Here is a 110,572-nt window from a genome sequence, read left to right on the forward strand (position 1 = left end):
CCGCGCACCACCGACACCAGTTCCTCGTCACCCTCGGCGAGCTGCCGCTCGATCTCGTTCTGCGTCCTGAGCGCCTCGCTGCGCAGCGCGTGGGCGACCTCGGGCAGCACCAGCCCGGTGGCCGAGGTGATCGCCTCGATGACGACGAGCGCGGCGTCCGGATACGTGGAGCGCGCGATGTAGTGCGGGACGTGCGCGACCACGCCGAGCACATCGTGCCCGGACTCCGCGAGCCGCAGCTCGACCAGCGCCGCCGCGCTGCCCGGCACCTGCGCCTCGTCGAAGACGTCCCGCTGGCCCGCGACGAGATCCGTGCGGTTGCCGTGCGGGGTGATGCCGACGGGGCGGGTGTGGGGGACGCCCATGGGGATGCCGTGGAAGTTGACGGAGAGACGGACGCCGAGGCGCTCCACCACCTCGCGCACCGCCGCCGTGAACCGCTCCCACTCGACGTCGGGTTCGGGCCCCGACAGCAGCAGGAACGGGGAGCCCGTGGCGTCCCGTACAAGGCGCAGGTCCAGACGTGGGGTGTCGTAGGAGACCCACTGATTCCGCCGGAAGGTCATCATCGGGCGCCTGGCCCGGTAATCGATGAGCCTGTCGACGTCGAAGCGCGCGACCGTGACGTAGGGCTGGCTGTCGAGCAGCCGCTCCACGATCTGGTCGCCGGTGTCACCCGCGTCGATGAAGCCCTCGAAGTGGTAGAGCATCACCAGCCCGGCCCCATCGGGCTCGTCCACGATCGCGTCGACCGCCGCGAGTCCGCTCGCGTCCCAGGTGTACATGCTCTGCGCACTGTGCGGTTCCAGCACTGCTGCCGCCCCTCCTCGTCGCTTACCCCCGGCATAACGTCCGCCGCCGCCCGCGCATTCCGGCCGTCGCCCTCTGTGAACGTACGGCATCGGACCGACAGCCGCGGAATCGGCCGACGGGCGGCGACCGCGAGACCACGGCCGGGCCGGAAACAGCCGTGAGGCCCGCTCCCCGGAGGGAACGGGCCTCACTTGGCCATGCTGCTGTCTGTCGGTCCAGGTTCAGGCTCCGACGCTCACGCCTCGGCCCTCACCCGCCGCTCGTCCAGCGCGGTGAGCACTCGGCTCGGCCTCAGCTCTGGCCGCCCGCGAGCTTCTCGCGGAGCGCCGCCAGGGCCTCGTCCGAGGCGAGGGCGCCGCCGTCGTCGCTCGACTCCGAGGAGTACGAGCCGCCGCCGCCCTGGCCACCGCCGCTGCCGCCCTGGCCGCCGCCCGGCTGCGCCGGAGCGCCACCGGTGGCACCCTCGGCCGCGGCCTGCTCGTCGGCCTCGCGGGACTTGATGACCTGCGCCTGGTGCTGCTCGAAGCGGTTCTGCGCCTCGGCGTACTGGCGCTCCCACTCCTCGCGCTGCTTCTCGTACCCCTCCAGCCAGTCGTTGGCCTCGGGGTCGAAGCCCTCGGGGTAGATGTAGTTGCCCTGGTCGTCGTACGACGCGGCCATGCCGTAGAGCGTCGGGTCGAACTCGACCGCGGTCGGGTCGGCGCCGAAGGACTCGTTGGCCTGCTTCAGCGAGAGGCTGATGCGGCGGCGCTCGAGGTCGATGTCGATGACCTTGACGAAGATCTCGTCGTTGACCTGGACGACCTGCTCCGGGATCTCCACGTGGCGCTCGGCCAGCTCGGAGATGTGGACCAGACCCTCGATGCCCTCGTCCACGCGGACGAACGCGCCGAACGGCACGAGCTTCGTGACCTTGCCGGGCACGACCTGGCCGATCTGGTGGGTCCGGGCGAACTGCTGCCACGGGTCTTCCTGGGTCGCCTTGAGCGACAGGGACACGCGCTCGCGGTCCATGTCGACGTCCAGGACCTCGACCGTGACCTCCTGGCCGACCTCGACGACCTCGGAGGGGTGGTCGATGTGCTTCCAGGACAGCTCGGAGACGTGGACGAGTCCGTCCACGCCGCCCAGGTCCACGAAGGCGCCGAAGTTGACGATGGAGGAGACGACGCCGGAGCGCACCTGGCCCTTCTGGAGGGTGGTGAGGAAGGTCTGGCGGACCTCGCTCTGCGTCTGCTCCAGCCAGGCACGGCGGGACAGGACCACGTTGTTGCGGTTCTTGTCCAGCTCGATGATCTTGGCCTCGAGCTCCTTGCCGACGTACGGCTGGAGGTCGCGGACACGGCGCATCTCGACCAGGGAAGCCGGGAGGAAGCCACGGAGGCCGATGTCGAGGATGAGACCACCCTTGACGACCTCGATGACCGTACCGGTGACGATGCCGTCCTCTTCCTTGATCTTCTCGATGGTGCCCCAGGCACGCTCGTACTGAGCGCGCTTCTTCGAGAGGATCAGGCGGCCTTCCTTGTCCTCCTTCTGGAGGACAAGGGCCTCGATCTCGTCACCGACGGCGACAACCTCATTGGGGTCGACGTCGTGCTTGATCGACAGCTCTCGGGAAGGAATGACACCTTCGGTCTTGTAACCGATGTCGAGCAGGACCTCGTCCCGGTCGACCTTCACGATGACGCCGTCGACGATGTCGCCGTCGTTGAAGTACTTGATCGTCTCGTCGATCGCGGCGAGGAATTCTTCCTCGGAACCGATGTCGTTAACCGCAACCTGCGGGGTGGTGGCGGTGGTCTCGGTGCTGCTCGTCATGTGGGAAAAGGTCTCCGGTACGGACAGTGAGTCGTAGGTACTGCTACGCCGCGAGCCCGTTCCATCGCACCTACATGCAAGCCAGCCGGACACGGCCTTGAAAGCCACTTACCCGAGGGGACATCCACCAGATGCGAGCGCGACCTGCTCCGTCCGAGGCGCGCAGGCCCGCAGCGCAACTTGTAGCATACGGGGGCTGCTGGGCATGGTCAATGCGCGAAAGAGCACACCTGGGATGGAACCTCCCATACCCGGCAGAGTCCGCCCCGGACGGCACGCGCGGCGGGTGCAGCGCGGCCACGCGGCCACCTCGTCGCCACAAGCTTCACCAGCGAGGATACGGGTCGTGGCGCGATACTGACAGCCCCGGGGACGGCCCGGGGCGTCCGGCCGTGACCGACGGGCCGGGCAGGAGCGTCCCGTACGACACCGCGAGGTAATCCCCAGTGCCCCACAAGCACGATCCCGCACCCTTCACACCTTCTTCACCTTCCACGCCCGCCGACCCCACTCCCGCCTCGTCCGTCGACGAGGAAGCGGAGGCCGTGCGGCGCGCGGCCGGGGACGCGGAGAGCAGCCTCGCCAACCGCGGCTGGTGGAACCGCAACGCGGACGAGTACCAGAACGACCACGGCGACTTCCTCGGCGACGCCCGCTTCGTGTGGTGCCCCGAGGGGCTGGACGAGGAGGAGGCGGAGCTGCTGGGTCCGGCGTCCTCGCTGCGTGGCCTGGACGTGCTGGAGATCGGCGCGGGCGCCGCGCAGTGCTCGCGCTGGCTGGCGGCGCAGGGCGCGCGTCCCGTCGCGCTCGACCTCGCGCACCGGCAGCTCCAGCACGCGCTGCGGATCGGGGACGGCCTCGGCGGCGCTCTCCCCTTCCCCCTCGTGGAGGCCGACGCCAGGGCGCTGCCCTTCGCCGACGGGTCGTTCGACCTGGCCTGCTCGGCATTCGGCGCCGTCCCCTTCGTCGCGGACCCGGTGCGGGTGATGCGCGAGGTGCGCAGGGTGCTGCGTCCTGGCGGGCGCTGGGTGTTCTCGGTCACCCATCCCGTCCGGTGGGCCTTCGCCGACGAACCGGGGCCCGAGGGGCTCGCGGCGATCACCTCGTACTTCGACCGCACCCCGTACGTGGAACAGGACGACGCGGGCCGCGCCGTCTACGTCGAGCACCACAGGACGCTGGGCGACCGGGTGCGGGACGTGGTGGCCGGGGGCTTCCGGCTGGTGGACCTCGTCGAGCCCGAGTGGCCGGAGTGGAACCAGCAGGTCTGGGGCGGCTGGTCCCCGCTGCGCGGCGGGCTGCTGCCCGGCACGGCGATCTTCGTCTGCGAGCGCGACGACAGGGACGACGGCACAGCAGGGGGCGGCGGCTCGTGAGCGCCCGGACGCGCGCCGACGCGTGGGAGCGCCTGCCCGTGCGCGCCGCGCTGCCGGCGCTGCGGGAGGCGCTGGACGCGCGCGGGACCGCCGTGCTGCACGCGCCGCCCGGCACCGGCAAGACCACGCTGGTGCCGCTCGCGCTGGCCGGGCTGCTGGACGACGGTGCTCCGCCGCGGCGCGTGCTGGTCGCCGAGCCGCGCAGGATGGCGGCGCGCTCGGCCGCGCGGCGCATGGCGTGGCTGCTGGGCCAGCGCCCCGGCGAGGACGTCGGCTTCACGGTGCGCGGGGAGCGCAAGGTGGGGCGCCGCACGCGGGTCGAGGTCGTCACCACGGGGGTGCTGCTGCAACGGCTCCAGCGCGACCAGGAGCTGCCCGGGGTGGACGTCGTGCTGGTGGACGAGTGCCACGAGCGCCATCTGGACGCGGACACGGCGGTCGCGTTCCTCGTCGACGTACGCGCGACGCTGCGCCCCGAGCTGCGGCTGATCGCGGCCTCGGCGACGCAGGACAGCGCGTCCTGGGCGCGGCTTCTCACTGTCCAGGACGGTTCCGGTCCGGCGCCGGTCGTGCGGGGCGGGGGCGAGGGGCACGCCGTCGCGGTCCGCTACGTCCCGCCGCCCGCGCCCGTGCGCCCGGCCCACGGCACCTGGGTCGATCCCGCGCTGCTGCGGCACGTGGCGGCGACGGTGCGGCTGGCCCTGGACAGCGTGTCCGGGGGCGTGGGCGGGGGCGGGGGTCCCGACGGCGATGTGCTGTGCTTCCTGCCCGGGGTCGGCGAGATCGCGCGGGTGGCCGGGCTGCTGGGCGACGTGGACGCCGACGTGCTGCAACTGCACGGGAGGGCGCCCGCCGCGACACAGGACGCGGTGCTGCGGGGGCGCGGCCCCTCGGATACGTCGGATACATCGGATACATCGGATACGGAGGGCTCCGGGGCCGGGCGGCGGCGGGTGATCCTCGCGACGTCCGTCGCCGAGTCGAGCCTGACGGTGCCCGGCGTGCGCGCGGTCGTCGACTCGGGCCTGGCCCGCGAGCCCAGGACGGACCACGCCAGGGGACTGGGTTCGCTCGCGACGGTGCGGGTCTCGCTCGCCGCCTCGGCCCAGCGGGTGGGCCGGGCCGGGCGGGAGGCGCCCGGTGTGGCGTTCCGCTGCTGGGCGGAGGCGGAGGACGGGGGCCGTCCGCGCTGGCCGTCGCCGGAGATCACGGTCGCCGATCTGACGGCCTTCGCGCTCCAGGCCGCGTGCTGGGGCAGCCCCGACGCGGCGGACCTGGCGCTGCTCGACGCGCCTCCTGCCGGGGCGATGGCCGCGGCGCGCGAGGTGCTCGGCGCGATCGGCGCGGTGGGACCCGACGGACGGGTGACCGCCAGGGGCGCCCGCATGGCGCGGCTGGGCCTGCCGCCACGCCTGGCCAGGGCGCTGCTCGACGGCGCGGATCTGGTGGGCCGCGAGCGTGCGGCCGAGGCGGTGGCGCTGCTGAGCGAGGAGCCGCCGAGGGAGTACGGGGACGACGCGGCGGAGGCGCTGCGGGCCGCGCGGCGCGGGCACGACGCGTACGGGGCGCGCTGGCGCGCCGAGGTCGCCCGGCTGCGGGGCGCGCTGGAGAGCACGTCGTCCCTGGGGGCGTCCCCGGAGGCTTCCCCCGGGGAACGGCGGCGGGCCGGCAGCGGCTCCCTGGACGAGGCCGGTGCCGTGGGCGCTGTGGTGGCGCTCGCGTATTCGGAGCGGGTCGGGCGGGCGCGGGGCGCGGGCGCCTGTCTGATGGCCTCGGGCACGCGTGCCCGGTTGCGGGAGGGCTCGGCGCTGCGGGACGCGCCATGGCTGGCCGTGGCCGTCGCGGACCGCCCGGTGGGCGACGCCTTCGCGCGGGTGCGGCTGGCCGCCGCCGTCGACGAGGAGACGGCCCGTCGCGCGGCGGGCGCGCTCCACGGCGTACGGGAAGAGGTGCGCTGGGACGGCGCGCGCGGTGATGTGGTGGCCCGCGAGGTGGAGACGCTGGGCGCGATCGAGCTGTCCGCGCGCCCCCTCTCGTCGCCCGGTCCGGCGCGGGTGCGGGAAGCGGTGCTCGACGGGCTGCGCGCCGAAGGGCTCGGGCTGCTGCGCTGGTCGGAGGGCGCGAGGTCGCTGCGCGCCCGGCTGGCCTTCCTGCACAGGGAGCTGGGCGAGCCCTGGCCCGACGTGTCGGACGAGGCGCTGTTGGAGCGCGCCGGCGACTGGCTGGGGCAGGCGCGTTCACGCGCCGCGCTGGCCCGGATCGACGCCGCGCAGGTGCTGAAGGGGCTGCTGCCCTGGCGCGGTGGCGAGGCGGCGCGGCTGGACGAGCTGGCCCCTGAGCGCGTCGAGGTGCCGTCAGGGTCGCGGATACGCGTCGGCTACGACGGGGACCAGCCCGTACTGGCCGCGAAGTTGCAGGAGCTGTTCGGCTGGCGCGAGACGCCGCGGCTGGCGGGCGGGCGTGTGCCGTTGCTCGTCCATCTGCTGTCGCCCGCGGGGCGGCCCGCCGCCGTGACGGCGGACCTGGCCTCGTTCTGGCGCGAGGGCTACCACTCCGTACGGGCCGAGCTGCGCGGGCGCTACCCCAAGCACCCGTGGCCCGAGGATCCGACGACGGCGGAGCCGACGCGGCGTGTGTCGTCCCGTGCGGGGCGGGCGGGACGTGCGGGGCAGCCGGGGCGTGCGGGCGGGTCCGGCGCGGGCGGGAAGCGGGCGGGCGGCTGAGGCGTGCCGGGGCCGCTGCCCGGCCGGGCGGCGGCCCCGAGACCAGTCGGGGTCAGACCCCGGCGGGCTGGGGGTCGGGGTCCGGGTCGAGGGCCGCGGCGTCGTCGTCGGACGCCGGGCCCGAGGGGCGCCGGGAGCGCGCCTCCAGGAGCAGTGAGAGCGTGAGCAGTCCGCCGCCGAGGACGAGGAAGCCCCACGGCAGATAGGCGGTCAGCAGCAGCACGAGCTGGCGCTGGGAGCTGACGAGGTCGTAGGTGGCGTCGAGGTAGTCGGGGCGTATCTTCACGTGCCCGGCGAAGGCGGTCAGCGGCTCCTTGCCGGGCTTGCCCGTCCAGCGCATCTCCTCCTTGTGGATCTCCTCCCCGTTGACGGGGGCTCCGGTCGTCGGCTCGACCCAGAACATGCGCTTCGTGCTGTACCAGCGCTCCATCCCGGCCTGCTTGACGACCTCGGGGGTGGCGCCCATGGGGAGCTTCTTGGGGACCTTGACCTTCGTCCACGGGATGGTCTGCTCGAAGTAGTAGACCTCCAGACCGCGGAAGTTCCGGGTGCCCTTGTAGTGGATGGGCGCCGAGGTGCGGGTCTGGAAGTCGAAGTACTCGTAGTCCCGCTTCTCGGTGAGGAAGGGCCACTTGTACTCGACGCCCTCGCGCCTGACCGGGTCCCCGTCGACGTGCTCGCCCTTCGCGTGGACGGGCTCCTGGGTGTGGGCGTCGAAGATGTAGCGCTCGGGGATGCGGGAGACCATCTCGCCGTCGGGGTCGGCGACGTAGCTGAGGGTGTCCCAGACGACGACGTCGCGGCCCGTGCTGTCCTTGACCTTCTCGGCTTCCTTCACGTTGCCCTTGAGGGTCTGCACGATGCTGACCTTGTCGACCTTCTTGGGCCGCATCGTCGCGTAGTCGAGGAGGGTGGCGTTCTTCGCCTCCAGGACCATCTCCTGGTACTGGCTGGGCGGGATCTTCGCCAGGCGCGGGAACGCGTACCAGCGCATGAGCGGGGACAGCGCGGTGAAGAAGACCGCGAAGGCGAGAAGGACCAGACTGGCTCGGCGGCGCATGGCGTGACGGCCCTCCTGCTACGGGTGCCGGGGGACGGTGGTGTGCAGCGGCTTCGGTGAGGTCTCGCCGGGCGGGACGCCGACGGCCGTCATCGCGAGGATGAGGGCGACGGCGGCCACCAGACCGATCCCGGCCGCGACGAGGGCGCGCATGCTCGGTACCTCCCGCACGGAAGAACTGATACAGCGTCAGGGCGGGGGCACCGTAGCAACGGGGGCGCGAGATGAGAACACGTCGCACCGGACCGCACCGCAGTGGGCCGGGCCGTACGCGAAACACCGCACCGCCGTCACGGTGTGACGGCGGTGCGGTGCGGGTGGTGTCCGGTGCGGGTCAGTCCCAGGCCCGGGCCGGGACCGGAGCCTGGGCCGTCAGGACTTCGTCACCTCCAGCTCGACGGTCAGTTTCGCGCCGTCGGCCGTGGTGAGCTGGAGCTTGAACGTGCCCTCGTTCCCGTCGGTGTAGATCTTCGGGAGCCGCAGCACGCCCTTGGCGTCGGTCTTGAGGCCGCTGAGGGAGCGCACGGTCTTGTCGTTCACCTTGAAGTACGGGCCCTTGTGGTTCTGCACGGGGAGGGCGCCGTCGGTGATCATCTTGGCGGAGACCGGCACACCGGGCACGGCCGCGCCCTTGTAGGTGGCCTTGACCTCGACCGCGTCGGCGGCGAAGCTGCCGTTCGCCCCGGCCTTCAGCTCGTCGCCGGAGACGCGGGTCAGCTTGTCGGCCCTGGCCTTGACCGTCGCGCTGAAGTCGGCCCGCAGCGAGGTGCCCACGGCGGTCGCGCGGACGGTGAAGGTCCCGGCCTCGGCACCCGCGCTGAGCGTCGGCGCGGTGGCGATGCCGTCGGCGTTGGTGGAGACGGTGGCGCTGCGCGCGCCTCCGGGGAAGCGTGCGCCGGTCTCGCCGACGATGGCGAACTTCACGCGCGCCTCGTCGACCGGCTTGCCCTTGCTGTTCTCGGCGCGGACGCGCAGGCGCTCGGCGAAGGTGCCGCCCGCCGTCGCCGTCACCGCACGGTCGCTGTCGTGCTCCAGGACACTGGGGGGCGTGGGGCTCGGGGAGGGCGACTCGCTCTCCCCGCCCCCTCCGCCGCCGCCTCCGGGCTTGGACGGGTCGGGGCTGGGGCTGCCGGGCTTGCCGGGCTTCTGGGAGCTGTTGTCCCCCGGGTTCTTGCCGCTTCCCTTGTCGGAACCGCCGCCGTCGCCCGACTTCCCATCGCTGCCGCTGCCGCCGCCAGACGAGCCGCCGGACGCGTTCTTGTTGCCCGCGCCGGGCGAGGTGGGAAGCTGGCCCTGGCCGTCGGGGACCTCGTGGGCGCCCTTGCGGTAGAACTCGTACCAGGACAGGACCGTGCGCAGATAGTCCTGGGAGTGGTTGTAGCTCAGGATCGCGCGGTCCAGATCGGCCTTCTGTGACAGGTCACGGCCGCCCGCGCAGAGGTACTTGCCCGCCGCGAGCGCGGCGTCGTAGACGTTGTTCGGGTCCTTGCGTCCGTCGCCGTTCCCGTCCGCGCCCCAGCTGGCCCACGTCGACGGTATGAACTGCATCGGGCCGACGGCCCTGTCGTACGTCGAGTCGCCGTCCCACTCGCCGCCGTCCGTGTCCGTGATCCGGGCGAATCCCTCGCCGTTCAGCACGGGGCCGAGGATCGGCTTGAGGGTGGTGCCGTTCTTGTCGACGGCGCCGCCGCGTGCCTGGCCCGACTCCACCTTGCCGATGGCCGCGAGGAGTTCCCAGCGCAGCCCGCAGTTGGGCAGGGAGGCGGTCAGCGAGGACTGCGCCTTCTTGTACGCGTCCAGTACGGAGGCCGGTATGCCCGACTCCGCCTCTCCCACGCCGGGTATCGCCGAGGCGTCGTCGGACGGCGCGGGGGACTCCAGTGGCGGCAGTTCCGTGTGGTACGAGTCGTCGCCCTGGGCACCACCGTCGCGCTGCGCCGAGTCCGCGCGCGCCTTGCCGTCCTCGTCCGAGCCGCCGCCCAGCACCGCGCCCGGTGCCTGCGAGGCGGTGAGCGCCGCCATCGCGACGGCCGCGATGGCCGTACTGGTCACTCCCCTGCGGAGCCTGCTGCCGCCTACGCGCCGCCCTCCGTCCGTAGCGGTGTACTGCCTGGCCGCTGCGTGCCTACCGCGGTACCGCCCCATGAGCCCGTCCCGTCCTCTCCCCTTCGGACACCGCACCCGTGAACTGTCGTGACCCTACGACAAGTCCAGGCCCGAAGTCAGCGCTCGTGGGGCACTCCGGGCACTCCCGGCGCATTTGGCGGGTTCGGACCGGTGCCGGGCCCGAGGCGGATTCCGGTTTCGCGAAGGTGAGGGGGATTCGTCCCCGGGTCCCGGCCCGGGACTCCGGGGTTTCCGGGTCCGGGGTTCGGGGGCTGCGGGTGCTAGGAGAGTCCGGGGTGCTCCGGGGGCTCGGGAGGATCGGGGATCTCGGAGGGTCCGGGGCCGTCGGAGGGCTGCGGGCCGTCGACGGGGCCGGGGCGCTGCGGGACGGGCCCGGGGCTCTGCGGGCTGGTCCCGGTGCCCGCAGTGCCCGCAGTGTCCGCCGGAACGCTGCCGTCCGGGGTCCGGTCGATGGAACCGTGCGGCGTGTAGCCCTGGCGCTCCTGCTTGCGCCCGGAGTGAAGGTTCCGGTTCACGGCGTGCGCCAGGCGTTCGATCGTCCGGACGCCGTGGGCCATCGACCCGTTGTCCTGGGTGAGCACCGCCATGCGGTACGGGCCCTTCGCGCCACCCGTGAAGGCGCCGACACTGTGGACGCGCCAGCCGTCCGAGGGCCGGGGCAGCCAGCCGTTCTTCAGATGGACCCGCACCCGTCGCGGCACCCCTGCCGAGACGCCCCAGCGCTGGCCGCGCTGGACCCTGCCGAGGAGGGTGAGCGCGTGACTGCGGTTCTTGAGGAAGGACTTGGCGTTGGTGAGCAGGCCCAGCAGCCGGGTCTGGTCGCGAGCCGAGGTACGGGTGAGGCCCCAGAGGCGTCCCGGGCCCAGCGTGGTGTCCTGCGTACCGGCCTCGCGCAGGAACGCGTGGAGACGGGACCGGCCCAGGTCCGACCACAGGGTGGAGGCGGCGGAGTTGTCGGAGCGCGTGATCATCGCGCGCAGGAGCTGTGCCTCCCGGCTGGTGAGTCCCCGGTCCTTGCCTTCGCCCTTGCCGCGCGTCTCGGCGCGGCGCAGCGTCGCCTCCATGATCAGCACCTTGGTGACGCTGGCCGCCTCGTACTGCGTGCGCTCCCGCGACCGGCAGCGCATCCCGTACGCCTCGGCGCGCACGTCGAACGCGATGTTCCCCGACCTGGTCCGCAGCACCTTGCGCAGCTCGCGTTCGACGCGCGCCGCGAAGGCGGGGCGCGTCGGCGAGGTACAGATCTTCGGGGTGGCGGCGGGCTTCGCGGACGCGGACGGCTTTCCGGACGCGGACGGCTTTCCGGACGCGGACGGTTTCGGGGTGGCGGAGGCAGCGGGGGTGCCGGGGTCGGCGTGGTGAGGGGCGGAGGCCGCCAACGTCGCGGAGGCCGGGGCGCACAGGGTGAGGACCAGGGCGCCGACGACCAGTGCGCGGCTGCCCGCGCGGGCGCGGGCGGCCACCGGTGTCACCTCGGTCGGATGGGGGCGGGTGCGGGGCGCCGCGGGTGCGCTTGTCCGGGCGGGAGGGGTGCCGTTGACGACCATGGGCCCACCTTCCGGTGACGTGTGCCAGCGCCGCACGCGGGACTGCGCCAAGCGGCGCAACGAGGCCCCGCCGCAGAACCGGAACCGGCCCCCGCCACGGCCGACGCACCGGAACCCCCGCCCAGCTCCTGCGGCCCCTGCCCGACGCACCCGGCCGACGAGCCCTGCGCCGTCCCCGCCTGCGTCAGTGCGCCGCGGACTCCCAGTCCGGGCCGGAGCCGACGGAGACGTCCAGCGGGGCGCGCAGCTTGGCCGCCCCGGCCATCTCGCGCCGGACCAGCTCCTCCACCGCTTCCCGCTCGCCCGGCGAGATCTCCAGCACGATTTCGTCGTGCACCTGGAGCAGCATGCGCGAGCTGAGCTTCTCCTTGCGCAGTGCCTCGTCCACGCGCAGCATCGCGATCTTGACGATGTCGGCCGCCGTGCCCTGGATCGGCGCGTTGAGCGCCATCCGCTCGGCCATCTCGCGGCGCTGGCGGTTGTCGCTGTTGAGGTCGGGGAGATAGCGGCGGCGGCCCAGGATCGTCTGGGTGTAGCCGATGGCGCGGGCCTCCTCCACGACGTTCTGGAGATAGTCCCGCACGCCGCCGAAGCGCTCGAAGAAGTTGTCCATCAGCCTGCGGGCCTCGTCCGGGGCGATGCCGAGCTGCTGGGAGAGGCCGAAGGCGGACAGGCCGTACGCCAGCCCGTAGGACATCGCCTTGATCTTGCGGCGCATCTCGGGATCGACCTGGGACTTCTCCACGCCGAAGACCTGCGAGGCGACGGTGGTGTGCAGGTCCTCGCCGGAGGTGAACGCCTCGATCAGGCCCGCGTCCTCCGACAGGTGGGCCATGACGCGCAGCTCGATCTGGCTGTAGTCCGCGGTCATGAGGGACTCATAGCCCTCGCCGACGCGGAAGCCCTTGCGGATCGCGCGGCCCTCGTCCGTGCGCACCGGCACGTTCTGGAGGTTGGGTTCCGTGGAGGAGAGGCGGCCCGTGGCCGCCACGGTCTGGCTGAAGCTGGTGTGGATGCGGCCGTCGGCGGCGATGGTCTTGATCAGGCCCTCGACGGTGGTGCGCAGCTTCTGCTGCTCGCGATAGCGCAGCATCAGCACCGGCAGCTCGTGCTCGGTCTGCGCGGCGAGCCAGGCGAGGGCGTCGGCGTCCGTGGTGTAGCCGGTCTTGGTCTTCTTCGTCTTGGGCAGGCCCAGCTCGCCGAAGAGGACCTCCTGGAGCTGCTTGGGCGAGCCGAGGTTGAACTCGTGGCCCACCGCCGCGTGCGCTTCCTTCACCGCCTGCTGGACGGCGTCGGCGAACTGCTGCTCCATCTTCGTCAGCCACTCGCGGTCGGCCGCGATGCCCGCGCGCTCCATGCGGGCCAGCAGCGCCGAGGTGGGCAGCTCCATGTCCCGCAGCAGCTCCGCCGCGCCGACCTGCGCCAGCCTGCCCTCGAAGACCTCGCCGAGATCGAGGATCGTGCGGGCCTTGGCCATCAGCGCCTCGGCCTCCGCCTGCTCGTCCACGCCGAAGGCGAGCTGTCCGCCGCCCTCGGCCGCCGGGCCCAGCTCGCGGCCCAGATACTCCACGGACAGGGCGTCCAGCGCGAAGGAGCGGCGGCCCGGCTTGTCCAGATAGGCGGCCAGCGCGGTGTCCATGTGGACGCCCTCGACGCTCCAGCCGTGCTCACCGAAGACCCGCATGATCGCCTTGGCGTCGTGCAGCACCTTCTTCCTGGCCGCGTCCGCGCTCCAGGCGGCGAACGCCTTCTCGTCCGCCTCGTCCAGCTGCGCGGGATCGAACCAGGCGGCCGGGCCCTCGGCCGTGGCCAGCGCGATCTCGCTGACGCTGCCCGTGCCCAGCTTCCACACATCGACCGTGGCCAGGCCGAGCGGCACGCCCCCGTGCTCGTCCAGCCACGGGCCCAGCTCGCCCGCGCCGAGCACCGCGCCGTCCACCTCGACTCCGGCGTCCGGGACGATCTCCTCCTCGACCGCTCCGGGATCGACGGCGAACAGCCGCTCCCGGAAGTTCGGGTTGCGGAACTCCAGCGCGTCCAGAACGACTCCGAGCGCCTCCCTGTCGTACGCCGCGCGCTCCAGGTCATCCGGGCGGCAGGGCAGCTCGACGTCCCTGACCAGCTCCGTCAGATGGCGGTTGAGCTTGATGGAGTCCAGGTGCTCGCGGAGGTTCTGCCCGGCCTTGCCCTTGACCTCCTCGGCACGCTCGACGAGATCCGCGAGGGAACCGAACTGGGTGATCCACTTCGTGGCGGTCTTCTCGCCGACGCCGGGGATGCCCGGGAGGTTGTCCGACGGGTCACCGCGCAGGGCCGCGAAGTCCGGGTACTGGGAGGGCGACAGGCCGTACTTCTCCTGGACCTTCTCCGGCGTGAAGCGCGTCAGCTCCGAGACGCCCTTCGTGGGGTAGAGCACCGTGACCTGATCGCTCACGAGCTGGAAGGAATCGCGGTCACCGGTGACGATCGAGACCTGGAAGCCCTCGGCCTCGGCCTGGGTGGCGAGCGTGGCGATGACATCGTCCGCCTCGAAGCCGTCGACGGCGAAGCGGCGCACGCCCATCGCGTCCAGCAGCTCCCCGATCAGCTCGACCTGGCCCTTGAACTCGTCCGGGGTCTTGGAGCGGTTCGCCTTGTACTCGGCGAACTCCTCGGAGCGCCAGGTCTTGCGCGAGACGTCGAAGGCGACGGCGAAGTGGGTGGGCGCTTCGTCGCGCAGGGTGTTCGCCAGCATCGAGGCGAAGCCGTAGATCGCGTTCGTCGGCTGGCCCGTGGAGGTGGAGAAATTCTCCGCGGGCAGCGCGAAGAACGCCCTGTAGGCCAAAGAGTGCCCGTCCATGAGGAGCAGGCGCTGCGCGTGCTGGGGTGCCGTCTCTTTCGATGCCTTCTTAGCCACGTCCCCGATACTGTCACGGCCCACTGACAATCCGGTTCCCCCGCCCGCGAGCCCCGGAAGCGTCGGGCCGAAGCCGTCGGCCCGGTGGACGACGAGCCCCTCGTGTCACTCCCGCCACGCTCGGTCACCCGCGCCGTGTGCCCTCCGGCACCCCGCCCCCGTCCCCCTCCCGTCCGCGCCGCACACCGTGGCAGGATCGGCACCATGCGTAAGCCGCCTGCTCAGGACCCGGTCCAGGACTCCCCCGACGTCTCCGCTCCCCAGCACTACGCCGCCGGAACGGCCGCCGTCGGACACTCCCTCCGCATCGCCCAGCAGCAGATGGGGGTGCGCCGCACCGCGCTCACCCTGCTCCGGGTCAACCAGAAGGACGGCTTCGACTGTCCGGGCTGCGCCTGGCCCGAGCCGGACAAGCGGCACGCGGCCGAGTTCTGCGAGAACGGCGCCAAGGCCGTCGCCGAGGAGGCGACGCTGCGCAGGGTCACCCCGGAGTTCTTCGCCGAGCACCCCGTCGCCGACCTCGCGCACCGCTCCGGCTACTGGCTCGGCCAGCAGGGCCGTCTCACCCGGCCGATGTACCTGCCCGAGGGCGGCGAGCGCTACGAGCCGGTCTCCTGGGAGCGCGCGTTCGACATCATCGCCGAGGAACTGACCGCGCTGGACTCCCCGGACGAGGCCCTCTTCTACACCTCGGGCCGCACCAGCAACGAGGCCGCGTTCCTCTACCAGCTCTTCGCGCGCGAGTTCGGCACCAACAACCTGCCCGACTGCTCCAACATGTGCCACGAGTCCTCGGGCTCCGCGCTCACCGAGACCCTCGGCGTCGGCAAGGGCAGCGTGCTGCTGGACGACCTCCACAAGGCCGATCTGATCATCGTCGCCGGGCAGAACCCGGGCACCAACCACCCCCGCATGCTCTCCGCGCTGGAGAAGGCGAAGGCGGGCGGCGCGAAGATCATGACGGTGAACCCGCTGCCCGAGGCGGGCCTGGAGCGGTTCAAGAACCCGCAGACCCCGCGCGGCCTCGCGGGCGGCGGCACCCCGCTCACCGACCTGTTCCTCCAGATCCGCATCGGCGGCGACCAAGCCCTCTTCCGTGCGTTGAACCGGCTCATCCTGGAGACGGAGGGCGCCGTCGACGAGGAGTTCGTGCGCACCTACACGCACGGCTTCGAGGAGTTCGCGCGCACCGCACGCGAGGGCGACGCCGACTGGGAGTCGACGCTCGCGGCGACGGGCCTGGACCGGGTCGAGATCGAGGCCGCCCTGCGCATGGTCCTGGAGTCCGAGCGCACCGTCGTGTGCTGGGCGATGGGCCTCACCCAGCACAAGCACTCCGTGCCCACCATCCGCGAGGTCGTCAACTTCCTGCTGCTGCGCGGCAACATCGGCCGCCCCGGCGCGGGCGTCTGCCCCGTGCGCGGGCACAGCAACGTGCAGGGCGACCGCACCATGGGCATCTTCGAGCGGCCCGCGCCCGCGTTCCTGGACGCCCTGGAGAAGGAGTTCGGCTTCGCGCCCCCGCGCGAGCACGGTCTTGACGTCGTCCGCGCCATCCGCGCCCTGCGCGACGGGCAGGCCAAGGTCTTCTTCGCGATGGGCGGCAACTTCGTGGCCGCCTCCCCCGACACCGACGTCACCGAGGACGCGATGCGCCGCGCACGGCTGACGGTGCACGTCTCCACGAAGCTGAACCGCTCACACTGCGTCACGGGCGCCCGCGCCCTGATCCTGCCCACGCTGGGCAGGACCGAGCGCGATCTCCAGGGCAGCGGCGAGCAGTTCGTGACCGTCGAGGACTCCATGGGCATGGTGCACGCCTCGCGCGGGCGCCTGGAGCCGGCGAGCGAGCACCTGCTGTCCGAGCCCGCGATCGTGAGCCGGATGGCCCGCCGCGTGCTGGGCGCGGACTCGGCCACGCCGTGGGAGGAGTTCGAGAAGGACTACGCGACGATCCGCGACCGCATAGCCCGCGTCATCCCCGGCTTCGAGGACTTCAACGCCCGCGTGGCACGCCCCGAGGGGTTCGCGCTGCCGCACGCGCCGCGCGACGACCGCCGCTTCCCCACCGCCACGGGGAAGGCCAACTTCACCGCGGCGCCCGTCGAGTACCCGAGGCTGCCCGAGGGGCGGCTGCTGCTCCAGACGCTGCGCTCCCACGACCAGTACAACACCACGATCTACGGCCTCGACGACCGCTACCGGGGCATCAAGAACGGCCGCCGCGTCGTCCTCGTACACCCCGAGGACGCGGCGGCGCTCGGCCTGGCCGACGGCGCCTACGCCGACCTCACCAGCGAGTGGAACGACGGCACAGAGCGCACGGCGCGCGGCTTCCGCGTCGTGCACTACCCGACCGCGCGCGGCTGCGCCGCCGCCTACTACCCGGAGACGAACGTCCTCGTGCCCCTGGACGCCACCGCCGACGTCAGCAACACCCCGGCCAGCAAGTCCGTGGTGATCCGCGTCACTCCCTCCTGAGCGCGCGCTCAGCCACCTGATAGGAACAGGTGGGTAGAACAGCGACATGACCGGCCGACGGTGCCGGCCGCACGAGGGTGATCGGAGCCGCAGCCCATGGGCGAGCAGACCACGACCAAGTTCCCGCAGGAGATCCTCGACCAGTGGGCGGGGTCAGGCCTCGACCTGCCGTCCCTCTTCTCGGCCGGTCACCTCGGCGAGCGCATGGGCCTCCAGGTGATGGAGGCGGCACCGGAGAGGGTCGTCGGCACCCTCCCCGTAGAGGGCAACACCCAGCCGTACGGGCTGCTGCACGGCGGCGCCTCCGCCGTGCTCGCCGAGACCCTCGGCTCGGTCGGCGCCATGCTGCACGGCGGCCCCGGCAAGATCGCCGTCGGCGTCGACCTCAACTGCACCCACCACCGCGGCCTGCGCTCAGGGCTGGTCACCGGCGTCGCCACCCCCGCGCACCAGGGCCGCAGCACCGCCACGTACGAGGTCGTCATCACCGACGAGCGGGGCAAGCGGGTGTGCACCGCGCGGCTGACCTGCATGCTGCGCGATGCCTCACCCGACGGCGGCAGCACCAACGGCACCGGCACCGGCACCGGCACCGGCGGCACCAACGGTGACGGCAGCCGCGAGGACGCAGCGCGCTGACCGTGTACTGACCGTCCGCCGACCGCACCACGCGGCCGGAGCGCCCGGAACCGGTGCGCCCGGCCGCGCACCGGCACGCGCTCTGGCCCCCGGCGCACGAGCCCGCTAGCTTCACGCGCATGGGGGACTCCGTGCGCGAACCCGAAGTGCTGGCGGCCGGGGACGAATCACGGCGCCTGCACGAGCGCTGGGAAGCCCTCCCCCGCCGCGTACGCCGCACGGCCGTCACAGCGCTCGGCCTCGCCCTGCTCGCCGCCGCCACCGGCTACGCCCTCGCCGTACGCCCCGGCCCCCCGCACGCCCCGCCGCGCGCCCGCGCCCCCTACCCCGCGCAGGCCGTCAGCGTCAGCTTCTCGCGGATCAGCGACGTCTCCCCCGACGAGGGGACGTTCACGATCGAGCTGCTCGCCAGCACCACCTCGCCCGTCTCCGTCGAACGCGTCACCCAGGGCTACGAATCGCTCGACCTCACCTCCGCCTCGCCGCACCCCGTCGAGGTCACCGCGTACTCCCCCAAGAAGCTCATCCTGCGTGCGCGGATCATCAGTTGCCGAGGGCTGCCGATCGACGCGGGCATGCCCTTCCTCGAAGTGACGCTCCGTAACACGCGCGCGGTGCAGGACTTCAGCGTGATCCCGGGAGAAAGGTACGCACACGAACTGACGCGGGTATTCCGTACGGTATGCGGACCCTCTTCGCGCTCCTCCACACCCGCCCCCTGAGCCAACTGGCCCTTCGATGCCCGATACGTGTCCGCTACATCGCCGATACACCCCGAAACAGAAGCGTTGTAAGGGACACCGCGCCCGGAGAGGTACACCTCGACGCGCGTCAATAACAAGAGAGTCACATCCTGGCTTGCACCTCTGCCCGACTTCAGTCCTCGGCCATAGAGTCACCGCCAGTCACCGCGCCGCCGGGCGTGCGATGCGAGCACCGATCTGTACCACCCCAGTACGGCCCGGCGCGCCTACGGCCATTCACCTGTGATGGCCGCGCCAGGGGAAAGGACTGATCGTGCGTCACCGTTCCTTGCTCATACTCACCACCGCCGTCACCGCGGGAGCCCTCACGCTCTCCGCGTGCGGATCACGCGACGAAAGCGGCGGCGGGGACAGTGGAGAGAACACCACTGTCACCATCGGGCTCGATGCCCCGCTCACCGGTGACCTGTCCGCTCTGGGCCAGGGCATCAAGAACTCGGCCGACCTCGCGGTCAAGACCGCGAACAAGGAGAAGACGGCCGAGGGCATCACCTTCAAGCTGGAGCCGCTCGACGACGCGGCCCAGCCCTCGGCAGGACAGCAGAACGCCAACAAGTTCATCGCCAACGACGAGGTCATCGGCGCCGTCGGCCCCCTGAACTCCAACGTCGGCCAGTCGATGCAGAAAGTCTTCGACAAGGCGAACATGGTCCAGATCTCGCCCGCCAACACGGCGCCCGAGCTGTCCCAGGGCAACAACTGGCGCACCGGCAAGAAGGAGCGCCCCTTCGACACGTACTTCCGCACCTCCACGACGGACGCCATCCAGGGCCCGTTCGCCGCGCAGTACATGTACAACGAGAAGAAGCTCAAGTCCGTCTACGTGGTCGACGACAAGAAGACCTACGGCAAGGGCCTCGCGGCGACCTTCAAGGCCGAGTTCGAGAAGCTGGGCGGCAAGGTGGTCGGCACCGACCACGTCGACCCCAAGGAGAAGGACTTCACCGCCGTCGCCAACAAGATCGCCAAGGCGAAGCCCGAATTCGTCTACTACGGCGGCGAGTACCCGGCCGGCGCCCCCCTCTCCGACCAGGCCAAGCAGGCCGGGCTCGACGGCCCCGTCGTCGGCGGTGACGCACTCTTCAGCGCCGAGTACGTGAAGCTCGCCAAGAAGAACTCCGAGGGCGACCTCGCCTCCTCCGTCGGCGCCCCCCTGGAGACGCTCGACACGGCCAAGGAGTTCATGAAGAACTACAAGGCCGAGGGCTACAAGCTCCCCTACGAGGCATACGGCGGCTACGCCTACGACTCCACCTGGGCCATCATCGAGGCCGTCAAGGCAGTCGTCGAGAAGAACGACGGCAAGCTGCCCGAGGACATCAACGAGGCCCGCGAGCAGGTCGTCGAGGCCACCCAGGACGTCAAGTTCGACGGCGTCAGCGGCCAGGTCGGCTTCGACCAGTACGGCGACACCACCAACAAGCAGCTCTCGCTGTACGAGGTCAAGGACGGCGAGCACAAGCCCGTCAAGACCGGCACCTTCAACGACTGACCCGGGCCAACCGCCCCGTCCCGCACGCCCACACACCCGCGGGGGCGCCAACAGCGCCCCCGCGCGGTCGTATCTGACACCACTCGGAGGCCCAGCGGTGAACGACCTGCCGCAGCAACTGGCCAGTGGACTCATTCTCGGCGCGATGTACGGTCTCATCGCGATCGGATACACGATGGTCTACGGCATCATCCAGCTCATCAACTTCGCCCACGGTGAGATCGTCATGGTCGGCTCCTTCGGAGCACTGACCGCATGGCTGATCCTCCCCGAAGGCACCTCGCTCGTCCTCGCCCTGCCCCTCATGCTCCTCATGGCGGTCGCCGTCACCGTCCTCGTCGGCATCGGAGCCGAGCGATTCGCCTACCGGCCGCTGCGCGGAGCACCACGGCTCGCCCCGCTCATCACCGCCATCGGCCTCTCGATCATGCTCCAGCAGCTCATCTGGACGTTCTACCCGGACGCCAAGAAGGCCCGCTCCTTCCCCCAGTTCAGCGGCGAGAGCTTCGAGATCCTCGGCGCCAACATCCAGCGCGGCGAGATCTTCCTGCTCATAGCGGCCCCCATCTGCATGGCCGCACTCGGCTTCTTCGTCTCCAAGACCCGCACAGGCCGGGCCATGCAGGCGACCTCGCAGGACCCCGACACCGCCAAGCTGATGGGCATCAACACCGACCGCATCATCGTCACCGCCTTCGCCATCGGAGCGGCCTTCGGCGGCGTCGCCGCGCTCGCCTACGGCCTCAAGTACGGGCAGATCGACTTCAAGATCGGCTTCATCCTCGGCCTCAAGGCATTCACAGCGGCCGTCCTCGGAGGCATCGGCAACATCTACGGCGCCATGCTCGGCGGCCTCGTCCTCGGCCTCGCCGAATCCCTCGCCACCGCCTACATCGAGAACATCCCCGGCATGGAACTGTTCGGCGGCGGCGCCTGGAAGAACGTCTGGGCCTTCGCCCTCCTCATCCTTGTACTGCTGGTACGGCCCCAGGGCCTGCTCGGCGAGCGCGTCGCGGACAGGGCGTGATACGCATGACGGCCACCGACCCCACCACACCCGCCGACCCCGGCGGCCCCGACACGGCGAACACCGCCACCAGCCACCGCACCACCCCGGGCACCCTCCCGCTCCCCGCGGGCGCGGCACGCCTCATCACCGCGGCCGGAGCCGCCGCCACCTTCGCGAGCACCATGCTCGCCTGGACCTGGACCGCCGAATTCCCCGGCGACCTCACCTACTACGGCTCGCCCGTGGACCTCCAGCTCCTCACCCTCGTCGGCTCCGTCCTCACCCTCCTCTTCCTGCTCTCCGGCGCCTACCGCCTCCGCGGACTGCGCTGGCTCACCCCCGGCGGCACCCACAGCCCCGTACTCCTCCTCGCCCTCGGCACCCTGGGCACCACCTGGTACACGGCGGGCGCCATCACCGGCACCCTCGGCGGACTCGTCAACTTCGAACCCGGCATGTGGGTCGCCGTACTCGCCACCCTCGCCACCCTCGCCGGAGCCCTCGGACTCCCCGCCGACACCCCCTACGAACCCCTCCCGGGACAGGACCGGCCCAACCCCTGGCAGCGACTGCTGCACTCCTTCAAGGCACCCGCGCCCACACCCGCCAAGGAACTCCCCGGCTGGGCCGAGATCCTCATCATCGCGGTCTCCTTCGGCGCAGCCCTCTACCTGTTCACCTACGGCATCGACACCTCCTACGGCGAACTCTTCGTCGGCTACCTCGTCCTCGTCGGCTTCGCCGCACCCGCGCTCGGCAGAGCCGGACTCACCCGACGCCTCGCAGGACTCACCGGCAAACACCGCACCATCTCCCTCACAGCCGCCTTCGTCGCCGCCGCCTGCTTCCCCTTCACCCAGAGCAGCGACCAGTACACCTCCGTCGCCGCCAACATCCTCATCTTCGCCACCGTCGCCCTCGGCCTGAACGTCGTCGTCGGCCTCGCCGGACTCCTCGACCTCGGCTACGTCGCCTTCCTCGGCGTCGGCGCCTACGCCGCGGCCCTCGTCTCCGGCTCCGAGACCTCCGTACTCGGCGTCCAGTTCCCCTTCTGGGCCGCCGTCCTCACCGGCGCCGGAGCCTCACTCGTCTTCGGCGTCCTCATCGGCGCCCCCACCCTGCGGCTCCGCGGCGACTACCTCGCCATCGTCACCCTCGGCTTCGGCGAGATCTTCCGCATCGTCATGGAGAACCTCGACGGCTCCTCAGGCCCCTCCGTCACCAACGGAGCCAACGGCATCGCCAACATCCCCGACCTGGAGATCCTCGGCTTCAACCTCGGCGAGGACCACACCGTCCTCGGCTTCGAACTCGGCCCCTTCGCCAACTACTACCTACTGATGCTGATCTTCACGATCATCGTCGTCACCGTCTTCCGGCGCGCCGACCGCTCCCGCATCGGCCGCGCCTGGGTCGCCGTCCGCGAAGACGAGACCGCAGCCCGCGCCATGGGCATCAACGGCTTCCGCGTCAAGCTCATCGCCTTCGCACTCGGCGCCACCCTCGCCGGAATGGCAGGCACCGTACAGGCACACGTCACCTCGTCCGTCACACCCGAGCAGTACCAGTTCGTCGAGGTCGTCCCGCCCAACTCCGCCTTCCTCCTCGCCGCCGTCATCCTCGGCGGCATGGGCACCGTCTCCGGACCCCTCATCGGCGCCTCACTGCTCTACCTCATCCCCGCCAAGCTCCAGTTCATCGGCGACTACCAACTGCTGCTCTTCGGCCTCGCGCTCGTCCTCCTCATGCGCTTCCGCCCCGAGGGCCTCATCGCCGACCGGCGCAAGCAGCTCGAATTCCACGACACAGGACAGCTCGACGTGCCCAAGGGCACACCCGGCCTCAGCAAGACGGGGGCATGAGACAGATGACCACCACAACCACGACCACATCCCCCGGCACCACACCGGCGGACGGCAGCCCCGTACTGGAAGCCTCCGGCGTCACCATGCGCTTCGGCGGACTCACCGCGGTCCAGAACGTCGACCTCACCGTCGCCAGCGGCGAGATCCTCGGCCTCATCGGACCCAACGGCGCCGGCAAGACCACCTTCTTCAACTGCCTCACCGGTCTCTACGTCCCCACCGAGGGCACCGTCTCCTACAAGGGCAAGGTGCTGCCGCACCGCTCCCACCTGGTCACCCAGGCAGGCATCGCCCGCACCTTCCAGAACATCCGCCTCTTCGCCAACATGACAGTCCTGGAAAACGTCCTCGTAGGACGCCACACCCGCACCCGCGAAGGACTCTGGTCCGCACTCCTGCGCGGACCCGGCTTCAAGAAAGCCGAACGCGAATCCGAGGAACGCGCCATGGAACTCCTGGAGTTCACCGGCCTCACCGCCAAACGCGAACACCTCGCCCGCAACCTCCCCTACGGCGAACAGCGCAAGCTGGAGATCGCCCGCGCCCTCGCCAGCGAACCCGGCCTGCTCCTGCTCGACGAGCCCACGGCAGGCATGACGGCCAGCGAGACCAGCGCCACCCGCGACCTCGTCCTCGCCGTACGCGAACAGGGCACCGCCGTCCTCGTCATCGAGCACGACATGCGGTTCATCTTCAACCTCTGCGACCGCGTCGCCGTCCTCGTACAGGGCCAGAAACTCGTCGAGGGCAGCCCCGAACAGGTCCAGAACGACGACCGCGTCGTCGCCGCCTACCTCGGCACCCCCTTCGAAGGCGCCCCCGGCGCCGAAGAAGCCGCCGAAGTCCAGGCGGCGGAACAAGCCGCCACGGCAACGCCCGGAGGCAGCGACACGGCGACCGGGCGCGACGATTCAGAGGAAGGGGGCAAGGGCTGATGCCACTGCTCGAAGTCGAGGACCTGCGCGTCGCCTACGGCAAGATCGAAGCCGTCAAGGGCATCTCGTTCAACGTCGAAGCCGGACAGGTCGTCACCCTCATCGGCACCAACGGCGCGGGCAAGACCACCACCCTGCGCACCCTCTCCGGCCTGCTCAAGCCCCTCGCCGGAAAGATCGTCTTCAACGGCGAACCCCTCAACGGCGTCGGCGCCCACAAGATCGTCGCCATGGGACTCGCCCACTCCCCCGAAGGCCGCCGCATCTTCCCGCGGCTCACCATCGAGGAGAACCTCCAGCTCGGAGCCTTCCTCCGCAAGGACACCCCGGGCATCCAACAGGACATCAACCGCGCCTACGAACTGTTCCCCATCCTCGGAGAACGCCGCCGCCAGGCCGCCGGAACCCTCTCCGGCGGCGAACAGCAGATGCTCGCCATGGGCCGCGCCCTGATGTCCCGCCCGAAGCTCCTCATGCTCGACGAGCCCTCCATGGGACTCTCCCCGATCATGATGCAGAAGATCATGGAGACCATCTCCGAGCTGAAGTCCCAGGGCACGACGATCCTGCTCGTCGAACAGAACGCCCAGGCGGCCCTCTCCCTCGCCGACCACGGCCACGTCATGGAGATCGGCACCATCGCCCTCTCCGGCACCGGCCAGGAACTCCTGCACGACGAATCCGTGCGCAAGGCATACCTGGGCGAGGACTGACGGCCCACGACGCGTGACGCGTGCTGTGCGACGTGTGTTGCGTGGCGCACACCGAGGGCCCGCCCGGACATCCCGGGCGGGCCCTCGGCACACGCTCACTACTTCTGCTTCTTCTCCTCGGCATCCGCCAGCACGGCCTCCGCGACCTGCTGCATCGAAAGCCTGCGGTCCATCGACGTCTTCTGGATCCACCGGAACGCGGCAGGCTCCGTCAGCCCGTACTGAGTCTGGAGCACGCTCTTCGCCCGGTCCACCAGCTTCCGCGTCTCCAGCCGCTGCGAAAGATCCGCGACCTCCTGCTCCAGCGCCTTCAGCTCCGTGAACCGCGACACCGCCATCTCGATGGCCGGAACCACGTCACTCTTGCTGAACGGCTTCACCAGATACGCCATCGCCCCCGCGTCCCTGGCCCGCTCCACCAGCTCACGCTGCGAGAACGCGGTCAGCATCAGCACCGGCGCGATACCCTCCTCCGCGATCTTCTCCGCGGCGGAGATACCGTCGAGCACCGGCATCTTCACATCCAGGATGCACAGGTCAGGACGGTGCTCACGGGCCAGCTCGATCGCCGTCTGCCCGTCCCCCGCCTCACCGACGACGGTGTAGCCCTCCTCCTCCAGCATCTCTTTGAGATCCATCCGGATCAGGGCCTCATCCTCGGCGAGCACGACCCGCGTCGTCAGCGGAGGCACATGCGCACTCGCCTCCGCGGCAGCGGTCTCGGGGGCCTCGTCGGCCTCGGTCACGTCGGTATTGGGCTCGGGGACGTCCGCGGTGCTCACTGGGCTCCTCGTTTCCGCACGGTGGGAGCATCGAGCCTACCCACCTCCTGTAAAGTAGTGGCACGGCAGGTGGTCGTAAACCTTCGATTCCGCTGGCCCCGGTAGCCCAATTGGCAGCAGGCAATGGATTCAAAACCCATACAGTGTCGGTTCGAGTCCGACCCGGGGCACTTTTCCTTCGAATCGAAGGTTGCAAGCGACTTCACGAGGGTTCACCCCTTATAGCGAACAAGCCTTCGAATCTCCCTGTTCGCTCGTGGTCACGCTCACACTCGTACGCATGTACGACATCGCTACGCGGAAACACGCGCTCTCGCTCGTGGCCCAGGGCCAGAGCCTCAACGCCGTCAGCAAGCGCACCGGCATCTCCAGAGCGGCGCTCCGCTCCTGGCAGACCCGGCTCGAACCCTTACGGGCACTGTCCGACTGCCCACGGTGCGCGAGCCCTCCCCGGCTGCCCGACGATCCCGCCGCCTACGCCTATCTGCTCGGGCTCTATCTCGGTGACGGCTGCATCAGCCGCCTGGGCCGCACCTACTCCCTGCGCATCGCCTGCGCCGACGCCTGGCCCGGTCTGATCGACGAGTGCGAACACGCCATGCGCGCGGTCCGCCCCGACAACCGCGTCTCGCGTGCCCAGCAGCCGGGCTATAAAGCGGTGACGTCCTACAGCAACCACTGGCCCTGCCTCTTCCCCCAGCACGGTCCCGGCAAGAAGCACGAGCGTCCCATCGTCCTCGCGCCGTGGCAGGAGGAGATCGTGGAGGCCGAGCCGTGGGGGCTGTTACGGGGGCTCGTGCACTCCGACGGCTGCCGGATCACCAACTGGACGACGCGGATCGTCGGCGGGCGGCCGAAGCGGTACGAGTATCCGCGGTACTTCTTCACCAACAAGTCCGGGGACCTGTTGCGTCTGTGCGGCGCCACGCTCGACAGGGTCGGCGTGGAGTGGCGGTACACGCGGCGCGGCGGCGATGACTACAACGTCTCGGTGGCCCGGCGCGAGTCGGTGGCGCTCATGGACGCGCGTGTGGGGCCGAAGTGGTGAGCCGGGGGTCCGGGGAGGCGGGGCGGGTAACAGCGGTGCGCGGGGTCCCGGTGTCGGGCACCATGGCGCGCATGTCCGTATTGACGCGCTCTGAAGCGCAGACACGTGCCCGGCTGCTCCAGGTGCAGCAGTACGCGGTCGATCTCGACCTGACACGTGGCGAGGAGGTCTTCGGTTCGTCGACGCGCATTCGTTTCACGGTGCGGGAGGCGGACACGGACACGTTCGTCGAGCTGCGGCCTGTCAGGTTGTCGAGCGCTGTGCTGGACGGCGTCGGGCTGGATGTGGGGGCGCTGGCGGAGGGGCGGTTGCCGCTGCGGGGGCTGGCCGAGGGGGAGCACGAGCTGGCGGTCGAGGCGGAGATGCCGTATTCGCGTGTCGGTGAGGGGATGCACCGGTTCACGGATCCGGTGGACGGGCTGGCGTATCTGTACACGCAGTGCTGTATGTCGGATGCGCCGCTGGTGTTCGCGTGTTTCGATCAGCCGGATCTGAAGGCGGAGTTCCGGGTCTCGGTGACGGCGCCGGTGGAGTGGACGGTGCTGGGCAACGGGGTGGCGGAGCGGGTGGGTGAGGGCCGGTGGGTGTGTGCGCCGACGCAGCCGGTCAGTACGTATCTGTTCGCGGTGGCGGCGGGCCCGTACCACTCGGTGCGTACGGAGCATGCGGGGTTGCCGTTCGGGTTGCATGTGCGGCGGTCGCTGGCGCCGTATCTGGATGCGGACGCGGAGGAGTTGCTGGACATCACGCGGCGTTGTTTCGACCGGTATCACGAGATTTTCGATGAGCCGTATCCGTTTGATTCTTATGACCAGGCGTTCGTGCCGGAGTTCAACGCGGGGGCGATGGAGAATCCGGGGCTGGTGACGTTCCGGGACGAGTTCGTGTTTCGTTCGGCTGTGACGGACACGGAGCGTCAGACGCGCGGGATGGTGATCGCGCATGAGATGGCGCACATGTGGTTCGGGGATCTGGTGACGCTGCGCTGGTGGGACGACATCTGGCTGAACGAGTCGTTCGCGGAGTACATGGGTTATCAGACGCTGAGTGAGGCGACGCGTTTCACGGATACGTGGACGGATTTCGCGATCGCGCGCAAGAGCTGGGGTTATGACGCGGATCAGCGTCCTTCGACGCATCCGGTGGCGCCGGATCCGGACGCGGTGCCGGATACGGCGGCGGCGCGGTTGAACTTCGACGGGATCTCGTACGCGAAGGGGGCTTCGGCGCTGCGGCAGTTGGTGGCGTGGCTCGGGGAGAAGACGTTCCTGGCGGGGATCAACGATCATTTCGCGCGGCATCGTTTCGGGAACGCGACGCTGGCGGATTTCATCGATTCGCTGGCGCGGGCTTCGGACCGGGATGTGCACGGCTGGGCGGAGCGGTGGCTGCGGACGACGGGGGTGGACGCGTTGACGCCGCAGGTCGCGGAGACGGAGGGCCAGTGGTATGTGGATGTGCGGCATGCGGGGAGCCGTCCGCACCGGCTGGCGTTGGGGTTGTACAACCGGGTGCCGGGTGGTGGGGGTCGGCTGGTGCTGCGGGAGCGGCTGGAGCGGGATGTGCCGCATGACAGTGGTCAGTCGTCGGTGGTGGCGGATGGGCCGCGTCCTGATCTGGTGCTGTTGAACGACGGTGATCTGTCGTATGTGAAGGTGCGGTTGGACGAGGGGTCGTGGGCGACGGCGCGGGAGGCGTTGTCGGGTCTGCCGGACGCGTTGTCGCGGGCGGTGGTGTGGAACGCGGCGCGGGACATGGTGCGGGACGGTGAGCTGTCGCCGTGGGCGTATCTGGAGACGATGCGGGCGCATCTGCCGTCGGAGTCGGACAACGCGGTGGTGCAGAGTGTGCTGACGTTCGCGCGGGCGCAGGTGGCGGATCGTTTTGTGGTGGCGGAGCGGCGTGGGGAGGCGTTGGGCGCGGTGGCGGAGACGTGCCGGGTGGTGCTGGAGGCGACGGCGGGGGGTGCGGATGCGGCGGGTGCGGGGTTGCGGCTGACGGCGGTGCGGCACTTCGTCGAGAGTGCGACGTCGGCGGATGAGCTGGGTGTGTGGTGGGCGTCGGGTGCGGTGCCGGGTGGTCCGGAGCTGGATGCGGAGTTGCGGTGGCGGTTGTTGTTGCGGCTGTGTGTGCTGGGCGCTGCGGGTGCGGAGGATGTGGAGGCCGCGCTGGTGGCGGATCCGAGTGCGACGGGTGAGGAGGGGGCGGCTCGTTGCCGGGCGGCTCTGCCGGATCGGGTGGCGAAGGCGGCGGCGTGGCGGGCGATGTTCGGGGAGGTCTCGGAGTCGGAGGCGTTGTCGAACTATTTGTTCACGGCGACGGCTCAGGGTTTCTGGCAGCCGGAGCAGGTGGGGCTGCTGGAGGAGTTCGCGGGGCGGTATTTCGTGGAGGTGGTGGAGTTGGCGCGGCGGCGTGGTGAGTCGATGGCGGAGGCGGCGGGGCGGTACGCGTTCCCGCGGGCGTCGGTGGAGGTGGGGACGTTGCGTGCGGGTGAGGAGTGTCTGGCGGGTGAGGGGCCGACGCCCGCGTTGCGGCGCCAACTGGCGGACCAGCTCGATGATCTGCGCCGGGCGTTGAGGGTGCGCGGGGCGCTGTGATCGTTTGAGGGGCGCTGGGCGGGGTGGGGCTTGGCGGCTCGCGTCCGGGACGGGTGTCCAGATGCTCAGGTCGAACGGCTGGACTGGGGGCCGGGGCGGGTCGAGGCCGCATCGTCAGCGGCGGGCCTGGCCCCCGGCCCGAGGCCCGGGTCCGGCGCGGGCGAGGTCAGTGGCGAGGGGGCGGCGCTCGGGGCGCGGGCCGTAGCAGAGGGAGGGGCGCTTTTCGGGGCAGTCGTACCCCCTTCGGGCGAAGAACGGGTGAGATCGGTACGAAAGCCGGACGGACAAGCATAAGTTAGGCCCACCTAACCGCCGGTTCGCCCGCGACGCCGAACGATCCGAAAGAGCCCTCCCCATGCCTGCGTACGCCGCCGACCCCTGCCTGCTCGCGGGCGGCACCGAAGGACCTGCCGCGCTGCGGCCGTTGACCGACACCGTGCTGGACGCGCTCTTCGAGGGTGCCGCCGAGCGCGCCGGGCCCCTGCCGGCCGGTGGCCCCGAGCGGGTCGCCGAGCGGGTGCGCGAGGGTCTCGGTACGGGCATCCCCGAGCGCGGCACGGGTGGCCCTGCGGCGTTGCGCGATCTTGTGCGGCTGCTCGCCGAGGGCGCCGCTGATCCGGCCGATCCGCGCTGTGCCGCCCATCTGCACTGTCCGCCGCTCGCTGTGGCGACGGCGGCCGATCTGGCGGCGGGCGCGCTCAATCCGTCGATGGACTCGTGGGACCAGGCGCCCGCCGCGTCGGAGCTGGAGGCGCTGACGTGCCGTGCGCTGGCCGCCCTCGTCTACGGCGGGCGCGGCGATCGCGGCCGTCGTGTCGGGCCCGCGCACCGCGAGCCCGGCGACGGCGCGTCACGCGGCGGGCCGGAGGCGCCGGTCACGCCCGGCGGCCGCGACGGACACGCACCGCACGACACCCACCGCACCCGCGACTGGCCGGGGCGGCCCGACGCGCTGGTGACCACCGGGGGTACGGAGTCCAATCAGCTCGGCGTGCTGCTCGCCCGGGAACGCGCGGCGGACGGGCGTATTCGCGTCGTCTGTGGCGCGAACGCGCACCACAGCGTCCACCGGGCGGCTTGGCTGCTGGGCCTGCCCGCGCCGGTGGTGGTCCCGACGCCGCGCGGCGTGCTGGAGCCCGGCGCGCTGGAGAAGGCGCTCGTGTCGCTGGAGGAGCCCGCGTTCGTGGTGGCCACGGCGGGCACCACCGACACCGGGGACATCGATCCGCTGGCCGAGCTGGTTCCCCTCGCGCGGCAGTACGACGCGCTACTGCACGTGGACGCGGCCTACGGCGGGCCGCTTTTGTTCAGCGAGCGGCTGCGTCCCCGGCTCGCGGGTCTGGAGCAGGCCGACAGTGTGACCTTCGATCTGCACAAGCTGGGCTGGCAGCCCGTCGCCGCCGGGTTGTTCCTGGTGCCGGACGGCCGTTCGCTGAGCCCGCTGGACCACCGCGCCGACTATCTCAACGCCGACGACGACACCGAGGCGGGCCTGCCTGATCTGCTGGGCCGTTCGCTGCGTACGACGCGTCGCCCGGACATCCTCAAGGTCGCGGTGACGCTGCGTGCGCTGGGCCGTGAGGGGCTGGCGGAGCTGGTGGAGCGGACCTGTGAGGCGGCGTGCCGGTTCGCGGAACTGGTCGCGGCCGACGCGCGGTTCGAGCTGTACGCGGCGCCCGCGCTGTCCACGGTGCTCTTCCGGCCCGTCGGGGCGGGCGGCGAGACGGTGGCCGCGATCCGTCGTCGGCTGCTCGCCGGGGGGCGGGCCGTGCTCGGGCGGGCCGTCGCCGGTGACGGGCTCTGGCTCAAGGCCACCCTCCTCAACCCTCATGTGCGGTCCGGTGATCTCGCCGGGCTGCTGACGCTCGTACACGACGCCGCTGCGGAAGGACACCCAGCCCGATGACGGCCCCCGCCTCCCCAGGCCCCCTCGACGGACCCCAGCAGCACCGCCCCGGCCCAGCGCACCGCCCGGGCTCGCCGGACGTCCCGAACCCGGCGCGGTCCGACGCGCCGCTCGATCTCGCCGGGATCGGTATCGGGCCCTTCAACCTCTCCCTCGCGGCGCTCGCCCACGGCGTCCCCGGCCTGCGTACGGCCCACTACGACCAGCGCCCCGGCTTCCGCTGGCACCCCGGTCTCCTCATCGAGGGCGCGACGCTCCAGGTCCCTTTCCTCGCGGATCTGGTGACCCTCGCCGATCCGGCGAGCCCTTGGTCGTTCCTCAACTACCTCAAGGAGCGGGAGCGGCTGTTCCCCTTCTACTTCTCCGAGCGCTTCCACATCGAGCGCGCCGAGTACGACGCGTACTGCCGCTGGGTGAGCGAGGGTCTGGCGGCCCGCGGCGGCACCGGAGCAGGCAACGGCTCCGGCTCCGGCTCCGGCAACGGCTCCGCCGTCGGCACGGGTGAGGGCGCCGCGCCCCTGGCAAGCGGCACGGGGCTGCACTTCGGGCACCAGGTCGACGCGGTGCGCTGGAACCCGGAGCGGGCCCTGTTCGAGCTGGACTTCACCCAGCTCGACGCGGGCGGCGAGGCGGAGGCGCTGGGCCGCGCGTACGCGCGCAATCTGGTGCTCGGCATCGGCACGGCGCCGTATGTGCCCGAGCCGCTGCGCCCGCTCGCGGAGACGCCCACGGTCCCGGTGATCCACTCGGCCGAGTATCTGGAGCACCGCGAACAGCTTCTCGGGGCGCGGCATGTGACGGTGATCGGCTCGGGCCAGTCCGGGGCCGAGGTCTTCCTCGACCTGCTGCGGCACCGGCCCGCAGGCCGCGAGGGGCTGCACTGGCTGACGCGTTCGGGCGCCTTCGCGCCGATGGAGTACAGCAAGCTGGGCCTGGAGCACTTCACGCCCGACTACACGCGCTACTTCCACGCCCTGCCCGAGCAGGTGCGGGACCGGATCGTGCCGCGGCAGTGGCAGTTGCACAAGGCCGTCGACCACGAGACGCTCGCCGCGATCCACGACGAGCTGTACCACCGCACGGTGGACGGGGGCTGGCCGGAGGCGGTGCTGACGCCCGGTGTGTCCGTGCGGACGGCGGGCCGCATCGGCACCACGCAACTGGAGCTGCACCTGGAGCACGCCGAGCAGGGTGAGCGCACGCGGCTGACGACGGACGCGGTCGTGCTGGCGACGGGCTACCGCGAGCGGTCGGCCGAGGGGATGCTCGCGGCGCTGGACCCGTACATCCGGCGTGACGGTTCGCAGCGGCCGCGGGTGGACGAGCGGTACCGGCTCGTGCTCGACCGGTCGGTGACCGGAGCGGTCTATGTGCAGAACGCGGAGCGGCACACGCACGGGGTGGGGGCGCCCGATCTGGGGCTCGCGGCGCACCGGAGTGCGACGATCCTCAACGCGGTGACGGGCCGCGAGCATTTCCGGCTGCCGCGCCGGACCGCGTTCACCTCGTTCGGCCTGCGCGACGTGGCGGCCTCCACCGCGTCGGCGCCGCTCCCCGACGGGGTCCCCCCGGCGCAGGTCCGCCCCCTGCGCACCCCTTGACCGGGACCGGGTCCCCGTTGACCGGGACCGGGTCCCCGGGCCGGGTCCCCCGGGCGCACCGGGCGTGGGAGGGTGCCCCCATGACTACTGAGGGGCGCGAGCGCGAGAACGTACCGTACGGCACGGCGGACGCGCCGAGGCTGGCCGTCCGGGGCGAGGCCCGGCTGGAGTTCGATCCGGAGATCGCCCGTCTCGCGATCACGGTCACCGCGCGCGGCACCGACAGGCGCGCCACCCTCGAAGACCTCACCCGCCGCAACGCGCGGACGCTGGAGCTGGTCAAGGGCTACGGGGAGGCCGTCGAGAAGCTGGAGACGGGGGCGTTCTCCGTCACGCCCGAGCTGACGGAGAAGGGTCGCCGCGAGCGTGTGCGCACGTACCGCGGCCGGGTGCACGTCACGGCGACGGTGGCCGACTTCACCGCGCTCGGCGAGCTGACGACGCTGCTGGCCGAGCAGGAGATGACCCGCGTCGACGGCCCCTGGTGGGCGCTGCGCCCCGACTCCCCGGCGCACCGTGAGGCGCGGCAGCAGGCGGTGCACGAGGCGGTGACCCGTGCGCGGGAGTACGCGGGGGCGCTGGGGGCCGAGCTGGCCGCGCTCGTGGAGCTGGCCGACATCGGTGCGGAGGACGGCGCCCCGCCGCCGTTCCAGGGCAGGCAGGGGATGGCGCGTTCCGCGTTCGCCGGGCAGTCGGAGGCGGCGCCCGCGCTGGATCTGGAACCGCAGCGGCAGAGCGTGTACGCGGAGGTCAACGCGCGGTTCCTCATGACGCGCCCCGCGCTCTGACCCCGCCTCGTCCCGCGTTCTGAGCATGATGCGTGAGGCGCGTGGGGCGGAATGTGCCACCCCTCTTGGGCCCTTCTTCGCGCTCATCAGAGCGACCCCTTGCCCACTTTATTAGTTGTCAATGTCCTTTCACGCAAAGGACGTTGGAGAGTCATCAGACATGAGTTCTCTACCCATGGGTAAGTCGTAGGCTCAAACCATGCGCCGTGCAAAAATCGTCAGCACTCTGGGACCGGCCACCGACTCGTACGAGCAGATCAAGGCGCTCGTCGACGCCGGTATGGACGTGGCCCGCTTCAACATGAGCCATGGCTCGCACGCCGAGCACGAGGAACGCTTCCACCGGGTGCGCCACGCGTCCGAGGAAGCGCGTCGGAGCGTCGGCATTCTCGCGGATCTTCAAGGTCCGAAGATTCGGCTGGGCCGTTTCCGTGAGGGGCCCGTACTCCTTGAACGCGGTGATGAATTCTCCATCACCGTCGAGGAGACGGAGGGCGACCGCACCTGCTGCGGCACCACGTACGGGGGCCTCGCCGCCGACGTGTCGCCCGGCGAACGGATTCTCGTCGACGACGGCCGGGTCACGCTGGAGGTGACCGCCGTCGAGGGACCCGTCGTCCGGACCATGGTCATCGAGGGCGGCATGGTCTCCGACCACAAGGGCCTCAACCTGCCCGGTGTCGCCGTCTCCGTGCCCGCGCTGTCCGAGAAGGACGTCGAGGACCTGCGCTGGGCGCTGCGCATGGGGGCCGACGTCATCGCGCTCTCGTTCGTGCGCAGCGGGCACGACGTCAAGGACGTGCACCGCGTCATGGCGGAGGAAGGGGTGCGGCTGCCCGTCATCGCGAAGGTGGAGAAGCCGCAGGCGGTGCAGAACCTGGAGTCCATCGTGGACGCCTTCGACGGGATCATGGTCGCCCGCGGTGATCTGGGCGTCGAGATGCCGCTGGAGGCCGTGCCGCTGGTGCAGAAGCGCGCCGTCAAGCTGTGCAAGAGGAACGCCAAGCCGGTCATCGTCGCCACGCAGATGCTGGATTCGATGATCGACGCGTCCCGGCCGACGCGCGCCGAGGTCTCGGACGTCGCCAACGCCGTCATGGACGGCACGGACGCGGTGATGCTCTCGGGCGAGACCAGCGTGGGCAAGTACCCGGTGGAGACGGTGCGGACCATGGGCCGGATCGTCGAGGCGGCCGAGGGCGACATGCTCGCCAAGGGCCTTCCGCCGCTCACCGAGCGCAGCAAGCCGCGGACGCAGGGCGGGGCCGTGGCGCGGGCCGCTGCGGAGATGGGCGACTTCCTGGGCGCGAAGTTCCTGGTGGCCTTCACGCAGTCAGGGGACACCGTGCGCCGTCTGTCGCGCTACCGCTCCCCCATCCCGGTGCTCGCCTTCACCCCGGACCCGGCCACCCGCTCCCAGCTCAACCTGACGTGGGGCGTGGAGACGTTCCTCGGCCCCACCGTCCAGTCGACGGACGAGATGGTCGACCAGGTCGACGAGCACCTGTTGAAGCTGGGGCGCTGCGAGAAGGGTGACCTGGTCGTCATCACGGCGGGCTCGCCGCCCGGTGTGGCCGGTTCCACCAACCTGGTGCGGGTGCACCACATCGGCGAGGACGACGCCCCGAAGAAGCACTGATCCGGGGCTGGCCCGGCCGCCTGACCCGGCCTGGCCTGGCCCGGCCCGGCCGGAGCGCTCCCGTCAGGAGCGGGCGATCGTCTCGTGGTGGCGGATCACCTCGGCGATGATGAAGGTGAGGAGCTTCTCCGCGAAGGCCGGGTCCAGCTTGGCGCTCTCGGCGAGCTGGCGCAGCCGCGCGATCTGCCGGGCCTCGCGGGCGGGGTCGGCGGGCGGCAGGGCGTGGTCCGCCTTGAGCTGTCCGACGCGCTGGGTGCATTTGAAGCGCTCGGCGAGCATGTGCACGACTGCCGCGTCGATGTTGTCGATGCTGTCGCGCAGGGCGCCCAGCTCGGCGCGTACGGCCTCCTCGACCCCGTTCGTCGTGTCCGTGGCATCCGCCGCCGTGTTCGCCGCGCTGCCCGTTCCGCTGTCCGTCGTCGCCATGGGTTCGTCCTGTCCGGGGTCGGTCGGTCCGTCACACGTGGGCCCGCCGTCGCGGACGGCGGGCCCGTACGCACGAACCCTATGACGGCCGCCGTGTCCCGTCGTCGTGGCCCGCGACGATGGTCGGCGGGTGGTCAGGGTCGGGGACGCGGTGGCTCCAGCCGCCGTGGACCGTGCGGCCCTGCCGCTCCCGGAAGCGGACGGGCGGCGTCCCGACGCGGCGGGTGAACAGCCGGGAGAAGTAGGCCGGGTCGTCGTAGCCGACGCGACGCGCCACGGCCGAGACGGCGAGGTCGGTCGTGGCCAGCAGTTCCTTGGCCCGGCCGAGGCGGATGCCCAGCAGATAGTCCTTGGGGCTGCATCCGGCGCCGCGCCGCACGGCGGTGCGCAGGGCTGCGGGGGTCATGCCGTGCCGTGCCGCGTGTTCGGCGACCGACAGCGGGAGGAACGCGTCGCGGGCCAGCGCCTGGAGTACGGGCGCTCCGTCGGACGTCGTGTCGGCGCGGGCGCGGCGCAGGGCGACGAGCAGTTCGTGGACCGCGGCGGCCGACTCGACCTCCAGCAGCGGGTTGCCGTGCCGCGCCGCGCGGGCGATGCGGCCGATGGCGGTGCGCGCGGGCCCCGTGTCGGTGAGGGGGACGACGGGCCGCTCCGGCTCGACGCAGCCCAGCTCGGTGTACGCGGCCACGGCGGTCCCGGTGAAGTCGACGAAGCTCTCGTCCCAGCCCTCGTCCGGGTCGGGCGCGTAGTGGTGGGGAACGCCGGGGGTCAGCCAGAGCAGCGCGGGGGCCCGTACGGGCTGGACGCGCCCTTCGGCTCCCTTGAACCAGCCGTGGCCCGCGCTGATGACGACGGCCACATGGTGGTCGAGGGTGCGCGGGCCGACCGTCGGCAGGCTGCCGTGCTGGAGGCCGACGCCGAGGCAGACCAGGCCGAGCCCGTGGTGGACGGGTCCCGGCGTGAAGTACCGCATCCACGTCCGGTACCTGGGCGGCGGCCGGTGCGGAGGCGTGGCCGCCGGCCCTCGCGATGCCTGCGATGCCTGCGGTACCTGTGATGCCCGCGACGTCTGCGTTGCCGCCGTGCGTGCCGCCCGCGAGTCCGCCGTGCGCTCCTCGGCGTGCCGTACCGGCTGCTCCACCGCCCGCTCCCCTCGCCGCCCGCGGATGTGGTCGATCCGTGTCGATCCGTTACGAGGGGAGCAGCGTACGGGGATCCGCGGCGGATCAGTCCAGCTCGGTCACGGTGAAGGTGTCGAGGACGAACTCCGCCGTGGCGCTGTCGCCGGTCTTGCGCAGCCCCACCCACGCCTCGCCGGTCTCCGGCGCCGTGAAGGTGTGGGTGTGCGTGGTGGGGTGGTGGGCCTCGGGGAGCGGGGTGCGGTCCAGTTCGCGGGGCTCGGGTGTCCCGGGGGCGTCGAGGGGAGTGTCGACGGCGGTGATCCAGGCGTACTGTCCCGCGCTCTCGTTCTCGTAGCGGAACGTGACCCGGTAGCGGCGTCCGGCGCTGAAGCGGACGGTGTGCGGGACGGTGCGGTAGACGAGGCCGCTGTTCTCGCCGCGTGACTTGAGGGCCTCGGTGCCCTCGATGACGTCGTCGACCGCCTTTCCGTTCCAGCCGCGCTGCGTGTAGGGCGCGTGCCGCTGGGCGATGTGGGTGCGCGGGTCGTTGGCCCCGCCCGCTTCGCCCTTGACGAAGGGGCCCCAGCCCTGCGGCACATGGGCGAAGTCCTCGTGGACGAGGGTGCCCTCCCGGCGGGCGCGGGGGCAGGCCACGACGCGGACGTTGTCGAAGCGGACCCTGGCCTTCCCCGCCTCGGCCGTGAGGGTGAGGGTGACGGGCCCGCCGCCCTCGGGGACGGTGAACCAGGTGAACAGGCGCTGGAAGCGGGTGCCGTGCTTGCGGTCGGCGGCGACGTGGTTGACGGCGGTGGAGGTCTCCGTCCAGTTCGACGCCGTGACGCCGTCGGCGGTACGCACGGTGAGCGCGGCCCGTCGCCTCTCGCCCGCCTTCTCGCCGACCTCGATCTGCACGGAAGCGGCGTAGCTGCCGGGCCGCAGCCGGGCGAGCCGCTGGTACACGGTGGCCGGGGCGCCGCCCGCGATGACGAGTTCGGGGTCGCCGAGGGCGTTGCGCGCCACGCGTGCGGGGCCGCGCGCCGTCCAGGCGCCGGAGCCGGGGGCAGGGCCGGGGCCGGGGCCGAGGGTGCCGGAGGTGAAGGCGGGGTCCTCGAGCGGGGTGCCCTCGCCCCACTCCGGGTCCGGTACGGGGCCGGGGTCGCGGCGGTGGACGACGTAGGGCTGCTTCGCCTCGGCGTCGAGGGTGATCTCGCCCCGGGTGACGGGGAGCCTGACGGGGTCGGCACGCCCTGTGTCGGTGAGGCGGTACGCGAGGACGGTGCGAGCGCCGGACCAGCCGCGCGGGAGGCGCCAGGTGGTGCGTCCGCCGCGCGGGTTCCAGTGGTAGAGGCGGTGCGGGTCGGTGGCCTCGCGGGGCTCCCAGGGCAGGAGGTAGGCGCCGCGGTCGTAGACGAGACGTCCGTCGGTGGTGATCCTGCGGGTGCCGTCAGCGTCGGTGACGGAGGTGGCGGTGTCACCGAAAAAGGTGATCTCGTGCGCGGTCCAGGTCCTGATCGGGTGCGCCTGGAGGTATTTGGCCGGGAGGCTGTCGGTCCAGATCAGCTCGTAGAAGGCGTGCCAGTCGGTCTTGCCCACCCAGCCCTCGTAGTTGCCGGTGCGGGGGATGCCGAGGAGGGTGGGCCACTTGTCGGCGAAGACGTCCTTCTGGTGGTTGCGGACGAAGCGGATGAGGCGCGAGTTGATGCCGCGTGAGGTGTCGGGGCCGTAGTCGGTCTCGGTGGCCCAGTGCGACCAGAGCGCGGAGCGCTCCAGTCCGTGGCCCCACTCGGTGGTCACGTGCCAGCCCTGGGCGCGCAGCGCGCGCTGGAGGCGGTCGGAGGTCCAGCCGGACTCGCGGAAGACGTCCAGGTAGAGGGTGTTGAGGGCGCCGTCGGTCTGGTCGCGCAGGTCCTGGAAGCGGCGCACGATGTCGCCGGAGACGAGGTCGCGGCGCTGGTCGATGCGGTAGGACTGGTCGAGCCAGTCCCACTGTTCGTCGGTCTTGTCGACGAGGGTCTCGGAGAAGGCGTGCGCGACGGGGTAGGACTCGGTGGCGTTGACGTGCACGCCGAAGTCGCTGTGCCACTTCGCGCCCGCGCGCAGCAGGGTGTTGAGGTCTTCCAGGCCGCCCGCGCGCTTGTTGTAGTTGCCCGCGTAGTCGGGGTGCGCGGAGTCGTGGCCCTCGGACTGGTAGCCCTTGAGCAGGGTGAACTGGCGCAGCCCGTCGGTCGCGAGCGAGATGCGCTTCACCTGGTCGAGTGTGGCCAGGAACGGGTTGGTGGCCTGGCTGGCGAAGTTGAAGGGGATGTGCGGGACGACGCGCAGGTGCTGCTCGTCGGCGCCGAGCGGGTCGGTCATGATGTCGCGCAGGGCGATGGCCGCGTCCTGCCAGTCCACGGTGCCGTCGCCGTTGCGGTCGCGGGTGACGATGACGGTGGCGTACGGGAGGGGCTCGGTGTCCTCGTCGGGCGCGGTGGCGGCGCGATGGGTCCACTGGCCGCAGGTGAGCCGCGCGGTGACGGTGCGGTCCGTGCCGTCGCCGTCGCCCTTGGTCTCGCCCTCGCCCGGGCCCTCGTCCGGGCCCTCTTCGCGGGTCTGGCGCCACAGCCGTCCGTTCTCCCAGGTGGCGCCCTTGGTCGCGGCGGGCTTGTCGTAGCTGGTGTTGGTCTCGATCGCCGCCGCGAGCGCGTCGGTGGAGACGACGGCGTACGCGCAGCCCACCGGCTCCGGGTCCGTGGCCGTGCCGGGGGTGACCTCGACGAACGTGTCGCCGCTCTTGGCCTTGTCCAGCTCGACGCGTGCGGCGTACAGGGCGGCGCCGGGCTGGTCGGCCCGTACGGAGAGGAAGGCGAGGTCCGGGATCTGGAGGGTGCCGACGCGCGGGGACCGTCTTCTGTCGTGGATGCGGGTGACGCGCCAGTGGACCGCCGGGCCCGCCACCCGGATCTCGACGCCGACCTCGGTACCGCCCTCCAGGGTGAGGGTGTAGGCGACGCGGTCCTCGCCGGGTTCGCTGGCGGTCCGGGGCGTGTACGGGGTGCCGTCGACGAGGAGCGTGGTCACGGGCTCCCGCTGCCCGTGGAGGGTGGCCCCGGTCGCGCGGTCGGTGTACGCGATGATCCGGGGGAAGTCCGTGCCGACCCGTACCTCCAGCTCCTCGGAACGGATCAGCACCTCCCCGTCCCCCTCGCCCTCCCGCGCACCGCCCCGGCCGAGCGCACGGGACGACGCGGCGTGTGCGGCCGAGGCTCCCGGTGCGGCGGCGCCGAGGGCCGCGCCCACCCCGGCGAGGGCACCGGTGGCGACGACGGAACGCCGCCCGGGGCCGCCCTGGTGCGCCGTACCCGGCTCTGTCCGTACGGGCCGCTCCGTCATCTCCGTGCCTCCTCGCGCTCGCGCGGGGCGCCGGGCCGCCGCGCACCGGTGACGTGTGACGTGGTGCGGCGCCAGCCTGCGGCAGGGGCGCGGAGCGTGCCCATGGACAAAGGCGGGGCAGATGTTGGACTAACGGCCGCCGTGACGCCGCTGCCGCCGCCGTGACCCCGCTTCGTCAGGCCCGAGCCCTCCCCCGTACCGCGCCCGTAGAGTGGCAAGGGGACCGACACGGCGCGGGGGTGGTGGCATGACGTCGGCCGGAAGCACGCCGCGGGGCCACGGGCAGGAGCAGGGCCGCGAGCCGGGAGAGGCCGGTCCTGACGGCGCGGCGCCCGTCGAGCGCGGCTTCCCCCACCTGGAGACCGTGCGCGCCTCGCTCACAGCCCTCTACAAGCGGATGTCCTGGGACACCATCGGCACCTTCGACGCGAGCGTCATGCCGGGGGACGTCGCCTTCGCCGACGGCGACGAGCTGTACCTCGGCGTGCAGCGCGTGGCCCACGTGATGGTGCGGCATCTGCGGCTCCCCGAGGCCCGCATGATCGTGAGCTTCCGCGAGATGCGGCACGCCGCGCACGTCGAACTCACCTCGGGGCCCGAGTACTTCATCGAGCTGAACGCGCGCTTCAAGAGCCATCGCCGCGACATCGGCGCGGCGCTCGCGCACGAGGTGATGCACGTCTGTCTGCACCGCCTCGGCCTCTCCTTCCCCGGCACCCGGGACAACGAGATCCTCACCGACACCGCGACCGCCTACCTCGGCGCGGGCTGGCTGCTGCTCGACGCGTTCCGGCAGGACGCGCTCTCCTCGCAGAAGCTGGGCTATCTGACGCCGGAGGAGTACGGCTACGTCCTGGCGAAGCGTGCCGCGCTCTTCGGCGAGGACCCGGCGGTGTGGTTCACCAGCCCGCAGGCGTACGAGGCGTATGTCGCGGGCCGGGACCTGGCCAGGCAGGACGCGGCGCGGCCCCCGCTGGCCGCCTCGGGCTGGGCGGGGCGGCGGCGCTACGCGCGGGACCGCCGGGAGGCGCGGGCCCGCCTCGGTCCCGGCGTCCCGCCGCTGGGCAACGGCTTCTACACCTTCGAGAGCCACTCCCCCCTGCGCGTCAGCTTCCCGTGCCCCGTCTGCCACCAGCGCATCCGCGTCCCCGTCCAGGGCCGGGTCAGGGCGCGGTGCGGGCTGTGCCGCACGGTCCTGGAGTGCGACACGTGACGACGTGACGGGCGGGGGACGCGCGGGGAGAGCGGGCAGAGCAGGGACGATGGCGTACGTTCGGGCGTATGAGCCCTTCCATCGCCACGAACACCAAGGTCGAACTCGACGGCCTGCTCGACTTCGTACGCCCCCGCCACCGCGCCCTCCTGCTGACCCGGCGCGCGGACGGTTCCCCGCAGGCTTCGCCGCTGACGTGCGGCGTGGACGACGCGGGACGGATCGTGATGTCCACCTATCCCGACCGCGCCAAGACCCGTAACGCGCGCCGCGACGAGCGGGTGAGCGTGGTCGTGCTCTCGGACGAGTGGAACGGTCCGTGGGTGCAGATCGACGGCGAGGCGGAGGTCATCGACGCGCCGGATTCGGTCGAGCCGCTGGTCGAGTACTTCCGCAACATCTCCGGGGAGCATCCCGACTGGGACGAGTACCGCGCGGCGATGCTCAAGCAGGGAAAGTCGCTCATCCGTGTCACACCGCGCCGTTGGGGCCCGGTCGCGACCGGCGGTTTTCCTGCGCGGCTCGTCGAGTCGCAGGAGCCGCAGGACTCGGACTCGTAGACGCGCGGCAGACGACGTACGTCTCAGCACCCGGTGCCAGCCATCCCCCATTTACGCGGCACCGGGTGCCGTTTCAGCCACCCTGAAGGGCCGCATGAGGCCGTAAGGGCCGTGTGAGCCGATCCCTTCGGGCCCTGCCGAGCTGCGATGCGAGGGCCAGGGGGTCAGAATCGGCCGTACCGCTTGACGTCGGCAGCATCGGTTTTCGGCCAGATAGATCCGGTCGGCTCCGGGGGCCTCGTCGGCGGCTCATCGTGCCGGGCGACAGGGCCAGGGAGTTGACGCGAGGATGACCACCACGACCCCACCCACGCAGGAAAGACTCCCGTGGAGCGACGAGGTCCAGTTCCTCCGTGAGGCCCCCGCGTGGCTCCTCGCGGGCGTCGAGGACGAGGAGAGCTTCGAGCCCCACATCTGCCGGGGCACCGACTGACCGTCACGGCGCGGAAACCCGGCGGTGCGGCCCGCGCGCCGCACGTAAGGACCGTGTGTCCCATTCGGCCGGCGGACATGGCCGAAGAGTAGCGGTCTTCACGCTAATCAACTGCGGGACGCGCGCCGCGGGGACAGAATCGGCATACCCGACGTCCGGGGTCGTACGAAGGAGTTGACGCGACATGACCACCACCGTGAGCCCTCCGCAGGAACGCGTGGAGGAAGAGAGCGAGCCGCATCCCGCGGCACCGGCCGGGCCCCTGGTCCGCATGTCCCCCGTGGACGCCGTCGGCTTCGCCGCTCCCGGCGCGCCCTCGTGGCCACTGGCCGGTTTCGAGACCGAGGACGAGAACGGCGCCGAGCCGCACATCTGGCGCGGTATCGACTGACGCCCGAGGGGTCGTCCTGGCCGTACGGCACGGGCCACGGCGCACCCCGCACGCACGGCGCCGCCCCACCGGCGCCGCCCCCGACCGGATCGCGGCCCGCACCACCCCGTCGGCCGCGCCCCTCGAAGGACCGCCACCGCGCCCCCGTCACCCGGCCGGGCCCGGTGGCCCGCTCCCACGGGAACTCCCACGGGAGCGGACGCCCCTCCTCGCACCCGCCGTACGCGGCGAGCAGCGATCCGCGAACGGCGATCCGCGGGCGCCATGAAGCGCCGTCCGCGTCAACGCGTACTGTGCGCACCGCCGTTGACGGCGATGACCTGGCCTGTGATGTGCCGCCCGCCCTCGGACGCCAGGAACGCCACGGTCTCCGCGACGTCCTCCGGGACCCCCGCACGCTTCAGCGCCGTGTCGGCGACGAGCTGGTTCCGCCGCTCGCCCGTGAGCGCGTCCCCGAAGAACTCCGTCTCCGCGATGTAGCCGGGCGCCACCACGTTCGCGGTGATCCCTCGCACGCCGAGTTCCCTGGCCAGCCCGACGTTCCAGGCGGCGAGGCCCGCCTTGGCCGCGCCGTAGGCGCCGTTGCCCTTGTCGGCGGCGATGGAGCCGAGGTGGATCACGGCGCCGCCCTCGGCCAGCCGGTCCGCCAGCGCGTGCGTGGTGAGCGCGGCGGTGATCAGGTTCGCCTCCAGGTTGGCCCGGAAGCGGCGCGCGTAGGAGGCCAGCCCGCTCGCCCCGCCCTCCCCCTCGTCGCCGGGGGCGCCGAAGTCGGTCTGGCCGCCCGCGTTGTTGACCAGGACGCCGACGCGCGCGGGCAGCCGTTCCAGCAGTGCGGCGAGCTGCTCCGGATCCGTGTGGTCGCAGACGACGGGCTCGGCGCCCGTCTCCTTCGCCGCCGCCTCCAGCGGCGCGGCGCGCCGCCCGGTGACGGTGACCCTGTCGCCCCGCGAGGCGAAGCGGGCGGCGACGGCCCGGCCGATGCCCGTGCCTCCGCCGGTGACCAGGACATGGCGCGGGGCGCCCGAGGTACGTGCGGCGGGTGCCGGTGACGCCTGTGCTGCCGGTGCGGATGTCATAGGGTGACCCCCAAGTCGAACGTTCAGGTCTAAATTTAGAGCTAAACGTAACCTAGTCGCGAGGGAGCAGCGATGACAAGTGCGCCGACGGACGGCGGGCCGGACGAGGGCGGAGGGGCGGACGAACCCGGAGGGAGGAGCGAGGGCGGCGGGCGGCCCGCGCCCGGCGCGCTCCCCGTCGACAACGCCTCCGGCTACCCCGCCGAGGAGATCGCCGCGGCGTGGCGGCGGGAGCGGCCGGGGACGCCGGTGGGCTCCATCGGGATCGTCACGCCGATCTGGCAGCTCGCGAAGCTGCTCGGCGACGACCGCAGGCGCGTGCTCGCGCGGGCCGGGATCGACAGCGCCACCCTGGACCTGCTCAGCGTGCTGCGCCGGAAAGGGCCCCCGTACGAGCTGACCACGCGCGAGCTGGCGAACCGCTCCCTGGTGACAGCGGGCGCGGTCTCCCAGCGGGTGGCGCGGGCCGAGCGCGAGGGGCTGGTCGTCCGCTCACCCGGCGAGGGCCGTCCCCGCACCGTGCGGGTCACGCTGACGGAGGCGGGGCACGCGCTGGTCGAGGAGACCGTGGACCAGGTACTGGGCCGTGAGTCCGAGCTGATCGCCGGGCTCTCGGAGCCGCAGCAGGCCCAGCTCACGGAGCTGCTACGGATCCTGCTGGCCGACGTGCAGACGCGGCTCGGCGACGACCGTATCACGCACGTGGGCGCGGACTGACCCGCGCCCGGAGCCCCGTGCACACGCGGCACCGGCCCGCCCCGCGCCCGAGCCGGAGCCGGGGCCGGAGCCGGGGAGGCCCCCGTCAGGCTCTGCGCAGCCGCGGGAAGGACGGCACGGCGGCCAGGAAGACGAGGGTCGTGAGGATGTACGGCCAGGTGAAAGTGTGGCCGCCGAAGGGCGCGAAGACGTACGTCACCGCCGCCGTGAGCGCGGTGGCGGCCATAGCGCCGACCGCCGCGTACGCCAGGCTCCAGCGGCTCAGGACGAGGAAGACCCCGCCCAGGGCCATGGTGACGAGCACGGCGTTGTAGCCCATGACGCCCTGCGCCACGTCCCGCGCGGGCGAGCCCAGCAGCCAGGCGGTGCCGATCCCCACGACGCTGCCGAAGCAGGCGGTGAGCCCGGCCGTCAGGTCGGCGGCGAAGATGCCGAGGAGGAAGAGCAGGCCCACGTACCACTGGGGCATGAAGAAGATCTGGCCGACGTTCGCGAAGAACGCGTGCCACAGCTCGTCCCACCCCAGCGACGAGGCGCCGGAGGCGGGCCGTGGCAGCGCGGAGAGCCCGGCGCCCGCGTGCCACACGCGCTGGAAGCCGGGCGCCGCGATCGTCATCGCGCTGGCCACCAGACAGAAGGGCAGCGTGAAGGTGGGCAGGTTCCAGGTGCCGAGCACGGTCACCAGCGCGCCGGTGACGACTCCCGCCACGACCGAGCCGCCCACGGCGAGCAGCCAGGTGGACGGGTGTGCGGGGCCGAGGAAGACGGCGAACCCGACGGCGACGAGGCAGCCGTTGAAGCCTTCGAGGCCCTGCGAGACGCGCTCCCTGTCCACGCCGAGCGCGTAGGCGGTGGCGGTGCCGACGACGGCGCCGGTGAGTCCGTAGATGCCGTAGCGCCAGCCGGAGGCGAAGAGCGCGGCGGCGAAGAAGACGCCGCACGCGGCGTTGGGCATGAAGTCGACCTGGGCGAGGCCGCGCAGCACCTCGAAGACGAAGCGGACGGGCTGCCGCCGCGCCACGGCGGGTGTGCGGGCCGCCCAGGGTGTACGCGGGCGCCGCATCGCGCCGACAGGACGTTCCTCCTCCACGAGCATAGATGTAACGTACAAGTTACTTCGCGGGGACGCGTCACCAGGGTCGCTTCCGAGGCCCGTGAACCGGAGCCGGCCCGCAGCGCGACGCACGTGCGCGGGACGTACGACGCCCCCTTGCCGACGCCCCCCGGCGAGAGGGGCCGGCAAGAGGGCCCCGTCACAGCTCCGCGTCGAGTGCGAGGCGGTGGACGCCGGGGAGGAACTCGTCCAGTTCGCCCGGGGTGAAGCGGGTCATGCCGACCACGTGCCAGAACTCGCCCGTCACATCGCCCTCGTACTTGTAGCCGCCCTCGGGCGTGAGCGCCGCCCACCCGTCGGGCACCCCGATCAGGGTGGCCGCGAGCGTGGGCTCCTCCCGCCCCTCCCCCGGCAGGCGCCACAGCCGCACCGTGCCGTCCTCGCCGCCGCTCGCCAGGAGCGAGCCGTCGGGGCTGAACGCGACCGCGAGGACGCGCCCCGTGTGGCCCGTCAGACGTGCCGTCAGCTCGCCCGACACGGCGTTCCACAGGCACACCGCGCGGTCGTCGCCCGCCGTCGCCACCAGCGGGCGCCCCGGGTGGGCCGCCGCCGTCCACAGCCTGCCGCGGTGCCCGCGCAGCCGGTGCGCCACCTCGCCGTCCCGCCACACCAGCGCCGTGCCGTCCCAGGAGGCGCTGACCAGTCCGCTGTCCCCGTGTGCGAAGGCCACGGCGTAGACGCGGTCGGTGTGGCCGTCCAGTTCGGCGACCAGGCGGCCGTTCGCCGGCTCCCAGAGGCGGACGCGGCTGTCGTCGCAGCCCGTCGCCATCAGCCCGCCCCCGGCGCGGAACGCGATGGAGCGCACCCGGCCGTGGTGCTGGGTCAGCGCGGCCACGTGGGCGCCGGTGCCGCGCCACCAGAGGCGGACGGAGTCGTCGTCGTTGGCCGTGGCCAACAGGTCGCCGTCCGGGCTGAACGCCTCCGCCCAGGTGTGGTCGGTCTCGACGTCGATCTCGCGCAGGTACTCGCCGGTGGCCGGGTCCCACAGGTAGACGTCGCCGTCGTTGCTGGCCGTGCCCAGGACCGGGCCCGCCGGGCTGAAGACGGCGGAGACCAGGCGGTCGCCGCGCCCGGAGAGTTCGGCCCTCCTGCGTCCGGTGCGCGCGTCCCACAGGCGGACGACGCCGTCGTTGCCGCTGGTGGCCAGGTGGGCGCCGTCGGCGCTGAAGGCCAGGGTGTTGACCCGGCGGCCGTGGCCGCGCAGGATGCGCTTGCCCTGCCCGGTGGCGGCGTCCCAGATCTGCGCGCCGCCGTCGTTGCCGACGGTCACCAACTGGCTGTCCTGCGGCCGGAAGGCACACGCCCACGCCGAGCCCCGGTGCTCCAGTGGCTGCTGGCGCAGCAGGGTGACCCCGTGCCCGCCGCTCGACGAGGTGGCTGACGCGGCGGCCGAAGGGGCGGCCGAAGGCGCGACCCCCCACAGCCGGACCGTGCCGTCGCTGTCGCAGGCGGCCAGCAGCCGCCCCTCGTCGCCGAACATCACCTGGTACACGGCCCCCGTGCACCGCTCCAGCGTGCCGGCGGGCGCGCCGACGACCGGGTCCCACAGCCTGACCTGCCCGTCCGTGTCGCCGCTGACGAGGAGGTTGCCTTCGGGGTGGAAGTCGAGGGTGTAGACGCGCCCGGTGTGCCCGGCGAACGTGTGCAGCAGCCGTCCGTCGGCCACCCGCCACACGCGCACGGTGCCCTGGTCGCCGACGCCTTGGTCGCCGGTGGCCAGGAGGGTGCCGTCGGGGCTGAACCTGATGCGGTAGACGGCGCCGGCGTGTCCGTCGTGGCCGCCGAGTTCGCCGGTGCACAGCCCGGTCCTGGTGTCCCAGATCCGTACGTCGGCCGCCGCGTCGCCCGTGACCAGCGCGTGCCCGTCGGGGCTGAACACGGCCGAGTAGACGGGCGCCATGTGCCCCGGCAGCCGGTGCACGGGCTCGCCCGTCGCCACGTCCCAGAGCGTCACCAGGCCCTCGGCGTCGCCCGTGGCCAGCAGCCTGCCCGCCGCGTCGAGGGAGACGGGCCACACGCCGCCCGGGTGCACCTCCAGCCGGTGGCGGCAGTCGCCCGAGACCGGGTCCCACAGGCGTACGGTGCCGTCGGCGCCGCCCGTGGCGAGCACGTCGGCGCGGAACTTGACGGCGTAGACGCGGCCTTCGTGCCCGTGCAGGGTGCGCAGCGCGCGGCCGTCGTCGGCGGCGCAGACCAGCACGCCGCCGTCCTCGCTGCCCACCGCGAGGAGTTCGCCCTCGGGGCTGTACGAGATGGGCTCGGGCAGGCGGCTGGTGCGCATGTCGAAGCCGTACGGGACGCCCACGGCCGCCGGGCGGAACCCGGCCTCCACGGGCATGCCGGGCGCGATGGACGCGGTGCGCAGCTCGGGCGCCGCGCGCACCCCGGGGTCGGTGACGGGGTCGATGAGGGCTGCCCTGTTCCAGCGGCTGCCGTCCAGCCGTGCCCCGCGCAGATCGGCGCGGGTGAGGCGGGCCCTGCGCAGGTCGGCGCCGGTGAAGTCGGCGCCGCTCAGGTCGGCGCGGTCCAGGCGGGCGCCGACGAGCCGCGCGTCCCGCAGGATCGCGCCGGAGAGGTTGGCGCCGACGAGCCGCGCGTCGGTGAGGTCGGCGCCGGTGAGGTCGACGCCGGAGAAGTCGCGCGCCGACAGGTCCTCGCCCGCGAGGCGTGCCGCGCGCAGGTCGGCGTGGGAGGGGACGCGCAGCCTGTCGATGATCCGTACGGCGTTGGCGCGGGCCGCCTCGCTGGTGCCGGGGCCCGGGGTGTTGAGCACGCCCTGGACCCAGGTGGTGCACAGTTCGTGGTCGGCCAGATCGCAGAAGAACTCGACGGCGAGCTGGCTGAGCGGGCGCAGCGACAGCAGCGCGGGCTCCCCCGCCGAGAGCTGGGCCGCGGCCTCGCGCGCGACGAGCCACTCGATGACGGAGCCGTGGATGAACTGGAAGACGCCGTCCTCGGTGCGCACCAGCAGCGTGCCCGCGCCCACCGCCTGAACGGTCTCGTTGGGCGAGAGTGTGCTGCCCGCGAGCCCGGTGAGGGTGCCCGCGACCGTGTCGGCCAGCTCGTCCAGGCGCAGCGCGTTCCTGCCGCTCTCCCACATGCGCCGCGCGAGCGCGGTCACCGCCGCCCACAGGTCGTCGATGCCGAGGCCGGGCGCGGCGCCCGGACCGCCCTGGCCCCGGCGTTCCTCGTAGGCGAGCCAGGAGGTGAACACGTCCTCGTACAGCTTCGCCGGGCTCAGTGCGCGGCCCGCGCCCGCGACGGAGCGCAACTGGTCCTGGTCGAGGTCAGCGACGAAGCTCAGCAGCCGCGGGTTGCGGCACAGGGCGAGCAGGTCGGGGATGTTCTGGAGCAGCCGGAACCGCTGCTCCGCCGTGGCCTCGTCGCCGTAGCGGTTGACGAGGTAGGCGCGGATCTGGGCCGGGACGAACCCTTCGAGGGACAGGACGCGGCGCTGCGGCAGCAGTCCGACGCGTTCGCCGAGCGCGGTGAGGATCTGGTCCTGTGACTTGAAGTGCTGGGTGCGGCTGCTGACGATGATCTTCGCGTTGTCGACGGCGGCGTCCAGCAGCACCTGGAGATGGTCGGCGGCGCGGTCGTAGCTGACGCGGTTGACCAGCTCGTCGAAGCCGTCGAAGAGGAGCACGACGCGGCCCTGCGCGAGCATGTAGCGCAGCGCTCGCAGGTCGATGGTGTCCACGTCGTGCCCGGCGAGGTGCGCGGCGACGAGCCCTTCGAGGCTGTGCGCGCGGTCCAGGGTGTTGAGGGGGATCAGCAGCGGCGTCAGATGGGGCAGCCGCTCGGGGATGCGGCGGGCCAGCTCGCGCAGCGCGAACGTCTTGCCGTGCCCGAAGTCGCCGAGCAGCAGCATGAAGCGGCCGTGGTCGGCCTCCAGCATCTGGAGCATGTTCTCGACGAGGCCGTCGCGCTCCTCGCCGTCGGGGCGCTCCGCGTCGCGGTAGCGCTGCGGGAGGTAGAGGCCGGGCGCGTAGCGGCCGTCGCCTTCGAGGCGGGCCGTCTGCGCGGTGACGTAGGAGCGCAGGTCGAGCAGGCCCTGGAATTCGAGGAAGCTGCGCACACGGATGCCCCGGCGTCCGGCGCGCTCGCGCAGCCCGCTCTCCGGGGGCGGCCCCTCGTAGACCAGCTCGGCCTCCGAGCCGACGTCGGTGGCGTGCGCCTGCGCGACGAAGCGGTCCAGTTCCTCGTCCGTCGGGGTGCCGGGGTGGACGGCGATGCGCTGCTGGCGCACCACACCCTCCTCGCTCCAGGTGGCCATGACCTGCGTCATGTCCTCCGGTGTACGGCGCGGGATGTCGCGCAGCCGCACGCCTTCCCTGCGCGCCTGGCACACCTCCCTGACGCGCTCGGCGAGGGAGTCGGCGGGCCCGTCGACGGGGCGGTTGTCCTCGGGCACGGCGGCCGGGGGCGGCGTGGCGGGCTCGGCCGGCGCGGCGAAGACGCCATGCGCACGGTGCCACTCGGTGGGGAAGGTCGCGGGGGCACTGCCGCCCTCGTCGCTCCACCGGGTGACGCCCTCCGCGCTGATCCGCAGCAGTTCGCACCGCGCGGGCGCGGCCGAGCCGAACAGGGGCAGCTCCCCGGAGGCCGTGTGCAGCAGGTCGTGCGCGGGCTCCGACGAGGTGGTGCGGGGGCCTCCGGTGGGGCCGTGCAGGAGGAGGTGGAGGCGGGGCGCGGTCAGCCGCGCGAAGGTCTCGGCATCGCGCAGCGGCCCTGGCCCGCCGGGCGCGTCGCCGGGCTGCCGGCGCGCGGTGAGCGGGTGGCGCACGGCGCCGATGCGCAGCCAGCCCTCCTCCTCGTAGGTGCGCAGCGCCTCGGCGAACCAGGTGGCCTGGTCCCTGCCGAGCTGCCCGTACTGGTCGTCGGGGCGGTGGCTGTAGGCCATGGAGGAGTTGAACCCGGCGACGACGGTGTGCAGTTCGGGCACCGGGAACAGGGTCCAGGGCTGGTCGCTGTCGAAGACGGTGTCCAGGCCCTGGTAGAGGCCGCGGAACAGACGCGTGTAGTGGCGCCACTTGGGCCAGTACGGGGGCTGGGGCGCGATCTCGTCGGCCTCGCAGGTGTGGAAGTAGCCGAGGCAGGCGGCCTGGCTGACGTCCTGGTTGCCGGGGACGACCACGACGCGCTGGGGCGGCAGGTCGAGCTGGGAGCGCAGCCCGGTGAGGAAGGTGAGCGCCTGGTCGCACTCGCGGGGGCTGCCGGAGGCGGTGAGGTCGCCGGTGACCACGAGGAGGTCGGGCGAGGGCGCTCCCGCGTCCTTCAGCTCGATCAGGTCGCTCCAGATCTCCCTGCGCAGCGTGTCGGGCTCCCGCCCGCGCCCGAAGTCGGGCCCGGCCAGGTGCAGCACGGTCGTGGCGCCCTGGAGCGGCGTGCCGCCGGGCTCCTGCGGGTACCGGGGCGCCCGCGCGGGCCTGCGGCGGCCCGGCCAGCCCGTACGGCCCAGGGGGCGCGGGCCCTCGTCGGGGCGTGGGGGCATGGTGGCGCCGGACGCACCGCCGGGTGCCGCACCGCCGGGTGCCGCGCCGCCGGGATAGCCGGGCCGCTGCCCGGGGCGGGCGTGGCCCTCCATGGCCTGGCCGACGCGGGTGAGGAGCATGCCGCGCGCCGTGTCACTGTCGGTGACGCCGACGAGGTCGACGTAGGTGATGGTGGCCAGCAGCCCCTCGACGGGGGTGTCCTCGACGCGGACGGTGAGCAGCTTGCGCTCGGGCGCCTCCGGCTCGGCGCGCAGCGCCGCCTGCCACTCCATGCGGCCGTAGGTGGAGCGCTCGTAGTGGCGCGAGAGGACGGCGATGACGGCGACGGACTCGCTGACGCCACGGTCCATGAAGTCGATGAAGTTGGTGCCGGGGACAAAGTCCCACGCCTGGATCACCGTGCGGTACCCGGCCTCCTCCAGCGTCCAGGCGATCCACGAGGCCCATTGCTCGTCCGCCGGAGAGTAGCTGATGAAGAAGTCCAAGTCGCCGCTCTGACCCGCAAGTTCCCCGTTTCTCGCCATGCCGCCATCGTAGGAGCTGATCACAGAGCGGGCGACGGGCGGCGGGCAACGGATCACCGGGCGGCGGGCGCCGGGCCGCGCGTCATGGCCGAACACCGTGTGCGAACCTGTCTGCCGTGCGAATCCTCAAGCGCTTGCATCCGCTGGACTGGCTGGCAGCCGGGCTGCTCGTCTGCGGGCTCGTCCTCCTCGCGACGGGCGTGCTGCCGACCGGGCCCGCCGGGGAAGCGATGGCGCGCATCGGCCCCCTGCTGGTCTTCCTGGCCACGGTGATCGTGCTCGCCGAGCTGACGGGCAAGGCCGAGGTGTTCGACTCCGTGGCGTCCTGGGTGGCCCGCGCCGCGAAAGGCGACTACGTCCGGCTGTTCGGACTCTGCGTCCTGTTCGCCTCGGTCACCACGATCACCCTGAACCTCGACACCACGGCGGTCCTGCTCACCCCCGTGATGCTGGCGCTCGCGACCCGGGTGGGCATCGCGGCCGTGCCGCTCGCGATGACGACGGTGTGGCTGGCCAACACGGCCAGCCTGCTGCTGCCCGTCTCCAACCTGACGAACCTGCTGGCCGCCGACCGCGTCGCCCTCTCCCCCAGCGGCATGGCGGCCACCATGTGGGCGCCCCAACTGGTGTCCATCGCCGCGACCATGGCCTGCCTGTGGGGCTTCTACTGGCGACGCGGCAGGCGCGGCGCCGACACGTACACGCCGCCCGAGCCGCTGCGGCCGGCCGACCCGGTGCTGTTCCGGGTGAGCGCGGTGGCGGTCGCGGGCTTCCTGCTGGCGATCCTGGTGGCCGACGTGCCGCTGTGGTCGGCCTCCTCGACGGCCGCGCTGGTCGTCGTGGCCGTCTTCGCGCTGCGCCGCCGCCAGGAGCTGCGCCTCTCCCTGGTGCCGTGGCGGCTGCTGGTGCTGGTGCCCGGCATGTTCCTGGTCGTGGAGGCCGTCAACGCCAACGGGCTGCACGAACTGCTGAAGGCCGCCGTCGGCGACGACGGGGGGCTGCTCGGCATGCTGCGCTCGGCCGGTGTGGGCGCGGGGCTCTCCAACGTCCTCAACAACCTCCCCGTCTACCTCGCGGGCGAGGGCGCGGTGCCCGAGGCCAACCACGACCAGTTGCTGGCCCTGCTGATCGGCACCAACGTGGGCCCCCTGGTGACCCCATGGGCCTCGCTGGCGACACTGCTCTGGTTCGAACGCTGCCGCTGGCACGGCACGTCCATCCCGCTGGGGCGCTTCATGCTCACGGGGCTGGTCCTGGCGGTGACGGCGACGGTGGGTTCGACGGTGGCACTGGCGGTGGTCTGAGCGGGGGGGCGCTTCTACGGGGCGCCCGAGACCCGGATACGCCATACGCCTGCGGACGACGAGCCCTCTCGGGCACCCTGAACGAAACCCGCCTTCGCGGCGCTCTCCGCCGCAGGCCGCGAAGGGGCGCTCCCCGGAGGCGCGGGGGTGGTCCACACAGGGCGGTGCCCTTGGCTAGGGCACGCATGTGCTCCCCGCAGGCGCGGGCATGGACCGCATCCGCGAGGTCCGGTGCGCGCTCGCGGCCGTGGCAGCACGAGCGGTACATGCGCGAGTTGGACGACAGGCTGTACGGGTGGGGTACGACGGTCAGCGCTGTCGCGCGTTGAACTTACCGATCATCTCCGGCAGCTCGGCAAGTGTCTCGACGCGGAACGTCGGCAACTCGCGCGCTTCGGCGGTGTTCCACTGGATCGTCGCCCACGGCCCGCGGTGGATGAGCGCCGTGTGCATCCCGGCCGCAGCACCGGGGCGCAAGTCGTTGTCGACGCGGTCCCCGACGTACAGGATCTCCTCGGCCTCGGCAGGGACGACCTGGGCCAGTCGCCGGAAGAACTCGGGGTCGGGCTTGCTGGCGCCCCAGTCGTCCGAGGTGCCGGTCAGATCCACGTCGCCGGTGAACAGCTCGCGCAGGATGCCGCCCGCGCGCACGGTCTGGTTCCCCGCGATGCCCAACCACAGCCCGGTCTCGCGCAGCGCAGCGAGCGCCGGGCGCACATCCGGGTACAGGTCGTCCTCACCGAAGTGCTCCGGCTGCCCGGCGGCGGCCCGTGCCTCGCGCTCGGCGTACAGGTCGAAGCCGGGCCGGAACTCCTGGAACACTTCGCGGTAGTCGCGGCCTTGGGCGATGACCGCCCCGAACATGGCGTGGAAAGTGTGACGCGGGACGCCGAGCCAGTCGGCCCAGGTGCCGTACTCCCGCGTCTCGTCGACCAGGCATTCACCGACGTCGAAGGCCACCGCGCGAATCATGCCCGCAGGGTATATGCAGCCTCGTGCGTGTAACGCTGTGCGCAGGGTAAACGCTGGCCATCGCAGTACCTTCGCCATATGGCCGACATCATCGGTCCCGAGCAGCACGCCCTCCTCATCGAGAACCGGCGGGGCGAAGTGATGCAAAATGACGGATTCCGCGACTAGCATCCCAGCTCACGAAGGGTGCTCCCCGCACACGCGGGGGTGGTCCGTGGATATGTACGGCTCGCTGGTGGCATAAAGCGTCTGACCAGGGCGGGGGTTGCCTTCGTGATCCGATGGGATCAGATGGCGGGGATGAGGGACCCGCCCCCGGACCGCTGCCGAGGCACCCCGAGGGCGGGAGTACGCGGGTCAGCCCGGGAGCACGGTGGTGAGCTGGAGTTTTCGGCCGCCGACGAGCGGGGCGGTGAGGATGACCGTGCGGCCCTCGTGTGTCAGCGCCTTGCCGATGCGGGCATGGCGGGCCTGCCACCAGTGGCGGGGCGCGAGGAGGGTGCTGAGGCAGTCGCGCGTTTCGCCGTCCACCGTGATGCGCTCGCCCTTTTCACGGAGCCGTAGGGGATGGCAGGCGTGGGCGGTGAGGAGGGTGGCGAGGTTGCCTTCCATGATCTCGATGACCTGCCCCGACGGCATGGGGCGCGGGTAGCTGGTGAGGAACGCGGGCCCCTGCGGGAGTTCGTACATCAGGCGCACGGCGCGGTCCTGGATGCGGCGCATGACGAAGTGTGATTGTTGGCCGTCGAGTACGGCGACGGGGAAGCCTGCGGTGGTGGCCCAGCCGTGGGGGTCGTAGAGGACGTCTTCGGGGTCGGCGGGGATGAGGACGGTGTGGTCGCGCGGCACGGGGTTGCTCCTGGGGTTCAGCGGGTGGCGGTGACGTAGACGAGGGTGACGATGAGTGCGGCGAGGACGGTGACGGAGGCGATCTGTTCGCGCCGGCCCGGCGGGCACAGGGGGCAGGCCAGGGCTGGTGGGTCCGGCTCGTGCCACTGGACGATGCGGCCCTCTGCGGTCCAGCAGCGGCACCAGGCACACGCCCCCGTCACCGCCGCCACCCGGCCCTCCGGGCCACGAGCTGGTGGAGTGCCTGCGGCCGGAGCACGCGGACGGGCTCGGGGCCGATGACCAGGGTGCTGCCGTCGGCGAAGAGAAGATGGCGGCGCTCGCGGCCCACCGCACGCAGATCCCCGACCGTGCGGTAGGCACAGCCGACGACGCAGATGTCGCCCACGCGGACAGTGCGCGCGGTCACCTCGACCGGCGCGACCAACCACGCTGGAACGGGGCGGCCCTTCATGACGGACTCACCACCCGCAGGGCGGGCGGGGGCTCGGTGCCCTGCTCGGCGTCGGCGCGCCGCTTGCCCGCGCCGGACAGGACGGCGATGGCGCGGGCCAGCTCCTCGCCCGTCACGGCGATGCGGTCCAGCGCGAACCCGACGTAGCGGCGGTGCCGGGCGCACAGCCACAGCGGCCGGTGATGGGGACTCGTCCCCGCGGTGACGTGTTCGCACACGGCCCCCTCGTGCACCGTGTCCTCGACGCCGCATTCGGGCTCGGGCTCGGTCACCGTGCCGCCTCCGTGTTCGTGCTCGCGGCACGGGCCTCGTCTTCGGCGGCGATGTCGGCCGCGCACCCATCGCACACCTTCACCGGGACGGTGCGCGTGCGCGTCTGCGGGCTCGCACCCCGCTCGTCACCGGAGTACAGCTCAAGGACCGTCAGCGTGCCGGGCACCCGACAGCACCGGAAACAGCACGGGCTCACCGCCCGGCCCCGCTCTCGTGCTCGCGAGGTCCGTGCTCGGCGCGGATGACCGCGTCGAGGACGACGTGCAGCAACCGTGCGTCGGTGAGCCCGTGTTCAGCCCACGGCCTTACCCAGTGCGGGGAGGCGGAGCGCGTGCACCAGCCAGGCGGGATCGTGAGGTACTGCGTGGTGCTGAGGAGTTGGACGCACGAGATGGCGGCGACCACCCACCCCTTGGTCGCGCCCGGGTAGGTGAGCCAGATCAGGCGGTACCCGTAGGGGTCGCGGATGACCGCACCCGACTCCCTCCCAAGCCGGGCCAGTACCCGGTCACCCAGGTATGACGGGACCACGGCCGCATCCCAGTGAACCCCCGCAGGGGTCAGCTCGGCGACGAGCCCGACGGGCGGGGACCAGGCGTCAGACGGGGGCGCCCCCGGTGACGCAAAAGTGGATCTCACGGCTACCCCTTCGCTACGTTCCGTACGTACGCGCAACGTAGAGCGAGGTACAACAGCAGTGAGCACGCAAAGTGCGTGCCTTGTGCGGGGGTTCGCCATGGACACTGGACGCATCGGTCGCCGCATCGCCCACTGGCGTGAGCGTCGCGGCTTCACCCAGGCCGACTTCGGCCGACACATGGGCCAGACGAAGCGCCGGGTGCAGGAACTGGAGGGCGGGCGCCGCCAAGGGGACCCGCGGCTCTCTGTCCTGATTCGCGCCTCCGAGGTCCTCCGCGTCCCCCTGGAGCAACTACTGATAGACGGCCCTCCTGATCCGCCACCTGCGACTACACCTCCAGTTGAGATAGTCGGAGTCATCGACTCCATCTATCAGAGGCTGCCGGAAAGCGCGCCGCTTCCGACGATGGAGCAGATGAGGAACCGCCTGGTGTACTGCTGTGCGGCGTACCAGGCATGCCACTTCACCGCTCTTGGCCGTGACCTCCCGACACTGATCATGCAGGCGGAGCGCGCCGCAGACCTGGTCGGACCGGAGGCCATGGAGGCACACGCACTGCATTCTCGGGTCCTCCAGCTCACTGCATCACTGCTGCACAAGTACGGTGCCAGCACGGCGATTGCCGCAGGCGTCGTCGCAGACCGGGCGCTGGCTGCTGCGAAGGCCGCTGGCTCTCCAGTCGCCATCGGAGCGGCCTCCCGTCAGGTAGCACGGAGCCTGACGCACCAGCAGCAGCCTGCGGCAGCAGCCGCGTTCGCCGTAGACGCCGCCCGGCGCCTCAGTGACGACCTCACTTCTGGCGGCCCGGAAGGTCTCTCCACGCTCGGGATGCTCTACCTCGTCGCGGCCACCGCCACATCCACCGTGCAGCGGTCGACGAACGTGGTGGAGCGGGCGAGCGGGTACATCGCGCAGGCGGCCGAAGCGGCAGACCGGCAGGGTGCCGACCTTAACGCCGACTGGACGATGTTCGGTCCCACCAACGTGCGTCTGCACCGGGTGGACGTGGCTGCGCGCTTCGAGGACGGGTGGTCAGCGCTGGAGGCAGCGGAAGAGATTGACGCCACCGCGTTCGACGGGATGGCTCGGGAACGCAAGGCGCAACACCTCATCACGATGGCACGCGCCAGCCTCTTGACGCGGCGCAAGAACGCCGCTGTCGAGTCTCTTCTTGAGGCGGCTCGAATCGCTCCCGAAGAGGTAATCGGGCGACAGGCCACGATGGACCTGGTGAAAGACGTACTACGGGCAGTTCCCATGCCGAGCGAGAAGTTGCGCGAGCTGGGCCGTCGATGTGGACTCCCCGCATGACGATTCTGTATCTGATCTCGTGCGCGGCTGGGCCCACTCGGTACGTCGATGAGGCCGTACGCCTCGCGCAGCAGGACGGCTGGGACGTATGCCTCGTCCTTACCCCCGCTGCCGCCCGCTGGTGGGAGCAGCGGATGCCGGAACTGGAAGAACTGACAGGGCGCACGGTGCGGTCGCAGTACAAGCTGCCCTGGGAGTCGGACGCCTTGCCGCCCGCCGACGCGATGCTCGTGGCGCCGATGACGACGACGAGCGCCTGCAAGTGGGCGGCCGGGATCACGGACACGGTGGCGCTCGGACTCCCCGCCGAGGGCGTGCACCTCGGGGTACCGGTTGTCGCGGCCCCGTTCTGGTCTACAGCTCTGGGCGCGCAGCCCGCAGTGGGTCGAGCGGTGGAAACACTGCGGGAGCAAGGCGTACAGGTGATGTTCGGGCCAGGCGAGCCGCATCCACCGAAGCAAGGCGACTCGCGCGGGTTCTCCTGGAATCTGGCGCTGGCTGCCGCCCGTGAGGCTGCCGTGTAGCCGTGCTGTGGCGCGGCGCGCGGGAGAAGCGCGGGCCACGGCAGTGGAGTCGCGGCCCGCCGACATCATCGGTCCCACCACCCATGCCCACCTCATCGAGAACCCGCAGGGCGAAGTGATGCAGAATAACGGATTCCGCGACTAGCATCCCAGGTCACGAAGAGTGCTCCCCGCACGCGCGGGGGTGGTCCCTCCCTGCCCGAGGGCCCTGACGCCCGCCACGGGTGCTCCCCGCACGCGCGGGGAACCGCACCCTCACCCCACGCCGCCCCGCCCCGTACCCGCCTCCGCCACCATGTCCAGCAGAAGCGGGACCGCCTCTGGCCGGGCCGCGACGAAGCTGCGGTTCGTGTCGGGGCCGCTGAAGCCCACGCGGAACGGGCCGCCGTCCAGCGTGCGGAACTCGACGCCCGCCTCGGCCGCGAGCAGCGCGCCCGGCGGGAAGTCGATGCCCTCGGCGCGGTAGCCGACGTAGCCGTCGATCGTGCCGCGCGCCAGCATGGTCCAGCCCAGCAGCGGCGCCCACAACTGGAGCACCCGCCGCGAGCGCCGCTCCAGCGCTCCGCGCAGTGCCGTCGCCGTCGGGTCGCCGCGGCCCACCGCGTGCCCCTGGGTCCAGGCGAGCACGGGCCCCGACCTGGGCACCGGCGCGGCCGGGCCCGTCAGCCTGCCCGAGGCGCCGTAGGCGCCCCCGCCGAGCGCGGCCCGCCAGGTGGCGCCGGTCACCGGCTCGTGGACGACGCCGACGACGGGCGCCCCGTCGACGCACAGGCCGATGCCCACGGCGTAGGCGGTCAGCCCTATGGCGACGTTGTTGCTGCCGTCCAACGGGTCGACCAGCCAGGTGCGTTCGCCCACCGCGTCGAACAGCCCGGCCTCCTCGGACAGGATGCGCTCGTGCGGGAAGTGGGTCTGGAGGCGGGCGAGGATGACCTTCTCTGCCGCGAGGTCGAGGTCCGTGACGACGTCGCCGTCGTCGCCCTTCTCGCCCACCGCGTGGGCCTCGCGGAAGCGGGCGCGCAGCAGCGCCCCCGCTTCCTCGGCCGCCGCGACGGCCACCCGCTGCTCGCGCGCGTAAGGCCGCCCCGCGTCGTCCGTGTCCCCGTCAGTCACACTGCTCGGCATGGATCCTCCTGAGTGCGGTGCGCACGGTCCGTTCGGTGTGGCCTGCCCCGCACAGCCGCCGCACCATGCGGTGACGGTCGCCGTGCAGAGGTCCCAGGGAGAGGTCGGAGCGGCCCGGCAGGGATCTGCCGAGCACGAGTGTCGCGGCGGGGCTGCCCTTGGCGACGACGGTGGCGTGGAACTCGCCCGCCGCCATCGCGTAGGTCTCTCCGCCCGAGCTGGTGTGTTCAGGGCCCGGCTCGCCGCGCACGAGCCGCGCTGTGGGCAGCAGTTCGTCGACGCCGCCGGGCTCGCTGCGCACCTCGTAGATCCGGTGCGTGGGCCGCGCGGCGTCCTCCGTCACCCGTACGGGGAGGTTGGCGACCCGGCCGTAGAGCACGTGGCTGAGCAGTTCCCAGCTGTGCGCGTGCATGGGCGCGGCCAGCGGTTCGACGGGCGCGCCGTCGGCACCGCCGGCTCCGCCGCTCTCGAAGAGGTGGAGGCAGATGCCGAGCGCGCCATCGCGCAGGAGCGGCAGGCAGAGGAAGCCGAGCGGGTGCCGTACCGCGCGCAGCGGCCGTGCGCCGGAGGCGATGTCCTCCAGCGCGCCGACGACGCTCGCGCGAAGCTCGGCGGGGGCCGCGCCTTCCGGGTCGTGCCGGAGCGCGTGTTCGAGCTTGTCGTAGTCCATGGTGCCGCGCCCGAGGCGTCTCACCTCCGGTAGGGATCCTCGGCGTGCAGGGCCTTTCCAATGATCTCGCCGACGTCGCCGTCGGTGAAGACGGCGGGGAGGGGCAGGCCCAACTCGTCGAAGACCGTGCGTACTTCGTCCACCGTGGGCTCCTCGCTCAGGGAGGGGATGCCCCGCAGGTCGAGGCGGACGGCCTGCTCCCTGCTCTGGTGCAGTTCGGTCACGTAGTAGTCGTAGAGCGGCTGGTCCCGTGCGACGAGGAGGTTGACGCGGCTGGGGTCGTCCTGGGTGATGATCAGGCAGGACTCGGAGAGATCGAAGCGCAGCGTCGGCACGCCGGAGGAGAGGTGGACGCTGATCTCCAGCGTGTCCAGCCGCTGCCGGAACCAGCAGGCGGCGAGGACGGTGGCGTACGCCTCCTTGCGGGTGCGGTCGGTGGTCCAGGCGTCGGCAGCCGCGACGTTGCGCTGGCGGGCGAAGGTCTGCCGGAAGCGCGCATAAGCCGAGCAGGTCTGCTCGTCACCCGGGTTGATGATGTCGATCTTCACGCTGAGCTGGGCGCGCTGCCTGGTGGCCGCCTCCACGCAGCGGGGCAGGGTGACGGCGCGCAGATAGGTGCCCGTGCCGCCCTTGAAGTACCAGCGGTTGGTCTGCTGCCTGGCCGTCTCCAGTGCGTCGCCGACCTCGTCGCCGGAGAGCGAGCGCACCATGGCGAGGTCCTCCAGGGCGCGACGGGTCTCCGCCGACGCCTCGCGGATGTCGGACATGCGGCGCAGTCGCTCGCTCATCGAGCCGACGGCCAGCGCGCCGAGCACCAGCAGCGTGGCGCCGGAGGAGACGTCGTCGCTGACGACGTCGCCGAACACGTCGAGGAAGCCGATCGTCAGGCCGAGCCCGACGGCGATGACGACGTCCAGGTTCCTGATCACCCACGCGACGCTCGTCTCGACGCGTCCCACCCGCTGTGCCACCGGTAGTTCCCTCCCCGTCAGTGACCAGCATCGTAGGAGTCAGCGGGGTGCGCTGGCCAGGCGGCCCCGGGTGTCGTGCGCATGGCATCCCGTACGGCCCGTACGGTCCGGTCCCGTACGACACAGCGGTGCCTTCCCTCGGTCGGGGTTGAGGGAAAGCACCGCGTGTGTCCGCACGACGCTGTACGGAAGTGTGACGGTCCGTCGTCCGACGGGCCGGGCCGACCGTACGGTCAGACGGCCAGTGCCCTGTCCGTCGGGCGGATCGGGGCCGGGAGGGCGCTGGCGCCCGTGAGGTAGCGGTCCACGCCCTTGGCCGCCGAGCGGCCCTCGGCGATGGCCCACACGATCAGCGACTGGCCGCGCCCCGCGTCACCGGCGACGAAGACGCCGTCGACGCTGGTGGCGTAGTCCGCGTCGCGGGCCACGTTGCCGCGCTCGTCCAGCTCGACGCCGAACTGCTCGACGAGGCCGTTGTCCTTGTCGATGCCGGTGAAGCCCATGGCGAGGGTGACGAGCTGGGCCGGGATCTTCCGCTCGGTGCCCGGCTTCTGCTCCAGCTTGCCGTCCTTGAACTCCACCTCGACGAGGTGCAGCCACTGGACGTTGCCGTCCTCGTCGCCCTCGAAGTGGGTGGTGTTGACGGAGTAGACCCGCTCGCCGCCCTCCTCGTGCGCGGAGGTGACCTTGTAGAGCATGGGGAACGTCGGCCAGGGCTGGTTCGGGTTCCGCTCCTCGCCCGGCTTGGGCATGATCTCCAACTGGGTGACGGAGGCCGCGCCCTGGCGGTGTGCCGTGCCGACGCAGTCGGCGCCGGTGTCACCGCCGCCGATGACGACGACGTGCTTGCCCTGGGCGCTGATCGGGGAGACCGTCAGATCGCCCTCCTGCACCTTGTTGGCCAGCGGCAGGTACTCCATCGCGAAGTGGATGCCGTTCAGCTCGCGCCCCGGGACCTTCAGGTCGCGGGAGGTGGTGGAGCCCGCGGCGATGACGACGGCGTCGTACCGCTTGCGCAGCTTCCGCGCGTCCAGATCGCGGCCGATCTCCACCTCGGTGCGGAACTTGGTGCCCTCCGCGCGCATCTGCTCGATGCGGCGGTTGATGTGCCGCTTCTCCATCTTGAACTCGGGGATGCCGTAGCGCAGGAGCCCGCCGATGCGGTCGGCGCGCTCGTAGACCGCGACGGTGTGGCCCGCGCGGGTGAGCTGCTGCGCCGCCGCGAGACCGGCCGGGCCCGAGCCGATGACGGCGACGGTCTTGCCCGACAAGCGCTCCGGGGGCTGCGGGGTGACGTCCCCCCGGTCCCACGCCTTGTCGATGATGGTGACCTCGACGTTCTTGATGGTCACCGGCGGCTGGTTGATGCCCAGCACGCACGCCGACTCGCAAGGCGCGGGGCACAGGCGGCCCGTGAACTCCGGGAAGTTGTTGGTGGCGTGCAGCCGCTCACTGGCCGCGCTCCAGTCCTCCCGGTAGGCGTAGTCGTTCCACTCGGGGATCAGGTTGCCCAGCGGACAGCCCTGGTGGCAGAAGGGGATGCCGCAGTCCATGCAGCGCCCGGCCTGCTTGCTGATGATGGGCAGCAGCGAGCCCGGGACGTAGACCTCGTTCCAGTCCTTGACACGCTCCTCGACCGCACGGGTCTCGGCGACCTCGCGGTCGGTGGTCAGGAAGCCCTTGGGGTCAGCCATTGGTCGCCGCCTCCATCATCTTCTCGTGGGTCTCGCTCGTGGAGAGTCCCGCTCGCTCGGCGGCTTCCTTGGCGGCGAGCACGGCCTTGAAGGTGGACGGCAGGACCTTCTTGAAGCGGGTCACTGCCGAGTCCCAGTCGGCGAGGAGCTTCTCGGCCACGGTCGAGCCGGTCTCCTCCTGGTGGCGGCGCACCACGTCGTGCAGCCACTTCCTGTCGTCGTCGTCCAGCTCGTCCACGGCGTCGCGCAGACCGATGTTGACGTTGTCCGGGTCGAGGTCGATGACGTACGCGGTGCCGCCGGACATGCCCGCGCCGAAGTTGCGGCCCGTCTCGCCCAGGATGACGGCCTTACCGCCCGTCATGTACTCGCAGCCGTGGTCGCCGACGCCCTCGGAGACGACCGTCGCGCCCGAGTTGCGGACGCAGAAGCGCTCGCCCACCCGGCCGCGCAGGAACATCTCGCCGCCGGTCGCGCCGTACGCGAGGGTGTTGCCCGCGATCGTCGAGAACTCGGCGAGGTGGTCGGCGCCACGGTCGGGGCGGACGACGAGCCTGCCGCCCGAGAGGCCCTTGCCGACGTAGTCGTTCGCGTCGCCCTCCAGGCGCAGTGTGATGCCGCGCGGGACGAAGGCGCCGAAGGACTGGCCCGCGGAGCCGGTGAAGGTGATGTCGATGGTGTCGTCGGGCAGTCCCGCGCCGCCGAACTTCTTCGTCACCTCGTGCCCGAGCATGGTGCCCACGGTCCGGTTGATGTTGCGGATCGCGACCTGCCCGCGCACGGGCTGCGCCGACTCGGGGGTGTCGGCGGAAAGGGCGTCGGCGGCCAGCTTGATGAGCTGGTTGTCGAGCGCCTTCTCCAGGCCGTGGTCCTGGCCGACGACCTGGTGGCGGGCCGCGTCCTCGGGCAGCTCGGGCACGTGCAGCAGCGGGGCCAGGTCAAGGCCGCGTGCCTTCCAGTGGTCCACGGCGCGGGAGGTGTCCAGCAGCTCGGCGTGCCCGATGGCCTCGTCGAGGGTGCGGAAGCCCAGCTCGGCGAGGATCTCGCGGACCTCCTCGGCGATGAACTCGAAGAAGTTCACGACGAACTCGGCCTTGCCGCTGTAGCGCTCGCGCAGGGTCGGGTTCTGGGTGGCGATGCCGACCGGGCAGGTGTCCAGGTGGCACACGCGCATCATGACGCAGCCTGAGACGACGAGCGGCGCGGTGGCGAAGCCGAACTCCTCGGCGCCGAGCAGCGCGGCGATGACCACGTCGCGGCCCGTCTTGAGCTGCCCGTCGGTCTGCACGACGATGCGGTCGCGCAGCCCGTTGAGCAGCAGCGTCTGCTGGGTCTCGGCGAGACCCAGCTCCCAGGGGCCGCCCGCGTGCTTGAGCGAGGTGAGCGGCGAGGCGCCGGTGCCGCCGTCGTGCCCGGAGATGAGCACCACGTCGGCGTGCGCCTTGGAGACACCGGCGGCGACGGTGCCGACGCCGACCTCGGAGACCAGCTTGACGTGAACGCGCGCCTGGGGGTTGGCGTTCTTCAGGTCGTGGATGAGCTGGGCGAGGTCCTCGATGGAGTAGATGTCGTGGTGCGGCGGCGGCGAGATGAGGCCGACGCCGGGCGTGCTGTGCCGGGTCCTGGCGACCCAGGGGTAGACCTTGTGGCCGGGGAGCTGGCCGCCCTCGCCGGGCTTGGCGCCCTGGGCCATCTTGATCTGGATGTCGTCGGAGTTGACCAGGTATTCGCTGGTCACGCCGAACCGCCCGGAGGCGACCTGCTTGATGCTGGAGCGCCGCGCCGGGTCGTAGAGCCGCTCCGGGTCCTCGCCGCCCTCGCCGGTGTTGGACTTGCCGCCGAGCTGGTTCATGGCGATGGCCAGCGTCTCGTGGGCCTCCTGTGAGATGGAGCCGTAGGACATGGCGCCGGTGGAGAAGCGCTTGACGATGTCGCTGACGGACTCGACCTCGTCGATGGAGATCGGCTCGCGGGCCGCCTCGCCGGAGGACTTGAACTGGAACAGGCCGCGCAGCGTCATCAGCCGCTCGGACTGCTCGTTCACGCGCTCGGTGTACTGCTTGAAGATGTCGTAGCGGCGCGAGCGGGTGGAGTGCTGGAGGCGGAAGACCGTGTCCGGGTCGAACAGGTGCGGCTCGCCCTCGCGGCGCCACTGGTACTCGCCGCCGATGTCCAGGTCGCGGTGGGCCGGGGCGATGCCGGTGGCGGGGTACGCCTTGGCGTGCCGGGCCGCGACCTCCTTGGCGATGACGTCGAGGCCGGCGCCGCCGATCTTCGTCGTCGTGCCGTGGAAGTAGGTGTCGACGAAGCTCTCATCGAGCCCGACGGCCTCGAAGACCTGCGCGCCGCGGTACGAGGCGACGGTGGAGATGCCCATCTTGGACATCACCTTGAGCACGCCCTTGCCCAGTGCGTAGATCAGGTTGCGGATGGCCTGCTCGGGGTCCATGTCGCCGGGCAGGAAGGTGCCCGCGCGGACCAGATCCTCGACGGACTCCATGGCCAGGTACGGGTTGACCGCGGCGGCGCCGTAGCCGATGAGGAGCGCCACGTGGTGCACCTCGCGCACGTCGCCCGCCTCGACCAGCAGCCCGACCTGGGTGCGCTGCTTGGTGCGGATGAGGTGGTGGTGCACGGCCGAGGTGAGCAGCAGCGACGGGATCGGCGCGTGCTCGGCGTCCGAGTGCCGGTCGGAGAGCACGATGAGCCGGGCGCCCGCCTCTATGGCAGCGTCGGCCTCGGCGCAGATCGCCTTGATGCGCTCGGACAGGCCCTTGCCGCCCTCGGCGACCCGGTAGAGGCCGGAGAGGGTGGCGGCCTTGAGCCCCGGCATGTCGCCGTCGGCGTTGATGTGGATGAGCTTGGCCAGCTCGTCGTTGTCGATCACCGGGAAGGGCAGGGTGACGCTGCGGCACGAGGCGGCCGTCGGCTCCAGCAGGTTGCCCTGCGGGCCGAGCGACGAGTGCAGCGAGGTCACCAGCTCCTCGCGGATGGCGTCCAGCGGCGGGTTGGTGACCTGCGCGAACAGCTGGGTGAAGTAGTCGAAGATCAGCCGCGGGCGCTCGGAGAGCGCCGCGATCGGCGAGTCCGTGCCCATCGAGCCGATCGGCTCGGCGGCCATCTTGGCCATCGGCGCGAGCAGGACGCGCAGCTCCTCCTCGGTGTAGCCGAAGGTCTGCTGGCGGCGGGTGACCGAGGCGTGGGTGTGCACGATGTGCTCGCGCTCGGGCAGGTCGGCGAGCTTGATGAGCCCGGCCTCCAGCCACTCCTGGTACGGCTGCTCGGCGGCGAGCGTCGCCTTGATCTCGTCGTCCTCGATGATGCGGTGCTCGGCGGTGTCCACGAGGAACATGCGGCCCGGCTGGAGGCGGCCCTTGCGGACGATCTTCGCCGGGTCGATGTCGAGGACGCCGACCTCGGAGCCGAGGACGACGAGGCCGTCGTCGGTGACCCAGTACCGCCCTGGACGCAGACCGTTGCGGTCGAGAACGGCGCCGACCTGGGTGCCGTCGGTGAAGGTGACGCAGGCGGGGCCGTCCCAGGGCTCCATCATCGTGGAGTGGTACTGGTAGAAGGCGCGCCGGGCCGGGTCCATGGAGTCGTGGTTCTCCCACGCCTCGGGGACCATCATCAGCACGGAGTGCGGCAGCGAACGCCCGCCGAGGTGCAGCAGCTCCAGCACCTCGTCGAAGGAGGCCGAGTCGGAGGCCCCGGGCGTACACAGCGGGAAGATCCGGTTCAGCTTCTCGCCCTCGGGGCCGAACAGCTCCGAGGCGAGCTGGGACTCGCGGGCCCGCATCCAGTTGCGGTTGCCCTGCACCGTGTTGATCTCGCCGTTGTGCGCGACGAAGCGGTACGGGTGGGCCAGCGGCCAGCTCGGGAAGGTGTTGGTGGAGAAGCGGGAGTGCACCAGCGCGACGGCGGTGGCGAACCGCCGGTCGGACAGGTCGGGGAAGAAGGGTTCGAGCTGCCCTGTGGTCAGCATGCCCTTGTAGACGATGGTGCGGCACGACAGCGAAGGGAAGTACACGCCCGCCTCGCGCTCGGCGCGCTTGCGCAGCACGAAGGCGAGCCGGTCCAGCGCGAGCCCGGAGGCGGCCTCGGCGTCGGCGCCGGAGGCCGCGGACACGAAGAGCTGGCGCAGCGACGGCATGGTCTCGCGGGCGCCCGAGCCCAGGAGCTGCGGCGCCACGGGGACGTCGCGCCAGCCGAGGACGTCCAGGCCCTCTTCGGCGGCCAGCGTCTCGATCTCCGAGACGGCAGCCGCGGCTTCCGTCTCGTCATTCGGGAGGAAGGCGATACCGACGGCGTAGGAACCGGCCTCGGGAAGCGCGAAGGAGACCGTCTCCCGCAGGAAGGCGTCCGGAACCTGGAGGAGGATGCCCGCGCCGTCGCCCGTGTCGGGGTCGGAGCCTGTGGCACCGCGGTGTTCCAGGTTGCGCAGGACGGTCAGCGCGCGTTCGACGAGGTCGTGGCTGGCCTCACCCGTCAGTGTCGCCACGAAGCCGACGCCACAGGCGTCATGCTCGTACCGGGGGTCGTACATCCCCTGCTTGGCAGGGTGGGCCGCCTGAGACGCAGCACGCATCGGCTCTCCCGTCGTCGTCGTGGCAGTTGTGAGTGCCGAGGGACGACGTTGGCCCTCTGCAGGAACAAATTTTCGTGCAGGTTACATGATGGCCCACTTCCCGAAAAGTGGATGCCATATTCCAGGATGCGGACGGTGCACCTGGTTGCGATACGAAGGGAAGACTCCCTCAGAACCCGTGATCTCGCAGGCCAGCGCGGGCTTCTTTGCTCGCGGGCCTTCCGGCTTCTGCCCACCGTTGAACAAACTGAAACCGTCGAGTAACACCGAGATCATGCCGCGCCGTCCTGAACACGCGCCATGACTCAGCCCACAGCCACTCCGAAGGCCGTGCCCAGCCCGTACGTCACAGCGGCCGCGGCACCACCCAGCGCGAGCTGACGCAGACCGCTGAACCACCACGGCCGCGCCGTCACCCGTGCCACGACGGCACCGCACACGAACAGTCCCAGCAGCGCCAGCGCCACCGCGGGCCACAGCGAGGCCGCACCGGCCAGATACGGCAGTACGGGCATGATGGCGCCGACCGAGAAGGAAAGGAAGGAGGAGACCGCGGCGACCGTCGGAGAGGGCAGATCGGCCGGATCCACACCCAGCTCCTCGCGGGCGTGTATCTCCAGCGCCTGCTCGGGGTCCCGGTGCATCTGCTCGGCGACCTGACGGGCCAGCTCCGGGTCCACACCACGGGACACGTACAGTTCCGCCAGCTCGGTGACCTCGTCCTCCGGGTGGCGGCGCAGCTCCCGGCGCTCCACCTCCAGCTCGGCCTGCACCAGCTCGCGCTGCGAGGCGACGGAGGTGTACTCACCCGCCGCCATCGAGAAGGCACCGGCTGCGAGGCCGGCGAGCCCGGAGATCACCACGGTCTGCGAGGAGGCGGAGCTGCCCGCCACGCCCGTCATCAGGCCGAGGTTGGAGACCAGACCGTCCATGGCACCGAAGACGGCGGGGCGCAGCCAGCCGCCGTTGACGTCGCGGTGGGTGTGCGTGACGGCGGTGGAGCCGTCCTCACCGGGCGCGGTGACATCCGGGGTGGCCTCGGTGTGCTGACGCGCGTCGTCGGTCACGGTGATCACGGTGGTCATGATGCTGTGCGCTCCCTTCCGAAGGGATGAAGGGCGGATACCCATCTTTCCCAACACTTCGAAGGTACGCCCGCATTTCCACCCCGCGCTAGCAAGGAAGGCCGTACTAACCGTCCCGACCAGCGGCTTTGCCACGAGGGCCCTCGCGGGCCGCCGCCTCCGCCGCCGCCTGCGCTTCCTCCGCCTCGCCCGCCTCGCGGAAGGTCTCGGCCAGCTCGTCGGCGACGAGGTGCTCGCGATCCAGCCTGTTGGTGCGGTAGGCGGCGCGGCCGACCATATGGGCCGCGACGGGCGAGGTCAGGAGCTGGAAGAGCCCGACGAGGACCAGGGTGCCGAGGTCGATGGCACTGCGCAGCCACAGCCCCGCGCCGATCAGCACCAGCAGCAGCCCGAACGCCTGCGGCTTGGTGGCCGCGTGCATCCGGGTGAGTACGTCGGGCAGCCGCACGAGGCCGATTCCGGCCACCAGGCACAGCAGCGCACCGGCCAGCATGAAGACCGCTCCGACCGCGTCGGCGACGCCTTCCCAGTTCACCGCTGCCCCCCTTCTCCGGCGGGGCCGCCGCCCGCTGTCCACTCCGTGGACGGCCGCGTGGACTGCACCGTGGACGCCGGTTCCGCCGGCGGCTCCGTGGCGGACGGCTCCGTGCCCGTGTCCGTGTTCTCGTCGACGTCCTCGCCGCCCGCCTCGTCGCGCAGCGCCATGAACCGGGCGACGCCGACGGACCCCGTGAAGCCCAGGAAGGAGAGCACCAGGAGCACCGGCAGGTAGTACCCGACGCGCTGCGCCGCCGTGTACACGCCGATGCCCGCCATCATCACCGCCACCAGCGCGTCCAGCGCGACGGCCCGGTCCAGCGTCGAGGGGCCCCGCACCAGGCGGACCGTCACCAGGCAGCCCGAGACGAGCAGCAGCCCGGCGACGATCATCAGGATCACGTCGTCCACTTTCCCGCCTCCCTCTCCGACCGTTCCGCACGTTCCGCCCGCTCCGCACGTTCCGCCCGTTCGGACTCCTCGATCGCCTCGACGTCGGCCCGCGTGCCGAAGGCACGCACCACCCGCCGCTCAAGACGCAGCACCTCGCGCCGTGCCCGGTCCCGCTCGGCGTCCTCGGATGCGCCCATGACGTGGAGGTAGAGGGTGCCGCTGGCCCGGTGCACCTCCAGCACGGTGCTGCCCGGCACGGCGGAGACGGCGACAGCGGTCGCCGTCAGCATCAGGTCGCCGGGGCAGCGCATGCGCACCCCGAGCACCGCGCAGGCCGGAACGCCGGGGGCGAGGATGTAGCGGTTGAGCCGCCAGCTGGAGACGGCCATGTCGGCGACGAACCGCCCGGCGAAGCGCAGGAGTCCGAGCGGGCGCAGTCGCGCCTGGGTCTCGATCGGCGGCAGGGGGAAGAGCACGCAGACGACGACGCCGACGAGCACTCCGCTGAGCACGTTCGCCAGCGAGACCGTCCCCCACAGCAGCACCCACAGCACGGTCAGGCCCGCCACCATCGGCCACTGTGTCGCGCGCAGCCGCCCGCGCGGGCCCCGTCGGGCCCGGTGAGGGGCCGTCATCTCTCCATCACCGCCGTCACATAGGGGGAACGGTCCGTCAGCTCGTCGGCCACCCGCTCCGTGAGCCCGAACAGCGGCCCCGCCAGCACCGTGAAGCCGAGCCCGAACACGACGAGCGCCACCGTCGAGCAGACCATGCCGACGGGCAGCGAACTGGTCGTCGTGATGGCCTGCCCGCCGAAGGTCGCCGCCTCGGCGTGGCCCATGGGGCGGGGCGCGACGTCGGTCGCGGTGCCCGTCGCCGTGCCTGCCGCCGCGCCGGTGGTGGCGGTGCCCGGTGCCGCCTCGGCCGCCGTGCCGCCGGCGGACACCGGGACGGATCCCGTTCCGTCGACGGGTCCGGTGCCGTCGCCCGCCGTCGTGGCGGCCTCCGCCTCCGCCTCGGCCTCGTCCGTCTCCTCGTCGGTCTCCTCGGAGTCGATGACCGTGCCCACGGCGTACAGCTCGGGCGGCGCGGCCCGCCAGAACGCCAGGTTCCACACCTTGGCCACGGCGTACAGCGTGAGCAGACTGGTCAGCGTCCCGCCGATGACCAGCGCGTACGCCAGCACGCCGCCGTCGGCGACCCCCGCGCGCAGCAGCCCCAGCTTCCCCAGGAACCCGGAGAGCGGCGGGATCCCGGCGAGGTTCATCGCGGGGATGAAGAAGAGCACAGCGAGCAGCGGGGAAAGGGTGGCCAGACCGCCGAGCCGCATCAGGTCGGTGGAGCCGCCGCGCCGCTCCACGAGCCCGGTGACCAGGAACAGCGTGGTCTGCACGGTGATGTGGTGCGCGACGTAGAAGACGGCGCCCGCGATCCCCTCGTCCGAGGCGAGCCCGATGCCGAACACCATGTAACCCATGTGGCTGATCAGGGTGAAGGACAGCAGCCGCTTGAGGTCGGTCTGCGCGACCGCGCCCAGGATGCCGACGACCATGGACAGCAGCGCGACGACCATCAGCACGTTGTCGAGCCTGCCGCCGGGGAACAGCAGGGTCTGCGTGCGGAGTATCGCGTAGACCCCGACCTTGGTGAGCAGTCCGGCGAAGACGGCGGTGACGGGCGCGGGCGCGGTGGGATACGAGTCGGGCAGCCACGCGGCCAGCGGGAAGACGGCGGCCTTGATGGCGAACACCGTCAGCAGCGCGATCTGCGCCAGCGTCCGCACGCCCTCGGGCAGTTCGTCGAGCCGCGCGGGCAGCTCGGCCATCGTCACGGTGCCGGTCGCCGCGTAGACCATGGCGACGGCCGCCATGAACAGCACCGAGGACAGCAGCGAGACGATGGCGTACGTGGCGCCCGCGCGGATGCGCGCGATGGTGCCGCCGAGGGTCAGCAGCACATAACTGGCCGTCAGCATGATCTCGAAGCCGACGTAGAGGTTGAACAGGTCACCGGCCAGGAAGGTGTCCGAGACCCCGGCGACCAGCACGAGATAGGAGGGGTGGAAGACCGAGAGCGGCGTCGCCTCCTCGCGGTCCGCCATGCCCTGCCCGATCGAGTAGAGCAGCACGCACAGCGTGACGGCCGAGGAGACCACCAGCATCAGCGCGGAGAGCCGGTCGGCCACCAGCACGATGCCGACCGGGGGCGCCCAGCCGCCCGCGTACATCACCTGCGGCCCGTGCTTGTCCGCGACGAACAGCAGCACGAGCGAGACGACGAGCACGATCGCGAGCACCGTCGCGCTGATGACGCGCTGCGTGCGCTGGAGGCGCAGGCCGATGGCCAGCTTCAGCCCCGCTGCGGCCAGCGGCAGGATCACCGGCAGCGGCACGAGGGCCGAGGCGACGGAGGCCGCGGCGGCGGGTGCGGCGCCGCTCATGACGCCCCTCCCCCGGTGCGGGGGCGGCGCGAGGCGGCGGGCACGGCGCTCATCTGTCGGCTCCCAGGATCGTCTCCCACAGGTCGTCCTCCTCGGCGGTCTCCTCCGCCGTCTCCTCCGCGCGTGCCTGGCGCGCCCTGTGGGCACGCGACTCGGCGCGCGACTCAGCCCGCGCCCTGCGCCGCATCTCGCGGTACTGGTCCCGCGCCTTGCCGAGCTGCTGGTACGCCTTGCGCTCCCTGGCCTCCTGCTCCTCCTCGGCGTTGACCAGCGCGCGGTAGGCGTCGCGGCGTTCGTGGTACTTGGCGCGCAGCCGGTCCCGCTCCTCGACGTAGTCGGCGCGACGGGCGATGCGGACGTCCTCGACGTCGTCCTGCACGTCGTCGTTGCCCGAGAGCTGCCAGGCGCGGTAGGCCATGGTCACCAGGAACGCGGTGAGCGCCAGCGTGATGACGATGGCCGTGAGCACGAACGCCTCGGGCAGCGGGTCGGCCATCTTCTCCCGGTCCGAACCGGGGTACAGCAGCGGTGCCTGTCCCGCGGGGCCCGAACTGGCGAGGAGCAGCAGGTTGACGCCGTTGCCCAGCAGCACGGCGCCCAGCAGGATGCGGGTGAGGGGGCGGCTCAGCAGGAGTACGGTGCCGGCGGCGAAGAGCGTGCCGCCCGCGATCACCAGTACCAGGGTCTCGGTCATCGGCCGCCACCTCCCGCTCCGGGCCCCGGCTCCAGGCCCGGTTCCGGCTCCCGTTGCTGTGCGCGTGCGCGCTCGCGCCGCTTCCTCGCCTTGGCCTCCTTGCTCAACTCCCGCTCCACACGCCGGTCCACCTCGGAACCGAGGCTGCGCAGGACGTCCAGGACGACGCCGAGGACGAGCAGATAGACGCCCACGTCGAACAGCACGGGGCTGGCCAGGTGGTAGTGGCCGAGCAGCGGCAGCTCGCCCTCGATCTTGCCCGCGGCCAGCACGGCGTCCCCGAGGACGAGCCCGCCCAGCCCCGTCAGCGTCATCGTCAGCAGCCCGAGCCCGAGCAGGAAGCCCGCGTCGACGGGCGCGGCTGCGGCCAGTTCGTGCCGTCCGCCCGCGAGGTAGCGCACGGCCAGCGCGAGGGCCGCGACCAGGCCGGCGGTGAAGCCGCCGCCCGGCAGGTTCTCGGCGCAGAAGAGGAGGTAGAGGGAGAGCACCACGATCGGGTGGAAGACCAGCCTGGCGACCACCTCGAAGATGACCGACCTGCGCTCGGGCGCGAGCGTGGAGCTGGCCGCGAGCCAGGTGCGGCGCGGCGCGGCGATCCCCCGTACGGCGCGGGGCGCGCCCACCCTCGTACCGGCGACGGGCCACACGTCCCGCTTGTCGCGCGGCACCGCGCCGAAGGCGCCGCCGTCACCGGACCCGGGGGAAGCGGAGGGGCCGGACGCGCCGTCAGGTGAGCCGTCACCGGGCGCCGCTGACGGAGGAGCACCGGACGCCCCGTCAGAAAGGGGAGCGGCGGTCGCCCGTCCAGGACGCACCCTCTCCTCCGCCGCCGGCACCACCCGCGTGGACCCGGTCGTCTCCGTGACGCCCGCCCCGGCTGCCGGGTCGGCCGTCCCGCCGCCCGCAGCCGTGCCGGGCGCGCCGTGCACCGAGACGCCCGCGCGCGTCGCTATGGGCAGCGCGGGGGTTCCGGCCCTGCGCCGCAGATAGACGAGGCTGGTCACCCCGACGGCGGCGACGGCGAGGACCGCTGACTCCCCCATCGTGTCCCAGGAACGCAGGTCCACCAGCGTCGTGGCGACGACGTTCTTCACGCCGTCGTGCGCGGTGGCCTCGGCGAGTTCGGGCCCCGCGGGCTCCGCGATCCGCGCCGAGGCGGCCAGATAGGTGAGCCCGGCGGCGAACGCGCCCGCCGCCACCCCGAAGACGAGCTGCGTCACGCGCCGCATCCACCCGGCGCGCGCCCCGTCGGGGAACCGGGCCGGGAGCCTGCGCAGCACCAGTACGAAGACGATGACGGACACGGTCTCGACGGCGAACTGCGTCAGCGCGAGGTCCGGCGCCCCGTGCAGCACGTACAGCACCGCCGTCCCGTAGCCGGTGACCCCGGCCAGCACGACGGCCTTCATCCGCTGCCGCGCCCGCACGCACAGCACCGCGACGACGCACACCGCGGCCGCGACGACGAGCTGGGGCACCGAGTCGTAGACGCGCACGGAGGTGACGTGGTCCCACGGGCGGTCGACGGCGAGGGCCACGGCCTGCGCGCCGACCAGCACCGCGAGGGCCGTGCCGAGGTAGACCGGCAGCGAACCGCGCTGCACCGCGCCCGTGATCTGGAGCGAGAGCCGCTCCAGGGCCCAGAGCGAGCGGGCGAAGAGGTGGTCGCCGTCCACGGCGGCCAGCCGCTCCCCGAGCGCGGCGAGCGGCCGTACGGCGAAGAAGACCAGCAGGCCGAGGGCCCAGGAGACGGCGGACAGCGCGAGCGCGGGCCCGAAGCCGTGCCACAGCGCGAGGTGGAAAGGCTTGCCGTCCGGCGCGTGGAAGGTGTCGGCGTAGCGCGCGAGCAGCGGGTCGAGCAGGGAGACGCCGGGCCCGAGCGCGAGTCCGGCGAGCGCGCAGAGCGCGGGCGGCACGGCGAGGAACGCGCCGGTACGGGCCCGCAGCGGGGTGTCAGGCGCGTCCCGCTTGCGGGCGAAGGCGCCCCACAGGAAGCGCAGGGTGTAGGCGGTGGTCAGCGCGGATCCGGCCACCACGGCGGCGAGGGCGGCGTGCTGAACCGTTCCGCCGTGCAGCAGCGCGTCGACGGCCGCTTCCTTCGCGGCGAAGCCGAGCAGCGGCGGCAGCCCCGCCATGGACAGGCCCGCGAGCACGGCGAGCGCGCACACGCCCGGCATCGAGCGGCCGAGCCCGGACAGCTTCGGCAGTTCGCGGGTCCCCGTCGCGTGGTCGATGATGCCGACGGTCAGGAACAGCGGCGCCTTGAAGAGCGCGTGGGCAAGCAGCATCGCGACCCCGGCCAGGGCCGCGTCCCGTCTGCCGTCGCCGACGAGGAGGGTGAGGAAGCCGAGCTGGCTGACGGTGCCGAAGGCGAGCAGCCGCTTGAGGTCCGTCTCGCGCAGCGCCCGCCAGCCGCCGAGCAGCATGGTGGCCGCGCCCAGCACGAGCACGGTGGCCCGCCAGGGCACGACGTCGGAGAACGCGGGCGCGAGCCGTGCGACCAGGTAGATCCCGGCCTTGACCATGGCAGCCGCGTGCAGATACGCGGAGACCGGGGTCGGCGCCGCCATCGCCCCTGGCAGCCAGAAGCTGAACGGCCACACGGCGGACTTGGACAGCGCCCCGACCAGGACGAGGACCAGCGCGACGGAGACGGCCACGCTCGCGCGGGGCGGGTCGGCCACGAGCGCGGAGATCCGGTAGGTGCCCGCCGCGTGACCCAGCATCAGGAAGCCGATCAGCATGACCAGTCCGCCGAGGGTGGTCACGATGAGTGCCTGGAGCGCGGCGCGCCGGTTGGTCCTGCGCTCCGGGTTGTGGCCGATGAGGAGGAAGGAGAAGACCGTGGTCAGCTCCCACAGCACGTACAGGACGATCAGATCGTCGGCCAGTACGAGGCCGAGCATGGCACCGGCGAACGCGGTGAGCGTCCCTGCGAAGCGGCCGAGCCGTGGCTCGTCGGCACGGAAGTAGCCCGCGCAGTAGACCATCACGAGCGCGCCGACGCCGCCCGCGACGAGCGTCATCAGCAGCGCGAGCGGATCACAGCGCAGCGCGAGGTGGACGCCCTGGGCGGGGATCCAGGCCCAGGTCTGGGTGGGGGTGTGGCCGTCCACGACGTCCGCGTACCGCACCGCCGCCCAGATCGCGGCGGAGGCGGGCACGAGCGCGAGCACCGCGAAGGCGCGCGGTCCGAGCCACCGCACGAGCGGCCCGGCACAGCACGCGGCTGCGCAGTGGAGAAGGATCAGCCACAGCACAATGCAGAGAATTACACACTTAATTGAACGAATGGTGCAGGTACGGCATAACGGTGCCGCGACAGGGCCCGGACATGACGACGCCCGGCCCCTTGCCTTACGGACCGTAAGGAAGAGACCGGGCTCGGGTCAAATATTGGTCAAGAGACCGGGGTTCACACCTTCTTCGTCTTCTTCGTCGTCGCGGTGCCGCCTCCGGTCTCGGTCGATTCCTCGCCGTCGCTGGAGGCCCCCTCGGTCTCGGGGTCGGCGTCGGAACCGGATTCGGAACCGGAGCCGGATTCGGGGCTGGGCTCGGCGCCGGACTCCGCGTCGGGATCAGTGTCGGGGTCGCGCGGCTCGACGGTCTCCTCGCGGCCCGGGGACTTCTTCGCGGAGACGACGATGTAGGCGACGGCGGCCAGGAAGACCACGATCGCGGTCCAGTTGTTCAGCCGCATCCCGAGGATGTGGTGCGCGTCGTCCACGCGCATGTACTCGATCCAGAAGCGGCCCACCGTGTACGCCGCGACGTAGAGCGCGAAGGCGCGGCCGTGACCCAGCTTGAAGCGGCGGTCGGCCCAGATCACCAGCAGCGCGACGCCCACGCACCACAGCGACTCGTAGAGGAACGTCGGGTGGTACGTGCCGAGGTCCGGGGTGTCGACGGGGCGGTGCGCCGCGTCGATCTCGACGGCCCAGGGCAGATCGGTGGCGCGGCCGTACAGCTCCTGGTTGAACCAGTTGCCCCAGCGCCCGATCGCCTGCGCGAGGGCGATGCCCGGCGCGACCGCGTCGGCGTAGGCGGGGAGCGGGATGCCACGGCTGCGGCAGCCGATCCAGGCGCCGAGCGCGCCGAGCGCGATGGCGCCCCAGATGCCGAGACCGCCGTCCCAGATCTTGAAGGCGTCGACCCAGTTGCGGCCCTCGCCGAAGTAGAGCTGGTAGTCGGTGATCACGTGGTAGAGGCGACCGCCGACGAGGCCGAAGGGCACGGCCCACACGGCGATGTCCGCGACCGTGCCGACCCGTCCGCCGCGTGCGACCCAGCGGCGTCCGCCGAGCCAGACCGCGACGAACACGCCGATGATGATGCAGAACGCGTAGCCGCGCAGCGGAACCGGCCCGAGGTGGATCTCGCCGGCCGAGGGACTGGGGAAAAAGGCAAGGGTCTCCATGGCGTCCCTGACGCTACCCTGCCGCACCGCGCCATCGGCAATGCGCCCGGCACAACGGCTCCATAACAGGCCCGCCGCCGCACCGGAACACGAGGTTCCGGCACGGCGGCGGTCAGGACCGACGGATCAGGGCCGACGGGCCAGGGCACGACGGTCGGGGCACGACGATCGAGGCGCGACGGGTCAGGACTTCGCCTCGATCTTCTTCTTCAGCTTCTGCGGGGTGAGCGGGTCGCTCTGGTCGCCGTAGAGATTCTTGCCGTCGAGCAGGACGGTCGGGGTCCCCTGGTGGCCCGAGTTCTGGAAGGCCGTGGTCGACCGCTCGACCCACTTGTCGTGCTTGCCGTCGTTCACACAGCTCCGGAACGCGGCGCCGTCCAGCCCGTCGACCTTCTTGGCCAGGCCGATCAGCGTCTTCTTGTTCGCGAAGGCGTCGTCCTGCTCCTCGGGCTGATGCCGGAAGAGCACGTCGTGGTACTCCTTGAACCTGCCCTCGTCACGGGCGCAGACCGCCGCGTTCGCCGCGTTCTTGGAGCCGGAGCCGCCCATGGCGCCGTCGATGATGCTGACGATGTGGTAGTTGACCTTGAGCTTGCCGTCCTCCTCAAGGCTGTGGAGCGTGTCGCGGAACACGTTCTCGAACTGTCCGCAGGCGGGGCACCTGAAGTCCTCGTAGACGGTCAGCTCGGCGGGCGCCTTCTTCTGGCCCACGGAGATCGGCTTGGCCGAGGCACTGCCCTCGTCCTCACCGCCCCCGCCGCCGCCCTGGTTGGCGGCCACCACGCCCACCACCGCCGCGACGGCCAGCACGCCGACGATGGCGGCGCTCACCTTCAGCACCCTGCCGCGCTTCTCCGCCGCCTTCTCCCGTTCCCGCTGCTCCCGCAGTTGTTCCCGGGCGGTGCGCTTTCCCTCACGGTTCTTCTCGCTCATCACGCCCTGGGCCAACGAACGCGGGCCACGGCCGCGTGCGGGCCCATCGCCGTTTCCCCCGAAAGAAGGAGGGGCGCGGCCCGGGAAATGCCCCGTTCCGCGCCCCTGCGGTGCCTCACCGCTCACACGTTCGTGTCACGTCGCGCCCTGGACGACGCCCGTCTCGGACCGTGACCTTCTCGGACCGCGCTCGTCTCAGACCGCAGCCGCGCCCCGGCTCCGTACGCCCTTCGCCAGGTCACCGGCCAGCTCGCGCACGTCGGCGAGACCGGCGTCCAGGTCGTCCGGGTGGGCGAGGAGCTTCTTCACGAAGGCCGAGCCGACGATGACCCCGTCGGCGAACTCGGCCACCTCGGCGGCCTGGCCCGCGTTCGAGACGCCCAGGCCCACGCAGACCGGAATACCGGTCGTCGCGCGCGTGCGCTCCACCAGGTCCTGGGCCTCGCGCCCTACGGACTCGCGGGTGCCGGTGACGCCCATGAGCGACGCCGCGTAGACGAAGCCGCTGCCCGCCGCCGTGATCTTGGCCAGGCGCTCGTCCTTGCTGCTGGGCGCGACCACGAACACGGTGGCCAGACCGTGCTGTTCGGCCGCCTTGCGCCACACCTCGGACTCCTCGACGGGCAGGTCGGGCAGGATGCAGCCCGCGCCGCCCGCCTCGGCCATCTCCGCGGCGAACCGCTCCACGCCGTACCGGTCGACCGGGTTCCAGTACGTCATGCACAGCACCGGCTTGCCCGTCGCCGCGTGGGCCTCGCGCACCGTGCGCAGCACGTCGGCGATGCGGACGCCGCCGCGCAGCGCCACGTCGTCGGCGGTCTGGATGACGGGCCCGTCCAGCACCGGGTCACTGTGCGGGAGCCCGACCTCGACCACGTCGCAGCCGCTCTCCAGCAGCGCCACGCACGCCGCGATCCCGCAGTCGACGGTGGGGAAACCGGCGGGCAGATAACCCACCAGCGCGGCCCTGTTCTCGGCCCGCGCGTTCGCCAGCGTCGCGTTCAACAGCTCGATGTTGCCGCTCACTTGTCCGCCCCCGTGCCCGCCTCGCCGGCGTTCTCGACGTTCTCGTCGTACAGCCCGAAGTAGCGGGCCGCCGTGTCCATGTCCTTGTCGCCGCGCCCGGAGAGGTTGACCAGGATCAGCCCCTCGGTACCCAGCTCCCGGCCGACCTCCAGGGCACCCGCCAGCGCGTGCGCGCTCTCGATCGCCGGGATGATGCCCTCGGTCTCGGAGAGCAGCCGCAGGGCGCGCATCGCCTGGTCGTCGGTGACGGGCCGGTACTCGCCGCGCCCGCTGTCCTTGAGGTACGCGTGCTCGGGCCCGATGCCCGGGTAGTCGAGACCGGCCGAGATCGAGTACGGCTCGGTGATCTGCCCCTCGTCGTCCTGGAGCACGTACGAGCGCGACCCGTGCAGGATGCCGGGCTCGCCCACGGACAGGGTCGCCGCGTGCTCGCCGGACTCCACGCCGTGCCCAGCCGCCTCGCAGCCGATCAGGCGGACGCCCTCGTCGGGGATGAAGGCGTGGAAGAGGCCGATGGCGTTGGAACCGCCGCCGACGCAGGCCACGGCCGCGTCGGGCAGCCGTCCCGCACGCTCCAGCATCTGCCGCCGCGCCTCGACGCCGATGACCCGGTGGAAATCGCGCACCAACTGCGGGAAGGGGTGCGGGCCCGCGACCGTACCGAAGAGGTAGTGGGTGCGGTCCACGTTGGCCACCCAGTCGCGGAACGCCTCGTTGATGGCGTCCTTGAGGGTGCGGCTGCCGGAGGTGACGGGCACGACCTCGGCGCCGAGCATCCGCATGCGCGCGACGTTGAGCGCCTGGCGCTCGGTGTCGATCTCGCCCATGTAGACGGTGCACTCCAGGCCGAACAGGGCGCAGGCGGTGGCCGTGGCCACGCCGTGCTGGCCCGCGCCGGTCTCGGCGATGACGCGGGTCTTGCCCATGCGCTTGGTCAGCAGGGCCTGGCCGAGCACGTTGTTGATCTTGTGTGAGCCGGTGTGGTTCAGGTCCTCCCGCTTGAGGAAGATCCGCGCGCCACCCGCATGCTCGGCGAACCGCGGTACCTCGGTCAGCGCGCTCGGGCGGCCCGTGTAGTTGACCATGAGGTCTTCGAGCTCGGCGGCGAAGGCGGGGTCGGACTTCGCCTTCTCGTACTCGGCGGCGACCTCGTCCACGGCCGCGACGAGCGCCTCCGGGATGAACTTGCCGCCGAACGCGCCGAAGTAGCCTTCGGCGCTCGGGATCTGACCCTCGGGGTCAGGGATGAAGTAGTCGGACATCCGACGTGCTCCTTGAGACGTGAGAAGCGTGCATGGGTGCGTAGGTAGTGAGGGTCCACGGATACGGCCGAAAACCGCCGCAGCGGCGCGCGGCGCCCGATGCCTCGCGGGGTCCGACGGGGGTCCGGCGAGGGCCCGACGAGCTCCGGCGGTGGGTCGGAGGGCCGGGTTCCGCGCGGGCGGCGAGGCGGCTCGGCACCGGCGTCCGCGGACGCCCGCGGAGTGTGCGTACCAAGCGTGTGGACCAGCGGCGAAAGCGCGCGGCTACGCGAGCGGCGGGACGGTTCGCTACGGTCACTGCGCCCCCTCGGACGCGGCGGTCCGGAAGAGGAGCGGGCCAGGGGCCAGGAGCCCGTACCGCGAAGGCGGCGGGCCTGTAGCGGCTCGTCAGCGTGTCAGTGCGTCACTGCGTCGACGCGTCAGTGCGCGGGCGCTTCGCCGGGCCGGCCGGGCCATCGACGGCCGCGGACCTGCCCTGGCTCGCTGCCGATGTGATAGCGCACCCGGCGCCCGTGCACCCTGCGCGCGGGCGCACGGCAGCCACGCGGTCGGCAACCGCGTGCGAGCCTTGCGTACCGCGCGTACACGAGCATTCCTCCGGTCAGTCCCTCGGGCCCTCGGGCTCTCTGTCCTGGGCCTTCTGTTGTCCCGGTCATTGTTCCCGGCCCCGAGACTAGGCCATCTGTGGTGCGCCCGGGGCCCCGTCAGCGCCCGTGCCGGATCGCCGGGTGGGTACCGGCCGCGACGAGGTCGGCGACGGCGGTCTTCGGGTCCTTGCCCGTCACCAGCGACTCGCCGACCAGCACGGCGTCGGCGCCGTCGTTCGCGTAGGCGATCAGATCGTGCGGGCCGCGCACGCCCGATTCGGCGACCTTCACGAGGTGGTCAGGGATCTCCGGCGCGATGCGCGTGAAGTTGCCGCGGTCCACTTCGAGCGTCTTGAGGTTGCGGGCGTTCACGCCGACGATCTTCGCGCCCGCCGCCACGGCCCGCTCCACCTCTTCCTCGTCGTGCGCCTCGACCAGCGGCGTCAGCCCGATCGACTCCGCGCGCTCGATCAGCGAGACCAGGGCCTCCTGCTCCAGCGCGGCGACGATCAGCAGCGCGAGGTCGGCGCCGTGCGCCCGTGCCTCCCACAACTGGTACGAGGAGAAGATGAAGTCCTTGCGCAGCACCGGGATGTCCACCTTCGCGCGGACCGCGTCCAGATCGGCCAGCGAGCCGCCGAACCGGCGCTGCTCGGTGAGCACGGAGATGACGGAGGCACCGCCCGCCTCGTAGTCGGCGGCGAGCCCGGCCGGGTCCGCGATGGCCGCGAGCGCGCCCTTGGAGGGGCTGGAGCGCTTGACCTCGCAGATGACCTTGATGCCGTCGCCCTTCAGCGCGGCGACGCCGTCCTTCGCCTGGGGCGCCTTCGCCGCGCGCTCCTTGAGGTCGTCGAGGCTGACGCGCGACTGCCGTTCCGCGAGGTCTTCACGCACACCTTCGATGATCTCGTCGAGCACACTCACGCGAGCGGCCCCCTTCTGGCTTGGTACGGCCCCCCGCGTGTGACGCGGGGGATGGTCAGGGCAGGCACTGCGATGGTATCGGGCGGGGGACGGAGGTCCCGCATCCGGTTGACTTCGGTCCCATATTCCGGACAAATCACTGGCGCGGCATCTCGAGGCAGTGGATGTTGTCAGGGAGCCAGTGCGGAGCCGAGGGGCAAGTTTCGGACAACGGTGAAGGTCAGAGCCAGTGCGCCGATGATCCACCAGTGGACGCTCCGCAGCGGAACGGAGACGGAACGCGACCGCGCCGCGCGCCAGAACCAGTGCACCCAGAAGACGGCGAAGGCGGCGAAGCCGACGACCACCAGCGCGTTCGCGCCCAGAGCGGTGCCGAGGTCGCCGTGCGCGACGGCGTGCGCGCAGCGCAGCCCGCCGCAGCCGGGACAGAAGATCCCCGTGAGCTGGAGCAGCGGGCAGGCCGGATAGTGACCCGGCTGGTTGGGGTCGACGGTGCCCACGTACGCGAAAGCCGCGCCGACGGCCACGAGAGTGCCCACCGGCGCGGCGAGGCGCGACACCGGACCCAGGGCCCGGTGCCCCGTCAGGAAGGAACGCCGCTCGCTCAGGACGCCTGCCCCTGCGGCTGCGCCCCGGCGCGGTTGCTCGGCTTCGCCTGGCCGAGGCCCGCGGCGCGCATGGCCATGCCGACGACACCGCCGAGGGCGACCACCACGAGCCCCGCGACGACACCGATCGGCTGGGCCAGCACCGTGAAGGCCCCGGAGATGCAGAAACCGATGAAGGCGATGATGACACCCGTCCACGCGGCCGGGGTGTGTCCGTGGCTGTTGCCCGCCATGTGTGCTCCTCGTATATCAACGTGCTGGGCCGTCATTGTCTCTCGACAATGACGGCTGCGTGGGCTCGGGGTCGCCTCTCCCCCGACGCCTCCCCCGCCTCCCCCACGCACTCACCCCCTCCCGGAGCCCTCCCCCGCCCCGCCCCCGACGCCTCCGGCACCCTGCGCCAAGGGGCGCGTTGCCGACGCGCCCCGCCTCCACGGCTTGGTCCCGGCACGCCCGTGTCGCCGTGCGGATGGGGGGGGTGAGGCGCCCCTGTCACCATGCGGGCGAGGAACGGCACGTCCCGTGACCACGCAAGACGGGAGAGGGGTGCCCTCGCCGCCACGGGGCGGACCGACGCGCCCCTCCGCCATCCCGCAGGTGAGGGAACGGCACGTTCCCTCATCCGCCGCATCGGCGCCCAGCCCCCGCTGGGAGAGTCCGGCGGCATCCAGTACACGCGCAAGCTCGGTCACGGACAACTCCGGGGGTCAGGCAGCCGTGGCATTCCGTCGGACCCACGCCATACGGGCGCGCCACCGCTTCGGCGGCAAAGGGGAGGCCGGACGCGGGGCCGACCGGCCCCCGGGGGGGGAGTTGCCGTGGCACAGCGTGGCCCCGTCATACCCCAGGGGCCCCGGAGGGATCAGGTGGGGTCTTCGCCGCGGTCCAGGGCCTTCCAGAGGTCCTCGGGGCGCTCCGGGTCGACGGCGGGCCGCGCGGCACCCTTACGGGAGGAGCGCCCCGTGCGCTCGTACCGCCCGCTCCCGGACATCGACGGCCACCCCGCCCCGTACCGCAGCGCCAGCAGCCCCGCGAGGAGAAGCAGCGCGCCGCCCGCGGCGGAGACGTACGGCCAGGCGTTGAAGACGGCCGCGTCGCTGATGCCGTTCTGGGCGATCCCGCTGGCCTCGGCCGCCTTCTCGTTGAGCGCGCTCGTGTCGCCCACCCCGAGCAGCGCCGCCGCCAGCGTGCCGGCGCCGCAGAGGGTGAGCAGCGTGGCGACGAGGACGCGTCCCGCACGTCGTACGGCGAAGACCGCGACCAGCGCGGCGAGCCCGACGAGCGCGAGGGCGCTCGGGAGCCCCGTCACGTCGCTGCCCTTGACCTGCACGGACAGCTCGCTCTGCGCGAAGGGCACGGCGGAGCTGCCCCACACCTGGCCCGAGGCGACCAGCGCCAGCGCGGCGCCGAGCGCGCCGAAGAGCAGCGCGAGGCCGAGCGCGCGACGGGCCCCGCGCGAGCGCGAAGGGGTCGCGGGCGCCGCGCTGGAGCCGGATCCGGAGCCGGAACCCGCGTCGGAGGAGGTGCCGGTCTCGGCGTCGGCGTCGCCCTCGGCCACGGCGGCGGCGTCCGGGGTACGAGCCGGGGGTACGGAAGTCACCCCTCCACGCTACCGCCGAGCCGCTCGGCCGTGCGGACCGCCCTCAGCACCGCCGCCGCCTTGTTCCGGCACTCGGTGTCCTCGGCCTCCGGGTCGGAGTCGGCGACGACGCCCGCGCCCGCCTGCACATAGGCCGTGCCCTCCTTGAGCAGCGCCGTGCGGATGGCGATGGCGGTGTCGCTGTCGCCCGCGAAGTCGAGATAGCCGACGCAGCCTCCGTAGACGCCGCGACGGGTCGGCTCCAGCTCCTCGATGATCTGGAGCGCGCGCGGCTTCGGCGCCCCGGAGAGCGTCCCGGCGGGGAAGCAGGCGGTCAGCGCGTCGAAGGCCGTACGGCCCTGCGCGAGCCGTCCCGTCACGGTGGAGACGATGTGCATGACATGGCTGTAGCGCTCGACGGACATGAAGTCGACGACCTCGACGCTGCCGGGTTCGCACACCTTGCCCAGGTCGTTGCGCCCGAGGTCGACAAGCATCAGGTGCTCGGCCCGCTCCTTGGGGTCGGCCAGCAGCTCCTCGGCCAGCGCCGTGTCGCGCTGCGGGGTCTCGCCGCGCGGGCGCGTCCCCGCGATGGGGTGCATCATCGCGCGCCCGTCCTCGACCTTGACCAGCGCCTCAGGGCTCGATCCGACGACGTCAAAGCCGGGAGAACCGTCCCCGTCACCGTCCTCGGCGGCGGCGAAGCGGAACAGGTACATGTACGGGCTCGGGTTGGTGGCGCGCAGCACACGGTAGACGTCGAGCGCCGACGCCCCGCAGGGCGTCTCGAAGCGCTGCGAGGGCACCACCTGGAACGCCTCGCCCGCGCGGATGCGCTCCTTGATGTCCTCGACCCAGCCCTGGTACGTCTCGCCGCCCGAGCGCGCCGCGTAGTCCGGCAGCTCGGAGGGCGGCAGCGCGACGGGGGCCACGGGCGCGGGGCGCGCGAGGTCGGCGGCCATGGCGTCGAGGCGGCGTACCGCGTCGGCGTACGCCTCATCGACGCCCGTGTCGAGGTCGTTGTGGTTGATCGCGTTGGCGATCAGCAGCACGCTGCCGTCGCGGTGGTCCAGCACGGCCAGGTCCGAGGCGAGCAGCATCGTCAGCTCGGGCAGCCCCAGGTCGTCCCGCGTGGTCGGGCTGTCGCCGACCTTCTCCAGGCGCCGCACGATGTCGTAGCCGAGATAGCCGACCATGCCGCCGGTGAAGGGCGGCAGGTCCGTGCCCTCGTGCAGGTCGCGCGGGGTGTGCAGGGCCTCGACCGTCTCGCGCAGCGCCCGCAGCGGGTCCCCTTCGGTCGGCACGCCGACGGGCGGGGTGCCGAGCCAGTGCGCCTGCCCGTCCCTGACGGTGAGCGCGGCGGCGCTGCGGACGCCGACGAAGGAGTAGCGCGACCACGTGCGCCCGTTCTCGGCGGACTCCAGCAGGAAGGTGCCGGGGCGCTCGGCCGCGAGCTTGCGGTAGAGGGCGATGGGGGTGTCGCCGTCGGCGAGCAGGCGTCGGGTGACCGGGATGACCCTTCGGTCCTTCGCGAGCGTGCGGAAGGTGTCGAGGTCCGGAGTCGTCATGGGCGCTGACCTTACTGGGCGGGCCGTGCGGGGCAGGAAGCGCGTACAGGCGCTACGGGCCGAAACCGGCCGGGTTCACCGGTCCGGCTCCGGGTTCGGGTCCGAGGCCGATTCGGGGTTTCGGTCCGGGTGCGGGTTCGGGCCGGGTGCGGGTCCGGGCCGGACTAGCTGGCGTCGAGCCGCAGTTCACCGGCGTCGAAGCAGGTGCGGTCCCCCGTGTGGCAGGCGGCGCCGACCTGGTCGACCTTGACCAGCACAGTGTCCGCGTCGCAGTCCAGCGCCACCGACTTCACATGCTGCACATGCCCTGAGGTGTCGCCCTTCACCCAGTACTCCTGGCGGCTGCGGCTCCAGTAGGTGGCGCGGCCCGTGGTGAGGGTGCGGTGCAGCGCCTCGTCGTCCATCCAGCCGAGCATCAGCACCTCGCCGGTGTCGTACTGCTGGGCGATGGCGGGGACCAGACCGTCGGGGTTGCGCTTGAGGCGCGCGGCGACGGCGGGGTCGAGGGAGTTCGCGGACATGCGTCCATTCTCGCGCACGCGCGCGGCCTCCCGTCGCCGTGTCCGGGCCGTGGACGCGCACCTTCCGTTCACGGCGTGGCAGACCCGATGTCACCGGCGGGGGGAATGCTCGCCGCCATGAGCCGTGCCACGCCGCCGCCCGAGGACGCCCGCAAGCTCACCCGCAGGGCCGCCGTCCCCGTGCTCGCGCTGGTGCTGATCGTGACGGCCGTCGTCACCCTCGGTGTGGTGCTGCTGCTCGGCGACGACACGGAGGAGATCGCCGCGCAGCGGGCCCGCCTGGAGGCGCGGGCCGCGGGCTCCCCGAGCGCGCCCGTGCTGTACGACGAGGAGCTGGAGCGCGGCGACTGCTTCGACCACCCGGCGCTCAGCCACGGCGTCACCCGCGTCGAGCGCAGGTCGTGCGACCGCCCGCACGACGGCGAGGTCATCGCCGAGGAGAAGCTGCGGGGCTCCTTCAAGACGGCGGCGAAGCTGCGCGAGAAGGCGCTGGCCCTGTGCGAGGCGGACGCGGCGCGGCGGATGAAGTCGATACCGCAGGACGGGCGCGGCTACCACTACTACGCGATCTACCCGTCGCTCCGTACGCACAGCGAGCAGGGCGCGTCCACGTCCTCCTGCGCGCTCACCCTCCGCTCCGGGCGGGAGGGCCCGAAGCTCACCGCTCCCCTCCCCGGCGGCTCCGCCACTCCGTGATCCGTAATGTGAAGACCCCGTGACCGCTGCGGAGATCGCGACAGCGGACGCTCTGCCGTGGGTAACGTCGAGGTCAAGGCCCGCGGCCGGAAACGGCGGGTAAAAGGGCCGGAGCTGCACGTAACGGGGAGGACTGTATGACCGATCTGGTCGTCCACGACGACGAGCTGGGCGCGCTGGGCAATCTCGCCCACGACCTGCGCCAGAAGCTCTCCACCGACGCCGACCACGCCAGACAGACCACGTTCGACGCGTCCATCGAGCTGTTCAACGACGGCCTGGACATGGGCTCGGCGCTCACCGAGCTGCACGACGCCTGGAACACCAAGCTGGGCACCCTCAAGGAGGCGTGCGCGCACATCTCCAACCACCTCGACTACTCGCGCGCCCAGCACGCGAAGGACGAGGACAAGATCGCGACGCAGATGAAGACGGCCGACGGCAAGGCGATGACCGTGTCGCGCATCAACGAGTACATCAAGTAACGAAGCGGAACACAGAACAGAGCGACACGGCACAGCGAGCAGTGAAGCGGGGGACTACGTCGTGGTCACGTACCAAGAGCTCAACGACCTGCGGCTCGGGAAGCTCAAGGAAGCCGTCACCGACTGGCAGCAGATGCTGGACAAGCTGACGAAGCTGTCCGGCGAGGACGCCGGGGGCGAGATCAACGCCGCCGACATGGCGAAGAAGGCCAACGGCGCCGACTGGGCGGGCAAGAACGCCACCGTCACCAAGGAGTTCGTGACGAGGACGGCGGACGAGTTCAAGGACGTCGTCACCGCCACCAGAAGCGTGCACACGATCCTCGAAGGCGCGCACAGCAAGTTCACCAAACACAAGCAGGACCTCAAGGACGCCGTCGACCGCGCGGGCAAGAACATCCATGTGACGGCGACGGGCCGCGTCGAGCCCAAGGAGGGCGCGGACCCGAAGCCGACACAGGCGGAGATCGACGCGGTCGTCAAGGACATCGAGGACGTGCTGACGGCGGCGGCGAAGACCGACCGTACGGCGGCGGAGTCGCTCAGGCACCACGCCAAGGACAAGTACAACTTCCTCTCCACCGGCATCAAGAGCTTCGACAGCGCGGAGCAGGCGGTCAAGGACTCGGACGACTTCGTCAGCCTGACCAAGAAGGACCCGGACAAGCTGACGAACGACGAGCTGTCCCGCCTCAACGCGATCATGAAGCGGAACGAGGGCGATCCGCTCTTCGCGGAGCGCGTCGCCACGGGGATGGGCCCGGAGGGGACGCTCAAGTTCTTCTCCGGCGCGGTCACGCTGGACGACGGCACGAACTACGGGGACCGCGACGCGCGCACGAAGCTGCTGGGCACACTGGAGACCCAGCTCGGCTCCACCCTCGCCACGGCCAGCCACTCGGACAGCGCGGCCATGGACAACTGGAAGGAGCGGACCATCGCCCTCGGCGGCACGACCGTCGACGGCACGGACCACCACAGGAACGTCCGCGGCTTCCAGGCCATGAGCAACCTGATGCGGCACGGCAAGTACGAGACGGAGTTCCTGAACGACTACGGAAACGCGCTGGTCAAGTACGAGAAGGACAACACCGGCGACGTCAAGGACCCAGGGCCCGGCGGCAAGAGCCGCGAGAACGTGCTGCCCTGGGACAAGATGCCGTCCTACGCGCAGGTCGGCCAGCTCCACCACGGGGAGGGCTCGGCGGGCGACGCGGGCGTGGACCCCATGACGGGCTACATGACCGCGCTCTCCCACAACCCGGACGCGTCCTCGGAGTTCTTCAGCGCGAAGGAGCCGCAGGACAACTCGAAGTGGCTGCTCAAGGACCGGCCGTCGTTCACCGACGTGCCGCCGGGCGACGGCTTCGGCTCCAGCAGCGACGACTACAAGGGCCCCAGCGCGGTGAAGGAGGCGACCGGCGCGGCGCTCGTCGCCGGTGCCACCGGCATCGACCCGAGTAATCCGCAGGCGCCCGCCACCGGCGAGCACACCCCGCAGCAGCGCGCGGTGCTGGAGAACTCCCTCCAGTACCTCTCGGAGCGCAAGGACGACTTTCCTTCCGAGATGCGCGACGACATGGCGAAGATCCTCGTCAACCACGGGGACGCCGTGCACTACACGGCCTCGGCGCAGGCCGACCACCCCGACGACCCGAAGGAGCTGGACCGCAGGCAGCTCCTGGAGGTCACCAAGCAGGTGTCACGCGACCAGGACTCGTACAACCTGCTCAACGACGGGCTGAACCGGGAGATGGCGCACGACATCCACACCGACAAGCCCGAGGACCCGAAGGAGACGCTCCAGCGCGCGGGACGCACCGTCGGCTTCCTGGAGGAGGCCCGCTACCAGGCGCTGGCCGACGCCGACGCGGGCGAGAAGAAGGACATCGCCTGGAAGCAGACGTTCGCCTACCACGGTGCGGGAACGGTCGCGAGCTTCATCCCGCAGGCGCATGTGGCCGGGATCGTCGACCGGGAGGCGTACCTCCTCTCGTACGGCTGGCGGCTGGACGAGGAGGCCCGCGTCACCCAGGAGACACGCCAGCAGAACGGCGAGGTCTTCGAGGGGCGCGAGAGCCAGCTCGAAGCGCTGGCGAAGAGCTGGAAGACGGCGAACCCGGGCGACGACGGCAGCACCTACACCCTCACCGAGGAGATCAACAGCGCGGCGTCGAACGGCAACAAGACCGCGCAGGGTCTCCCCGGCAGGCAGCCCCCGCACTGAGGCGAGGATCTTCACTCCGTGACACACAGTTCAGCGCGTCTTCCGCGCACCGTCCGCCCCGGCCGCACCGTCCTCGTCGCTGTCCTCGCCGCCGCGCTCGGGGCGGGCGCCGCGGGCTGCTCGTCGCCGCCCACGCGGGACTACGCGGTACCGGACCGCGTCTGCGGCACCGACGTCGATCCGGACACGCTCGCTCCGCTGCTGCCCACGGGCACGGAGGTACGGGCCCGGCCGGGCGCGGTCAGCGCGTCGGGGGCCTCGTGCGGGATCGACGTCGTACGGGAGGACGGGGAGAAGTTCTCCCCGTCCCTCCGGGTCAGGCGCGACGCGGTCCCGGACGGCGCCGATCCGCTGGAGGTGAAGAAGGGGACGCTGGAACGGTACGGGCACCCGCGCGAGGCGGACATCGGCGACGGTGCGCGGATCGCGGACCGGGGCGCGCTGGCCGTCAAGTCGTGCCCCGGCAAGGGCGAGGACACCACCTTCGCGCTCCAGGTCGACCTGCTGACCGACACCCCCGAGAAGGTGCCGGAGCGCAGGAAGGCGCTGGAGCGGTTCGTGCGCGGGTACCTCTCGGCGGCGTACGAGAAGCAGGGCTGCGACGCGTAGACGCGGAGCCCCGGCCGCCCGGAGGCCGGCCGGGAAGACGCGGGGAGGGCCGGCCACGCCGTCCCAAATCGTCGCGGCTTCGGGGGTGCGGCCGTACGCTTGCCGCATGTCCACCCATGCCAAGCGTGAACGCCTCATCCTGGCCGATCTGTTGGAGAGCAACGGGCCCGAGGCCCCGACTCTCTGCGAGGGCTGGCTGGCCCGGGACCTCGCCGCGCACGTGGTCGTGCGCGAGCGCCGTACGGACGCGGCGGGCGGTCTCCTGTTCAAGCCGCTCGCCGCGCGACTGGAGCGGGTGCAGTCGGAGTTCGCCGCGAAGCCGTACGAGGAGCTGATCCAGCTCATCAGGACGGGTCCGCCGCGGATGTCGCCGTACGCGATCAAGCAGGTCGACGAGGCCGCCAACACCGTCGAGTTCTTCATCCACTCCGAGGACGTACGGCGGGCGCGGCCCGACTGGACGCCGCGCGAGCTGGACGCCGTCTTCCAGGACGCGCTGTGGAAGCGGCTGGAGGGCACGGCGCGGGTCTTCGGGCGCAAGTCGCCGGTCGGCCTGGTCCTGCGCCGCCCCAACGGCCAGACCACCGTCGCCCGCAAGGGCGCCCCCGTGGTCACCGTCACCGGCGACCCGGCCGAGCTGCTCCTCTTCGTCTCCGGCCGCCAGGAGGCGTCCCGCGTCGAGGCGGAGGGCGACAAGGAGACCGTGGCCCGCGTGTACGAGGCCAAGCTGGGCCTGTGACGCCCGCCCGGCGCGGCGGGGTGAGGGTGTGCGGGGGCTCGGCGCTACAGGCCGAACAGGTCCGCCGCGTTGTCGTGGCACACGGCCCGCAGCCACTCGGGGCCCAGGTCCAGCCGCTCCAGGGCGTGGAGCTGGTGCGGATAGGGATAGGGGATGTTGGGGTAGTCGGAGCCGAGCAGAATGCGGTCGCCCAGTGCGGCAAGCCGGGGCAGGGTCCGGCGGGGGAACGGCATGAGCCGCTCGGTGAAGTCGGTGAACGTCATCGTCGTGTCCAGCCGTACCTCGTCGTAGCGCTCGGCCAGGCCGAGGAACTCCTCGTACTCCGGCATGCCCATGTGCGCGACAATCAGCCGCAGCTTCGGGTGCCGCGCGAGCACCCGCGCGACGGGCTCGGGCCCTGTGTACTTGCCGGGCGCGGGCCCTGAACCGCAGTGCAGCACCACGGGTATCCCGGCCTCGGCCAGCATCCCCCACGTCTCCTGGAGCCGTTCGTCGGCCGGATCGTAAACGCCCACCTGCACATGCGCCTTGAACACCCGTGCCCCCGCCTCGACAGCCTCGCGGACATACGTCCCGACACCCGGCTCGGGGTAGAGGGTGGCGGTGTGCAGGCAGTCCGGGGTGCGACGGGCGAAGTCGGCGGCCCAGCCGTTCAGCCACCTGGCCATGCCGGGCTTGTGCGGGTAGAGCATCGCGGTGAAGGCCCGGACGCCGAAGTCCCGGAGCAGAGCCGTCCGCTCCGCCTCCGCCTTGCGGTAGGTGATCGGCCACTCCAGGCCGCCGATCAGGGGTCCGCTGGTGTCGAAGTAGTCCCAGACCTTGTGCAGGACGCGCTCGGGCATGAAGTGGGTGTGGACGTCGATCAGCCCGGGAAGCCCGAGCCCGCCCCAGAACCGCCGGACCTCGCTGACCTCACCGGTCTCGTTGGCCGTCAACGCCTTTCGGCCCACGCCGTGCGGATGCTCATGGGCCACATCCTGCCGTATCGCCCGGGCGGGCGTCAGCACGTGATCGTTTCCCCTCCGTCAACTTCCGTTGGTCCGGGGTTCGGGCACGGGCGAGGGCGCGCGGAGAGCCTGGGGCAGGAAGGAGTCGTATGCGGAGGTGGCCCTGAGCCCCTGCGCATACGCCACGCGCCAAGGCGAACGGGGCGGAAATATGATGCTCAACGGTGTGCAACTGAACGAGTGGCTCACTTCCGCCGCCAATGACCTGTCACCCGCGGTCAAGGCCGTCGGAAAATTCAAGGACAGTGTGCAGACCTACGGCGTAGGCACGGGAATCGCCGGTCTCGAAGGTCTCAACATGGTGCTGAACGAGGCCGCTCTCGCCTACGCCATCTACCGCAAGCCCGACGAGGTGCACGAGAAACCCAGCCTGATAAGAGCCGTCGGTGGAACTCTCAATCTGACGGGGTTCGGGCTCTACGGCGCGGGAAGCGTGGGCTCCACGTACATGGCCGGTGCGGGGCTGGCGCTCGTCACGGCAGCCAACGTCGTCAAGCAGCACTTCACGCCCGAGCGGGAGATGTACTACCCGCAGAGCCCGATTCTGCCGCTGTACGAGCGGCACGGGCGCGAGGCTCCTTCGGCCCTCCCCGGCCAGGGCGCCGCGCCGGAACCCGCGCCGCTGACCGGTGTGGTGGTCGTCCCGTCGACCCCCGTGACCTCCCCCGCACCCGTGACCCCGCCACCGCCCGTGGCACGGCAGGCACAGCCGGCCCCTTCCCTCCAGGGTTCCGACGCGTCCCGCGCCGCGCCCCCGTCCACTCCCCCGTCCACTCCCCCGACCACTCGACGGGCCGCCGCCGCGTACTCGCCCGCGCCGTCGGCCGCCCCTTCCACCAGAAGCGGACACGAGACGGGCAACGGCCCGCGACAGGCGCCGGACGCCAGGGCCTACCTCTTCCCCGAGCGGGTCGCGGCGGCATCCGCCCGACCGGCGCGCGGCCGGTCCCACTCGATGCCGGACATCAGGTCGATGTCCCCAGAGGCCAGGCCAGTAACCCCACGCGACCCCGCGAGCGCCACCATTCCCGCCACCCGCACCTCCTCGGCCCCCGGCCTCTCCGGTTCACGGGGCAGGGCCCGTTAGCTACTCCGGCAGTTCGGGGAACGAGGATCTCGCCGTACCGTCACCCCCCGCGCCGTCACCCCCGTACCGAGCGCTCGATGATCCGTTGCAGTTCCCGTGCCGCGCGCGGCGGTGAGACGTCGCCACGGTGGGCGACGGAGATCGTACGGTGCAGCCCCGGCTCCGCGAACGACGTCACGCGCAGGCCCGAGCGGTCCGCGACCATGCGCGGGACCACCGCCATGCCGAGCCCCGCGCGGACGAAGCCGAGCACCGCGTCCATTTCGCCGCCCTCGACGGTGAAGACGGGCTCGAAGCCCTCGGCGCGGCAGGCGGCGGTGGTGAAGTCGCGCAGGTCGTAGCCGCGCCGGAACATCGCCAGCGGGCGGTTGCGCAGGTCGGACACCCGCATCCGGCGCCGCTTCACCGGCGCGGGCTCGTCCGGCGAGGAGACGGCCACCAGTTCCTCGCGCAGCAGCTCCGTGGTCGCCAGGGCCGGGGCCTGCACGGGCAGCGGGGTGATGATGAGGGCGAGGTCGAGGGCGCCGTCGGCCAGTACCCGCACCAGGTCCTGCGAGCCGTCCTCGTGCACCTGGAGCTCCACGCCGGGGAAGCGGGCGTGGAAGTCGCGCAGCACGTCGGGCACCAGGCTCGCGCACAGGCTCGGGGGCGCCCCGAGACGCACCCGGCCGCGCCGCAACTGGGCGACCTCCTGCACCTCGCGGCGCGCGGTCTCCGCGTCGGCGAGGATGCGACGGGCCAGCGGCAGCAGTGCCTCGCCCGCGTCGGTGAGGGTGATGTGGCCACGGGCGCGGTGGAAGAGTTCGGCGCCCAGTTCGTGTTCCAGTGCGCGGATCTGCTGGGAGAGGGAGGGCTGCGCGACGTGGACGATCTCGGCGGCGCGGGTGAAGTGCCGGGTGTCGGCGACGGCCGCGAAGTAGCGGAGCTGGTGGAGCTGCATACGGGCAGCATAAAGGGTGGATAGGCACTGGCTATCGGACGCAGCTCCATCATCTCTTGGACTTATGGAACCTCACTCCTTAGCGTCGTCAGTCATGGCAACGGCGACAGGGACGCGCTCCGACGAGGCGCGAAAATCGGGTGGGCCCCCGAAGGGCGGGCCCGCGAAGGGTCGGCCCGCGAAGGGCGGCGGTGGCAGGCGACCACCGGCGACGTCGACGCTGGGGCTGCTGTGGCGGTCCACGATCGGCAAGAAGACGGTCATGGCGGTCAGCGGTCTGATCATGCTGGCGTACCTGGTCGTCCACATGCTCGGCAACCTCAAGATCTTCTTCGGCTCGGCCGACTTCAACGGCTACGCGCACTGGCTGCGCACCATCGGCGAGCCCCTGCTGCACCACGAGTGGTTCCTGTGGATAGCCCGCGTGGTGCTGCTGGCCGCCGTCGTCGCCCACGCGGTCTCCGCGTACCAGCTCAGCAGGCGCGACATCAGGGCGCGCCCGGCGAAGTACGCGCACAAGCGCCCCCGTGCCGGCTACGCCACCCGCACCATGCGCTGGGGCGGGATCATCCTCGGCCTCTTCATCGTCTGGCACCTGCTCGACCTGACGACGCTGACCGTGAACGAGAACGCGCAGGCGGGCCACCCGTACGAGAACGTCGTCGCGACGTTCTCCACCTGGTACGGGAACACGATCTACATCGTCGCGATGCTCGCCCTCGGCCTGCACATCCGGCACGGCTTCTGGAGCGCGGCGCAGACGCTCGGCGCGGGCAGGAAGAACCGGGACAGGGCGCTCAAGGGCGCGGCGAACGTGCTGGCGCTGGTGCTGACGCTGGGCTTCATCGCCGTACCGGTAGGTGTGATGACAGGGCTGGTGAGCTGACATGAGTGCTGACGTGAACCCCGAGGCGGGCACCGAAACGGACGCCGACATGAGCGCGTACGACTACACCGACTACCGCGTGGGCGAACCCGTCGCCGACACCAAGGCGCCTGACGGGCCGATCGCCGAGCGCTGGGACTCACGCCGCTTCGGCGCCAAGCTGGTCAACCCGGCCAACCGCCGCAAGCACACCGTCATCGTCGTCGGCACCGGGCTCGCGGGCGGCTCGGCGGGCGCGACGCTCGCCGAACAGGGCTACCACGTCGTGCAGTTCTGCTACCAGGACAGCCCGCGCCGCGCCCACTCCATCGCCGCGCAGGGCGGCATCAACGCCGCCAAGAACTACCGCAACGACGGCGACTCCGTGCACCGCCTCTTCTACGACACCGTCAAGGGCGGCGACTTCCGGGCCCGCGAGTCGAACGTGCACCGGCTGGCGCAGGTCTCCGTCGAGATCATCGACCAGTGCGTGGCCCAGGGCGTGCCCTTCGCGCGCGAGTACGGCGGACTGCTCGACACCCGCTCCTTCGGCGGCGTCCAGGTCTCCCGCACCTTCTACGCGCGCGGCCAGACCGGGCAGCAACTGCTGCTCGGCGCCTACCAGGCGCTGTCCCGGCAGATCGCCGCCGGCAACGTCGAGATGCACCCGCGCACCGAGATGCTCGACCTGATCGTCGTCGACGGGCGGGCGCGCGGCATCGTCGCCCGTGACCTGATCACGGGCCGCATCGACACCTACTTCGCGGACGCGGTGGTCCTGGCCTCCGGCGGCTACGGCAACGTCTTCTACCTGTCGACGAACGCCAAGAACTCCAACGCCACCGCGATCTGGCGGGCGCACAGGCGCGGCGCCTACTTCGCCAACCCCTGCTTCACCCAGATCCACCCCACCTGCATCCCGCGCTCGGGCGACCACCAGTCGAAGCTGACGCTGATGAGCGAGTCGCTGCGCAACGACGGGCGCATCTGGGTCCCGAAGGCCAAGGGCGACACGCGCCCGCCCGCCGAGATTCCCGAGGACGAGCGCGACTACTACCTGGAGCGCGTCTACCCCGCCTTCGGTAACCTCGTGCCCCGTGACATCGCCTCGCGCGCCGCGAAGAACGTCTGCGACGAGGGCCGGGGCGTCGGGCCCGGCGGCCAGGGCGTGTACCTGGACTTCGCGGACGCCATCGCGCGCATGGGCCGCAAGGCCGTCGAGGAGAAGTACGGCAACCTCTTCGACATGTACGCGCGGATCACCGCGGAGAACCCGTACGAGGTGCCGATGCGCATCTACCCCGCGATCCACTACACGATGGGCGGGCTCTGGGTCGACTACGACCTCCAGACCACCGTGCCCGGCCTCTTCGCCATCGGCGAGGCCAACTTCTCCGACCACGGCGCGAACCGGCTCGGCGCCTCGGCCCTGATGCAGGGCCTGGCCGACGGCTACTTCGTGCTGCCGTCCACCATCAACGACTACCTCGCCCGCCACCCGCACGACGAGGGCGCCGACGCCTCGCACCCGGCAGCCGTCGCCGCCGTCGCCGAGTGCACGGAGCGGCTGGAGCGGCTGCTGTCGGTGAACGGCGACCGCACCCCCGACTCCTTCCACAAGGAGATCGGCGAACTCCTGTGGGAGTACTGCGGCATGGCCCGCACCGAGGAGGGCCTGCGCAAGGCACTCGGCCGCATCCCCGAGATCCGCGAGGAGTTCTGGCGCCGGATCAGGGTGCCGGGCACCGGCGAGGAGCTGAACCAGTCGCTGGAGAAGGCCAACCGGATCGTGGACTACCTGGAGCTGGCCGAACTGCTCTGCCTCGACGCGCTGCACCGCGAGGAGTCCTGCGGCGGCCACTTCCGCGAGGAGTCCCAGACCCCGGAGGGCGAGGCGGACCGGCGGGACGAGGAGTTCTCGTACGCCGCCGCCTGGGAGTTCACGGGCACCGGAGCCGCGCCCACCCTGCACAAGGAAGACCTGGTCTTCGAGTACGTCCACCCCACCCAGCGGAGCTACGCATGAGGCTCACCCTCCGCGTCTGGCGCCAGCCCCACGCTGACGCGCAAGGCGCCATGGTCACCTACGACGTCGACGGCATCTCGGAGGACATGTCCTTCCTGGAGATGCTGGACACCCTCAACGAGAAGCTGATCCTCGACGGGGACGAGCCCGTCGCCTTCGACCACGACTGCCGCGAGGGCATCTGCGGCGCGTGCGGCGTCGTCATCAACGGCGACGCGCACGGGCCCGAGCGCACCACCACCTGCCAGCTCCACATGCGCAGCTTCCGGGACGGCGACACGATCGACGTCGAGCCGTGGCGGGCCTCCGCCTTCCCGGTCGTGAAGGACCTGGTCGTGGACCGCTCCTCCTTCGACCGCGTCATCGGCGCGGGCGGCTATGTGTCGGTGCCCACGGGCTCCGCGCCCGAGGCGCACGCCACGCCGGTGCCCAAGCCCGTGGCCGACGCGGCGTTCGAGCACGCGGAGTGCATCGGCTGCGGCGCGTGCGTGGCCGCCTGCCCGAACGGCTCGGCGATGCTGTTCACCTCGGCGAAGGTCAACCACCTCAACGCACTGCCCCAGGGCGCACCGGAACGCGAGTCCCGGGTGCTGGACATGGTGGGGCAGATGGACGACGAGGGATTCGGCGGCTGCACCCTGACGGGCGAGTGCGCGACGGCCTGCCCGAAGGGCATCCCGCTCTTCTCCATCTCCTCCATGAACCGCGAGTTCCTGCGGGCGGCCCGCAAGACGGGCTGAACCATCCCCGCCGGAACCGGCGCGGTGCGGGCCCCGTGGGGACGGGGCCGCGCCGGGGCCGGGCGGGCCGCGCCCCCACCACCGTGGTGCTCAACCCGGGTGCGGGCGCGGCCCGCCGGTCGAACGGACCCCGGTCAGACGGCCGCCGTGCGTCTCGTCGGCCTGACGGCGCCGGGTCAGACGGTCAGACGGCCGCCGTGCCGATGAGGCCCTCGCGGGTGACCAGCCCGACCAGCTCGTCCTCCCCCATGTGCTCCGTCCCCGAGGGGCGGCGGGGCAGGACCATGTAGCGGCTCTCGGCGCTGGAGTCCCAGACCGTGATCCGCACGTCCTCGGGCAGCTCCAGGCCGAACTCCCCCAGCACGGTGCGCGGTTCGCGCACGACACGGGAGCGGTACGACTCGCTCTTGTACCAGGACGGGGAGGGGCCGAGCAGCCCGACCGGATAGCACGAGCACAGGGTGCAGACCAGCACATTGTGCTGCTCGGGGGTGTTCGCGACGACCTTGAGGCGCTGCTGCTGGATGCCGCCCGCCATGGAGAGGCCCAGCTCGGGAAGGGCCGCGTTCGCGTCGGCGAGCAGCCGCGCCCTGAAGCGTTCGTCCGTCCAGGCACGCGCGGCGATACGGGCGCCGTTCAGCGGCGAGGCGCCTTCCAGGAAGCGGGCGAGGATGCCGTCCAGCTCCGCGTCCTCCACCAGGCCGGCCCCGATCAGCCGCTCCTCCAGCCGACGCACCCGTACCGCGACGGGGTTCGTGGTGTGCTGCCCGCTCACTCCGGCTCCTCCAGCTCTTCCAGGTACGACTGCCACAGCTCGACGGTGACCTCGTGCGCGCCCTCGCCCCACAGCTCGCCCGCGGCGAACGCCACGACGTAGACCGGCTCGACGCGGGGCTCGGGGCTGCGGCCCGCGACCTCGTCGGCCAGCGGCCAGCTTCCGGCGACCTCCACGACGCGACCGCGCTGGCCCCGTGCGTAGCGGGGCAGACGGGTGTGCCCGTCAGGGTCACCGGCCCGCGTACGGACCAGGTCCCCCGGCGCGAACCGCTGCCGCGTCCCCTCAGTCATCGCTGGTCAGCCGCTCGATCGCGTGGAGCCAGCGCTCGTAGTACGAGGCGGCCAGATACTCCTGGGGCGGCATGCGTTCGATGGTGTCGCGGAACTCGTCCAGCGTGTAGACCCCGCGCCGCACGAGGGCGACGTTCAGCGCATAGACCCGCGCCTCCCAGTCCGCATGAAACGGCGGCTCGTCCCGCTCCACCTCGACGGCCCCGAACCCCGTCTGCCCGCCCACATCATTGACCCGGCTCATGGCTTCGATGCTACGGGGCGCTGCGCTGTGCGGTTCGCCGTTTTTTTGGGGGGGGGGTGCCCTCTTCACGGGGTGGTTGCGCGGGACGGTTGCCCTGTGTGGTGGGCACCGCAGGGTCCCGCGCTGATTTTTGCGCCGCTGCACGCGGCGGGGTGGCGGGGCGCCGTTTCCGGGTGCGGGTGGGTGGCTACGGCGCGCCAATGTTGTGGGGGCGCAACCCGGTGAAGGGTTACCGCACTGGGTGCCCCGCATCCCGTAGCGCGGTCTTGACCTCGCCGATGCGGAGGTCACCGAAGTGGAAGACGGAAGCAGCAAGCACCGCATCAGCGCCCGCGCCGACCGCGGGCGCGAAGTGCTCCAAGCGCCCCGCGCCACCGCTGGCGATGACCGGCACGGCCACATGCCCCCGTACGGCCTCGATCATGGCCGTGTCGTAGCCGTCCTTGGTGCCGTCCGCGTCCATGGAGTTGAGCAGGATCTCGCCGGCGCCCAGCTCCGCGGCCCGGTGCGCCCACTCGACGGCGTCGATGCCGGTGCCCTTGCGCCCGCCGTGGGTGGTCACCTCGTAGCCGGAGGGCGTCGACGTGCCGTCCGCACAGCGCCGCGCGTCGACGGAAAGCACCAGCACCTGGCTGCCGAACCGCTCGGCGATCTCGCGGATCAGCTCGGGCCGCGCGATGGCCGCGGTGTTCACACCGACCTTGTCAGCGCCGGCCCGCAGCAGCTTGTTGACGTCTTCGGGGCTGCGGACGCCGCCGCCGACCGTCAGCGGGATGAAGACCTGCTCGGCGGTGCGCCGCACCACGTCGTAGGTGGTCTCCCGGTCGGAGGAGGAGGCGGTGATGTCGAGGAACGTCAGCTCGTCCGCGCCCTCCGCGTCGTAGACCTTCGCCATCTCGACGGGGTCGCCCGCGTCCCGCAGGTTCTTGAAGTTGACGCCCTTGACGACGCGCCCGGCGTCCACGTCCAGGCAGGGAATGACTCGTACGGACACGGACATCGCTGTGCAGACTCTCCTTCTTGGGCGGGTGCCCTACGGGGCGCGTTACGGGGCGGTGCCCCGGAACGCCTCCAGTTCCACTTCGACCAGGACGCGGGAGTCGACGAACCCCGAGACCACGACGAGCGTCGCGGCCGGACGGACCGCGTCGAACAGCTCCCGGTGCGCGCGGGCCACCGCGTCCACGTCGCGGGAGTGGGTGAGGTACATCCGGGTGCGTATCACCGAGGAGACGTCGAGACCGAACTCCTTGAGCGCGGCGAGTGCCTGCCCGAAGGCTGCCTTCGTCTGCTCGTACGGGTCGCCCTCGCCGGCCAGCTCGCCATTGACCAGCGGCAGGGTGCCCGCCACGGACACCCGGTCGCCCGCCGCGACGGCGCGTGCGAACCCGATGCTCTCTTCCCAGGGGCTGTCGGTCTGCACGCGTTCGACGCGGCGGTCCGGGGTCATGACGACACGGCCTCCAAAGCCTCTTCCAAGGTGAACGCCTTGGCGTAGAGGGCCTTGCCGACGATGGCGCCTTCGACCCCCTCCGGTACAAGCGTCGCGATGGCCCGCAGATCGTCAAGAGAGGAGACGCCGCCGGAGGCGACGACGGGCTTGTCGGTCGCGGCGCAGACGTTGCGCAGCAGTTCCAGGTTGGGGCCCTGGAGGGTGCCGTCCTTGTTGATGTCGGTGACGACGTAGCGGGCGCAGCCCTCGGCGTCGAGGCGCGTCAGCGTCTCGTAGAGGTCGCCGCCGTCGCGGGTCCAGCCGCGTCCGCGCAGGGTCGTGCCGCGTACGTCGAGGCCGACGGCGATCTTGTCACCGTGCTCGGCGATGATCTTCGCGACCCACTCGGGGCTCTCCAGCGCGGCGGTGCCGAGGTTGACCCGCTCGCAGCCGGTGGCCAGGGCCGCTTCGAGGGAGGCGTCGTCGCGGATGCCGCCGGACAGCTCGACCTTGATGTCCATGGTGCGGGCGACCTCGGCGATCCGCTCGCGGTTGTCGCCGGTGCCGAACGCGGCGTCGAGGTCGACGAGGTGCAGCCACTCGGCGCCGGAACGCTGCCAGGCGAGGGCGGCCTGGAGCGGGTCGCCGTAGGAGGTCTCCGAGCCGGACTCGCCGTGCACGAGGCGCACGGCCTGGCCGTCCCTGACGTCGACGGCGGGGAGGAGTTCGAGCTTGGTCATGACGTCCTCTGTCTGCGCTTCCTGTGTGATGTTGCCTTCTCCCCTGGCGGGGACGGGCGGCGGGGCCGCCCGGTGGGTCAGAGCGTGTCGATCCAGTTGGACAGCAGCCGGGCCCCCGCGTCACCGGACTTCTCGGGGTGGAACTGCGTCGCCCACAGGGGCCCGTTCTCCACGGCCGCGACGAACGGCGTCGCGTGCTCGGCCCAGGTCACCTTGGGCGCGGTCAGCGCGGCGTTGGCGGTCTCCAGCTCCCAGTCGTGTACGGCGTAGGAGTGGACGAAGTAGTAGCGCGCGTCCTCGGGCAGCCCCGCGAAGAGCTTCGAGCCCTCGGCAGGGGTGACCGTGTTCCAGCCCATGTGCGGGATGGTGTGGTCCGCGTCGGCCTTCATCGGGCCGACCGTGCCGGGCCACTCGTCCATGCCCTCGGCCTCGTGGCCGTGCTCGATGCCCCGGCTGAAGAGGATCTGCATGCCGACGCAGATGCCCATCACGGGGCGCCCGCCCGCGAGCCGACGGCCGATGATCCAGTCGCCGCGCGCCTCGCGGAGTCCGTCCATGCAGGCGGCGAAGGCGCCCACGCCGGGGACCAGGAGGCCGTCGGCGGCCATGGCCTTGTCGTAGTCGCGGGTGATCTCGACGTCGGCGCCCGCGCGGGCGAGGGCGCGCTCGGCCGAGCGGATGTTGCCGAAGCCGTAGTCGAAGACCACGACGCTCTTGCCCGCGCGGGCGCTCGCGGGAGCCGTGTTCTCCTCGCTCACTTCCACACCTCCAGCCGCAGCACGCCCGCCGCCAGCGCCAGCACCGAGCCGATGACCAGCACGGCGACGACGCTCTTCGGGAGCTTCTGCTTCCAGAAGGAGACGGCGCCGCCCGCGAGGAACAGCCCGACGAAGATCAGCAGAGTGGACAGACCGTTCACAGCGCGCCCTTGGTCGAAGGGATGCCGGTCTGCCGGGGGTCGATCTCCGACGCGTAGCGCAGGGCCCGCGCCAGCGCCTTGAACTGGCACTCGACGATGTGGTGCGCGTTGCGCCCGTACGGGACGTGGACGTGCAACGCGATCTGCGCCTGGGCCACGAAGGACTCCAGGATGTGCCGCGTCATCGTCGTGTCGTACTCGCCGATCATCGGCGCCATGCCCTCGGGCTCGGTGTGCACGAGGTAGGGGCGCCCGGAGAGGTCGACCGTCACCTGGGCCAGCGACTCGTCCAGCGGCACCGAGGCGTTGGCGAACCGCACGATGCCCCGCTTGTCGCCGAGCGCCTGCTTGAAGGCGGCGCCCAGGGCCAGCGAGGTGTCCTCGATGGTGTGGTGGCTGTCGATGTGCAGATCGCCGTCGGTCTTGACCGTGAGGTCGAAGAGACCGTGGCGGCCGAGCTGGTCGAGCATGTGGTCGTAGAAGCCGACGCCGGTGGCGACGTCGACCTGCCCGGTACCGTCGAGATCGACCTCGACCAGGACCGAGGTCTCCTTGGTGGTGCGCTCCACGCGGCCCACGCGGCTCATCGGTTCGTCTCCTTCGTCACTGCGCGTACCGCGTCGAGGAACGCGTCGTTCTCTTCGGGCGTGCCCGCCGACACCCGCAGCCAGCCCGGCACTCCGTTGTCCCGGACGAGGACTCCCTGGTCCAGCAGTGCCTGCCAGACCGCGTGCGCGCCGCCCTCGCCGTCGAACCGCCCGAACTGCACGAAGTTGGCGTCCGATTCGGTGACCTCGCAGCCGAGGGCGCGCAGTTCGCGCACCAGCCGGTCGCGTTCGTCCTTGAGCCGTTCGACGTAGCCGAGCAGCGTGTCGGTGTGTTCGAGCGCGGCCAGCGCGGTGGCCTGGGTGACGGCCGACAGGTGGTAGGGCAGCCGCACGAGCTGGACGGCGTCGACGACGGCGGGGTCGGCGGCCAGATAGCCAAGCCGCAGCCCGGCGGCGCCGAACGCCTTGGACATGGTGCGGGTGACCACCAGGTTCGGGCGGCCTTCCAGCAGCGGCAGCAGCGACTCGCGGTGCGAGAACTCGCCGTACGCCTCGTCCACGACGACCATCGACGGCCTGGCGGCCTGCGCCGCTTCGTAGAGCGCCATCACGGTGTCGCGGCCGACGGCCGTGCCGGTGGGGTTGTTGGGCGAGCAGATGAACACCACGTCCGGCCTGCGCTCGGCGATGGTGGCGACGGCTGCCTCGGTGTCGATGGTGAAGTCGTCGTGGCGCGGTCCGGAGAGCCACTCGGTGCCGGTGCCGCGCGCGATGATGCCGTGCATCGAGTACGAGGGCTCGAAGCCGATCGCCGTGCGGCCCTCGCCGCCGAAGGTCTGGAGCAGCTGCTGGATGACCTCGTTGGAGCCGTTGGCCGCCCACACGTTGCGGGGTCCGACCTGGTACCCGGCGGTGCGGGTGAGGTAGGCGGCCAGCTCGGTGCGGAGCACGACCGCGTCCCTGTCCGGGTAGCGGTTGAGAGTGCGGGCCGCGTCGGAGACGCGCTCGGCGATCCGCCGCACCAGCTCCTCGGGGAGCGGGTACGGGTTCTCGTTCGTGTTCAGGCGTACGGGAACGTCGAGCTGCGGGGCGCCGTACGGGGACTTGCCGCGTAGCTCGTCCCTGATGGGGAGATCGTCAATGCCGGTCACTTGCTCTGCGGCACCTTCCAGTCGAACCTTGCCTTGAGTGCCGCCCCGTGGGCGGGCAGGTCTTCCGCCTCGGCGAGGGTGACGACGTGGTGGGTCACCTCGGCGAGCGCGTCGCGCGTGTAGTCCACGACGTGGATGCCGCGCAGGAACGACTGCACCGAGAGACCGGAGGAGTGGCAGGCGCAGCCGCCGGTGGGCAGCACGTGGTTGGAGCCCGCGCAGTAGTCGCCGAGCGAGACGGGCGCCCAGGGGCCGACGAAGATCGCGCCCGCGTTGCGCACGCGCGCGGCCCACGCCGCCGCGTCGGCGGTCTGGATCTCCAGGTGCTCGGCCGCGTAGGAGTCCACGACGGCGAGCCCGTCCTCCAGGGAGTCCACGAGCACGATCCCGGACTGGCGCCCGGACAGCGCCTCGGTGATCCGCTCCTGGTGCCGGGTGGCGGCGACCTGGGTCTTCAGCTCGGCCTCGACGGCCTCGGCCAGCGCGACGGAGGGCGTGACCAGCACGGCGGCGGCGACCACGTCGTGCTCGGCCTGGCTGATCAGGTCCGAGGCGACGTGCGCGGCGTCCGCCGTGTCGTCGGCGAGGACCGCGATCTCGGTGGGGCCCGCCTCGGAGTCGATGCCGATGCGGCCCTTGAGCAGGCGCTTGGCGGCGGCGACGTAGATGTTCCCGGGGCCCGTGACGAGCTGGACGGGGGCGCAGTCCTCGGTGCCGTAGGCGAACATGGCCACGGCGTGGGCGCCACCCGCCGCGTACACCTCGTCGACGCCCAGGAGGGCGCAGGCCGCGAGGATGGTGGGGTGCGGCAGCCCGCCGAACTCCTTCTGCGGGGGCGAGGAGACGGCCAGCGAGCCGACGCCCGCCTCCTGCGCGGGCACCACGTTCATGACGACGGAGGACGGATAGACGGCCCGGCCGCCCGGCACATAGAGCCCGACGCGCTCGACGGGCACCCACCGCTCGGTGACGGTACCGCCGGGGACGACCTGGACGGTGGAATCGGTGCGCCGCTGGTCCCTGTGGACGATACGGGCGCGCCGCACGGACTCCTCCAGCGCCGCGCGTACGTCCGGATCGAGCGCTTCCAGTGCCTCCGTCAGCGCCTCGGCCGGGACGCGTACGCGCTCCAGCGTGACGCCGTCGAACCGCTGGGCGTAGTCGACCAGTGCCGCTGTGCCACGATGCTTGACGTCCTCGCAGATGGGGCGCACCTTCTCCAGCGCGTCCTCGACGTCGAACTCGGCTCGGGGCAGCAGATCGCGGTCGATTCCGCCGCCGGCCGCCGAGGCGGCGAGCGCGGAACCACGCAGGTCGATTCGGGAGATCACACCCCCAGTCTCTCAGACCGCGTCCGGCGGCTGGCCGCCCGTATCACTGGCTGATACATACCGTGAGGGGCCTCACGCCCGCCTCGCGGGCCCGCGCCGTACCGCCGCGCCCGTGCGTGCCCGTGCGTGCCCGTGCGTGCCCGTCCGCATCCCGGCCCCCGGCATATGACCTGCGGTGCGGACGCACCAGTAACGGAACCGGAGCACAGCGGCCGATCGTCGCCACAGGCGTTCATCCGGTCACGGAGCGGGAAGGGGAAGCGTACGACCACGGCTTTTCGACGCGTCACGCACCGTCGGAAACGCGATCGGGGGCCAGGGGACAGGGAACGAGGGGGAGGGGAACGGACCAGTGAACGAGCCGCTGGACTCCGAGGAGCCGCCGACCGGTGTGACCACCGCCGAATGGGGCCTGTGGCAGGCGTTCCGCAACGGCACCGAGCACGACCTGCGCAGCCACGAGCCCGAACTGGACGATCCGGACGGCGACCATCCGTGGGGGCCCGAGCGCACCGTAAGGGCCCGCTTCATCGCCCGCCTGCTGCTGCACGGCCCGCCCCCGTTACTGGGCCGGGTCGCCTCGCTCCACCTCGTCGGCGCCTACATCACCGGCTCCCTCGACCTTTCGGGCGGGACGGTGGACTCGTACTTCGAGCTGCGGCACTGCCGCTTCGAGGAGGAGGTGCGGATACCCGAGGCGCGCGTGCACACGGCGCGCTTCAGCGACTGCGCCATCCCCCGCCTGGAGGCGGCGCGGCTGACGACGGAGGGCGATCTGCATCTGCCCCGCTGCTCGATACCCGGCGGCATCAAGCTCACCGACGCCACGATCGGCACCGACCTGCTGCTGGACGAGGCGAAGGTGGGCAGCGGGCGCCGCATCCGGGCCATCGCGGCCGACGGCATCACGGTCTCCCAGGAGTTCCAGGCCAGCATGCTGGTCACCGACGGAGAGCTGAGCCTGCGCGGGGCCACCATCGGCAGCTCGCTGCACATGTTCGGCACGGTGCTGCGCAACACCCGCGGCCGCTACGCGCTGCACGCCCCGCAGATGACCGTCGAGCACGTCGCCAGCCTCGCTGACGCCACCCCGGCGCTGACCCCGCAGCTCCAGGGCCAGACACCGCCCACCGGCACCCGCATCCCCTTCACGACCGAGGGCGGCACACGCTGGCGCACCCGGCACTTCGAGTGCACGGGCGGGATCGTGCTGGACGACGGCAGGTTCGGCTCGTCCCTGGTCATCGAGAACGCGCGCTTCGACCTCCAGCAGAACCAGGAGCTGTCGCTGCGCCGGATCTCCACACCCGAGCTGAGCTTCACCCCGCAGGCGCCCGAGCGCGGGCTCGTGGTGCTGTCGGGGGCGACCGTCGAGAAGCTCATGGACCGGGTGGGCAGTTGGCCGCGGGACCAGCGGCTGTGGATGGCGGGCTTCACGTACCAGCAGGCGATCCCCAAAGAGGGCCACTTCAACGTCCGGGAGCGCCTCCAGTGGCTGAGCGCGGCCACGCCCGAGTACTCGCCCGAGCCGTACGAGCAGCTCGCCGCGATGTACCGCAACAGTGGGGAGGACACCAACGCGCGCGCCGTACTCCTGGAGAAACAGCGCCGCAGGCGTGAGACGTTGCCGCTGGTCGGAAAGGTGTGGGGCTATATCCAGGACTGGACGGTGGCCTACGGCTACCGGCCCGCGCAGGCGGCCCTGTGGATGGCGGTGCTGTGGGCCTCGGCCACCGTCGTGTTCGGCGCGAACCCGCCGGAACCGCTCAAGGAGCACGAGCATCCGCACTGGAACTCCGCGCTCTACGCCCTCGACCTGCTCCTTCCCGTCATCAGCTTCGGCCAGGACGCGGCCTGGAACCCCGCGGGCGGCTATCAGTGGGCGGAGGCCGTCCTGATCCTGCTCGGCTGGGTCCTCGCGACGACGGTCGCCACGGGCGCGACCCGGCTGCTGAGGCGCCAGTGACGGAGGTTTCGGAGCGCCGCGAAGGGGGGACACGGGCGGGGATCCGGATACCGCGTGCGGAGGCGTGTCGCGGCGACGTGCGCATATCCCCACCGCGACCACCGCCGAAGGCTTTAGGCTTACCCGTTGTGACAACCGCGCTTCCGCTCTTCCCGCTCAACTCGGTGCTGTTCCCTGGCCTCGTGCTGCCGCTGAACATCTTCGAGCAGCGGTACCGCGCGCTGATGCGCGACCTGCTGGAGATCCCCGAGGACACCCCGCGCCGCTTCGGCGTCGTCGCCATCAGGGACGGCCGCGAGGTCGCCCCCACGGCGACGGGACTGCCAGAGGCGTCGCCGCCCACGGGTGCCGACCCGACGGCGGGCTTCGGGCCCGACCCCGCCCAGGCGTTCTACGGCGTGGGCTGCGTCGCCGACGCCTCGACCATCCGCGAGCGCGCCAGCGCCTCCGGTGCGGTCGGCGCCGCGGAGGACGACGAGGACGAGGGCCCCGAGCAGGAGCCGGGCGCCGGGGAAAGCTCCGGCTACGAGGTTCTCGCCACCGGCACCACCCGCTTCCGCCTCCTCTCGGTGGACGCGAGCGGCCCGTATCTGATGGGCGAGATCGAGGAGCTGCCCGAGGAGGAGGGCGACGGCGCCGGGGCGCTGGCCTCCGGGGTGCTGCGGGCCTTCCGCACGTACCAGAAGCGCCTCGCGAGCGCCCGCGAGCGCACCCTCGCCGCGGGGCAGGACCTGCCGGACGACCCGTCGGTGGTCTCCTACCTCGTGGCGGCGGCGACGATCCTCGACACCCCGTCCAAGCAGCGGCTGCTCCAGGCGCCCGACACGGCGACGCGGCTCGCGGACGAGCTGAAGATCCTCCGGCGCGAGACGGCGATGATCGGGAAGCTGCCCTCGCTGCCCGCCGCCGATCTCACCCGGCAGCCGACGAGCCCGAACTGACCGGACCTGACCGGACCGGATCGACCAGCCAGGTAACCGAGGCAGAGGCACACGCGCGATGGCCAGGAAGAAGCAGGACCGCAAGCAGGGCCAGCAGGCGGCGGCGACCCCCGCGACGGTCGCCGCCAGCCGCGCGGGCGTCGCCTTCACCACGCACGCCTACACGCACGACCCGGCGGCGCCCTCCTACGGCGAGGAGGCGGCCGAGGCGCTCGGCCTCTCCCCCGAGCAGGTCTTCAAGACCCTCGTCGCGGACGTCGACGGCACGCTGACCGTCGCCGTCGTGCCCGTCTCCGCCTCCCTGGACCTGAAGGCACTGGCCTCGGCGGCGGGCGGCAAGCGGGCCACGATGGCCGACCCGGCGGCGGCCGAGCGCACCACGGGGTACGTGCGGGGCGGCATCTCGCCCCTGGGACAGCGCAAGCGGCTGCCCACGGTGCTGGACGCGTCCGCCTCCGGGCACGCCACCATCTGCGTCTCGGCAGGGCGCCGCGGCCTGGAGATCGAGCTGGCGCCTGACGACCTGGCGGCGCTCACCGGGGCGACGACGGCGCCCATCGCGCGGATCTGACGTAGAGACGTACGGGGCTGACGTAGAGACGTACGGCGCTGACGTACGGGCCCGGCGTACCCCTTACGTACCGGTGCGCCCGGAGAACGTCTCGCGAGGGCTTCCCAGGGCGCTCCCCCTCGGCTAGGTACGTAGCGACCAGCTACGTGGCGACGCCACCCAGCGAGGGGGTACCACCCATGTCCAAGCGCACCCGCAAGCGCCGCTGGCGCATCCGCAAGGGCAGGGCGAACCACGGGCGCCGCCCCGCGTAGCGGCGGCCGGTGGGACGGGCGGTGAGGGCAGCCGGGGCTACCAGGTGTCGCGACGGGCCTCGGGCGCCGCGCCCTTGCCGGGGCCGTCGGCGAAGCCGGTACCGTTCGCGAAGCCAGGGTCCTCCGCGAAGCCCGGGTCCTGCCCGAAGGGGGGCTCGGGATCGCGGGGCGTGAAAATGCTCGTCAGCATCAGGTGGAGGAGGACGGCGGCGAACGGCCAGGCCAGCAGCCCGCCCTTCGCGTCCAGCTTCAGCGGCCCGTCGAAGGTGCCGTTCGCACCGGCCGCCTTCGCCGCTGCCACCACGTCCGTCTCGGGGCCCAGCCAGACGCCGATGCGCCAGGCGACGACCGAGCCCAGCAGCGCCCCCAGCGCGAGCCCCACCACGAGGCCCACGCCGCCCTTGACGCGGGCGAGGAAGACGGCGACGGCACTCAGCACGCCCGCGGCCAGCGCGAGGAGGATGAACGTGCCGTCGGCGCCGATGGCCTCCTCGCCCTCCGGGTCCTTGAGGTAGACGGCCTTGCCGTCCGTGAACAGCGGCACCCTCGGCGCCAGCCACAGCCACAGCAGGCCCAGCGCCACCCCCAGCACGGTCACCGCCAGCCCGCAGACCACCGCGTCCCGCAGCTCGCGCCGCACCCGCGGCCCGGCCGCGTCGGCGTCGGCGGCGGCGTGCGCGCCCCCGCCCGGGTGGCCCGCGAGAGGCTCATGGCTCATGGACCCGCCCGGCTGCGGCTCGCCGGGGTGGCCCGGTGCGGAGCCGGAGTGGTCAGGATTGTGTGAGGAGGGCGTCGGTACGGTCACCACGCCATCGTGCCAGGCGTCGCCCGTCGCACGGGGGGCGACCCATGGCGCCGCCACGCGGTGGGTCCGTACGGACGCGTACGGCGCGGGGCAGGAAGGGGCTCAGCGGACGGCGGCGCGCCGGTAGGCCCAGGTCGCCACGGCGAGCGACACGACACCGACGGCCGCGCACACGCCCAGGTCCAGCAGCACGCGACCCCAGTCGGGCGCCGACTCGAAAGTACGGGCCAGGGCCTCCACGCCGTACGTCGAGGGCAGCAGGTCCCGCAGCCAGCGCACCGGCTCGGGCAGCTCGCCGCCCGGCAGCACGCCCAGCAGCAGTGCGGCCGACATGCCCAACTGGCCGCACACGGTGGCCAGTTCGGGCTTCGGCGCGAGCAGTCCGAGGGCCGCGCCCAGCCCGGCGAGGGCCGCGCCCGCGAGCGGGATCACCGCGGCCAGCACCCACAGCCCGCCCAGCGGCAACTGGAACAGCACGCTCCCCACGACCGCCGTCACCACCACACCGGGCACCGTGAAGGACGCGTACGCGCCCGCGGCGCCGAGGACGACGGCGGCGGCGGGCACGGGGAGGGTCGCGTAGTGGTCCAGGCCGCCGTTGGCGCGCAACTGGCCGAAGTACTGCGCCAGCAGGTTCAGCGCCACGAACGCCACGACGAGCACACTGGACCCGGCGACGACCGCACGCGCCTCCACGCCGCCGTCCACGACACCGCGCATCAGCACCATGATCCCGAGCGACTGGAACGTCGCGACGAAGAGCAGCGGCACGCGGGCCACGCGGGCGCGCGAGAGCTGGGCGCGGTAGACGGCCACCAGCGCGGGCCACAGGCGGGCGCGCGCGGCGAGCGGCGCTGCGGGGGTGACGGATGGCACCCCCACCGCGGGGGCCGACGGGTCCGGCTGTGGCGCCGGGGCCGCGGGATGTGCGGTACCGGTCGACGTCACGGAACCCGCCGGGCCCACTGATCCCACCGAACTCATCGAACTCACCGAGCTGGCCGAACTCACGCCTTCACCAAGCCTTCCCCGCGCCCGCCCAGCGCCAGATACACGTCTTCCAGACTGGGCGTCGCCAGCGAGAAGTCGTCGAGTGCGGCGAAGGCCGGCCCGCCCGTGACCACCGCGACCGCCTCGCGCGCCGCGTCCGGGCCGAGCCGCAGCGTCCAGCGCCGCCCCGAGACGAGGGCCGCCTCGCCCAGCGCGGCGACCTCCGGCACATCGACGGGCGCGCGGTCGCGCCACACCAGTTCCAGTCGTACGTCGTCGCCCACCGTAGCCTTCAGCCCGCCCGGGGTGTCGCAGGCGATGACCCGGCCCGTGTCCATCACGGCGACCCGGTCCAGCACCGTCTCCGCCTCGATGACGTTGTGCGTCACGAGCACGACCGTGGCGCCGTGCTCGGCGCGCCTGCGGTCGACGGCGGCCCACACCGCGCGCCGCGCGACGGGGTCCATGCCGCTGGTCGGCTCGTCGAGCACCAGCAGCGGGCGCTCGCCCACCAGCGCGGAGGCCACACAGGCGAGGCGGCGCTGGCCGCCCGACAGCTTCTTGAGGGGGCGCGAGGCGAGGGGGCCGAGGCCCAGCTCGTCCATCACCGCGTCGCGCTCGCGGCGCGCGGCGTCGGCGTCGAGGCCACGCAGGCGTCCCGTCGTCTCCGTCGCCAGCGCGACCGTCAGCTCGTCCAGTGCGCTGGACTCCTGGCCCAGGTAGGCGAGGAGGCGGGAGGCGCGCTCCGGGTGCCGTACGAGGTCGTGGCCGAGCACCTTGATCGCGCCGCTGTCCGGGCGCAGCAGGCCCGTGAGCTGCCGTACGAGGGTGGACTTGCCCGCGCCGTTCGGGCCGAGCAGGCCGAAGATCTCGCCCGCGTTGATGTCGAGCGTGACGTCGTCACTGGCGCGCACCGCCGGCGCGGGCGGTGCGCCTCGGCGGGCACGGCTCGCGGGGTACGTCTTGACCAGCGCGCTTATACGCACGGCGACCCGCGTCGGCGTCTCCACGCTGTCCACCGCCTGCCGTGTGCCCATTCCCACGAGCTACGAGGGTACGCGCCTCTTCACGGGTTCCCTTCGCGGGGGCGGAAGGAAACGGGGGTTGCCGGTTCGTCGGGGGTGTTGCGCGGGACGGTTGGCCAGTGTGGTGCGCACTGTAGGGTCCCGCGCTGATTT

The 110,572-nt window shown here is 71.9% G+C and carries 96 protein-coding genes and 1 tRNA gene (1 of these 97 running past the window's edge); 37 read left to right on the plus strand and 60 right to left on the minus strand.

Translation table 11 applies throughout. From position 1 onward, the window contains the following. Positions 1–785, minus strand: partial view of a PAC2 family protein gene (locus ACWGJ2_RS08475; RefSeq protein WP_453345321.1) — the 5' portion only. 208 nt of this gene lie to the left of the window's left edge; 785 of the gene's 993 nt are visible here — the first part of the coding sequence; its start codon is at positions 783–785; the stop codon falls past the left edge of the window. 319 nt (positions 786–1,104) lie between these two features. Then, entirely contained in the window at positions 1,105–2,634 is a 1,530-nt protein-coding gene (gene rpsA, locus ACWGJ2_RS08480; RefSeq protein ID WP_453345222.1) for a 30S ribosomal protein S1, read from the minus strand. A 545-nt stretch (positions 2,635–3,179) separates the two neighbouring features. Between rpsA and ACWGJ2_RS08485 the strand changes: the two genes are divergently transcribed. Further along, positions 3,180–4,010, plus strand: coding sequence for a class I SAM-dependent methyltransferase (locus ACWGJ2_RS08485; RefSeq protein ID WP_453345322.1), 831 nt, complete (start codon positions 3,180–3,182; stop codon positions 4,008–4,010). Further along, the gene (gene hrpB, locus ACWGJ2_RS08490) at positions 4,007–6,733 is read left to right on the plus strand and encodes an ATP-dependent helicase HrpB (RefSeq protein WP_453345223.1); all 2,727 of its coding nucleotides are present in this window, start codon (positions 4,007–4,009) and stop codon (positions 6,731–6,733) included. The genes ACWGJ2_RS08485 and hrpB overlap by 4 nt, the downstream gene beginning before the upstream one ends. A 52-nt stretch (positions 6,734–6,785) precedes the next feature. Here the strand turns inward: hrpB and ACWGJ2_RS08495 are convergent, their stop codons facing one another. The 5 genes from ACWGJ2_RS08495 to polA form a co-directional block, all read right to left on the minus strand. After that, positions 6,786–7,793, minus strand: coding sequence for a DUF3068 domain-containing protein (locus tag ACWGJ2_RS08495; protein ID WP_453345224.1), 1,008 nt, complete (start codon positions 7,791–7,793; stop codon positions 6,786–6,788). 18 nt (positions 7,794–7,811) lie between these two features. Next, on the minus strand, positions 7,812–7,946 hold the full coding sequence (locus ACWGJ2_RS08500) for an SPW_0924 family protein (protein ID WP_453345323.1): 135 nt from the start codon (positions 7,944–7,946) through the stop codon (positions 7,812–7,814). Positions 7,947–8,165: 219 nt separating this feature from the next. Continuing rightward, positions 8,166–9,845, minus strand: coding sequence for a lytic transglycosylase domain-containing protein (locus ACWGJ2_RS08505; protein WP_453345225.1), 1,680 nt, complete (start codon positions 9,843–9,845; stop codon positions 8,166–8,168). A 335-nt stretch (positions 9,846–10,180) separates the two neighbouring features. Next, a complete protein-coding gene (locus ACWGJ2_RS08510; RefSeq protein ID WP_453345226.1) occupies positions 10,181–11,383 on the minus strand; it encodes a serine hydrolase in 1,203 nt (400 codons plus the stop codon). Positions 11,384–11,651: 268 nt separating this feature from the next. Then, positions 11,652–14,306, minus strand: a complete 2,655-nt coding sequence (gene polA, locus ACWGJ2_RS08515) for a DNA polymerase I (RefSeq protein ID WP_453345324.1) — start codon at positions 14,304–14,306, stop codon at positions 11,652–11,654. Between the two features lie 261 nt (positions 14,307–14,567). Between polA and ACWGJ2_RS08520 the strand changes: the two genes are divergently transcribed. The 8 genes from ACWGJ2_RS08520 to ACWGJ2_RS08555 all read left to right on the plus strand — a co-directional run bounded on the left by ACWGJ2_RS08520 (position 14,568) and on the right by ACWGJ2_RS08555 (position 24,261). Continuing rightward, a complete protein-coding gene (locus ACWGJ2_RS08520; RefSeq protein WP_453345227.1) occupies positions 14,568–16,844 on the plus strand; it encodes an FdhF/YdeP family oxidoreductase in 2,277 nt (758 codons plus the stop codon). 96 nt (positions 16,845–16,940) lie between these two features. Beyond that, a complete protein-coding gene (locus ACWGJ2_RS08525) occupies positions 16,941–17,483 on the plus strand; it encodes a PaaI family thioesterase (RefSeq protein WP_453345228.1) in 543 nt (180 codons plus the stop codon). Between the two features lie 119 nt (positions 17,484–17,602). After that, the gene (locus ACWGJ2_RS08530; RefSeq protein ID WP_453345229.1) at positions 17,603–18,205 is read left to right on the plus strand and encodes a hypothetical protein; all 603 of its coding nucleotides are present in this window, start codon (positions 17,603–17,605) and stop codon (positions 18,203–18,205) included. A 295-nt stretch (positions 18,206–18,500) separates the two neighbouring features. Further along, complete coding sequence (locus ACWGJ2_RS08535) at positions 18,501–19,739, plus strand: branched-chain amino acid ABC transporter substrate-binding protein (RefSeq protein WP_453345230.1); 1,239 nt, start codon at positions 18,501–18,503, stop codon at positions 19,737–19,739. A 97-nt stretch (positions 19,740–19,836) separates the two neighbouring features. Continuing rightward, positions 19,837–20,766 (plus strand): branched-chain amino acid ABC transporter permease, encoded by a 930-nt coding sequence (locus ACWGJ2_RS08540; RefSeq protein WP_453345231.1) that lies wholly within the window; start codon positions 19,837–19,839, stop codon positions 20,764–20,766. A gap of 5 nt (positions 20,767–20,771) precedes the next feature. Further along, positions 20,772–22,610 (plus strand): branched-chain amino acid ABC transporter permease, encoded by a 1,839-nt coding sequence (locus ACWGJ2_RS08545; protein ID WP_453345232.1) that lies wholly within the window; start codon positions 20,772–20,774, stop codon positions 22,608–22,610. 5 nt (positions 22,611–22,615) lie between these two features. Beyond that, positions 22,616–23,548: an ABC transporter ATP-binding protein gene (locus ACWGJ2_RS08550; RefSeq protein WP_453345233.1), complete on the plus strand. Its 933-nt coding sequence runs from the start codon at positions 22,616–22,618 to the stop codon at positions 23,546–23,548. Then, positions 23,545–24,261 carry an ABC transporter ATP-binding protein gene (locus ACWGJ2_RS08555; RefSeq protein ID WP_453345325.1) on the plus strand — a complete coding sequence of 239 codons (717 nt, stop codon included), beginning with the start codon at positions 23,545–23,547 and terminating at the stop codon, positions 24,259–24,261. The genes ACWGJ2_RS08550 and ACWGJ2_RS08555 overlap by 4 nt, the downstream gene beginning before the upstream one ends. A 98-nt stretch (positions 24,262–24,359) precedes the next feature. Here ACWGJ2_RS08555 and ACWGJ2_RS08560 read toward each other — a convergent pair whose 3' ends face one another. Then, the gene (locus tag ACWGJ2_RS08560) at positions 24,360–25,007 is read right to left on the minus strand and encodes an ANTAR domain-containing response regulator (protein WP_453345326.1); all 648 of its coding nucleotides are present in this window, start codon (positions 25,005–25,007) and stop codon (positions 24,360–24,362) included. 131 nt (positions 25,008–25,138) lie between these two features. Between ACWGJ2_RS08560 and ACWGJ2_RS08565 the strand changes: the two genes are divergently transcribed. The 7 genes from ACWGJ2_RS08565 (at position 25,139) to pyk (ending at position 34,622) form a co-directional block, all read left to right on the plus strand. After that, positions 25,139–25,213, plus strand: a tRNA-Leu gene (locus tag ACWGJ2_RS08565). Between the two features lie 110 nt (positions 25,214–25,323). Then, positions 25,324–26,091: a transcriptional regulator gene (locus ACWGJ2_RS08570; protein WP_453345234.1), complete on the plus strand. Its 768-nt coding sequence runs from the start codon at positions 25,324–25,326 to the stop codon at positions 26,089–26,091. 71 nt (positions 26,092–26,162) lie between these two features. Beyond that, on the plus strand, positions 26,163–28,688 hold the full coding sequence (gene pepN, locus ACWGJ2_RS08575; RefSeq protein ID WP_453345235.1) for an aminopeptidase N: 2,526 nt from the start codon (positions 26,163–26,165) through the stop codon (positions 28,686–28,688). A gap of 355 nt (positions 28,689–29,043) precedes the next feature. After that, entirely contained in the window at positions 29,044–30,594 is a 1,551-nt protein-coding gene (locus ACWGJ2_RS08580) for a pyridoxal phosphate-dependent decarboxylase family protein (protein ID WP_453345236.1), read from the plus strand. After that, positions 30,591–32,195 carry a lysine N(6)-hydroxylase/L-ornithine N(5)-oxygenase family protein gene (locus tag ACWGJ2_RS08585; RefSeq protein ID WP_453345237.1) on the plus strand — a complete coding sequence of 535 codons (1,605 nt, stop codon included), beginning with the start codon at positions 30,591–30,593 and terminating at the stop codon, positions 32,193–32,195. The genes ACWGJ2_RS08580 and ACWGJ2_RS08585 overlap by 4 nt, the downstream gene beginning before the upstream one ends. 80 nt (positions 32,196–32,275) lie before the next feature. Continuing rightward, complete coding sequence (locus ACWGJ2_RS08590) at positions 32,276–32,983, plus strand: SIMPL domain-containing protein (protein WP_453345238.1); 708 nt, start codon at positions 32,276–32,278, stop codon at positions 32,981–32,983. Positions 32,984–33,182: 199 nt separating this feature from the next. Further along, complete coding sequence (gene pyk, locus ACWGJ2_RS08595) at positions 33,183–34,622, plus strand: pyruvate kinase (protein ID WP_453345239.1); 1,440 nt, start codon at positions 33,183–33,185, stop codon at positions 34,620–34,622. 63 nt (positions 34,623–34,685) lie between these two features. Here pyk and ACWGJ2_RS08600 read toward each other — a convergent pair whose 3' ends face one another. The 3 genes from ACWGJ2_RS08600 to ACWGJ2_RS08610 all read right to left on the minus strand — a co-directional run bounded on the left by ACWGJ2_RS08600 (position 34,686) and on the right by ACWGJ2_RS08610 (position 39,541). Then, complete coding sequence (locus ACWGJ2_RS08600; RefSeq protein WP_453345240.1) at positions 34,686–35,048, minus strand: chorismate mutase; 363 nt, start codon at positions 35,046–35,048, stop codon at positions 34,686–34,688. A gap of 79 nt (positions 35,049–35,127) precedes the next feature. After that, the gene (locus ACWGJ2_RS08605) at positions 35,128–36,021 is read right to left on the minus strand and encodes a helix-turn-helix domain-containing protein (protein WP_453345241.1); all 894 of its coding nucleotides are present in this window, start codon (positions 36,019–36,021) and stop codon (positions 35,128–35,130) included. A 253-nt stretch (positions 36,022–36,274) separates the two neighbouring features. Next, positions 36,275–39,541, minus strand: a complete 3,267-nt coding sequence (locus tag ACWGJ2_RS08610) for an endo-alpha-N-acetylgalactosaminidase family protein (protein WP_453345242.1) — start codon at positions 39,539–39,541, stop codon at positions 36,275–36,277. Positions 39,542–39,788: 247 nt separating this feature from the next. On the opposite strand from ACWGJ2_RS08610, the gene ACWGJ2_RS08615 reads away from it, so the two are divergent. The 4 genes from ACWGJ2_RS08615 (at position 39,789) to ACWGJ2_RS08630 (ending at position 42,138) form a co-directional block, all read left to right on the plus strand. Continuing rightward, a complete protein-coding gene (locus ACWGJ2_RS08615; RefSeq protein WP_453345243.1) occupies positions 39,789–40,754 on the plus strand; it encodes a hypothetical protein in 966 nt (321 codons plus the stop codon). A 68-nt stretch (positions 40,755–40,822) separates the two neighbouring features. Beyond that, positions 40,823–41,314 (plus strand): PPOX class F420-dependent oxidoreductase, encoded by a 492-nt coding sequence (locus tag ACWGJ2_RS08620; RefSeq protein WP_453345244.1) that lies wholly within the window; start codon positions 40,823–40,825, stop codon positions 41,312–41,314. A 289-nt stretch (positions 41,315–41,603) separates the two neighbouring features. Further along, positions 41,604–41,747: a hypothetical protein gene (locus tag ACWGJ2_RS08625; protein WP_453345245.1), complete on the plus strand. Its 144-nt coding sequence runs from the start codon at positions 41,604–41,606 to the stop codon at positions 41,745–41,747. A 184-nt stretch (positions 41,748–41,931) separates the two neighbouring features. Further along, positions 41,932–42,138: a hypothetical protein gene (locus tag ACWGJ2_RS08630; protein ID WP_453345246.1), complete on the plus strand. Its 207-nt coding sequence runs from the start codon at positions 41,932–41,934 to the stop codon at positions 42,136–42,138. 281 nt (positions 42,139–42,419) lie between these two features. On the opposite strand, the gene ACWGJ2_RS08635 is transcribed toward ACWGJ2_RS08630, so the two are convergent. Continuing rightward, the gene (locus ACWGJ2_RS08635) at positions 42,420–43,214 is read right to left on the minus strand and encodes an SDR family NAD(P)-dependent oxidoreductase (protein WP_453345247.1); all 795 of its coding nucleotides are present in this window, start codon (positions 43,212–43,214) and stop codon (positions 42,420–42,422) included. Between the two features lie 72 nt (positions 43,215–43,286). On the opposite strand from ACWGJ2_RS08635, the gene ACWGJ2_RS08640 reads away from it, so the two are divergent. Further along, positions 43,287–43,931, plus strand: coding sequence for a MarR family winged helix-turn-helix transcriptional regulator (locus ACWGJ2_RS08640; RefSeq protein ID WP_453345248.1), 645 nt, complete (start codon positions 43,287–43,289; stop codon positions 43,929–43,931). An 85-nt stretch (positions 43,932–44,016) separates the two neighbouring features. Here ACWGJ2_RS08640 and ACWGJ2_RS08645 read toward each other — a convergent pair whose 3' ends face one another. Beyond that, positions 44,017–45,027, minus strand: coding sequence for an urea transporter (locus ACWGJ2_RS08645; protein WP_453345249.1), 1,011 nt, complete (start codon positions 45,025–45,027; stop codon positions 44,017–44,019). Positions 45,028–45,184: 157 nt separating this feature from the next. Then, positions 45,185–51,064 (minus strand): WD40 domain-containing protein, encoded by a 5,880-nt coding sequence (locus ACWGJ2_RS08650; protein WP_453345250.1) that lies wholly within the window; start codon positions 51,062–51,064, stop codon positions 45,185–45,187. A 116-nt stretch (positions 51,065–51,180) separates the two neighbouring features. Here ACWGJ2_RS08650 and ACWGJ2_RS08655 point away from each other — a divergent pair, with 116 nt between their 5' ends. Next, positions 51,181–52,368: an SLC13 family permease gene (locus tag ACWGJ2_RS08655; RefSeq protein ID WP_453345251.1), complete on the plus strand. Its 1,188-nt coding sequence runs from the start codon at positions 51,181–51,183 to the stop codon at positions 52,366–52,368. 309 nt (positions 52,369–52,677) lie between these two features. On the opposite strand, the gene ACWGJ2_RS08660 is transcribed toward ACWGJ2_RS08655, so the two are convergent. From ACWGJ2_RS08660 to ACWGJ2_RS08690, 7 genes are all read right to left on the minus strand, one after another. Further along, positions 52,678–53,340 (minus strand): HAD family hydrolase, encoded by a 663-nt coding sequence (locus tag ACWGJ2_RS08660; RefSeq protein ID WP_453345252.1) that lies wholly within the window; start codon positions 53,338–53,340, stop codon positions 52,678–52,680. Between the two features lie 357 nt (positions 53,341–53,697). Beyond that, positions 53,698–54,189: a hypothetical protein gene (locus tag ACWGJ2_RS08665; RefSeq protein ID WP_453345253.1), complete on the minus strand. Its 492-nt coding sequence runs from the start codon at positions 54,187–54,189 to the stop codon at positions 53,698–53,700. Between the two features lie 17 nt (positions 54,190–54,206). Further along, positions 54,207–54,392 carry a hypothetical protein gene (locus ACWGJ2_RS08670; RefSeq protein ID WP_453345254.1) on the minus strand — a complete coding sequence of 62 codons (186 nt, stop codon included), beginning with the start codon at positions 54,390–54,392 and terminating at the stop codon, positions 54,207–54,209. Continuing rightward, complete coding sequence (locus ACWGJ2_RS08675) at positions 54,389–54,577, minus strand: hypothetical protein (protein ID WP_453345255.1); 189 nt, start codon at positions 54,575–54,577, stop codon at positions 54,389–54,391. The genes ACWGJ2_RS08670 and ACWGJ2_RS08675 overlap by 4 nt, the downstream gene beginning before the upstream one ends. A 62-nt stretch (positions 54,578–54,639) precedes the next feature. After that, on the minus strand, positions 54,640–54,915 hold the full coding sequence (locus tag ACWGJ2_RS08680) for a hypothetical protein (protein WP_453345256.1): 276 nt from the start codon (positions 54,913–54,915) through the stop codon (positions 54,640–54,642). Continuing rightward, positions 54,912–55,082: a hypothetical protein gene (locus ACWGJ2_RS08685; RefSeq protein ID WP_453345257.1), complete on the minus strand. Its 171-nt coding sequence runs from the start codon at positions 55,080–55,082 to the stop codon at positions 54,912–54,914. Before ACWGJ2_RS08685 ends, ACWGJ2_RS08680 begins: the two co-directional genes overlap by 4 nt. A 26-nt stretch (positions 55,083–55,108) precedes the next feature. Beyond that, complete coding sequence (locus ACWGJ2_RS08690; RefSeq protein WP_453345258.1) at positions 55,109–55,447, minus strand: hypothetical protein; 339 nt, start codon at positions 55,445–55,447, stop codon at positions 55,109–55,111. Positions 55,448–55,652: 205 nt separating this feature from the next. Here ACWGJ2_RS08690 and ACWGJ2_RS08695 point away from each other — a divergent pair, with 205 nt between their 5' ends. Both ACWGJ2_RS08695 and ACWGJ2_RS08700 read left to right on the plus strand, forming a co-directional pair. After that, complete coding sequence (locus tag ACWGJ2_RS08695) at positions 55,653–56,867, plus strand: helix-turn-helix domain-containing protein (protein ID WP_453345259.1); 1,215 nt, start codon at positions 55,653–55,655, stop codon at positions 56,865–56,867. Beyond that, positions 56,864–57,391, plus strand: coding sequence for a flavoprotein (locus tag ACWGJ2_RS08700; protein ID WP_453345260.1), 528 nt, complete (start codon positions 56,864–56,866; stop codon positions 57,389–57,391). The genes ACWGJ2_RS08695 and ACWGJ2_RS08700 overlap by 4 nt, the downstream gene beginning before the upstream one ends. Positions 57,392–57,646: 255 nt before the next feature. Here ACWGJ2_RS08700 and ACWGJ2_RS08705 read toward each other — a convergent pair whose 3' ends face one another. The 23 genes from ACWGJ2_RS08705 to hisI form a co-directional block, all read right to left on the minus strand. Further along, entirely contained in the window at positions 57,647–58,516 is an 870-nt protein-coding gene (locus ACWGJ2_RS08705) for an inositol monophosphatase family protein (protein ID WP_453345261.1), read from the minus strand. Next, a complete protein-coding gene (locus tag ACWGJ2_RS08710; protein WP_453345262.1) occupies positions 58,497–59,210 on the minus strand; it encodes a hypothetical protein in 714 nt (237 codons plus the stop codon). Before ACWGJ2_RS08710 ends, ACWGJ2_RS08705 begins: the two co-directional genes overlap by 20 nt. Next, positions 59,207–60,157 carry a hypothetical protein gene (locus ACWGJ2_RS08715; protein ID WP_453345263.1) on the minus strand — a complete coding sequence of 317 codons (951 nt, stop codon included), beginning with the start codon at positions 60,155–60,157 and terminating at the stop codon, positions 59,207–59,209. The genes ACWGJ2_RS08710 and ACWGJ2_RS08715 overlap by 4 nt, the downstream gene beginning before the upstream one ends. A 233-nt stretch (positions 60,158–60,390) precedes the next feature. Further along, a complete protein-coding gene (locus ACWGJ2_RS08720; protein ID WP_453345264.1) occupies positions 60,391–61,851 on the minus strand; it encodes a glutamate synthase subunit beta in 1,461 nt (486 codons plus the stop codon). Then, complete coding sequence (gene gltB / locus ACWGJ2_RS08725) at positions 61,844–66,439, minus strand: glutamate synthase large subunit (RefSeq protein ID WP_453345265.1); 4,596 nt, start codon at positions 66,437–66,439, stop codon at positions 61,844–61,846. Before gltB ends, ACWGJ2_RS08720 begins: the two co-directional genes overlap by 8 nt. A gap of 305 nt (positions 66,440–66,744) precedes the next feature. Beyond that, the gene (locus tag ACWGJ2_RS08730) at positions 66,745–67,524 is read right to left on the minus strand and encodes a VIT1/CCC1 transporter family protein (RefSeq protein ID WP_453345266.1); all 780 of its coding nucleotides are present in this window, start codon (positions 67,522–67,524) and stop codon (positions 66,745–66,747) included. Positions 67,525–67,630: 106 nt separating this feature from the next. Further along, positions 67,631–68,059, minus strand: coding sequence for a monovalent cation/H(+) antiporter subunit G (gene mnhG, locus ACWGJ2_RS08735; protein ID WP_453345267.1), 429 nt, complete (start codon positions 68,057–68,059; stop codon positions 67,631–67,633). Beyond that, complete coding sequence (locus tag ACWGJ2_RS08740) at positions 68,056–68,472, minus strand: monovalent cation/H+ antiporter complex subunit F (protein WP_453345268.1); 417 nt, start codon at positions 68,470–68,472, stop codon at positions 68,056–68,058. Before ACWGJ2_RS08740 ends, mnhG begins: the two co-directional genes overlap by 4 nt. Continuing rightward, positions 68,460–69,089 carry a Na+/H+ antiporter subunit E gene (locus ACWGJ2_RS08745; RefSeq protein WP_453345269.1) on the minus strand — a complete coding sequence of 210 codons (630 nt, stop codon included), beginning with the start codon at positions 69,087–69,089 and terminating at the stop codon, positions 68,460–68,462. The genes ACWGJ2_RS08740 and ACWGJ2_RS08745 overlap by 13 nt, the downstream gene beginning before the upstream one ends. Then, positions 69,086–70,894 carry a Na+/H+ antiporter subunit D gene (locus ACWGJ2_RS08750; RefSeq protein WP_453345270.1) on the minus strand — a complete coding sequence of 603 codons (1,809 nt, stop codon included), beginning with the start codon at positions 70,892–70,894 and terminating at the stop codon, positions 69,086–69,088. Before ACWGJ2_RS08750 ends, ACWGJ2_RS08745 begins: the two co-directional genes overlap by 4 nt. A 49-nt stretch (positions 70,895–70,943) precedes the next feature. After that, positions 70,944–71,588 carry a Na(+)/H(+) antiporter subunit C gene (locus tag ACWGJ2_RS08755; RefSeq protein WP_453345271.1) on the minus strand — a complete coding sequence of 215 codons (645 nt, stop codon included), beginning with the start codon at positions 71,586–71,588 and terminating at the stop codon, positions 70,944–70,946. Beyond that, on the minus strand, positions 71,585–74,848 hold the full coding sequence (locus ACWGJ2_RS08760) for a Na+/H+ antiporter subunit A (protein WP_453345272.1): 3,264 nt from the start codon (positions 74,846–74,848) through the stop codon (positions 71,585–71,587). Before ACWGJ2_RS08760 ends, ACWGJ2_RS08755 begins: the two co-directional genes overlap by 4 nt. Positions 74,849–75,003: 155 nt before the next feature. Beyond that, positions 75,004–76,005, minus strand: a complete 1,002-nt coding sequence (gene lgt, locus ACWGJ2_RS08765) for a prolipoprotein diacylglyceryl transferase (protein ID WP_453345273.1) — start codon at positions 76,003–76,005, stop codon at positions 75,004–75,006. 183 nt (positions 76,006–76,188) lie between these two features. Further along, positions 76,189–76,938 carry a DsbA family protein gene (locus ACWGJ2_RS08770; protein ID WP_453345274.1) on the minus strand — a complete coding sequence of 250 codons (750 nt, stop codon included), beginning with the start codon at positions 76,936–76,938 and terminating at the stop codon, positions 76,189–76,191. A gap of 195 nt (positions 76,939–77,133) precedes the next feature. Beyond that, entirely contained in the window at positions 77,134–77,964 is an 831-nt protein-coding gene (gene trpA / locus ACWGJ2_RS08775; RefSeq protein WP_453345275.1) for a tryptophan synthase subunit alpha, read from the minus strand. Further along, the gene (trpB, locus tag ACWGJ2_RS08780; RefSeq protein WP_453345276.1) at positions 77,961–79,226 is read right to left on the minus strand and encodes a tryptophan synthase subunit beta; all 1,266 of its coding nucleotides are present in this window, start codon (positions 79,224–79,226) and stop codon (positions 77,961–77,963) included. Before trpB ends, trpA begins: the two co-directional genes overlap by 4 nt. Positions 79,227–79,645: 419 nt before the next feature. Beyond that, positions 79,646–79,819 carry a tryptophan biosynthesis modulator TrpM gene (trpM, locus tag ACWGJ2_RS08785; protein ID WP_453345277.1) on the minus strand — a complete coding sequence of 58 codons (174 nt, stop codon included), beginning with the start codon at positions 79,817–79,819 and terminating at the stop codon, positions 79,646–79,648. A gap of 111 nt (positions 79,820–79,930) precedes the next feature. Then, a complete protein-coding gene (gene trpC / locus ACWGJ2_RS08790) occupies positions 79,931–80,737 on the minus strand; it encodes an indole-3-glycerol phosphate synthase TrpC (RefSeq protein WP_453345278.1) in 807 nt (268 codons plus the stop codon). A 170-nt stretch (positions 80,738–80,907) separates the two neighbouring features. After that, entirely contained in the window at positions 80,908–81,297 is a 390-nt protein-coding gene (locus ACWGJ2_RS08795) for a DUF2752 domain-containing protein (protein ID WP_453345279.1), read from the minus strand. Positions 81,298–81,341: 44 nt separating this feature from the next. After that, positions 81,342–81,578: an HGxxPAAW family protein gene (locus ACWGJ2_RS08800; RefSeq protein ID WP_453345280.1), complete on the minus strand. Its 237-nt coding sequence runs from the start codon at positions 81,576–81,578 to the stop codon at positions 81,342–81,344. Positions 81,579–82,207: 629 nt separating this feature from the next. After that, a complete protein-coding gene (locus ACWGJ2_RS08805) occupies positions 82,208–82,945 on the minus strand; it encodes a TIGR02234 family membrane protein (protein ID WP_453345281.1) in 738 nt (245 codons plus the stop codon). Next, the gene (locus tag ACWGJ2_RS08810) at positions 82,942–84,492 is read right to left on the minus strand and encodes an anthranilate synthase component I (RefSeq protein WP_453345282.1); all 1,551 of its coding nucleotides are present in this window, start codon (positions 84,490–84,492) and stop codon (positions 82,942–82,944) included. Before ACWGJ2_RS08810 ends, ACWGJ2_RS08805 begins: the two co-directional genes overlap by 4 nt. A gap of 164 nt (positions 84,493–84,656) precedes the next feature. After that, positions 84,657–85,013, minus strand: coding sequence for a phosphoribosyl-AMP cyclohydrolase (hisI, locus tag ACWGJ2_RS08815; protein WP_453345283.1), 357 nt, complete (start codon positions 85,011–85,013; stop codon positions 84,657–84,659). A 117-nt stretch (positions 85,014–85,130) separates the two neighbouring features. Here hisI and ACWGJ2_RS08820 point away from each other — a divergent pair, with 117 nt between their 5' ends. The 5 genes from ACWGJ2_RS08820 to ACWGJ2_RS08840 all read left to right on the plus strand — a co-directional run bounded on the left by ACWGJ2_RS08820 (position 85,131) and on the right by ACWGJ2_RS08840 (position 89,769). Beyond that, positions 85,131–85,709, plus strand: a complete 579-nt coding sequence (locus tag ACWGJ2_RS08820; protein ID WP_453345284.1) for a hypothetical protein — start codon at positions 85,131–85,133, stop codon at positions 85,707–85,709. A 137-nt stretch (positions 85,710–85,846) separates the two neighbouring features. Then, positions 85,847–86,194 carry a hypothetical protein gene (locus ACWGJ2_RS08825; protein WP_453345285.1) on the plus strand — a complete coding sequence of 116 codons (348 nt, stop codon included), beginning with the start codon at positions 85,847–85,849 and terminating at the stop codon, positions 86,192–86,194. A gap of 61 nt (positions 86,195–86,255) precedes the next feature. Then, complete coding sequence (locus ACWGJ2_RS08830; RefSeq protein WP_453345286.1) at positions 86,256–88,421, plus strand: hypothetical protein; 2,166 nt, start codon at positions 86,256–86,258, stop codon at positions 88,419–88,421. Positions 88,422–88,439: 18 nt separating this feature from the next. After that, positions 88,440–89,030 (plus strand): hypothetical protein, encoded by a 591-nt coding sequence (locus ACWGJ2_RS08835; protein ID WP_453345287.1) that lies wholly within the window; start codon positions 88,440–88,442, stop codon positions 89,028–89,030. Positions 89,031–89,136: 106 nt separating this feature from the next. Continuing rightward, positions 89,137–89,769: a TIGR03085 family metal-binding protein gene (locus ACWGJ2_RS08840; RefSeq protein WP_453345288.1), complete on the plus strand. Its 633-nt coding sequence runs from the start codon at positions 89,137–89,139 to the stop codon at positions 89,767–89,769. 44 nt (positions 89,770–89,813) lie between these two features. On the opposite strand, the gene ACWGJ2_RS08845 is transcribed toward ACWGJ2_RS08840, so the two are convergent. After that, positions 89,814–90,719: an amidohydrolase family protein gene (locus tag ACWGJ2_RS08845; protein ID WP_453345327.1), complete on the minus strand. Its 906-nt coding sequence runs from the start codon at positions 90,717–90,719 to the stop codon at positions 89,814–89,816. A 223-nt stretch (positions 90,720–90,942) separates the two neighbouring features. Between ACWGJ2_RS08845 and ACWGJ2_RS08850 the strand changes: the two genes are divergently transcribed. Then, positions 90,943–91,863, plus strand: a complete 921-nt coding sequence (locus ACWGJ2_RS08850; RefSeq protein WP_453345289.1) for a hypothetical protein — start codon at positions 90,943–90,945, stop codon at positions 91,861–91,863. A gap of 55 nt (positions 91,864–91,918) precedes the next feature. On the opposite strand, the gene ACWGJ2_RS08855 is transcribed toward ACWGJ2_RS08850, so the two are convergent. Further along, positions 91,919–92,803: a LysR family transcriptional regulator gene (locus ACWGJ2_RS08855; protein ID WP_453345290.1), complete on the minus strand. Its 885-nt coding sequence runs from the start codon at positions 92,801–92,803 to the stop codon at positions 91,919–91,921. A 94-nt stretch (positions 92,804–92,897) separates the two neighbouring features. On the opposite strand from ACWGJ2_RS08855, the gene ACWGJ2_RS08860 reads away from it, so the two are divergent. Genes ACWGJ2_RS08860 through ACWGJ2_RS08870 form a run of 3 tightly spaced genes read left to right on the plus strand, consistent with a single transcriptional unit; the run spans position 92,898 to position 96,434 of the window. After that, positions 92,898–93,689, plus strand: a complete 792-nt coding sequence (locus tag ACWGJ2_RS08860) for a succinate dehydrogenase (protein WP_453345291.1) — start codon at positions 92,898–92,900, stop codon at positions 93,687–93,689. Positions 93,690–93,738: 49 nt separating this feature from the next. Continuing rightward, on the plus strand, positions 93,739–95,694 hold the full coding sequence (locus ACWGJ2_RS08865) for a fumarate reductase/succinate dehydrogenase flavoprotein subunit (protein ID WP_453345328.1): 1,956 nt from the start codon (positions 93,739–93,741) through the stop codon (positions 95,692–95,694). Then, positions 95,691–96,434 (plus strand): succinate dehydrogenase/fumarate reductase iron-sulfur subunit, encoded by a 744-nt coding sequence (locus ACWGJ2_RS08870; protein ID WP_453345292.1) that lies wholly within the window; start codon positions 95,691–95,693, stop codon positions 96,432–96,434. The genes ACWGJ2_RS08865 and ACWGJ2_RS08870 overlap by 4 nt, the downstream gene beginning before the upstream one ends. A 184-nt stretch (positions 96,435–96,618) precedes the next feature. On the opposite strand, the gene ACWGJ2_RS08875 is transcribed toward ACWGJ2_RS08870, so the two are convergent. The 11 genes from ACWGJ2_RS08875 to hisD form a co-directional block, all read right to left on the minus strand. After that, positions 96,619–97,209, minus strand: a complete 591-nt coding sequence (locus tag ACWGJ2_RS08875; protein WP_453345293.1) for a nitrile hydratase subunit alpha — start codon at positions 97,207–97,209, stop codon at positions 96,619–96,621. Next, positions 97,206–97,502, minus strand: coding sequence for an SH3-like domain-containing protein (locus ACWGJ2_RS08880; RefSeq protein WP_453345294.1), 297 nt, complete (start codon positions 97,500–97,502; stop codon positions 97,206–97,208). Before ACWGJ2_RS08880 ends, ACWGJ2_RS08875 begins: the two co-directional genes overlap by 4 nt. Continuing rightward, positions 97,495–97,746 (minus strand): hypothetical protein, encoded by a 252-nt coding sequence (locus ACWGJ2_RS08885; protein ID WP_453345295.1) that lies wholly within the window; start codon positions 97,744–97,746, stop codon positions 97,495–97,497. Before ACWGJ2_RS08885 ends, ACWGJ2_RS08880 begins: the two co-directional genes overlap by 8 nt. 229 nt (positions 97,747–97,975) lie before the next feature. Continuing rightward, on the minus strand, positions 97,976–98,746 hold the full coding sequence (gene hisF / locus ACWGJ2_RS08890; protein WP_453345296.1) for an imidazole glycerol phosphate synthase subunit HisF: 771 nt from the start codon (positions 98,744–98,746) through the stop codon (positions 97,976–97,978). Between the two features lie 45 nt (positions 98,747–98,791). Next, a complete protein-coding gene (locus ACWGJ2_RS08895; RefSeq protein WP_453345297.1) occupies positions 98,792–99,196 on the minus strand; it encodes a RidA family protein in 405 nt (134 codons plus the stop codon). Further along, entirely contained in the window at positions 99,193–99,918 is a 726-nt protein-coding gene (gene priA / locus ACWGJ2_RS08900) for a bifunctional 1-(5-phosphoribosyl)-5-((5-phosphoribosylamino)methylideneamino)imidazole-4-carboxamide isomerase/phosphoribosylanthranilate isomerase PriA (RefSeq protein ID WP_453345298.1), read from the minus strand. Before priA ends, ACWGJ2_RS08895 begins: the two co-directional genes overlap by 4 nt. 77 nt (positions 99,919–99,995) lie before the next feature. Then, entirely contained in the window at positions 99,996–100,676 is a 681-nt protein-coding gene (gene hisH, locus ACWGJ2_RS08905; RefSeq protein ID WP_453345299.1) for an imidazole glycerol phosphate synthase subunit HisH, read from the minus strand. Then, positions 100,673–100,837 carry a hypothetical protein gene (locus ACWGJ2_RS08910; RefSeq protein WP_453345300.1) on the minus strand — a complete coding sequence of 55 codons (165 nt, stop codon included), beginning with the start codon at positions 100,835–100,837 and terminating at the stop codon, positions 100,673–100,675. The genes hisH and ACWGJ2_RS08910 overlap by 4 nt, the downstream gene beginning before the upstream one ends. Continuing rightward, complete coding sequence (hisB, locus tag ACWGJ2_RS08915) at positions 100,834–101,424, minus strand: imidazoleglycerol-phosphate dehydratase HisB (protein WP_453345301.1); 591 nt, start codon at positions 101,422–101,424, stop codon at positions 100,834–100,836. The genes ACWGJ2_RS08910 and hisB overlap by 4 nt, the downstream gene beginning before the upstream one ends. Then, positions 101,421–102,536, minus strand: coding sequence for a histidinol-phosphate transaminase (locus ACWGJ2_RS08920; RefSeq protein ID WP_453345302.1), 1,116 nt, complete (start codon positions 102,534–102,536; stop codon positions 101,421–101,423). Before ACWGJ2_RS08920 ends, hisB begins: the two co-directional genes overlap by 4 nt. Beyond that, positions 102,533–103,867: a histidinol dehydrogenase gene (hisD, locus tag ACWGJ2_RS08925; protein ID WP_453345303.1), complete on the minus strand. Its 1,335-nt coding sequence runs from the start codon at positions 103,865–103,867 to the stop codon at positions 102,533–102,535. Before hisD ends, ACWGJ2_RS08920 begins: the two co-directional genes overlap by 4 nt. A gap of 352 nt (positions 103,868–104,219) precedes the next feature. Between hisD and ACWGJ2_RS08930 the strand changes: the two genes are divergently transcribed. The 3 genes from ACWGJ2_RS08930 to ybaK all read left to right on the plus strand — a co-directional run bounded on the left by ACWGJ2_RS08930 (position 104,220) and on the right by ybaK (position 107,345). Further along, on the plus strand, positions 104,220–105,833 hold the full coding sequence (locus tag ACWGJ2_RS08930) for an oxidoreductase (protein ID WP_453345304.1): 1,614 nt from the start codon (positions 104,220–104,222) through the stop codon (positions 105,831–105,833). Between the two features lie 128 nt (positions 105,834–105,961). Beyond that, positions 105,962–106,774, plus strand: coding sequence for an LON peptidase substrate-binding domain-containing protein (locus tag ACWGJ2_RS08935; protein WP_453345305.1), 813 nt, complete (start codon positions 105,962–105,964; stop codon positions 106,772–106,774). A gap of 58 nt (positions 106,775–106,832) precedes the next feature. Then, entirely contained in the window at positions 106,833–107,345 is a 513-nt protein-coding gene (gene ybaK / locus ACWGJ2_RS08940; RefSeq protein WP_453345306.1) for a Cys-tRNA(Pro) deacylase, read from the plus strand. 291 nt (positions 107,346–107,636) lie between these two features. On the opposite strand, the gene ACWGJ2_RS08945 is transcribed toward ybaK, so the two are convergent. The 3 genes from ACWGJ2_RS08945 to ACWGJ2_RS08955 all read right to left on the minus strand — a co-directional run bounded on the left by ACWGJ2_RS08945 (position 107,637) and on the right by ACWGJ2_RS08955 (position 110,431). Then, positions 107,637–108,317 (minus strand): hypothetical protein, encoded by a 681-nt coding sequence (locus ACWGJ2_RS08945; protein ID WP_453345307.1) that lies wholly within the window; start codon positions 108,315–108,317, stop codon positions 107,637–107,639. Between the two features lie 189 nt (positions 108,318–108,506). Then, on the minus strand, positions 108,507–109,352 hold the full coding sequence (locus ACWGJ2_RS08950) for an ABC transporter permease (RefSeq protein ID WP_453345308.1): 846 nt from the start codon (positions 109,350–109,352) through the stop codon (positions 108,507–108,509). 59 nt (positions 109,353–109,411) lie between these two features. Then, positions 109,412–110,431 carry an ABC transporter ATP-binding protein gene (locus ACWGJ2_RS08955; RefSeq protein ID WP_453345309.1) on the minus strand — a complete coding sequence of 340 codons (1,020 nt, stop codon included), beginning with the start codon at positions 110,429–110,431 and terminating at the stop codon, positions 109,412–109,414. Between the last annotated feature and the right edge of the window lie 141 nt (positions 110,432–110,572).

The organism is Streptomyces sp. NPDC054796 (assembly GCF_053611545.1).

What these genes read in the sequence shown, in the direction of transcription:
- trpB (WP_453345276.1), bottom strand. Translation starts at nt 79,226, where the DNA reads ATGTCCGACTACTTCATCCCTGACCCCGAGGGTCAGATCCCGAGCGCC.
- rpsA (WP_453345222.1), bottom strand. Translation starts at nt 2,634, where the DNA reads ATGACGAGCAGCACCGAGACCACCGCCACCACCCCGCAGGTTGCGGTT.
- ACWGJ2_RS08635 (WP_453345247.1), bottom strand. Translation starts at nt 43,214, where the DNA reads ATGACATCCGCACCGGCAGCACAGGCGTCACCGGCACCCGCCGCACGT.
- ACWGJ2_RS08810 (WP_453345282.1), bottom strand. Translation starts at nt 84,492, where the DNA reads ATGACGACTCCGGACCTCGACACCTTCCGCACGCTCGCGAAGGACCGA.
- ACWGJ2_RS08525 (WP_453345228.1), top strand. Translation starts at nt 16,941, where the DNA reads ATGGGCGAGCAGACCACGACCAAGTTCCCGCAGGAGATCCTCGACCAG.
- ACWGJ2_RS08800 (WP_453345280.1), bottom strand. Translation starts at nt 81,578, where the DNA reads ATGGCGGGCAACAGCCACGGACACACCCCGGCCGCGTGGACGGGTGTC.
- hisI (WP_453345283.1), bottom strand. Translation starts at nt 85,013, where the DNA reads ATGTCCGCGAACTCCCTCGACCCCGCCGTCGCCGCGCGCCTCAAGCGC.
- ACWGJ2_RS08955 (WP_453345309.1), bottom strand. Translation starts at nt 110,431, where the DNA reads ATGGGCACACGGCAGGCGGTGGACAGCGTGGAGACGCCGACGCGGGTC.
- ACWGJ2_RS08500 (WP_453345323.1), bottom strand. Translation starts at nt 7,946, where the DNA reads ATGCGCGCCCTCGTCGCGGCCGGGATCGGTCTGGTGGCCGCCGTCGCC.
- ACWGJ2_RS08705 (WP_453345261.1), bottom strand. Translation starts at nt 58,516, where the DNA reads ATGCCGAGCAGTGTGACTGACGGGGACACGGACGACGCGGGGCGGCCT.
- hisB (WP_453345301.1), bottom strand. Translation starts at nt 101,424, where the DNA reads ATGAGCCGCGTGGGCCGCGTGGAGCGCACCACCAAGGAGACCTCGGTC.
- ACWGJ2_RS08545 (WP_453345232.1), top strand. Translation starts at nt 20,772, where the DNA reads ATGACGGCCACCGACCCCACCACACCCGCCGACCCCGGCGGCCCCGAC.
- ACWGJ2_RS08695 (WP_453345259.1), top strand. Translation starts at nt 55,653, where the DNA reads ATGGACACTGGACGCATCGGTCGCCGCATCGCCCACTGGCGTGAGCGT.
- ACWGJ2_RS08530 (WP_453345229.1), top strand. Translation starts at nt 17,603, where the DNA reads ATGGGGGACTCCGTGCGCGAACCCGAAGTGCTGGCGGCCGGGGACGAA.
- ACWGJ2_RS08860 (WP_453345291.1), top strand. Translation starts at nt 92,898, where the DNA reads ATGGCAACGGCGACAGGGACGCGCTCCGACGAGGCGCGAAAATCGGGT.
- priA (WP_453345298.1), bottom strand. Translation starts at nt 99,918, where the DNA reads ATGACCAAGCTCGAACTCCTCCCCGCCGTCGACGTCAGGGACGGCCAG.
- lgt (WP_453345273.1), bottom strand. Translation starts at nt 76,005, where the DNA reads ATGGAGACCCTTGCCTTTTTCCCCAGTCCCTCGGCCGGCGAGATCCAC.
- ACWGJ2_RS08580 (WP_453345236.1), top strand. Translation starts at nt 29,044, where the DNA reads ATGCCTGCGTACGCCGCCGACCCCTGCCTGCTCGCGGGCGGCACCGAA.
- ACWGJ2_RS08605 (WP_453345241.1), bottom strand. Translation starts at nt 36,021, where the DNA reads ATGCGGTACTTCACGCCGGGACCCGTCCACCACGGGCTCGGCCTGGTC.
- ACWGJ2_RS08855 (WP_453345290.1), bottom strand. Translation starts at nt 92,803, where the DNA reads ATGCAGCTCCACCAGCTCCGCTACTTCGCGGCCGTCGCCGACACCCGG.
- ACWGJ2_RS08570 (WP_453345234.1), top strand. Translation starts at nt 25,324, where the DNA reads ATGTACGACATCGCTACGCGGAAACACGCGCTCTCGCTCGTGGCCCAG.
- ACWGJ2_RS08650 (WP_453345250.1), bottom strand. Translation starts at nt 51,064, where the DNA reads ATGGCGAGAAACGGGGAACTTGCGGGTCAGAGCGGCGACTTGGACTTC.
- ACWGJ2_RS08895 (WP_453345297.1), bottom strand. Translation starts at nt 99,196, where the DNA reads ATGACCCCGGACCGCCGCGTCGAACGCGTGCAGACCGACAGCCCCTGG.
- ybaK (WP_453345306.1), top strand. Translation starts at nt 106,833, where the DNA reads ATGGCCAGGAAGAAGCAGGACCGCAAGCAGGGCCAGCAGGCGGCGGCG.
- ACWGJ2_RS08590 (WP_453345238.1), top strand. Translation starts at nt 32,276, where the DNA reads ATGACTACTGAGGGGCGCGAGCGCGAGAACGTACCGTACGGCACGGCG.
- ACWGJ2_RS08550 (WP_453345233.1), top strand. Translation starts at nt 22,616, where the DNA reads ATGACCACCACAACCACGACCACATCCCCCGGCACCACACCGGCGGAC.
- ACWGJ2_RS08640 (WP_453345248.1), top strand. Translation starts at nt 43,287, where the DNA reads ATGACAAGTGCGCCGACGGACGGCGGGCCGGACGAGGGCGGAGGGGCG.
- ACWGJ2_RS08495 (WP_453345224.1), bottom strand. Translation starts at nt 7,793, where the DNA reads ATGCGCCGCCGAGCCAGTCTGGTCCTTCTCGCCTTCGCGGTCTTCTTC.
- ACWGJ2_RS08520 (WP_453345227.1), top strand. Translation starts at nt 14,568, where the DNA reads ATGCGTAAGCCGCCTGCTCAGGACCCGGTCCAGGACTCCCCCGACGTC.
- ACWGJ2_RS08630 (WP_453345246.1), top strand. Translation starts at nt 41,932, where the DNA reads ATGACCACCACCGTGAGCCCTCCGCAGGAACGCGTGGAGGAAGAGAGC.
- ACWGJ2_RS08745 (WP_453345269.1), bottom strand. Translation starts at nt 69,089, where the DNA reads ATGACGGCCCCTCACCGGGCCCGACGGGGCCCGCGCGGGCGGCTGCGC.
- ACWGJ2_RS08840 (WP_453345288.1), top strand. Translation starts at nt 89,137, where the DNA reads ATGTCCACCCATGCCAAGCGTGAACGCCTCATCCTGGCCGATCTGTTG.
- ACWGJ2_RS08615 (WP_453345243.1), top strand. Translation starts at nt 39,789, where the DNA reads ATGACGTCGGCCGGAAGCACGCCGCGGGGCCACGGGCAGGAGCAGGGC.
- ACWGJ2_RS08865 (WP_453345328.1), top strand. Translation starts at nt 93,739, where the DNA reads ATGAGCGCGTACGACTACACCGACTACCGCGTGGGCGAACCCGTCGCC.
- ACWGJ2_RS08610 (WP_453345242.1), bottom strand. Translation starts at nt 39,541, where the DNA reads ATGACGGAGCGGCCCGTACGGACAGAGCCGGGTACGGCGCACCAGGGC.
- pyk (WP_453345239.1), top strand. Translation starts at nt 33,183, where the DNA reads ATGCGCCGTGCAAAAATCGTCAGCACTCTGGGACCGGCCACCGACTCG.
- ACWGJ2_RS08600 (WP_453345240.1), bottom strand. Translation starts at nt 35,048, where the DNA reads ATGGCGACGACGGACAGCGGAACGGGCAGCGCGGCGAACACGGCGGCG.
- ACWGJ2_RS08645 (WP_453345249.1), bottom strand. Translation starts at nt 45,027, where the DNA reads ATGCTCGTGGAGGAGGAACGTCCTGTCGGCGCGATGCGGCGCCCGCGT.
- ACWGJ2_RS08870 (WP_453345292.1), top strand. Translation starts at nt 95,691, where the DNA reads ATGAGGCTCACCCTCCGCGTCTGGCGCCAGCCCCACGCTGACGCGCAA.
- hisF (WP_453345296.1), bottom strand. Translation starts at nt 98,746, where the DNA reads ATGTCCGTGTCCGTACGAGTCATTCCCTGCCTGGACGTGGACGCCGGG.
- gltB (WP_453345265.1), bottom strand. Translation starts at nt 66,439, where the DNA reads ATGCGTGCTGCGTCTCAGGCGGCCCACCCTGCCAAGCAGGGGATGTAC.
- ACWGJ2_RS08880 (WP_453345294.1), bottom strand. Translation starts at nt 97,502, where the DNA reads ATGACTGAGGGGACGCGGCAGCGGTTCGCGCCGGGGGACCTGGTCCGT.
- ACWGJ2_RS08700 (WP_453345260.1), top strand. Translation starts at nt 56,864, where the DNA reads ATGACGATTCTGTATCTGATCTCGTGCGCGGCTGGGCCCACTCGGTAC.
- ACWGJ2_RS08730 (WP_453345266.1), bottom strand. Translation starts at nt 67,524, where the DNA reads ATGACCACCGTGATCACCGTGACCGACGACGCGCGTCAGCACACCGAG.
- ACWGJ2_RS08755 (WP_453345271.1), bottom strand. Translation starts at nt 71,588, where the DNA reads ATGACCGAGACCCTGGTACTGGTGATCGCGGGCGGCACGCTCTTCGCC.
- ACWGJ2_RS08620 (WP_453345244.1), top strand. Translation starts at nt 40,823, where the DNA reads ATGAGCCCTTCCATCGCCACGAACACCAAGGTCGAACTCGACGGCCTG.
- polA (WP_453345324.1), bottom strand. Translation starts at nt 14,306, where the DNA reads ATGGACGGGCACTCTTTGGCCTACAGGGCGTTCTTCGCGCTGCCCGCG.
- ACWGJ2_RS08945 (WP_453345307.1), bottom strand. Translation starts at nt 108,317, where the DNA reads ATGAGCCATGAGCCTCTCGCGGGCCACCCGGGCGGGGGCGCGCACGCC.
- ACWGJ2_RS08720 (WP_453345264.1), bottom strand. Translation starts at nt 61,851, where the DNA reads ATGGCTGACCCCAAGGGCTTCCTGACCACCGACCGCGAGGTCGCCGAG.
- ACWGJ2_RS08660 (WP_453345252.1), bottom strand. Translation starts at nt 53,340, where the DNA reads ATGATTCGCGCGGTGGCCTTCGACGTCGGTGAATGCCTGGTCGACGAG.
- ACWGJ2_RS08825 (WP_453345285.1), top strand. Translation starts at nt 85,847, where the DNA reads ATGACCGATCTGGTCGTCCACGACGACGAGCTGGGCGCGCTGGGCAAT.
- ACWGJ2_RS08885 (WP_453345295.1), bottom strand. Translation starts at nt 97,746, where the DNA reads ATGAGCCGGGTCAATGATGTGGGCGGGCAGACGGGGTTCGGGGCCGTC.
- ACWGJ2_RS08820 (WP_453345284.1), top strand. Translation starts at nt 85,131, where the DNA reads ATGAGCCGTGCCACGCCGCCGCCCGAGGACGCCCGCAAGCTCACCCGC.
- trpM (WP_453345277.1), bottom strand. Translation starts at nt 79,819, where the DNA reads ATGCTCGTGTACGCGCGGTACGCAAGGCTCGCACGCGGTTGCCGACCG.
- ACWGJ2_RS08770 (WP_453345274.1), bottom strand. Translation starts at nt 76,938, where the DNA reads ATGAGCGAGAAGAACCGTGAGGGAAAGCGCACCGCCCGGGAACAACTG.
- ACWGJ2_RS08750 (WP_453345270.1), bottom strand. Translation starts at nt 70,894, where the DNA reads ATGAGCGGCGCCGCACCCGCCGCCGCGGCCTCCGTCGCCTCGGCCCTC.
- pepN (WP_453345235.1), top strand. Translation starts at nt 26,163, where the DNA reads ATGTCCGTATTGACGCGCTCTGAAGCGCAGACACGTGCCCGGCTGCTC.
- ACWGJ2_RS08585 (WP_453345237.1), top strand. Translation starts at nt 30,591, where the DNA reads ATGACGGCCCCCGCCTCCCCAGGCCCCCTCGACGGACCCCAGCAGCAC.
- ACWGJ2_RS08625 (WP_453345245.1), top strand. Translation starts at nt 41,604, where the DNA reads ATGACCACCACGACCCCACCCACGCAGGAAAGACTCCCGTGGAGCGAC.